The organism is Chryseobacterium sp. 22543 (assembly GCF_052044565.1).
Classification (GTDB): Bacteria; Bacteroidota; Bacteroidia; order Flavobacteriales; family Weeksellaceae; genus Chryseobacterium.
In genome coordinates this window covers 481680-594412 of the sequence record NZ_JBQENH010000004.1, presented here as the reverse complement: position 1 = coordinate 594412, position 112733 = coordinate 481680, and the positions used below count along the sequence as shown (strand labels likewise).

Annotated in this window: 121 protein-coding genes and 1 tRNA gene (2 of these 122 cut by a window edge); 55 read left to right on the top strand and 67 right to left on the bottom strand. The window is 36.0% G+C overall.

The genetic code is table 11. The features are described 5' to 3' along the window. From ACTJIP_RS17175 to rpiB, 5 genes are all read right to left on the bottom strand, one after another. Positions 1-262: the 5' portion of a YraN family protein gene (locus ACTJIP_RS17175; RefSeq protein ID WP_077413221.1), read on the bottom strand. The gene continues 110 nt to the left of window position 1, outside the view; 262 of the gene's 372 nt are visible here — the first part of the coding sequence; the start codon lies at positions 260-262; its stop codon lies beyond the left edge, outside the window. A gap of 40 nt (positions 263-302) precedes the next feature. Further along, positions 303-1232, bottom strand: a complete 930-nt coding sequence (locus ACTJIP_RS17170) for a S66 peptidase family protein (RefSeq protein ID WP_180564872.1) — start codon at positions 1230-1232, stop codon at positions 303-305. Then, positions 1229-1915, bottom strand: a complete 687-nt coding sequence (locus tag ACTJIP_RS17165) for a LysE family translocator (RefSeq protein WP_077413223.1) — start codon at positions 1913-1915, stop codon at positions 1229-1231. Before ACTJIP_RS17165 ends, ACTJIP_RS17170 begins: the two co-directional genes overlap by 4 nt. Positions 1916-2162: 247 nt before the next feature. After that, on the bottom strand, positions 2163-4316 hold the full coding sequence (rnr, locus tag ACTJIP_RS17160; protein ID WP_428168393.1) for a ribonuclease R: 2154 nt from the start codon (positions 4314-4316) through the stop codon (positions 2163-2165). A 335-nt stretch (positions 4317-4651) separates the two neighbouring features. Then, positions 4652-5086: a ribose 5-phosphate isomerase B gene (gene rpiB / locus ACTJIP_RS17155; RefSeq protein WP_027372149.1), complete on the bottom strand. Its 435-nt coding sequence runs from the start codon at positions 5084-5086 to the stop codon at positions 4652-4654. 643 nt (positions 5087-5729) lie between these two features. Here rpiB and ACTJIP_RS17150 point away from each other — a divergent pair. Next, positions 5730-6920 (top strand): phosphoglycerate kinase, encoded by a 1191-nt coding sequence (locus tag ACTJIP_RS17150; RefSeq protein ID WP_180564873.1) that lies wholly within the window; start codon positions 5730-5732, stop codon positions 6918-6920. Positions 6921-8569: 1649 nt separating this feature from the next. Here the strand turns inward: ACTJIP_RS17150 and ACTJIP_RS17145 are convergent. The 6 genes from ACTJIP_RS17145 to ACTJIP_RS17120 all read right to left on the bottom strand — a co-directional run bounded on the left by ACTJIP_RS17145 (position 8570) and on the right by ACTJIP_RS17120 (position 17307). Next, entirely contained in the window at positions 8570-9391 is an 822-nt protein-coding gene (locus tag ACTJIP_RS17145) for a class I SAM-dependent methyltransferase (protein WP_440704870.1), read from the bottom strand. A 119-nt stretch (positions 9392-9510) separates the two neighbouring features. Continuing rightward, a complete protein-coding gene (gene mnmG, locus ACTJIP_RS17140; protein ID WP_440704869.1) occupies positions 9511-11373 on the bottom strand; it encodes a tRNA uridine-5-carboxymethylaminomethyl(34) synthesis enzyme MnmG in 1863 nt (620 codons plus the stop codon). A 147-nt stretch (positions 11374-11520) separates the two neighbouring features. After that, positions 11521-11940 carry an rRNA maturation RNase YbeY gene (gene ybeY, locus ACTJIP_RS17135; protein ID WP_077413227.1) on the bottom strand — a complete coding sequence of 140 codons (420 nt, stop codon included), beginning with the start codon at positions 11938-11940 and terminating at the stop codon, positions 11521-11523. A gap of 4 nt (positions 11941-11944) precedes the next feature. Beyond that, complete coding sequence (locus ACTJIP_RS17130) at positions 11945-14104, bottom strand: patatin-like phospholipase family protein (RefSeq protein WP_077413228.1); 2160 nt, start codon at positions 14102-14104, stop codon at positions 11945-11947. A gap of 2 nt (positions 14105-14106) precedes the next feature. Next, complete coding sequence (locus ACTJIP_RS17125; RefSeq protein ID WP_440704868.1) at positions 14107-16554, bottom strand: bifunctional UDP-N-acetylmuramoyl-tripeptide:D-alanyl-D-alanine ligase/alanine racemase; 2448 nt, start codon at positions 16552-16554, stop codon at positions 14107-14109. Positions 16555-16719: 165 nt separating this feature from the next. After that, entirely contained in the window at positions 16720-17307 is a 588-nt protein-coding gene (locus tag ACTJIP_RS17120) for a thymidine kinase (RefSeq protein WP_077413230.1), read from the bottom strand. Positions 17308-17368: 61 nt separating this feature from the next. On the opposite strand from ACTJIP_RS17120, the gene ACTJIP_RS17115 reads away from it, so the two are divergent. The 5 genes from ACTJIP_RS17115 to ACTJIP_RS17095 all read left to right on the top strand — a co-directional run bounded on the left by ACTJIP_RS17115 (position 17369) and on the right by ACTJIP_RS17095 (position 23289). Next, entirely contained in the window at positions 17369-18856 is a 1488-nt protein-coding gene (locus ACTJIP_RS17115) for a hypothetical protein (RefSeq protein ID WP_077413231.1), read from the top strand. 2 nt (positions 18857-18858) lie between these two features. Further along, entirely contained in the window at positions 18859-19533 is a 675-nt protein-coding gene (gene rsmI / locus ACTJIP_RS17110; RefSeq protein WP_047377914.1) for a 16S rRNA (cytidine(1402)-2'-O)-methyltransferase, read from the top strand. 6 nt (positions 19534-19539) lie between these two features. Beyond that, positions 19540-21051, top strand: coding sequence for a WG repeat-containing protein (locus ACTJIP_RS17105; RefSeq protein WP_139348442.1), 1512 nt, complete (start codon positions 19540-19542; stop codon positions 21049-21051). Between the two features lie 171 nt (positions 21052-21222). Next, entirely contained in the window at positions 21223-21966 is a 744-nt protein-coding gene (fabG, locus tag ACTJIP_RS17100) for a 3-oxoacyl-[acyl-carrier-protein] reductase (RefSeq protein ID WP_047377912.1), read from the top strand. Between the two features lie 3 nt (positions 21967-21969). After that, a complete protein-coding gene (locus ACTJIP_RS17095; RefSeq protein WP_219071992.1) occupies positions 21970-23289 on the top strand; it encodes a DUF6056 family protein in 1320 nt (439 codons plus the stop codon). A 49-nt stretch (positions 23290-23338) separates the two neighbouring features. Here ACTJIP_RS17095 and ACTJIP_RS17090 read toward each other — a convergent pair whose 3' ends face one another. Next, the gene (locus tag ACTJIP_RS17090; RefSeq protein ID WP_077413234.1) at positions 23339-24379 is read right to left on the bottom strand and encodes a GMP reductase; all 1041 of its coding nucleotides are present in this window, start codon (positions 24377-24379) and stop codon (positions 23339-23341) included. A 61-nt stretch (positions 24380-24440) separates the two neighbouring features. On the opposite strand from ACTJIP_RS17090, the gene ACTJIP_RS17085 reads away from it, so the two are divergent. Genes ACTJIP_RS17085 through ACTJIP_RS17075 form a run of 3 tightly spaced genes read left to right on the top strand, consistent with a single transcriptional unit; the run spans position 24441 to position 26840 of the window. Continuing rightward, positions 24441-25196, top strand: coding sequence for a prolipoprotein diacylglyceryl transferase (locus tag ACTJIP_RS17085; protein WP_440704867.1), 756 nt, complete (start codon positions 24441-24443; stop codon positions 25194-25196). After that, positions 25193-25426 carry a hypothetical protein gene (locus tag ACTJIP_RS17080; protein ID WP_180564879.1) on the top strand — a complete coding sequence of 78 codons (234 nt, stop codon included), beginning with the start codon at positions 25193-25195 and terminating at the stop codon, positions 25424-25426. The genes ACTJIP_RS17085 and ACTJIP_RS17080 overlap by 4 nt, the downstream gene beginning before the upstream one ends. 10 nt (positions 25427-25436) lie before the next feature. Beyond that, positions 25437-26840, top strand: coding sequence for a radical SAM protein (locus ACTJIP_RS17075; protein ID WP_077413237.1), 1404 nt, complete (start codon positions 25437-25439; stop codon positions 26838-26840). A gap of 61 nt (positions 26841-26901) precedes the next feature. On the opposite strand, the gene surE is transcribed toward ACTJIP_RS17075, so the two are convergent. Beyond that, the gene (surE, locus tag ACTJIP_RS17070; protein WP_077413238.1) at positions 26902-27690 is read right to left on the bottom strand and encodes a 5'/3'-nucleotidase SurE; all 789 of its coding nucleotides are present in this window, start codon (positions 27688-27690) and stop codon (positions 26902-26904) included. 401 nt (positions 27691-28091) lie between these two features. After that, positions 28092-28262 carry a lmo0937 family membrane protein gene (locus tag ACTJIP_RS17065; protein ID WP_047380070.1) on the bottom strand — a complete coding sequence of 57 codons (171 nt, stop codon included), beginning with the start codon at positions 28260-28262 and terminating at the stop codon, positions 28092-28094. A 344-nt stretch (positions 28263-28606) separates the two neighbouring features. On the opposite strand from ACTJIP_RS17065, the gene ACTJIP_RS17060 reads away from it, so the two are divergent. Further along, the gene (locus tag ACTJIP_RS17060; RefSeq protein WP_077413240.1) at positions 28607-30736 is read left to right on the top strand and encodes a carboxy terminal-processing peptidase; all 2130 of its coding nucleotides are present in this window, start codon (positions 28607-28609) and stop codon (positions 30734-30736) included. A gap of 54 nt (positions 30737-30790) precedes the next feature. Here ACTJIP_RS17060 and ACTJIP_RS17055 read toward each other — a convergent pair whose 3' ends face one another. Continuing rightward, positions 30791-31294, bottom strand: coding sequence for a superoxide dismutase family protein (locus ACTJIP_RS17055; protein ID WP_440704866.1), 504 nt, complete (start codon positions 31292-31294; stop codon positions 30791-30793). A 242-nt stretch (positions 31295-31536) separates the two neighbouring features. Here ACTJIP_RS17055 and ACTJIP_RS17050 point away from each other — a divergent pair, with 242 nt between their 5' ends. From ACTJIP_RS17050 to ACTJIP_RS17005, 10 genes are all read left to right on the top strand, one after another. Further along, the gene (locus ACTJIP_RS17050) at positions 31537-32184 is read left to right on the top strand and encodes a 4'-phosphopantetheinyl transferase family protein (protein WP_180564880.1); all 648 of its coding nucleotides are present in this window, start codon (positions 31537-31539) and stop codon (positions 32182-32184) included. Positions 32185-32273: 89 nt separating this feature from the next. Further along, entirely contained in the window at positions 32274-33176 is a 903-nt protein-coding gene (locus ACTJIP_RS17045; RefSeq protein WP_440704865.1) for an AraC family transcriptional regulator, read from the top strand. Positions 33177-33269: 93 nt separating this feature from the next. Beyond that, positions 33270-35516 (top strand): TonB-dependent receptor, encoded by a 2247-nt coding sequence (locus tag ACTJIP_RS17040; protein ID WP_077413244.1) that lies wholly within the window; start codon positions 33270-33272, stop codon positions 35514-35516. A 50-nt stretch (positions 35517-35566) separates the two neighbouring features. Continuing rightward, the gene (locus ACTJIP_RS17035) at positions 35567-36226 is read left to right on the top strand and encodes a hypothetical protein (protein WP_077413245.1); all 660 of its coding nucleotides are present in this window, start codon (positions 35567-35569) and stop codon (positions 36224-36226) included. 141 nt (positions 36227-36367) lie between these two features. After that, complete coding sequence (locus ACTJIP_RS17030) at positions 36368-37681, top strand: 2TM domain-containing protein (protein WP_077413246.1); 1314 nt, start codon at positions 36368-36370, stop codon at positions 37679-37681. A gap of 4 nt (positions 37682-37685) precedes the next feature. Beyond that, positions 37686-37991 (top strand): 2TM domain-containing protein, encoded by a 306-nt coding sequence (locus ACTJIP_RS17025; protein ID WP_077413247.1) that lies wholly within the window; start codon positions 37686-37688, stop codon positions 37989-37991. 51 nt (positions 37992-38042) lie between these two features. Next, complete coding sequence (locus ACTJIP_RS17020; protein WP_440704864.1) at positions 38043-38612, top strand: methyltransferase family protein; 570 nt, start codon at positions 38043-38045, stop codon at positions 38610-38612. Positions 38613-38737: 125 nt separating this feature from the next. Then, a complete protein-coding gene (locus tag ACTJIP_RS17015; RefSeq protein ID WP_047380084.1) occupies positions 38738-39034 on the top strand; it encodes a 2TM domain-containing protein in 297 nt (98 codons plus the stop codon). A gap of 30 nt (positions 39035-39064) precedes the next feature. Next, entirely contained in the window at positions 39065-39340 is a 276-nt protein-coding gene (locus ACTJIP_RS17010; RefSeq protein WP_077413249.1) for a 2TM domain-containing protein, read from the top strand. A 60-nt stretch (positions 39341-39400) separates the two neighbouring features. Beyond that, positions 39401-40144 (top strand): LytR/AlgR family response regulator transcription factor, encoded by a 744-nt coding sequence (locus tag ACTJIP_RS17005; RefSeq protein ID WP_077413250.1) that lies wholly within the window; start codon positions 39401-39403, stop codon positions 40142-40144. Between the two features lie 108 nt (positions 40145-40252). On the opposite strand, the gene ACTJIP_RS17000 is transcribed toward ACTJIP_RS17005, so the two are convergent. The 3 genes from ACTJIP_RS17000 to ACTJIP_RS16990 all read right to left on the bottom strand — a co-directional run bounded on the left by ACTJIP_RS17000 (position 40253) and on the right by ACTJIP_RS16990 (position 42829). Next, positions 40253-41479, bottom strand: a complete 1227-nt coding sequence (locus ACTJIP_RS17000) for a DUF6051 family protein (protein ID WP_180564883.1) — start codon at positions 41477-41479, stop codon at positions 40253-40255. Positions 41480-41643: 164 nt separating this feature from the next. Beyond that, positions 41644-41841: a hypothetical protein gene (locus tag ACTJIP_RS16995; protein WP_077413252.1), complete on the bottom strand. Its 198-nt coding sequence runs from the start codon at positions 41839-41841 to the stop codon at positions 41644-41646. A 91-nt stretch (positions 41842-41932) separates the two neighbouring features. Then, positions 41933-42829 carry a hypothetical protein gene (locus ACTJIP_RS16990; RefSeq protein ID WP_077413253.1) on the bottom strand — a complete coding sequence of 299 codons (897 nt, stop codon included), beginning with the start codon at positions 42827-42829 and terminating at the stop codon, positions 41933-41935. A 138-nt stretch (positions 42830-42967) separates the two neighbouring features. On the opposite strand from ACTJIP_RS16990, the gene ACTJIP_RS16985 reads away from it, so the two are divergent. Next, a complete protein-coding gene (locus tag ACTJIP_RS16985; protein WP_440704863.1) occupies positions 42968-43705 on the top strand; it encodes a glycine-rich domain-containing protein in 738 nt (245 codons plus the stop codon). A gap of 12 nt (positions 43706-43717) precedes the next feature. Next, positions 43718-44068: a hypothetical protein gene (locus ACTJIP_RS16980; protein ID WP_440704862.1), complete on the top strand. Its 351-nt coding sequence runs from the start codon at positions 43718-43720 to the stop codon at positions 44066-44068. A 70-nt stretch (positions 44069-44138) separates the two neighbouring features. Here the strand turns inward: ACTJIP_RS16980 and ACTJIP_RS16975 are convergent, their stop codons facing one another. Both ACTJIP_RS16975 and mnmA read right to left on the bottom strand, forming a co-directional pair. Then, positions 44139-44339, bottom strand: coding sequence for a hypothetical protein (locus ACTJIP_RS16975; RefSeq protein WP_077413256.1), 201 nt, complete (start codon positions 44337-44339; stop codon positions 44139-44141). A 122-nt stretch (positions 44340-44461) separates the two neighbouring features. After that, positions 44462-45649 (bottom strand): tRNA 2-thiouridine(34) synthase MnmA, encoded by a 1188-nt coding sequence (mnmA, locus tag ACTJIP_RS16970; RefSeq protein WP_077413257.1) that lies wholly within the window; start codon positions 45647-45649, stop codon positions 44462-44464. A gap of 191 nt (positions 45650-45840) precedes the next feature. Here mnmA and ACTJIP_RS16965 point away from each other — a divergent pair, with 191 nt between their 5' ends. Next, positions 45841-46368, top strand: coding sequence for a hypothetical protein (locus ACTJIP_RS16965; protein ID WP_440704861.1), 528 nt, complete (start codon positions 45841-45843; stop codon positions 46366-46368). A 213-nt stretch (positions 46369-46581) separates the two neighbouring features. Here ACTJIP_RS16965 and ACTJIP_RS16960 read toward each other — a convergent pair whose 3' ends face one another. Continuing rightward, positions 46582-49119 carry an ATP-dependent Clp protease ATP-binding subunit gene (locus tag ACTJIP_RS16960; RefSeq protein WP_077413662.1) on the bottom strand — a complete coding sequence of 846 codons (2538 nt, stop codon included), beginning with the start codon at positions 49117-49119 and terminating at the stop codon, positions 46582-46584. 151 nt (positions 49120-49270) lie between these two features. Between ACTJIP_RS16960 and ACTJIP_RS16955 the strand changes: the two genes are divergently transcribed. From ACTJIP_RS16955 to ACTJIP_RS16940, 4 genes are read left to right on the top strand one after another with little or no spacing between them, the layout of a single operon-like run. Beyond that, positions 49271-49495, top strand: a complete 225-nt coding sequence (locus tag ACTJIP_RS16955) for a uroporphyrinogen decarboxylase (protein ID WP_077413259.1) — start codon at positions 49271-49273, stop codon at positions 49493-49495. Next, complete coding sequence (locus ACTJIP_RS16950) at positions 49495-50589, top strand: glycosyltransferase (protein WP_077413260.1); 1095 nt, start codon at positions 49495-49497, stop codon at positions 50587-50589. Before ACTJIP_RS16955 ends, ACTJIP_RS16950 begins: the two co-directional genes overlap by 1 nt. Positions 50590-50636: 47 nt before the next feature. Further along, a complete protein-coding gene (locus tag ACTJIP_RS16945) occupies positions 50637-51056 on the top strand; it encodes a SufE family protein (protein ID WP_047375924.1) in 420 nt (139 codons plus the stop codon). Between the two features lie 50 nt (positions 51057-51106). After that, on the top strand, positions 51107-52030 hold the full coding sequence (locus ACTJIP_RS16940) for a glycosyltransferase family 9 protein (protein ID WP_428168403.1): 924 nt from the start codon (positions 51107-51109) through the stop codon (positions 52028-52030). Here ACTJIP_RS16940 and ACTJIP_RS16935 read toward each other — a convergent pair. The 3 genes from ACTJIP_RS16935 to ACTJIP_RS16925 all read right to left on the bottom strand — a co-directional run bounded on the left by ACTJIP_RS16935 (position 52020) and on the right by ACTJIP_RS16925 (position 54620). Beyond that, a complete protein-coding gene (locus tag ACTJIP_RS16935; RefSeq protein WP_180564889.1) occupies positions 52020-53141 on the bottom strand; it encodes a glycosyltransferase in 1122 nt (373 codons plus the stop codon). The two genes, ACTJIP_RS16940 and ACTJIP_RS16935, sit on opposite strands and share 11 nt — an antisense overlap. Positions 53142-53258: 117 nt before the next feature. Then, positions 53259-53333, bottom strand: a tRNA-Val gene (locus ACTJIP_RS16930). Positions 53334-53375: 42 nt separating this feature from the next. Beyond that, complete coding sequence (locus tag ACTJIP_RS16925; RefSeq protein WP_440704860.1) at positions 53376-54620, bottom strand: bifunctional folylpolyglutamate synthase/dihydrofolate synthase; 1245 nt, start codon at positions 54618-54620, stop codon at positions 53376-53378. Between the two features lie 178 nt (positions 54621-54798). On the opposite strand from ACTJIP_RS16925, the gene ACTJIP_RS16920 reads away from it, so the two are divergent. Genes ACTJIP_RS16920 through ACTJIP_RS16900 form a run of 5 tightly spaced genes read left to right on the top strand, consistent with a single transcriptional unit; the run spans position 54799 to position 58998 of the window. Further along, positions 54799-56121 (top strand): TolC family protein, encoded by a 1323-nt coding sequence (locus tag ACTJIP_RS16920; protein ID WP_219071999.1) that lies wholly within the window; start codon positions 54799-54801, stop codon positions 56119-56121. 1 nt (position 56122) lies between these two features. Next, positions 56123-56716 (top strand): SprT-like domain-containing protein, encoded by a 594-nt coding sequence (locus ACTJIP_RS16915; protein ID WP_219072000.1) that lies wholly within the window; start codon positions 56123-56125, stop codon positions 56714-56716. Positions 56717-56718: 2 nt separating this feature from the next. Further along, on the top strand, positions 56719-57801 hold the full coding sequence (locus ACTJIP_RS16910) for a mannose-1-phosphate guanylyltransferase (protein ID WP_228408576.1): 1083 nt from the start codon (positions 56719-56721) through the stop codon (positions 57799-57801). A gap of 32 nt (positions 57802-57833) precedes the next feature. Then, a complete protein-coding gene (locus ACTJIP_RS16905) occupies positions 57834-58496 on the top strand; it encodes a hypothetical protein (RefSeq protein ID WP_077413265.1) in 663 nt (220 codons plus the stop codon). After that, the gene (locus ACTJIP_RS16900) at positions 58465-58998 is read left to right on the top strand and encodes a GNAT family N-acetyltransferase (protein WP_077413266.1); all 534 of its coding nucleotides are present in this window, start codon (positions 58465-58467) and stop codon (positions 58996-58998) included. The genes ACTJIP_RS16905 and ACTJIP_RS16900 overlap by 32 nt, the downstream gene beginning before the upstream one ends. A gap of 93 nt (positions 58999-59091) precedes the next feature. Here ACTJIP_RS16900 and bcp read toward each other — a convergent pair whose 3' ends face one another. Next, positions 59092-59541 (bottom strand): thioredoxin-dependent thiol peroxidase, encoded by a 450-nt coding sequence (gene bcp, locus ACTJIP_RS16895; protein ID WP_077413267.1) that lies wholly within the window; start codon positions 59539-59541, stop codon positions 59092-59094. 33 nt (positions 59542-59574) lie between these two features. Here bcp and ACTJIP_RS16890 point away from each other — a divergent pair, with 33 nt between their 5' ends. From ACTJIP_RS16890 to ACTJIP_RS16865, 6 genes are all read left to right on the top strand, one after another. Next, on the top strand, positions 59575-60195 hold the full coding sequence (locus ACTJIP_RS16890) for an endonuclease III domain-containing protein (protein ID WP_077413268.1): 621 nt from the start codon (positions 59575-59577) through the stop codon (positions 60193-60195). A gap of 305 nt (positions 60196-60500) precedes the next feature. Then, positions 60501-61280, top strand: coding sequence for a GLPGLI family protein (locus ACTJIP_RS16885; RefSeq protein WP_175627167.1), 780 nt, complete (start codon positions 60501-60503; stop codon positions 61278-61280). 22 nt (positions 61281-61302) lie between these two features. After that, entirely contained in the window at positions 61303-62919 is a 1617-nt protein-coding gene (locus tag ACTJIP_RS16880) for a vitamin K epoxide reductase family protein (protein WP_440704859.1), read from the top strand. 75 nt (positions 62920-62994) lie between these two features. Continuing rightward, positions 62995-63177, top strand: a complete 183-nt coding sequence (locus ACTJIP_RS16875) for a TIGR04149 family rSAM-modified RiPP (protein ID WP_077413271.1) — start codon at positions 62995-62997, stop codon at positions 63175-63177. Between the two features lie 64 nt (positions 63178-63241). Continuing rightward, positions 63242-64072 carry a DUF6625 family protein gene (locus ACTJIP_RS16870; protein ID WP_077413272.1) on the top strand — a complete coding sequence of 277 codons (831 nt, stop codon included), beginning with the start codon at positions 63242-63244 and terminating at the stop codon, positions 64070-64072. 28 nt (positions 64073-64100) lie between these two features. Then, complete coding sequence (locus ACTJIP_RS16865; protein WP_175627168.1) at positions 64101-64277, top strand: hypothetical protein; 177 nt, start codon at positions 64101-64103, stop codon at positions 64275-64277. A 33-nt stretch (positions 64278-64310) separates the two neighbouring features. Here ACTJIP_RS16865 and ACTJIP_RS16860 read toward each other — a convergent pair whose 3' ends face one another. The 4 genes from ACTJIP_RS16860 to ACTJIP_RS16845 all read right to left on the bottom strand — a co-directional run bounded on the left by ACTJIP_RS16860 (position 64311) and on the right by ACTJIP_RS16845 (position 67958). Further along, positions 64311-64997, bottom strand: a complete 687-nt coding sequence (locus ACTJIP_RS16860; RefSeq protein ID WP_077413273.1) for a glycosyl transferase — start codon at positions 64995-64997, stop codon at positions 64311-64313. Further along, the gene (locus ACTJIP_RS16855; RefSeq protein ID WP_077413274.1) at positions 64987-65589 is read right to left on the bottom strand and encodes a hypothetical protein; all 603 of its coding nucleotides are present in this window, start codon (positions 65587-65589) and stop codon (positions 64987-64989) included. The genes ACTJIP_RS16860 and ACTJIP_RS16855 overlap by 11 nt, the downstream gene beginning before the upstream one ends. Positions 65590-65637: 48 nt before the next feature. Then, a complete protein-coding gene (locus tag ACTJIP_RS16850; RefSeq protein WP_077413275.1) occupies positions 65638-66084 on the bottom strand; it encodes a DinB family protein in 447 nt (148 codons plus the stop codon). A 77-nt stretch (positions 66085-66161) separates the two neighbouring features. Then, on the bottom strand, positions 66162-67958 hold the full coding sequence (locus tag ACTJIP_RS16845) for a DUF885 domain-containing protein (RefSeq protein ID WP_077413276.1): 1797 nt from the start codon (positions 67956-67958) through the stop codon (positions 66162-66164). Between the two features lie 169 nt (positions 67959-68127). Here ACTJIP_RS16845 and ACTJIP_RS16840 point away from each other — a divergent pair, with 169 nt between their 5' ends. The 4 genes from ACTJIP_RS16840 (at position 68128) to ACTJIP_RS16825 (ending at position 70795) form a co-directional block, all read left to right on the top strand. Then, positions 68128-68589: a hypothetical protein gene (locus ACTJIP_RS16840; protein WP_077413277.1), complete on the top strand. Its 462-nt coding sequence runs from the start codon at positions 68128-68130 to the stop codon at positions 68587-68589. Positions 68590-68762: 173 nt separating this feature from the next. Continuing rightward, positions 68763-69467, top strand: coding sequence for a MotA/TolQ/ExbB proton channel family protein (locus tag ACTJIP_RS16835; protein WP_077413278.1), 705 nt, complete (start codon positions 68763-68765; stop codon positions 69465-69467). A 12-nt stretch (positions 69468-69479) separates the two neighbouring features. Further along, complete coding sequence (locus tag ACTJIP_RS16830) at positions 69480-69878, top strand: ExbD/TolR family protein (RefSeq protein ID WP_077413279.1); 399 nt, start codon at positions 69480-69482, stop codon at positions 69876-69878. A gap of 32 nt (positions 69879-69910) precedes the next feature. Next, positions 69911-70795, top strand: coding sequence for a ferric siderophore ABC transporter substrate-binding protein (locus tag ACTJIP_RS16825; protein WP_180564892.1), 885 nt, complete (start codon positions 69911-69913; stop codon positions 70793-70795). Positions 70796-70810: 15 nt separating this feature from the next. Here ACTJIP_RS16825 and ACTJIP_RS16820 read toward each other — a convergent pair whose 3' ends face one another. The 9 genes from ACTJIP_RS16820 to ACTJIP_RS16780 form a co-directional block, all read right to left on the bottom strand. Then, complete coding sequence (locus tag ACTJIP_RS16820; RefSeq protein WP_047375971.1) at positions 70811-71203, bottom strand: hypothetical protein; 393 nt, start codon at positions 71201-71203, stop codon at positions 70811-70813. A 49-nt stretch (positions 71204-71252) separates the two neighbouring features. Then, positions 71253-72656 (bottom strand): nucleoside recognition domain-containing protein, encoded by a 1404-nt coding sequence (locus ACTJIP_RS16815; RefSeq protein ID WP_440704858.1) that lies wholly within the window; start codon positions 72654-72656, stop codon positions 71253-71255. 297 nt (positions 72657-72953) lie between these two features. Further along, positions 72954-73463 carry a DUF6973 domain-containing protein gene (locus ACTJIP_RS16810; RefSeq protein ID WP_077413281.1) on the bottom strand — a complete coding sequence of 170 codons (510 nt, stop codon included), beginning with the start codon at positions 73461-73463 and terminating at the stop codon, positions 72954-72956. 54 nt (positions 73464-73517) lie between these two features. Next, the gene (accD, locus tag ACTJIP_RS16805; RefSeq protein ID WP_047380112.1) at positions 73518-74372 is read right to left on the bottom strand and encodes an acetyl-CoA carboxylase, carboxyltransferase subunit beta; all 855 of its coding nucleotides are present in this window, start codon (positions 74370-74372) and stop codon (positions 73518-73520) included. A gap of 90 nt (positions 74373-74462) precedes the next feature. Then, a complete protein-coding gene (fbaA, locus tag ACTJIP_RS16800; protein WP_077413282.1) occupies positions 74463-75533 on the bottom strand; it encodes a class II fructose-bisphosphate aldolase in 1071 nt (356 codons plus the stop codon). A gap of 70 nt (positions 75534-75603) precedes the next feature. After that, positions 75604-76470 (bottom strand): NAD kinase, encoded by an 867-nt coding sequence (locus ACTJIP_RS16795; protein ID WP_077413283.1) that lies wholly within the window; start codon positions 76468-76470, stop codon positions 75604-75606. A 1-nt stretch (position 76471) separates the two neighbouring features. After that, the gene (locus ACTJIP_RS16790; RefSeq protein WP_077413284.1) at positions 76472-77125 is read right to left on the bottom strand and encodes a CBS domain-containing protein; all 654 of its coding nucleotides are present in this window, start codon (positions 77123-77125) and stop codon (positions 76472-76474) included. 188 nt (positions 77126-77313) lie between these two features. Next, on the bottom strand, positions 77314-77844 hold the full coding sequence (locus ACTJIP_RS16785) for an RNA methyltransferase (RefSeq protein WP_077413285.1): 531 nt from the start codon (positions 77842-77844) through the stop codon (positions 77314-77316). 5 nt (positions 77845-77849) lie between these two features. After that, positions 77850-78470, bottom strand: coding sequence for a toxin-antitoxin system YwqK family antitoxin (locus ACTJIP_RS16780; protein ID WP_440704857.1), 621 nt, complete (start codon positions 78468-78470; stop codon positions 77850-77852). A gap of 55 nt (positions 78471-78525) precedes the next feature. Here ACTJIP_RS16780 and ACTJIP_RS16775 point away from each other — a divergent pair, with 55 nt between their 5' ends. Further along, complete coding sequence (locus ACTJIP_RS16775) at positions 78526-79125, top strand: hypothetical protein (protein ID WP_228408580.1); 600 nt, start codon at positions 78526-78528, stop codon at positions 79123-79125. Between the two features lie 12 nt (positions 79126-79137). On the opposite strand, the gene ACTJIP_RS16770 is transcribed toward ACTJIP_RS16775, so the two are convergent. Beyond that, positions 79138-80016: a bestrophin family protein gene (locus tag ACTJIP_RS16770; RefSeq protein WP_077413287.1), complete on the bottom strand. Its 879-nt coding sequence runs from the start codon at positions 80014-80016 to the stop codon at positions 79138-79140. 262 nt (positions 80017-80278) lie between these two features. On the opposite strand from ACTJIP_RS16770, the gene ACTJIP_RS16765 reads away from it, so the two are divergent. Continuing rightward, positions 80279-81157, top strand: a complete 879-nt coding sequence (locus tag ACTJIP_RS16765) for a cupin-like domain-containing protein (RefSeq protein WP_077413288.1) — start codon at positions 80279-80281, stop codon at positions 81155-81157. Between the two features lie 182 nt (positions 81158-81339). On the opposite strand, the gene ACTJIP_RS16760 is transcribed toward ACTJIP_RS16765, so the two are convergent. Continuing rightward, the gene (locus ACTJIP_RS16760; protein WP_077413289.1) at positions 81340-81870 is read right to left on the bottom strand and encodes a GNAT family N-acetyltransferase; all 531 of its coding nucleotides are present in this window, start codon (positions 81868-81870) and stop codon (positions 81340-81342) included. 124 nt (positions 81871-81994) lie between these two features. On the opposite strand from ACTJIP_RS16760, the gene mutS reads away from it, so the two are divergent. Then, entirely contained in the window at positions 81995-84589 is a 2595-nt protein-coding gene (gene mutS, locus ACTJIP_RS16755; protein ID WP_077413290.1) for a DNA mismatch repair protein MutS, read from the top strand. A 40-nt stretch (positions 84590-84629) separates the two neighbouring features. Here mutS and ACTJIP_RS16750 read toward each other — a convergent pair whose 3' ends face one another. From ACTJIP_RS16750 to ACTJIP_RS16730, 5 genes are all read right to left on the bottom strand, one after another. Beyond that, positions 84630-84785, bottom strand: a complete 156-nt coding sequence (locus ACTJIP_RS16750; RefSeq protein WP_175627169.1) for a hypothetical protein — start codon at positions 84783-84785, stop codon at positions 84630-84632. Between the two features lie 30 nt (positions 84786-84815). Beyond that, positions 84816-84983: a bacteriocin gene (locus ACTJIP_RS16745; protein WP_139348444.1), complete on the bottom strand. Its 168-nt coding sequence runs from the start codon at positions 84981-84983 to the stop codon at positions 84816-84818. A 154-nt stretch (positions 84984-85137) separates the two neighbouring features. Next, positions 85138-85293 carry a bacteriocin gene (locus ACTJIP_RS16740; RefSeq protein ID WP_139348445.1) on the bottom strand — a complete coding sequence of 52 codons (156 nt, stop codon included), beginning with the start codon at positions 85291-85293 and terminating at the stop codon, positions 85138-85140. Positions 85294-85334: 41 nt separating this feature from the next. Then, the gene (locus ACTJIP_RS16735) at positions 85335-85496 is read right to left on the bottom strand and encodes a hypothetical protein (RefSeq protein WP_172625708.1); all 162 of its coding nucleotides are present in this window, start codon (positions 85494-85496) and stop codon (positions 85335-85337) included. 122 nt (positions 85497-85618) lie between these two features. Next, positions 85619-86449, bottom strand: a complete 831-nt coding sequence (locus ACTJIP_RS16730) for a hypothetical protein (RefSeq protein WP_077413292.1) — start codon at positions 86447-86449, stop codon at positions 85619-85621. Positions 86450-86588: 139 nt separating this feature from the next. Here ACTJIP_RS16730 and ACTJIP_RS16725 point away from each other — a divergent pair, with 139 nt between their 5' ends. The 3 genes from ACTJIP_RS16725 to ACTJIP_RS16715 all read left to right on the top strand — a co-directional run bounded on the left by ACTJIP_RS16725 (position 86589) and on the right by ACTJIP_RS16715 (position 88208). Continuing rightward, positions 86589-87071, top strand: a complete 483-nt coding sequence (locus tag ACTJIP_RS16725; RefSeq protein WP_077413666.1) for a TlpA family protein disulfide reductase — start codon at positions 86589-86591, stop codon at positions 87069-87071. 10 nt (positions 87072-87081) lie between these two features. After that, positions 87082-87735 carry a thioredoxin family protein gene (locus ACTJIP_RS16720; RefSeq protein ID WP_077413293.1) on the top strand — a complete coding sequence of 218 codons (654 nt, stop codon included), beginning with the start codon at positions 87082-87084 and terminating at the stop codon, positions 87733-87735. Positions 87736-87806: 71 nt separating this feature from the next. Continuing rightward, positions 87807-88208: a DUF2809 domain-containing protein gene (locus tag ACTJIP_RS16715; RefSeq protein WP_180564895.1), complete on the top strand. Its 402-nt coding sequence runs from the start codon at positions 87807-87809 to the stop codon at positions 88206-88208. Positions 88209-88232: 24 nt separating this feature from the next. On the opposite strand, the gene ACTJIP_RS16710 is transcribed toward ACTJIP_RS16715, so the two are convergent. The 6 genes from ACTJIP_RS16710 to ACTJIP_RS16685 are packed head-to-tail and all read right to left on the bottom strand — an operon-like array spanning position 88233 to position 93223. Next, entirely contained in the window at positions 88233-89153 is a 921-nt protein-coding gene (locus ACTJIP_RS16710; protein ID WP_180564896.1) for a YARHG domain-containing protein, read from the bottom strand. Beyond that, positions 89150-89788, bottom strand: coding sequence for a DUF2306 domain-containing protein (locus ACTJIP_RS16705; RefSeq protein WP_180564897.1), 639 nt, complete (start codon positions 89786-89788; stop codon positions 89150-89152). Before ACTJIP_RS16705 ends, ACTJIP_RS16710 begins: the two co-directional genes overlap by 4 nt. 5 nt (positions 89789-89793) lie before the next feature. Continuing rightward, positions 89794-90207, bottom strand: a complete 414-nt coding sequence (locus ACTJIP_RS16700) for a hypothetical protein (protein ID WP_440704856.1) — start codon at positions 90205-90207, stop codon at positions 89794-89796. A 33-nt stretch (positions 90208-90240) separates the two neighbouring features. Beyond that, positions 90241-90669, bottom strand: a complete 429-nt coding sequence (locus ACTJIP_RS16695) for an energy transducer TonB (protein ID WP_077413298.1) — start codon at positions 90667-90669, stop codon at positions 90241-90243. 19 nt (positions 90670-90688) lie between these two features. Further along, positions 90689-91990, bottom strand: a complete 1302-nt coding sequence (locus tag ACTJIP_RS16690; protein ID WP_440704855.1) for an alpha/beta fold hydrolase — start codon at positions 91988-91990, stop codon at positions 90689-90691. A 30-nt stretch (positions 91991-92020) separates the two neighbouring features. Next, complete coding sequence (locus ACTJIP_RS16685) at positions 92021-93223, bottom strand: NAD(P)/FAD-dependent oxidoreductase (protein WP_440704854.1); 1203 nt, start codon at positions 93221-93223, stop codon at positions 92021-92023. A 103-nt stretch (positions 93224-93326) separates the two neighbouring features. Here ACTJIP_RS16685 and ACTJIP_RS16680 point away from each other — a divergent pair, with 103 nt between their 5' ends. The 5 genes from ACTJIP_RS16680 to ACTJIP_RS16660 all read left to right on the top strand — a co-directional run bounded on the left by ACTJIP_RS16680 (position 93327) and on the right by ACTJIP_RS16660 (position 98487). Further along, positions 93327-93821, top strand: coding sequence for an acyl-CoA thioesterase (locus ACTJIP_RS16680; RefSeq protein ID WP_047380131.1), 495 nt, complete (start codon positions 93327-93329; stop codon positions 93819-93821). A gap of 94 nt (positions 93822-93915) precedes the next feature. Further along, entirely contained in the window at positions 93916-94968 is a 1053-nt protein-coding gene (gene thiL / locus ACTJIP_RS16675) for a thiamine-phosphate kinase (protein ID WP_440704853.1), read from the top strand. A 302-nt stretch (positions 94969-95270) separates the two neighbouring features. Further along, on the top strand, positions 95271-96092 hold the full coding sequence (locus ACTJIP_RS16670) for a helix-turn-helix domain-containing protein (protein WP_077413301.1): 822 nt from the start codon (positions 95271-95273) through the stop codon (positions 96090-96092). A 165-nt stretch (positions 96093-96257) separates the two neighbouring features. Further along, the gene (locus ACTJIP_RS16665; protein ID WP_440704852.1) at positions 96258-97493 is read left to right on the top strand and encodes a multidrug effflux MFS transporter; all 1236 of its coding nucleotides are present in this window, start codon (positions 96258-96260) and stop codon (positions 97491-97493) included. Between the two features lie 85 nt (positions 97494-97578). Continuing rightward, positions 97579-98487 (top strand): DUF6268 family outer membrane beta-barrel protein, encoded by a 909-nt coding sequence (locus ACTJIP_RS16660; RefSeq protein WP_077413303.1) that lies wholly within the window; start codon positions 97579-97581, stop codon positions 98485-98487. A gap of 55 nt (positions 98488-98542) precedes the next feature. Here the strand turns inward: ACTJIP_RS16660 and ACTJIP_RS16655 are convergent, their stop codons facing one another. From ACTJIP_RS16655 to pepT, 7 genes are all read right to left on the bottom strand, one after another. Beyond that, positions 98543-99277 (bottom strand): LytR/AlgR family response regulator transcription factor, encoded by a 735-nt coding sequence (locus ACTJIP_RS16655; RefSeq protein ID WP_077413304.1) that lies wholly within the window; start codon positions 99275-99277, stop codon positions 98543-98545. Beyond that, complete coding sequence (locus ACTJIP_RS16650; protein WP_077413305.1) at positions 99267-100328, bottom strand: sensor histidine kinase; 1062 nt, start codon at positions 100326-100328, stop codon at positions 99267-99269. The genes ACTJIP_RS16655 and ACTJIP_RS16650 overlap by 11 nt, the downstream gene beginning before the upstream one ends. Before the next feature lie 76 nt (positions 100329-100404). After that, positions 100405-101001: a porin family protein gene (locus tag ACTJIP_RS16645; protein WP_077413306.1), complete on the bottom strand. Its 597-nt coding sequence runs from the start codon at positions 100999-101001 to the stop codon at positions 100405-100407. A gap of 151 nt (positions 101002-101152) precedes the next feature. Then, on the bottom strand, positions 101153-101386 hold the full coding sequence (locus ACTJIP_RS16640; protein WP_139348448.1) for a hypothetical protein: 234 nt from the start codon (positions 101384-101386) through the stop codon (positions 101153-101155). Between the two features lie 166 nt (positions 101387-101552). Further along, entirely contained in the window at positions 101553-102860 is a 1308-nt protein-coding gene (locus ACTJIP_RS16635) for a hypothetical protein (RefSeq protein WP_440704851.1), read from the bottom strand. A gap of 178 nt (positions 102861-103038) precedes the next feature. After that, positions 103039-103605, bottom strand: coding sequence for a hypothetical protein (locus tag ACTJIP_RS16630; protein ID WP_180564900.1), 567 nt, complete (start codon positions 103603-103605; stop codon positions 103039-103041). A gap of 6 nt (positions 103606-103611) precedes the next feature. Then, positions 103612-104859, bottom strand: a complete 1248-nt coding sequence (gene pepT / locus ACTJIP_RS16625; protein ID WP_440704850.1) for a peptidase T — start codon at positions 104857-104859, stop codon at positions 103612-103614. 187 nt (positions 104860-105046) lie between these two features. Here pepT and ACTJIP_RS16620 point away from each other — a divergent pair, with 187 nt between their 5' ends. After that, complete coding sequence (locus ACTJIP_RS16620) at positions 105047-105895, top strand: hydroxymethylglutaryl-CoA lyase (protein ID WP_077413311.1); 849 nt, start codon at positions 105047-105049, stop codon at positions 105893-105895. Between the two features lie 228 nt (positions 105896-106123). Further along, a complete protein-coding gene (locus tag ACTJIP_RS16615) occupies positions 106124-106960 on the top strand; it encodes a sulfurtransferase (protein WP_440704849.1) in 837 nt (278 codons plus the stop codon). A gap of 74 nt (positions 106961-107034) precedes the next feature. Here ACTJIP_RS16615 and ACTJIP_RS16610 read toward each other — a convergent pair whose 3' ends face one another. The 9 genes from ACTJIP_RS16610 to ACTJIP_RS16570 form a co-directional block, all read right to left on the bottom strand. Next, complete coding sequence (locus ACTJIP_RS16610; protein ID WP_175627170.1) at positions 107035-107178, bottom strand: hypothetical protein; 144 nt, start codon at positions 107176-107178, stop codon at positions 107035-107037. A gap of 16 nt (positions 107179-107194) precedes the next feature. Further along, a complete protein-coding gene (locus ACTJIP_RS16605; protein WP_034691980.1) occupies positions 107195-107521 on the bottom strand; it encodes an SUF system Fe-S cluster assembly protein in 327 nt (108 codons plus the stop codon). A 3-nt stretch (positions 107522-107524) separates the two neighbouring features. Then, positions 107525-108226: a 3'-5' exonuclease gene (locus tag ACTJIP_RS16600; RefSeq protein WP_077413313.1), complete on the bottom strand. Its 702-nt coding sequence runs from the start codon at positions 108224-108226 to the stop codon at positions 107525-107527. A 17-nt stretch (positions 108227-108243) separates the two neighbouring features. Then, a complete protein-coding gene (locus ACTJIP_RS16595) occupies positions 108244-108591 on the bottom strand; it encodes a tRNA-binding protein (RefSeq protein WP_077413314.1) in 348 nt (115 codons plus the stop codon). Then, positions 108588-109097, bottom strand: a complete 510-nt coding sequence (locus ACTJIP_RS16590; RefSeq protein WP_077413315.1) for a hypothetical protein — start codon at positions 109095-109097, stop codon at positions 108588-108590. The genes ACTJIP_RS16595 and ACTJIP_RS16590 overlap by 4 nt, the downstream gene beginning before the upstream one ends. Positions 109098-109242: 145 nt before the next feature. After that, positions 109243-110253, bottom strand: a complete 1011-nt coding sequence (locus ACTJIP_RS16585; RefSeq protein WP_077413316.1) for a trypsin-like serine peptidase — start codon at positions 110251-110253, stop codon at positions 109243-109245. A gap of 73 nt (positions 110254-110326) precedes the next feature. Beyond that, positions 110327-111172, bottom strand: coding sequence for a caspase family protein (locus ACTJIP_RS16580; RefSeq protein WP_175627171.1), 846 nt, complete (start codon positions 111170-111172; stop codon positions 110327-110329). 269 nt (positions 111173-111441) lie between these two features. Next, a complete protein-coding gene (locus ACTJIP_RS16575) occupies positions 111442-112086 on the bottom strand; it encodes a response regulator transcription factor (RefSeq protein ID WP_077413318.1) in 645 nt (214 codons plus the stop codon). After that, positions 112083-112733, bottom strand: partial view of a sensor histidine kinase gene (locus ACTJIP_RS16570; protein WP_077413319.1) — the 3' portion only. It continues 120 nt past the right edge of the window; the window shows 651 of its 771 coding nt (coding positions 121-771); the start codon falls outside the window, past its right edge — the gene reads right to left on this strand; the stop codon is at positions 112083-112085. Before ACTJIP_RS16570 ends, ACTJIP_RS16575 begins: the two co-directional genes overlap by 4 nt.

The following is a 112733-nucleotide window of genomic DNA, read 5'->3' as shown; positions in this document are numbered from 1 at the left end:
TAAATTCTTCGAGATAATGATTGGCTGCAGAAACAATTGATTTTATTTTTGCTTTGGTTACAGCTTCCTGAGGGAGCATAAATGCATCAGTAGATCTTGCTTTCACTTCCACTATGATAATCAGATTATCTTTTTCAGCAATAATATCAATCTCCGCTTTTTGAAAACGGTAATTTCTCACAAGGATTTTGCAGCCTTTTTTCTGAAGATAACCGGCGGCCATATCTTCTGCTATTTTTCCAAAATCGTTGTGATCAGCCATATTTTGTATTTAAGAGTTTGAAGATAGGAGAGTCGTCTTTTTAAAATTCGAGCTTTACTTTAGTTCCAACTTTCATTTTAAGATTACCACCAATTAAAAGTGGCCGGTTATCTTTAATGTGTCCATTCGGGAAAGCAAATACTACAGGGAATTTATATTTTGAAATTCTCTCCGAGATCAGTTTATAGGCAAATTCATCAAAGCTTTCTTCATAGCTTTTATTTTCCTTTTCGTCTCCCATATTAGTCATCCCGCCAACGATAAGTCCTTTGATCTTACTGAAGACTCCTGCCAGCTCCAGACTCATAATCATGCGATCCAGGGCATAGAAATTTTCTCCGATATCTTCAATAAACAAGATTTTATCTTTAAAGTCAAAAGAATATTTTGTTCCTAAAAGGGCATAGATAAGGGCTAAATTTCCTCCAACCAATTCTCCTTCAATATTCCCTTCTTTATTGAATTGATTTGATTCAAGGGTGTATTTTGGAGTTTTTCCTTTGAGGATATCAAAGATCAGATCATAGCTTTCATCAGTAACGCCGAAACTTGATGTTTTAATGGTCTGCCCATGAATGGATGCAAAGCCTTTCTTTAACAGATAGCTTTGTATAACCGTATTATCAGAATAGCCGATATACCATTTTGGATTTTCTGTAAAACCCTTCATTTTTAGGTGCTGAATCAGGTGCTGACAGCCATAGCCTCCTCTGGAAGCCCATACCGCTCTGATTTCTGTATCATTTAAAGCCCAGTTGATATCTTTTATTCTTTCCTGTTCTGTTCCGGCATAATTATATCCGTTTGAAAATCTGGTGTAAAGATGTTCCCCGAGAACGGGGTCAAAACCTCTACTTTTAATCATTTCTATTCCCTTTTCCATTTGAGAGGCATCTACCGCTCCTGCAGGGGAAATAACAGCTATTTTGTCACCTTTTTTAAGGGACTTTGGAAAGATCATTTTTTTCATTCTGTTTTTTGATATTTTACTTCTTTCTTTTCTGCTTCCTCCAGTTGTCTTTCAAACTGATTGAACTTTTTGAAACTCTGCAGGAAGATAAAGAAACTGAAGATAATAAGAATACAGCCGACAACTCTTCTGATTTGGTTCGCCAGCTTTTGTGTTAATTTATCGTGAAATTGCTTGGCAAGAAATATTTTAGCAAGATCTATTGAAAGGTAAGTGGCCAGTACGATCCCTATGTATAAAATAAAACTGCTGGTGTCCGGATATTGATTCCTCACAGAAATTACCGTTACCAGCCAGAAAAGGATGACTCCTACATTCAAAAGATTAAAGAAAAAACCATTGAAAAATGTTTTAATATAATTTTGGCCAATAATCTTCTCTTCACCAGGCATATGCATCTTGGTTTTGGTAACCAACATCACAATCCCATAAATAAAAATAAGAATGGAAGTGATCCTGTAGAAGCCAGGATGTTTATCAATTAAAGCTACAATATCTGTACTGGCATAATACGCCGCTACAATACATAATAAATCTGCAGTGATAACTCCAAGATCCAATGATAAGGCATGTTTTGGGCCTCTGGAAAAGCTGGTTTCTATTAACAGGAAAAATATAGGTCCTATAAAAACCAAGCTCAGCATGAATCCTAATATGACAGCCGATAGTACAAGTTCTAGCATTTAATGTGTTTTAAAATGAAAAAAATTCATTTCGTTTTATACAAAGTTATACTTTATGATTTAATTATTCAATAAAGTTGTGATATATCAAGTGGATTTTAAGGAGAGTTTAATGTAAATTTTTTAAGAAAATAGGAGAGGAGGGTATATTCAAAAGTTTTTTGCTTCAAAAAATAAAAGGCTGAATGTTCATGAACATTCAGCCTCTTTATAATTTTATCTGGAGTCTTATTTTAAGACCTATTTCTTACTTCACAATCTGGAAGTCAAGCTGCTTCTGGATCAGATTAGCTTTTACCACTTTGATCTGAACTTCATCTCCCAACTGATACTTGTTTCCGTGTCTTATTCCGTATACCGCATGGGATTTTGCATCATACATATATGAGTCGTCTACAAGGTCTCTAAGTTTGATCAGTCCCTCCGCTCCGTTTTCAGGAATTTCAACCCAGAAACCGAATTCTGCCACTCCGGAAATAACCCCTCTGAAAGTTTCTCCCAGGTGTTTTTCCATGAATTTCACCTGCATAAACTTGATAGAGTCTCTTTCCGCATCTGCAGCCAGTCTTTCCATGGCACTGCAGTGTTTTGCTTTATCTTCAAGTTCCCCTCTGTTTGGAGATTTTCCTCCGTCCAGATAATGCTGAAGAAGACGGTGTGCAAGCAAATCCGGATAACGACGGATAGGAGAGGTAAAGTGACTGTAATACTCAAAACCTAAGCCATAGTGGCCAATAGGTTCAGTAGAATACACCGCTTTGCTCATACTTCTCATTGCAAGTGTTTCAATCATGTTTTCTTCTCCTTTTCCTTTCACATCATGAAGAAGTTTATTTAAAGATGCGGCAACCTTTTTGGTATTGGCCAGATCCATTTTGTATCCGAAAGTAGCAACGAAGTCTCTTAACGATTCTAATTTTGCAGGATCCGGATCATCATGAACCCTGTAAATAAATGTATTGTTGGTGATTTCACCTTTTCTGCTCAGAGAAACATATTCAGATACTTTTTTATTGGCTAAAAGCATGAATTCTTCAATCAGGTGATTCGAGTCTTTGCTTATTTTAAAGTAAACTCCAATCGGTTCATTATTTTCATCAAGATTGAATCTTACTTCACTTCTGTCAAAAGTAATAGCACCTCTTCTTATACGTTCATTACGCATAATCTTTGCCAGCTTATCAAGAGTATTGATCTCTTCTGCCAGGTCTCCCTGCCCGCTTTCGATACGTTCCTGAGCTTCTTCATAAGTAAATCTTCTGTCTGAATGGATTACCGTTCTTCCAAACCACTGTTTCTGAATTTCAGCCTCGTCATTCAGTTCAAAAACTGCTGAAAAAGTATATTTATCTTCGTTAGGACGAAGGGAACAAACATCATTACTCAAAACTTCCGGCAGCATCGGAACAACTCTGTCAACAAGATATACTGAAGTAGCTCTATTATATGCTTCATCATCAAGAATAGTTCCCGGAACTACATAATGAGATACATCAGCAATATGAACACCAATTTCCCAGTTGCCATTTTCCAGTTTTCTTATGGATAAGGCATCATCAAAATCTTTCGCATCCTTAGGGTCAATCGTAAATGTACAGATGTTACGCATATCCCAACGCTTTGCAGCTTCTTCATCAGTAATACTTCTGTCTATTTTATCGGCATCGGCCTCAACTTCCTGTGGAAATTCGTAAGGCAGGCCATATTCTGCAAGAATAGAGTGGATCTCTGTTTCGTGTTCTCCCGGAGCACCCAGCACCTTGATAATTTCTCCTTCAGGGTTTTTATCTCCAGGTCTCCATTCAGTCATTTTTACGATGACCTTATCTCCATCTTCAGCATTGTTGAACTTCGCTTTTGAAATAAAGATGTCTGTATTGATTGATTTTTTATCGCAAACAACGAAGCCGAAATCTTTATGAGCCACCTTCTGAAATGTTCCTACAAATTCAGTTCTGGTACGTTCCAAAACCTCCAGAACGGAACCTTCCAATTTCTTTCCTTTATAATGATAAGTTATAATAAGAACCTTATCTCCCTGCAGAGCATCCTTCACATTTTTGGCGTGAATGAAGACATCATCTTCCAATCCTTCCACATTTACGTAAGCATTTCCACTTTGGTTGAAGTCAATAATTCCAGTAAGCGTTCCTGCAATTTTCAGGTTCACTATATATTTTCCTTTTTCTACTTCTTTGATCTTTTCAGATCCCTGAAGTTTGTGCAGTGCCTGGATGACAAGTTCTCTTTGTCTTGGATTTTTATAATCTATTCCATCAGCGATCTGCTTATAATTATAAATTTTTGATGAATTCGCATTCATAAAACGGAGGATCAATCTTCCGATCTCCATCATTTTTAAATCATTTTTATGACTTATATATTTTCTTTTTTTTGGCATTTTTAATTTTCTTTTAATTATTTTGGTCTTACTTAAAATAAAACCTTTCTATAAATCTTCCCCGTTCATTCCTTATAAAGGTTATTCAATTTCATCATTAGATTCTTTCCGTACATCATCAGAAATTATCTTTCAGTTTACTTAGAACGGGAGCTTTAGTTTTGTATAAATTTAATACAATTCTTGAGAAGAAAAGAGAAAAACCTTCTATTAAATATGTTTCAAATATAAGAAAGGCTTTAGAGAATAATAGAATGTAATTTCTATTGGACACTGCAAATATACGAATAAAAAATAAATAAGGCTTGTAATGTAATTTACAAGCCTTAGTATATTTAGCAAACTGCAATTTTATCAACTCTGTTCTGGTGTCTTCCACCTTCGAAATCTGTTGAAAGAAATTTATCTACAATCTCAATCGCCAGTTCCTTTGATATAAATCTCGCAGGCATTGAAATCATATTGGCATCATTATGCTGTCTTGCCAGCGTTGCAATCTCCGGCATCCAGCAAAGAGCGCATCTTATTTTCTGGTGTTTGTTTGCAGTGATCTGAACCCCGTTTCCGCTTCCACAGATAAGAATTCCAAGCTCATTTTCTCCGTTTTCCACAGAGGTTGCAGCAGGGTGTACAAAGTCCGGATAATCCACACTGTTTGTGGAAAACGTTCCAAAATCCTGAACTTCAAATCGTTCTGAAAGATAGTTCTTAACAATCTCCTTATATTCATAGCCTGCATGGTCCGCTGCAATAGCAATTTTTCTTTTCATAATACTCTTATTAAGCTTTATTAGATTTTATTTCCTTACAAAGGTAAGAATAATAACAATTCGTGTTAGTAAACCCTGAGTTAATTGTTAAGAGGTATGTTAATAACTGTGGAAAACTTTTCTCAACTTTCTATTTTTAAAGATCAATTTATTTCGTAATAGAAATTCTTTCCGCAAATTTTTACCACAACTTTCCAGATGTTTTCTTCAGCTATCCCCAGATTTTTCCATAATAAAATAACTAATAATGGCTTGATTTCAAAGTTACCAACATTTGTTAATAAGTATGTGAAATAGCGGGTTTACAAGGATTTATATTGTGAGTTAAATATGAATTGAATAAAAGTTGAATGTTATCAATTTTTAGCCTAAAACTTATCCCCGAAACTAACAACACTCAACAACAACTACATTATTCTTTTTTTATAAAGAGAAAAAATTGTTGATTAATGGGTGATTGGGTTCGGGGAAAGTTTTTGAAAACTTTTATTTTAATCAATCTGTTGAAAAAGTTTAAAACCTTACATTTGTGAAACGAAAATTCAATGAGTTTCATGAATTTGTCTCCGCTGGATTTGCGGAAATGCAAACCGGGATCTGGCCAGCGAGACTTCATAGAACTTTGACAAAAATAAATCTGCTTATGAAAACAATCAATGATTTCAATTTTAAAGATAAGAAAGCTCTGGTAAGAGTGGACTTTAATGTTCCTCAGGACGATCAGCTGAAGGTGACAGACAATACAAGAATTGTTGCTGTAAAACCAACAGTGGAAAAGATCCTTAATGATGGTGGTTCTGTCATCTTAATCACACACCTTGGAAGACCAAAGGGAGAAGTGAAAGATGAATTTTCTCTTAAACATATTCTTGGCGAAGTTTCTGCTGTTCTTGGACAGGAGGTAAAGTTTGTTGATGAATGTATCGGAGAAAAAGCGGAACAGGCTGCTGCAGATCTGAAACCAGGGGAGATCTTATTATTGGAAAATGTACGTTTTCATAATGAAGAAGAAAAAGGAGATGCAGGTTTTGCTGAGAAACTTTCTAAACTAGGAGATGCTTATGTAAATGATGCATTCGGGACTGCACATAGAGCTCATGCTTCTACAGCAGTAATCGCTCAATATTTTCCTTCAACTAAGTATTTCGGTTTATTAATGGCTAATGAACTTAAAGCTATTGATAAAGTATTAAAGAGTGGTGAGAGACCTGTTACAGCTATCCTTGGTGGTTCTAAAGTTTCAACTAAAATCACCATTATAGAAAATATCCTTCCTGCTGTTGACAATCTGATCATCGGTGGAGGGATGGCATTTACCTTTATTAAGGCTCTTGGAGGAAAAATTGGTAATTCTTTAGTAGAAGAAGATAAACTTCCTTTAGCTCTTGAGATTTTAGGCAAAGCAAAAGAACATAAAGTAAAAGTATATCTTCCTTCTGATGCTATTATCGCTGAAAGTTTTAGTAATGATGTGGAAAGAAAAGAAGCTGATATCTATGCAATCCCTGAAGGATGGATGGGCCTTGATGCAGGCCATAAATCAAGAGATCAGTTTAATGATGTATTGTTAAATTCAAGAACTATTCTTTGGAATGGGCCAATCGGAGTTTTTGAAATGTCAAATTTTGCTGGCGGAACTGTTGCATTAGGTGAGAGTATTGCAGAGGCTACCAGATTAGGAGCTTTCTCTTTAGTTGGAGGAGGAGACAGTGTTGCTTTTGTTAAGCAATTCGGATATGCGGATCAGGTAAGTTATGTTTCTACCGGTGGTGGTGCCATGCTTGAAAGTCTTGAAGGACTTGAGTTACCAGGTGTAGCTGCAATCAACAATTAAATAAAAATTAAAGATATTTTATAGCCTGCTAATTATATTAGCAGGTTTTTTTGTTTTTGAATTTATAAAAAATTCCTTTATTGATCGGATTTTTCATAGTATCTTAGATATAACCTGTAGTTATATTGGTTTGACTTGAATTCGTTTTCAGTCACTTAGGTATTTAATAAATTGTGTGCTTAGTTTTTCTTTTTAAAATTTGGGATTAGAAAGAATGTGTTCTTGTTTTCATAACCAGATTTTTGTGATAGATTAGCTATGATTTTTGATATGAATTTGTACTTTTTTGAGATATCATGATATCTTTTTTTTATTAATTATCATGTTGTATTTTACAAACATTAGATTGATAAAATGACGTGATGTGACATAAAATTTCTGAAAGCTAAGAGTATTTTCTGATAACAATTTTTTGCCGAAGAATCTGTGATTGCTTAAATTGGATCTTGGAGTTTCATTGAACCTTTAAACTCTATAATAATTTAGGTAATTATATACAACTTTGCATTAATCCTGCTATATTACTATTGTGACGCTGTCATTTTGAATGTAACGTAGTGAAATGAGGAATCTAAGCTTTACATGAGATTTTTCCTTCGTCAGAAATCGATGATTCGTCCATAGTCAATGACAATGGTGTAAAATTCAATTGTCACCATAATTTACATATGTATGTGACTTGTTAGTATTTTTTTTAATTTAAAGAGCAAGTTTTATATGTTTAAGCTTTATTTTTATCTGAATTTTATATTTTTTTATTTCACATATTAATGATAGTGTTGTAATGTATTGTATATCAGTTTTTAAACTATTTTTTATTGTTAAATTATATGCTGTTTTTACTTTAAAGGGTAGTTAAAAATTAGAAATTATTTATTGAATACTATAAAATGAAGGATGAACTCAGTTTTCAAGAAAAATAATTTCAAGAATTTTTTTGAAATATATTTGCTTTACTCTTTTCTGCAACCAGTAATTTTTTTCGGTACTTTTTATTCTATCAGAATTTTCAACTTCATTATTTTTTTGAACTTTAAATTAACCTAAAGAAATTTCTTTGAAAATTTTTTATGTGAAAGATAGAATAGAGTAGGGGAGTTTTATATTCCGGATTTTAAATTTCCTTTTCTGGTTGAACATAAAATTTTTTGACTAAACAGATTTTAGATTTTGGATTTGATCAAAAAGAAATTTACTAAGGCTCTTAATTTTTTATTTTTTCCAATGAAGTCCCCAAAAATCGACCTTTATAATCACCTTTAAAATCTAAAAACTAAATTTTCCCGAGTATTTACATCTTGAGTAATTTTGAATCAAGATTTGCACCTTTTTTGTCAGGATTTAATTTCTAATATCTGTTTTTGTGTTTTTTGGATCAATTTTGTTCAGAAACTGGAAAGTAGATAAATGATTAAAGCAATACTTTAACTGAATCAAGAATAAGAGTTCTTGATTTTTCTTTTTTAATTGAAATGGAGTAGGGGAGTATTTATTATAAAAATTATAAGGATCTTAAATTTTTAAGTTTCCTTTTTCTAAATGATTTTAGTTGAAAAATAGAAAACTCAGGAGAAAAATCCTGAGTTTTTATTTTTTAAGCCTTGAAATGCTAAAATCCGACCTTCATAAATGGGTCAAAAATCCACTTTCTATCTTTTTTCGATAATGTATATCAAACTTGAAAATTCGTTGGAAAATAATGCTTTTACGTTTGAAATTGTTCCGTAGACTACTGCTTTTACCCAAAAAAGGGGTGATTTTTTGTATTTTTCGCTCAACATTGAGATGTAATAGGAGTCTAGCACTAAAGGTTTTATTTTTCTCATTTTCCAGTTTGGTTTTTTTGAAATCAGATTTTCCATTCCAACTTTTGAAAAATGATAAATGTGTCTGGGTACATCATAGGCGGCCCAATATTCTTTATAATGTTTTGCATCATATGAAGTAGGGTTGGGAACAGCAATAATAAGAATTCCTTTTTCTTTTAATTTCCCGTGAAATGCACTAAGCATTTCATCCTGGTTCTCGATATGTTCAAACACATGCCATAGGGTAATAGCATCTAAGCTGTTTTCTTCAATTGCATTGATATTATCTAATATAGAAGCTTTCGTTATTTTTCCTTGTGCTGCTTTTCTTGCATCTGCATCTGGTTCAAAACCGAAAGTTTCAAAATCATTTTCTATAAATTTAACAAATTCTCCGGCACCGCATCCATAATCAAGAACTTTTGATCCTTTTTTTATTCTGTCTACCAATACATTTTTCTTGTATTGAAGATTAAAAGACTGAAGGAATTTATAAAGCTTTTCTTTCAGACTTCCGGAATCCTGATGATGAGAAATGTAATCTTCACTTTCATAATATCTGGAAATATCGGATGGAATAGGAGTGGTCTTGAAGACTCCTTTTGTTTCTGTCTCTTTAATTTCAAAAATTTCCTGTGAAAAAAAATGATCTTTTATTTTCATTGAAATCGTTATCTTTTATATTGTAAAAAAAATTAAGATATCCAGAGCTTGATGTATGCTCACAAATACCTTAATTTTTGCTTTATTATTTTTTATGTTTCACGTGAAACATATCTTTTTTAACGTCCTAAATAGACTAGTAAAACGTTGATATCGGCTGGAGAAACTCCACTTATTCTTCCTGCCTGGGCAATAGTCTTTGGACGTACGTTAGACATCTTCTGTTTTGCTTCTGCAGAAAGACTTGAAAGCTTTGTGTAATCAAAATCCTCAGGAATTTTAATATTTTCCAGACGGTTTAGTTTGGCTACATTTTCTTTTTCTTTCTCAATATATCCTTTATATTTAATATTGATCTCAGCCTGTTCTCTTACTTCATTGTTGTATTGGCTTGAAACTTCTTTAATGAAATCAATTTCATCCAGTTTTCCTAATGTCATATGAGGTCTGGTAAGAATTTGTGCTGCTCTATATGCCTGATCTACCGGATTGCTTTCTATAGATTCAAGAACAGGGTTGATGATACCTGGTTTTAAAGAAGTTTCGCGAAGGAATTCTTCAAGTGCTTGACTTTCAGATACTTTAGTTTCCATCCTTCTTAATCTGTCTTCTTTTGCCAATCCTAAGTGGTAAGCTTTTTCAGTTAATCTGATATCTGCATTATCTTGTCTCAAAAGAAGCCTGTATTCGGCACGTGAAGTGAACATTCTGTAAGGCTCTTCAGTTCCTTTTGTGATAAGATCATCTATTAAGACTCCGATATAAGCTTCATCTCTGTTTAGAATGAAATCGCCTTTTTCATGAACTTTATTGTGAGCATTGATGCCGGCGATTAATCCTTGGCCTGCTGCTTCTTCATATCCTGTTGTTCCGTTGATCTGTCCTGCGAAATATAAATTATCAATTAATTTTGTTTCCAGGGTATGTTTTAATTGGGTAGGAGGGAAGTAGTCGTATTCAATTGCATAACCTGGGCGGAACACTTTTACGTTTTCAAATCCAGGAATATGTTTCATTGCTTTGATCTGTACATCCTCAGGGAGAGAAGAACTGAATCCGTTTACGTAGATCTCTACAGTTTTCCATCCTTCCGGTTCTACGAATAGCTGGTGTCTGTTTCTTTCTGCAAAACGGTTGATCTTATCTTCAATACTTGGGCAGTATCTTGGACCTAAACTTTGAATTGTACCATTGAACATTGGGCTTCTGTCAAAACCTTCTCTCAAAATATCGTGTACTGTTTCGTTCGTATATACGATATGGCAGCTTAATTGTTTTGTCAATTTTGGGGTGTCAAGATAGCTGAACTTTTGAGGATTTTCATCTCCTTTTTGTTCTTCCATTTTTGAGTAATCCAAACTTCTTCCATCTACTCTTGGTGGAGTACCGGTTTTCATTCTTCCTGCTTCAAATCCTAAAGTGACCAATTGTTCTGTAATTCCAAATGCTCTTGGTTCACCCATTCTTCCTCCGCCTAATTGTTTATCTCCAACGTGAATTAAACCATTAAGAAAAGTTCCGTTAGTAAGAACTACCGATTTTGCTTTAATCTCAATTCCTAAAGAAGTAACTACTCCGGTTACTTTGTTATTTTCAACAATCAGTTGTTTCACCATATCCTGAAAGAAATCAAGATTGGGTGTATTCTCTAATGCTAATCGCCATTCTTCGGCAAAAAGCATTCTGTCATTTTGGGTTCTCGGAGACCACATCGCAGGACCTTTTGAAAGATTCAGCATTTTGAATTGTATAGCAGATTTGTCTGCTACAATTCCGGAATATCCTCCCATTGCATCAATCTCTCTTACGATCTGTCCTTTTGCGATTCCGCCCATTGCCGGGTTGCAACTCATCTGTCCGATGGTCTGCATATTCATTGTAACGAGTAGTGTTTTTGAACCTAGGTTGGCAGCGGCTGCTGCTGCTTCACAACCTGCATGTCCGGCACCTACTACTATTACATCATATATTTCTGAAATCATTTTTATCTCGCTTGTTTTAAGCTTTAAACCTTATCTTTATAACCAATGTTTCACGTGAAACATTTTTGAAGAATGCACTCTAGGTAAAGTTATATTATTACTAGAATTGAGTACTTTAGGTATGGGACTTTAAGTGATTGTTCAATTTTAAAACTTTAAATCCACGTATTTGGCCAAGTACAAATCTTCCATTCTCCGCATCTCTTTTTCTTCCTCTTCCGTCTTGTCTTTATAGCCTATAAGGTGTAAAATACCATGGGCTAAAACTCTTCTTAATTCTTCTTCATAATCTCGGGATAGGGTAGAGGCATTATCAGAAATGCGCTGCAAAGATACGAAAATCTCAGCGCTTATTGTCTTGCCTTTTACATAATCAAAAGTGATGATATCTGTATAATAATCATGCTGCAAATAATCCTGATTAATCTTAAGAAGATATTCGTCATCACAGAAAATGTAATTGATTTCTCCTGGCTTTTTTCCTTCTGAAAGAATAAGATCTTCCAGCCATTTTTTGTAATCTGTACTTACCGACTCTGGTAAGCTTTCGTAAAAGAACTGTATCATTTTTTTAAAACCAGTGTCCTAGAATAACACTGAATATACCTTTTTGGTTGTTTTTAAGTGAGTGGCTGAAGTTAACTTTTATCTGCCCGAAAGGAGATTTGTAACCTGCCGTAATTCCCAGGGAACTATAATTTACTTTAACTGCGTCTTCAAACTTGATATCATTTGATAAGTTAGCAAAGCTGAAGTTTCCACTGATGAAATAGTTTTTGTTAAATTTAAACTGAACATCGTTTGAAGCTAATATCACATTATTAGTATAAAGCTGGGCAAAATAAAATCCTCCAAAACTTTTAAAATTCATTAGATTCTGCTCAAAAATTCCACCCAATCTGTATTGGTAGTAAGCAGGAAGATTTTCACCAATAGTAACCCCTCCAAACACGTTCAGACGGTAAGTGAATTGTTTACCCAGAGGAATATTGATTTTAAGATCTGCTTTGATCTGAATTATTCTTTTATCAACTTCAGATTTTAAAAGATCCACTACCTTTCCTTCTGCAGCAAAATAAATTCCTTTGGTAGGAAACTCTTTATCATCCTGCGTATCGGTTTTTATGAAGATGTAAGGGTTCAGAAAACGGCTGTAACGCCTGTTGTCTCCATTGCTGTTTTCCGCTTTGAAATAATCATGGCTGATACCACCTCCGATGGCGAATTTATCCTTCCATATAGACTGTATATAGGCTTCATTTCTTAACCATTCCCATCGGTCTACAACATAATTATCAACATTTTTTATATCGAAACTCATTCCTGATGAATAAAGACCAAATCCAGGAATGTATCCGTTATCTATAAAATAGTTCATATAATATCTCACGCGGTCTCCCACAACAACATCCAGGGAAAGATTTGAATTTTTAAATAAAAGCCTCTTTGCTGAATAATTTAAAAGAAGCCCAGTTTTGAAAACTTCATCATAATGCAGCCCGAATTTTATAAAATGGCGGGTGTCATCTTCAGTGACATAAAGCTTTAAGTAGTTGGCATCATTTTCCTGAACGATATCATAATTGATAAAACGATAATTATTTGTCGCCACCAATTTATCCACCATTTTATTGATGCTTCCATAAGTCTGTAAAGAGGGTAGACGAAGTCCCATTTTCCCCAGGGTGTAGTTTTTACCATATATTTTACTTCCTTCAATAGAAATGCTATCTATCTTGTATACGTTGGAATATATAGGGTTTATGCGTTGTCTGAGGCGGTCAAAAGGGCGCTTTGGCAATTGATCCAGTACTTGTGAATATTTGAGCCCTTCTACATATCCGCTGTCCAGAATTTTCTTCTTATCGTCATAGCTTGTTGCAGACATGCCCTTCAGGTTGGGTTTGATATTGATGTCTGTATATTTATACTGTTTTCTTGTATCTTTCTTAATTCCGAAATCGATTACCTGATTCAGTATGGATATAATATTGTTTAAATCCTCTCTTTTTGAAAGATCCTGATTAAGATCCACTCCAATCACAATATCGATTCCTTTATCCTTTAAAGGCTTTGAAGGATAGTTTACAGTCATGGCCCCGTCAATATAAATGCTGTCGCCAATTTTAACAGGATCCATTAAAGAAGGAAAAGCAGAACTCGCCATAATAGATTGTACGAGATCTCCTTTTTCAAAGATCTGCATATTGCCGCTTTCCAGATTGGTTGCAACACACATGAATGGAATGGGCATTTTGGAAAAGTCCTCAATATTGGAAACATTTTTAAAAAGTTCTTTCAGAAGATAAACATTTCTTTGGCCAGTACTGATAGAAGAGGGAAGTGTGATTTTTCCGTTTTTGAGCGGAATGGATAAAAGATATTTGTCTACAGATTTGTTAAAAAAGCTGGTTTCCTGCCTGGATTTTGGATCCATAATTAAAGAATAGAAATCCGTATCCATGACAATTTTTTCTATTTCTTTTCCGGAGTAACCTGCGGCATACAAACCCCCTACAATGGCACCCATACTTGTTCCGGAAACATAGTCCACCTTCACTCCCAATGAATCTAATACTTTAAGAACTCCTACATGTGAAAACCCCTTGGCTCCGCCACCGGCCAGCGACAGTCCTATCCTTGGATTTTTAGGAATCACCAAATCTTTTTTTACCTGAGAATGGATCAATAACAGTTGGAATATGGAAAGCAGAATCAGGAGTTTTCTCATAGTTAATCTTTTATATAAATCCGTTTCACCCGAGGTGAAATGGAGGTTAATACTTCATAAGTTATCGTTTTGCAGTAGCCTGCGAATTCTTTTAAACTTGGTTTGGCATTGAAAACAGTTACAGTATCGCCTTCTTTTACATTTGGAATATTATCTACATTAATCATCATCATATCCATACAGAGGTTTCCAACAATTGGTGCCAGGACTTTGTTGATACCTACATTTCCTACCTGATTTCCTATCAATCTCGGAATACCATCTGCATATCCAACAGGTATAGTAGCAATTCTGGTAAGATGATCAGCTTTATACTTCCTGCTGTAGCCTACAGATTCTCCGTTTTCAACCATTGATATCTGTGAAATTACGGTTTTAAAACTTACAACAGACTGCAGTTGCTTTTGAATTTCATTATCCGGTGACTCTCCAAGCATTCCAATACCGATTCTTACCATATCAAACTGATAATTGGTATAGCTTGTTATTCCGGATGAATTCAGAATATGACGAAGCGGAGCGTATTCTAATTTTTCTATCAGGTAACTGGAATTCTTTTCAAAAACTTCCAGCTGCTTCAAAGTAAATTCTTTTTCTTCAGGCATATCAGAAGATGATAAATGGCTGAACATGCTCTGAACTTTCAGATTTTTTTGGCTTAAGGTTTCGCTTAACTGATCCAGTTCAAAATCTTTAAAACCAAGACGGTGCATTCCAGTTTCCAGTTTAATATGGATAGGATATTTTTTATCATAACCTGATTTCTGAACGGCTTCATAGAATAATTCCAACACTCTGAAGCTGTAAATTTCAGGTTCCAGATTATATTCTATGATCGTCTGATAGCTGTGCTGCTCAGGATTCATAACAATGATAGGAGTTGTGATTCCTTTTTTACGAAGTTCAACTCCCTCATCCACATAGGCTACCCCCAGATAATCTATGTGATGATGCTGAAGAAATTCTGATACTTCATAACTTCCCAGACCATAAGCATTGGCTTTTACCATTGCCATCATTTTAGTTCCCGGTTTCAGCAATGATTTATGATAGTTGATATTGTGAAGAATAGCATTAAGATTTACTTCCAGTACCGTATCATGTTTTCTAAGCTCAAGAATATCTTTAAGCTTTTCAATCTCAAATTTTCTGGCTCCTTTTAGCAAGATAATCTGATTTTCTATTTCAGTAAGATGCTTACTTTCAATTAGCTCCTTAGTGTCAATAAATGTATATGTTTTAGCTTTAAATAATTCACTGAAGTTTGATATTTCATCACCGATTAAGAAAACAGAATCAAAATTCTGTTCATTCACCAGCTCAGAAACTTCCTCATATAATTCTTTTACGTTGGTACTCACCCCTACGATGTCAGTTAAGACCAGGGATTTTTTAGACTTATTATATTCATTCAAAAATTGCAGGGCAGTCTTCAATGAATCAAGATCAAGATTAAAAGAATCATTGATGACAATATTGCCTTTAATTCCTTCGATCGCTTCAAGCCTCATTTCAACGGCTTTTAAAAGGTTGATTTTTTCAACGATCTTTTTATTTTCGATATTCAGTTCCTTGAGAACTGTGATAAGCGCCATAGCGTTGGTTAATGTAGCTTCGTCTCTCTGATGAGCAGGAAAACTGATTTCTTCGCCAAAATAATCAACAATAATGTTGTCATCCTTGGAAATATTGCTTTTGATGAAAACCTGGTTCTCTTTTTTAAAACCGTAAGAAATTAATTTTTTATCAGAATAGAAGTTTTTAATTTTTTGTTCAACCAAAGTATTGTCACCATTATAAATGATTACTTCAGAATTTTTAAAAAGACTGATCTTTTCATCAATGAGTTGCTCTTCAGAAGAAAAATTGGCAGCATGAGCTGTCCCGATGTGGGTGAGCAGCCCGATTTGAGGATGGAACATATTTTCAAGTTTATCCATCTCATGTGGTTTTGAAATTCCAACTTCAAAAATTCCCAGCTTATACGAACTGTTGATCTGAAGAAGAGACAGCGGAAGACCAATCTGAGAATTAAAACTTTTAGGACTTTTTACAGTAGGAAATTCATTCCAGAGGCATTGATATAACCACTCTTTTAAAATAGTCTTACCATTACTTCCCGTGATTCCGATAGATTGTAAATGAGAATTTTCGAAATGATATTTTGCTAATTTTTGAAGAAACTCCACGGAATTTTCAACAATAAGCCAGGTTATATTTTCAAACTCCGGATAATGATGTTCAGAAATAATGACATTGATTCCCCTGCCTACTGCAGAATCTATAAATTTTTCGCCGGAATTTTTATGGGTATTGATCGCAATAAAAGCTGTATTTTTAGTAGAATAAATAATCCTGCTGTCATACGCTATATTTTTGATCATTAAATTACTGTCTCCAATGATCTGTGCATTGGTGATTTCTGCAATGTGTTGTACTGTATAGTTCATTGGTGCCCTTTCTGCTTTATTTTTTGAACGAAACAGCAGAAGTAAAACTTCAAGAAAGTAAGAAAATTATAATTTATACTGATTCTTTTTTCCAGATTTTACTCTATTGCTTTCCCGTTTTTATTTTTTATTGAGTGAATATTTTTTATGGGTGTATTCAATCCCTTATTTTCTTTTTAAAAGTACTTCGTCAATAAATACACGGCGGCTTACTGCTTCATAGCTTTCAGTTTCTCCCAATTCTACCAGATTATCTCCCTGGGAAGTTCTCATAGAATAGTTGGCGAGATTACCTGTTCTCTTACAAATAGCATGCACCTTTGTGACATACTCGGCAGTAGCCATCAAATTGGGCATTGGCCCGAACGGACGGCCCAAAAAGTCCATATCCAATCCTGCAATGACCACTCTGATCCCGCTATTGGCAAGCTGGTTGGCAACATCAACAATACTTTCATCAAAAAACTGAGCTTCATCAATGGCTACTACATCACAATTGGAAGCCAACAGAAGAATTTCATTAGGATTTTCTACTGATGTACTGCGGATTTTATTCTGATTATGAGATACTACATCCTCTTCAGAATATCGTATATCCATTTTTGGTTTAAAAATTTCCACATTCTGTCCTGCCATTTCCGCTCTTCGCAATCTGCGGATCAGTTCCTCGGTTTTACCCGAAAACATAGAGCCACAAATCACTTCCATCCAACCACTTTGTTTGGAATGATTAATTGTATTTTCTAAAAACATTTGTTAAATTAGCCGTATATTTTTAACATCAAAAGTAAGCAATTTTAATAAGAATCTTATTATGCAGAATATCCAAGATTTAAAGGAAAAGATTTTTTTTGAGTCCATGAATATCATTGATAATCTGGACAAAATAAGCAACGTAGACGAATTACTTTCCAAGCAAGATCTTGTAGATGAGCTTGCTAACAGGATTTCTTTTTTGAAACTGCTGGAAAAGAATATTGAATATTTTGTTACAGATCATCCGGAGCAGTCTCTGAACAATGAGTACATCTCTTTTGCATCCGGAGAAACGGAACATTATGATAAAGGAAATGAAGTAACAGAAGAGGAAGCTATTTTCAATAATGAGCTGAACGAAATTGATGAGAATGAAATTTTCTCAACCGGGTCTGAAGAAGAGGAAGCTGCTTTCAATAATCAGCTGAATGAAATTGTTGAAAATGAATTCCATGAAAATATTGTGAGCTTTGTGGAAGAAGGTTACGAAGAAAAAACACTGGAAAACACTCAGGAACAGGCTTCTGGTCATGAAACTTTAGAAGAGGAAGCCGTTTTCAATAATCAGTTGAACGAAATTGATGAAAATGAAATTTCAGAAGAGCAGAGAGCTGTTCTGAGCTTTGTAGATGAAGAAAAAATTCTTGCTGATTCTACACCAGATTCTGATGAAGATCTCAATGAAGACCTGTTTCATGATGAAGTGACTGAGGAAGAAGCCATTTTCAACAACCAGCTGAATGAAATGGATGAGCAGGAAGAGGAAAACATTGAGCAAGAATCAAAAAAAGAAACTGATTTTGCCGGGGTAAACGATGCTAAAGTTCCTGTGACGGAGATTATTCCAAGTATTTTTGATACAGAAACTCTGGAAGATGAAATACTGATTGAAGAAAACGAAGAGCAGTTTGTTGCTTCAAATGTTTCTATTGAACAGGGTGAATTGGCCACAGAAACTTCGAATGTGGAAAATATACTGAGTGAGATAAAAAATGATCATTCAGTAGAAGAGACAAAAGAGGAAAGCATCCTTGCTGAAGTCTATGACAGAAGAAAAATCGTTGAGATCGATAAACCTTCTGCCGAAGAAACAGAAAAACATCCTTCTGATGAAAGCTTTGAAAATTTAGAAGCGTATCACCAGGAGAAAAAAATAAAATTAGCCAATATCAAAGGAATGAAGGCTGTTCAGTCACTTTTTGATGACGATCCTTTGGAAAGAGAATTTCCTAACGAAAAAGAACATGTGGCAGAGAAAGAAGATAGCGGAAGTATTTTGAAGTCTAATATTCCTACCAACTTTATGGAAGCAGACAAACAGAAACCGGAATTTAAACTGGATCTGAATGACAGAATTGCTTTTTCAAAAATGCTCTTTGAAGGAAGTCAGACAGATCTGAATGATACGGTATTTCAGCTGAACCAGTTCAAAACACTGGAAGAAGCCAAAGAATATCTTAGTGATCTGTATTACGAAAGAAAATGGAATAAAGTGGATGAATATGCTCAGAGACTTTGGATATTGGTGGAAAATAAATTCTTATAATTTTGAGCGGAATCTTATATTTTGTTCCCACACCTGTTGGGAATCTGGAAGATATGACTTTCAGGGCGGTAAATGTCCTTAAAGAAGTTGATTATATTTTATGTGAAGACACCAGAACTTCCGGAATACTTTTAAAACATTTTGAAATCTCAAAGCCTTTAAAATCTTATCATTTACATAATGAACACCAGGCAACGGAGAAAGTAATTACAGACCTTAAAAACGGTCAGAATATCGCTATTATTACCGATGCGGGAACTCCCGGTATTTCGGATCCGGGATATTTGCTGGCAAAAGCAGGAGCAGACAATAATATTGATATGATCTGCCTTCCCGGAGCAACAGCTCTCATTCCTGCACTTGTAGTTTCAGGACTTCCCAATAATGAATTTTTATTTGCGGGTTTTTTACCACAGAAAAAAGGCAGACAGACAAAGCTTAAGCAGCTTGCTGAAGAAAAAAAGACCATCGTTCTTTACGAAAGTCCCCATAAAATCAATACAACGCTGGAGCAGATAAAAGAATTCTTCGGAGAGGAAACTAAAGTAAGCTTAAGTCGTGAGATCTCTAAAAAATTTGAGGAAACCAAACGGGGAACAATCAATGAATTAATTGAATTTTCCAAGAGTAAAACATTAAAAGGAGAGATCGTTCTTATTGTCAACAATTCTATTTAATTTTTCTTGAAAAAATTAGTCTTTGTATTATGTTCTGTAGTCTGTACAGCACAGACCAACCAATATATGAAAGTGATCCTGTCAAAAAAGACAGGGAAGGAGGTGACTTCCTATTCAGACGGATATGGAACGGTTTACGATTCGGATTCTAAAAAGCAGGGAATCATAGACTCTTTAGGAACCATTACCTTTGAATCTCCTTACAGAGGAGGAATTTTACATATTTTTAAAAACAGATTTATTCTTTATTCTGAAGATGGCAATAATAGAAAATCAGCCATTATTAACGAAAAAGGGAAGGAATTCATTGCTTTGGATGATCAGGAATTCAATACACCCTGGTGGAGCAAAGACCGTATTATTTCTTCGAAACAGGATAAAGAAGCCGTCTATGATTATAATGGGAAAGAAATTATTCCTTATGCTGAAAAAATCCGTTTTTCGGGAAAGAACAGATTCTTTGTTTTAAAAGATAAAAAATGGTTTCTGTATGACCTTGACGGAAAACAGCTTAGCAGCCGCGAATTTAAAGAAGATTACAGCTTTGAAGATGGCAAAGCACTGATCATTAATGAAGAAAATGAGAGTGAAATCATAGGAAATAACGGTCAGACCCTGCATAAATTTTCAAAACAGGTGGTAGATATCAATGCATATCCTTATCTGATTACTAAAAATAAAAGTACAGGAAAATATGGTTTGATAGATGCAGAAGAAAATACAATTGCAGAGGAAATCTTTAATGATATCACACCGGAATACTTTGGCAGAAAAGAATATATCTACCTTATAAAAAATGGAAAAACAACGGTATTCAATAAAAAAGATAAGAAGCTGTATTCCCAGACTTTTAAATATGTAAATCCTTTATTGAGTAATTTCTTCAGTGTTTATAACGATAAAGTAAAAAAATCCGGAATTGTTGATCTGGAAGGGAATATTATTTTTCCTCTGGAATACGATTTTATTAAGGCTTTTAGCATTTCCGGAAAAGATTTTATCTATCTTAAAAAAGGAACTGAAGAACAATTCCTGGATAAGGATCTTAAAAATATTGTTGGAGAAGGAGTACAGATTTTAGGCTTTTATCCGGACAATCTTATTATTGGAAAACAGGATCGTTACTATAGGTTTTCTGTGAAGGATGGCTCAACGGCAGAGCTGAAGAATATCAGTGAAATCAGAAATGAAGACGTTGAATATTTTAATCCGCTTAATCAGTATTCAAAACCATTGGTATGTAAAAATACAAACAATTTATATGGTATTCTGGATGGGAAAGGAACGGAAATTGTTCCCTTTATTTACGAAGATATCATTACATTCGGGAATGCTGAGAACGAAATTGTGGTAAAGAAAGAAGGAAAATTCGGAGTTTCAAACTTTCAGAATGAGCCTTTGAAGGAGATTATTTATGATAAATATTTCTGGCAGAAAGAAGTACTGAAGCTGGATAGAAGCAAAAAAACAGACTTTATTTATTTCACGAGATTTAAAAATAATCCTGTTCAGCTTTGATAAAAATCTAAATAATTATCAAAATAATCCAGTATTTTAACAATTTAAATGGGTTGAATAACAATTTATAATATCTTTGCAAACCGTTTAATTCCGGATAGGAATTGTAAAAATTATAAGTGTCAGCTGTCACAAGCTGAATGAGTTAAAAGAAAATAATTATCAATAGATATGAAAATATTAGAAGGAAAAGTAGCACTAATTACCGGAGCTACAAGAGGAATCGGTAAAGGTATCGCTGAAATGTTTGCTCAGCAAGGGGCAAAAGTAGCATTTACCTACGCTGGCTCTGTAGACAAAGCAAAAGAATTAGAAGCAGCTTTAAGTTCTGTAACCCAAATTAAGGGATATCAGTCTGACGCATCAGATTATGATGCTGCCCAGAAATTGGTGGAAGATGTGATGGCAGAGTTCGGGCAGATTGATATTTTAATAAACAATGCAGGGATTACAAAAGATAACCTGTTATTGAGAATGTCCAAAGAAGATTGGGATAAAGTAATCAAAGTAAATTTAGATTCAGTTTTTAATCTTACCAAAGCGGTAATCAAACCGATGATGAAGGCCAGATCTGGATCTATAATCAATATGACTTCTGTAGTAGGAGTGAAAGGAAATGCCGGACAAGCCAACTATGCAGCTTCTAAAGCAGGTGTAATAGGATTTACAAAATCTGTGGCACTGGAATTAGGATCAAGAAATATCAGATGTAATGCTATTGCTCCAGGATTTATTGAAACTGAAATGACAGCCGTTCTGGATGAAAAAACGGTTCAGGGATGGAGAGAGGAAATTCCAATGAAAAGAGGAGGGCAACCTGCAGATATCGCAAATGCATGTGTATTCTTGGGCAGCGAAATGTCAGCTTACATTACCGGACAAACGTTAAATGTTGACGGTGGAATGTTAACTTAGAAAATGAAAAAAGTACAGAATATAGTATTATTCTTGTCGATTTTAATAGGCGTCGGTCTGGCATACATTAGTTTTTTTAATGTATATCAGACCGATGATTATTTCTGGTCCTATACAACCAGAAAAGCAGGATTGCTGCAAAGTTTTATAGATACCTATACAACATGGGGCGGAAGGTATTTCGGGTATTCAATTAATATGTTTAATCCAGTCTTTTACGACAGCAATACGATTCTCCCGAAAATATATCCTGTTTTCTTACTACTTTCCTTTATTGGAATTTCAGCATTAAATTTTAAAGAATATTTCAACTATTCTCTGAAAGAATCCCTCAAAAAAGGATTTCTTCTGTTTTTCTTTTATACAGTGCTTCTTGTAAGCTTACCAGAACATTACTTCTGGATCACAGGTTCCAATGTCTATTTCGTGCCTGTTATTTTATCCGGGATCTTACTTTATTTTTTCAAAAAATATCAGGATACAAAACAGAAAATATGGTTTTACCTTTCAGTTTTGTTTATCATCATTCTGATGGGTTCTAATGAAATTCTGGCATTGATTCTTGAAGGCGTCCTGTTAGTATCTTATTATCAGAAACGGAATAAAGAAAGCCTGTTTCTGGTACTGTTAGGAACCGTTTTTTTGCTAGCATGTTTTCTTGCACCAGGAAATTTCAACAGAATGGGAGAGGTAGAAAGAGGAATTGTAAAATGGCTGAAAAGAATTGCTCTTTTTGGTGCTGATACATTCTATGTAGGATTAAAAGTTATTGCAGTACTTCCATTATTTATTAAAGTTTTTGAAGAAGAACTCAAAAAGATCACTGCCCAAATTACATTGAAAAAAGCAGTTCTATTTTGGTCTGTTTCATTGATTCCCTTGTTATTTACGAGCTATATTCTCACCTCTATTGCAAGACAGTTTGAAAGTATACTCTTTTATTTTTTGCTTACTTTTTCTCTGTTAGTATATTTTAAATTTGAAAAAATTAAAAAATTCTGGTGGATTTCTCTGTTCATTATTTTTCTTCCTGAACTTAAAATTTTCCCGGAAAAATATGATTATTTTAATATTGATTTTAATGGTGAAAATATTGTGATGGAACTTGTGACTACAGATTTGAAAGAATATGAGAGAGAAATGAACGAAAGAGTAGATATTATCAAAAACTCTCCTCAAGACTCTGTTGTAGTAGATAAAATAAAAGAGATTCCGAGAATTTTATATTTCGATGAAATGGCTTCAGAAAAAGAACAGGAAACCTATGTAAATGATCAGCTCCAAAAATACTTTAACAAAAAATATATCAGAACAAAAGAATAAAATAAAGGCTTTAGATAATAATTCTAAAGCCTTTATTATGTTTTTATTTTTAGTCTTTAAAAACCTGATTTTCCTGTTCCTGAACACGGATAAAAGTGGTTCTCTTGGAAAGCTCTTTAAGTTTTGAAGCGCCTACATAAGTACAGGTAGACCGTACACCTCCCAAAATATCTTTTACGGTGTCTGCTACAGGACCTTTATACGCGGCTTTCACAGTTTTGCCTTCAGAGGAACGGTATTCTGCTACACCTCCGGAATGCTTATCCATTGCAGTTTTGGAACTCATCCCATAGAAAAGACGGTATTTTTTCCCATTTTCTTCAATCATTTCTCCACCGCTTTCATCATGACCGGCAAACATTCCACCCAGCATTACGAAATCTGCGCCGCCTCCAAAAGCTTTTGCAACATCGCCGGGAACTTTACATCCGCCATCAGCGATGATATGTCCGCCTAAACCATGGGCAGCATCAGCACATTCAATAATAGCAGAAAGCTGAGGATATCCTACTCCTGTTTTTACTCTGGTAGTACAAACTGATCCAGGGCCAATTCCTACCTTTATGATATCGGCACCTACAAGAAGCAGCTCTTCTACCATTTCTCCGGTAACGACATTTCCAGCGATAATGATTTTATCCGGAAAATTAGCTCTTGCCTTCTTCACAAATCCAACGAAATGCTCAGAATAACCATTGGCTACATCAATGCAGAGAAATTCAATTTTTGGATGCTTTTCAAGGATTAGTCTTATTTTTTCTTCATCGGCTTTTCCTGTTCCTGTGCTTAAGGCAATATATTGATAAATACTTTCAGGCTGGCTCTGTAGAAACTGATCCCATTGCTCGGGGGTGTAATGTTTGTGAACAGCTGTGATAATTTTTTCTTTTGCCAGCTCTACAGCCATTTCAAAAGTTCCTACGGTATCCATATTGGCGGCAATTACCGGAACACCTGTCCATTTTTTCTTAGTATGTTTAAAGGTAAACTCTCTTTGTAAATCAACTTCTGACCTGGATTTTAAAGTAGAACGCTTAGGGCGGAACATTACATCCTTGAACCCCAGTTTTATGTCATATTCTATACGCATTTTGTAATTATTTGTCAGAATAAAGGTAGTGAATAATCTGAAATAGTGTATTTTTGAAATAATGGATTTTCCTGTAACATTTCATATTTTCGGCAAAACAATTCTTGCACATCCACTTTTTGAGGCTGGAGGTATGTTTTTGGGTATGAGATATTATTTTTATTTGAAACGTAAGTCCAAAGAAAAACTTTCTTTCAACACCTCGGCTGCAGTTTTAATAGGGGCTACTGCTGGTGCTCTGATAGGTTCCAAGCTGATTGGTAATCTTGAAAACCCTTATACCTTATTTGAGAATTTTACGATCAAAAAGTTCTGGTCAAACAATACCATTGTCGGAGGCCTGGCCTTTGGATTATTGGGAGTAGAGCTGGCAAAGAAGATAGTGCATCATAAAGAAAGCACAGGAGATCTTATTGTTTTTCCTCTGATATTTGCTATTATTATAGGTAGAATAGGGTGTTTTCTCACTGGTATTTATGAAGAAACATATGGCATCCCTACTGATTCTGTTTTTGGAATGCATTTAGGAGACCAATACCTCAGGCATCCAGTTGCTTTGTATGAAATAGCTTTTTTAATTCTTCTGTGGGTGGGGTTAAAATATATTCAAAATCATAAGAAATACCCTTCCGGTTTTATTTTTCAGCTGTTTATGGTCAGCTATTTTACGTTTAGATTCTTTTTAGATTTTATAAAACCAAGGCCAGAGATCATGGGAAATATGGGTACAATTCAAATGGTCTGTATTTGCGTAATTATTTACTACATTTATAAAATCAAAAATACCAAGCCTTTATATTTAAAATATTCAAGATGAAAACTTTAACTATTTTAGAAGTCGGCAATCTGGCAGGTTTAGTCGTAATTATCGTTGGTGCAATTATTTTGGTTGCACTGGTTATTTCCCTTATTATCACTGTTATAACAAAACTTATTTACGAAAGAAAGGGAGACCGGAAATTTACCAAGAAACAATTTATTCAGACAATGCTTATATCCCTTCTGATCTGTGGATTGATCAGTGGTTATATTTGCGGAGGACTTTAAAAATTTTGCTATGCCAGTAAGAAATTATACCTATTACGATTATACAATCAGTCTTTGCCCGGAATGTCTTAAAAGGGTGGGCGCCAAGATCATTATTGAGGATGAAACTGTTTTTATGACCAAAAGATGCCCTGATCATGGTTTTTTTAAAACAAAAATAGCTTCAGATGTGCATTATTATAAAAACATCAGAAACTATAATAAAGCTTCTGAAATACCTTTACATTTCGGAACCGATGTAGAATATGGCTGCCCTTATGATTGTGGACTATGCGTAGATCATGAACAGCATAGCTGTCTTTCTATTGTAGAAGTTACAGATCGTTGTAATCTGACTTGTCCCACATGTTATGCGATGTCCTCTCCACATTATGGAAGTCATAGGAGTCTGGAGGAAATAGAGGCTATGTTTGATGTTATTGTAAAAAATGAAGGTGAACCGGATGTAGTGCAAATCAGTGGAGGAGAACCTACAATTCATCCGGAGTTTTTCAAAATCATGGATATTGCCAAGTCAAAACCAATCAAACATCTGATGCTGAATACCAACGGAATCAGAATTGCTAATGATCCGGGATTTGCTGAAAGATTGGCAACTTATGCCCCGGAGTTTGAAATATATCTTCAGTTTGATTCATTTAAACCTGAAGTACTGCAAGATTTCAGAGGAAAGGATCTTACTGCAGTCAGAATGAAAGCACTGGAAAAACTTAATGAGCTTAATCTTTCTACTACATTGGTTATTGTCCTTCAAAAAGACAAAAATATTGATGAAATAGGAAAAATTATAGAATTTGCCTTGAAGCAGAAATGTGTTAGAGGAATTACCTTCCAACCCGTTGAAATTGCTGGAAGAAACAGGGAAGATTCTGCCCATGAAAAGATTACTCTAACTGAGGTAAGACAGGAAATAATCAATCAGTTTCCGCTATTAAATTCTGATGATATTATTCCGGTACCATGTAATCCGGATGCTCTGGCTATGGGTTATATATTAAAACTTCAGGACGAAACGATTCCTTTAACCAGATATATCAATCCTGCAGATCTTCTGAATAATGAATCAAGAAATACTATTGTTTACGAACAGGATAAGGGATTACATATGCAACTGCTGGATATATTCAGTACGGGGATTTCTGTAGATAAAGTTCAGCCCAAGGTAAATCAGTTACTATGTTGTCTACCCGAAGTTTGTGCGCCGGATCTTGATTATGATAACCTGTTTAGAATAATCATTATGAATTTTATGGATGCACATGATTTTGATGTAAGAGCAGTGAAAAAATCATGCGTACACATTGTCAATAAAGACCTGAAGTTAATACCCTTTGAAACAATGAATCTTTTCTATAGAGATGAAAAAAAGGCTTATCTTGAAGAACTCAGAAAAGAAGATAAAGTATTATTTTGAACAGTATAAAAAATAAAGCGTGAAATTAATTTCACGCTTTTATTATCTTTAATTTCCGGGTTTATTTTACTTCTTTAACGCTTTCAAAAGTCATCACTTCTTCCAGTGTTTTCATGTATTCGTATGCCGTAAGGTCAAACTTTACCGGAACAATGGAAATATATCCGTTAGCCAAAGCTGTCTCATCAGCATCTTCGGAATCATCCATATTGTTGAAATAACCGGTCAGCCAGTAATATTTTTTACCGTGCGGGTTTATTCTTTCATCAAAGCTTTCTTCCCATTTTGCATGAGCCTGTTTACACACTTTTACACCTTTTATTTCTTCAGCCGGAAGTTTAGGAATATTCACATTCAGTACAATACCTTTTGGCATTGGGTTTTCCAGGGTTCTTCTTACGATATTCTGGATAAATTCTTTAGCCTGGGTAAAATCAGCTTCCCAGCTGAAATCCAGTAATGAGAATCCTATCGCAGGAATTCCTTCTACACCTGCTTCTACAGCAGCGGACATTGTTCCCGAATAGATCACATTAATAGAAGAATTTGCTCCGTGATTGATTCCTGAAACTACAATATCAGGTCTTCTTTTCAGAATTTTATCAAGAGCCATTTTTACACAGTCTACAGGAGTTCCGCTGCAAGAAAAATCAGTCTGCGGACCATCCAGAGTAACTTCTTCGTAGCTTAGCGTAGAATTAATGGTAATAGCGTGGCCTTTTCCACTTTGAGGAGAGTTGGGGGCTACAACAACTACTTCTCCGATTTCATTCATAAAACTGATAAGATTTCTGATACCAGGAGCTGTAATTCCATCATCATTAGTAACCAGAATAAGTGGTCTTTCCATAAATTATCTTTAATATTTTTTATTCAAATAGAGTGAGTTTGTTCATTTAAGAATTGAACAAATAGATTTTCAACACATCAAATGTAGGTAAAAATAAGACGTGATAAAACAGCTGTTTTATTATTAATTGTTGTGAATTCAGAATAGAGATTGCCCTATTTTAATTAAAAAATGAGGCTGTGAGCAGGAAAAAAGAAAAGTTTAAAGTTTAGAAAATAAATTAAGAATGAAGGAAAATTAATACATTGATTTGATCTCACATTCTCAAATATTAATTCCTGTTTCATTAATGGCCTCAGTACTTTACAGGTGCTTTTCAGATGAAGTATAAAATTCTTTCTGGAAAAGCACCTGCTAAGCCTGATGGTTGTTCAATTTAAGTGGTTGTACAAAATAATAAACTAATCAAGAGGTTTTCTGCCTGTAATGATGTTATAAAGAATAACAATAATGGCAATGACCAGCAGAATGTGAATCAAATAACCCGTGCTGATGCCTGGGACTATTCCTAACATTCCTAAAAGCCAAACAACGATGCAGATGACTGCAATTAACCATAATAAACTTCTCATGACTTTACATTTTAAAGTTATTTGGTTAAATATCAGCATATTTTATGCCTTTATGGATGAAAATTGATTTTTGTGGTATCTGTTTTTAATTTCCAATGAGAAATACATGTTGCGGCCATTCCCTGAAAATGGAATGATAATTATTTCATTTTGGAGCTAAACTGCCTGATAATAGGAAATGGCTAACACTGTTATTATTATTTGCAGATCTATTTAATAAAAATGTTCAAAACTATCTGATAATTGCAAATAAGGTATTAAATTTGATCATTTGTAACAGTACCAAACTTACTGCTACTAATTATTATACTTATTTTAAAAAAATTAATAAATAAAGACAGTTTATGTGGAAAAATTTCAAACTGAATAAATTTTTACTTCTTATTCCATTAACCAGTCTAATGTTTTGTTTCAACTCGCCAAAGAATGACGATGAAAAGATGCAGACGATTATGGTGAGCGTAAAAAACACACTTTCTTATCTGCATTATAGCCCCAAGTCTATCAATGATGCCTATTCGAAGGACGTTTATAAGCATTATTTCGAATTGGTAGATCCTGCGAAAAGATATTTCCTGCAATCTGACATGGATGAATTCAACAAGCATGAGACAAAGCTTGACGATTATATCAGCCAGGGTGACCTTACATTCTACAAGCTTACGATTGACAGGCTATACCAGAGAGTGGATGAGATCGATAAAATAACACAGGATATTTTCAATAAGCCAATCAATCTTCAGGAAGATGAAACGCTTACTCTTGAGCCGAAACTCAAAAAGGTACCTTCCAACAAGCAGGAACAGTATAATGAGTGGAAAAAATTCATCAAGTACAATATCCTTCAGGAAGTAGAGTCGATGAACAGCAAAGAAGAAGCTCAGAAAGAAAAGAAAGACTCTGTTCAGAAATACAAGCTGAAAGATACGATCAAGTTTAAGCCTCTTACTCAGGATGAAAAGATCAAAAAAGCAACTGATGAAGTAAAAGATCTTGTAAAAGATACCTTTACCCGATTTAAAAAGAGAAAGAAAATGGATTGGTTTACCGTGTATATGAATGCCTATACAGAAGTATTTGATCCACATACCAACTATTATTCTCCAAAAGATAAAGAAGATTTTGATACTCAGTTTACCGGAAAAGTAATCGGTATAGGAGCATTGATTCAGGAGAAAAAAGGAAATCTTTACTTAGGAGCTCTTACCATTGGTGCACCGGCATGGAAGTCTAAGCAGCTTTCTGAGGGTGATAAAATTCTGAAAGTAAGGTCTAAACCGAAAGACGATGCTGTAAACGTAGTAGGAATGCTTTCTGATGAAGCTGTAAGACTGATCAGAGGAGAGAAAGGAACTCCGGTAACACTAACGGTTCAGAAAAAAGACGGTACCATCAAAGACGTAACAATGATTCGTGAAGAAGTAGCTATTGAAGACACTTTTGCAAGAAGTATCGTAGTGAACACTCCAAACGGAAAGAAATATGGTTTCATCAACCTTCCAAGTTTTAATGCTGATTTTGAAAATGCTAAAGGAAGAAATGCTTCTGATGATATTAAAAATGAGATCATTAAACTGAAAGAACAGAATATCCAGGGAATTATTCTTGACCTTAGAAATAATGGAGGAGGTTCTTTAACTGAAGTAGGGGATATTATGGGTCTTTTCATGGAAGCTGGACCTTATGTTCAGGTGAAAGACGGAAACGGGAAAATACAGACTCTTAAGAATAAAAATGAAACTCCTATCTGGACAGGTCCATTGGTGATTATGCAAAACGAGCTTTCTGCTTCGGCTTCAGAAATCCTTGCAGGAGTAATGCAGGATTATGGAAGAGCAATGATTATCGGATCTCCGCAGTCTTTCGGGAAAGGAACCGTTCAGACTTTTGTTGATCTGAACAGATTCCTGAATACAGAAGATGATTTCGGATCTTTAAAACTGACTATCCAGAAGTTCTACAGAATTACCGGAGAATCTACACAGAGAAAAGGTATCGTTTCTGATATCCAGATGAAAGACTTCTTTACCTATGCTGAAGTAGGAGAGCGATATGATGATTATGCATTGGCATGGGATAAAATTCCGCCTACGAAATTCCAGAAGCTTAACTATTTCAACATTCAGGCGCTGGAAAAAGCAAGTGCAGACAGAATGGCTAAAAACAGCAATTATCAGTTGTTATTAGAGTCTGCCCAGTGGAGAGAACAATTGGACAAAGAAGAAAATATCACTTTGAATATCACTAAGTTCAATGAACTAATGAAGAACAGAAAATCTCAGATTGAAAAGTTCAAAGCTTTAACTAAATTTGAGAACGGACTTCAATTCATGATGTATCCAAGTGAAGTTGAAAGAGAGAAAAAAGACGAAGCTTTCAAAAAGAAATCTGAAATGTGGATCAAAAATCTGAAAAAAGATCTTTATCTGCAGGAAGCAATGAATATTGTATCAGATATGGGAGCGAAATCCTAAACATAAAAAACCCGCTAATGAAAATTAGCGGGTTTTTTTATTGAGTAAAAAGGCTTACTTAATTTCTACACATCCCACTCTTCCTCCTGCATTTCCAGTAGGCTGAGTATGGAAATCATCTGCAGCAGCATGTACAATAAGACCTTTGCCGATGATGTTTTTAGACTCATCAGTACAGCCCAGACACCATTTGTCTGTCTTGAAAGTCAGTGTTGCCGTTCCGCTCTCATCAGCAACCAGATTTCCTATATCTCCCATATGGAAATGTTCAGCACCCCATTTACCGTGATCATTTTTGGAAGGATTCCAGTGACCACCAGTAGAGGTTCCGTCTGCAGCAGAACAATCTCCTTTTTCATGAATGTGTACTGCATGGATTCCGGGAGTAAGGTTTGTTACATTCAGTTTCATGATCACGTCATTTCCCTGCTGGGTAAACTTTGCCGTTCCTCCTGTTTGTGTTCCGCTTTTGGCATTTACAGAATACATTTTTGTTGTTCCGCATGAAGCTGCTAAAAATGCAAATCCTGCCAATAATGCTAATGTTTGTGCTTTCATTTTTTAAATGATTTAAAGTGATTTTATCCCTAAAATTATAAAAGATTTTCCAAAGCGCTTTATGATTCCAGTCTTTTTTTCAAAAGATACGGCGCAGTACAGCCGAAATCCAATAGGTTTTGGCCTCAGATTCTGCAGCTTTGTCAAGAATATTGCTTGCTTTAAAAAGAGATGAAAAAAGCTTATTTTTAACGGAGAAAGTAATTAATCTCTAACATCAAAAGAAGGAAGAAATAGAAAAAATGATTATTCTATATACATTTATCAGCGAAGAAAAACACCAGTCTCTTCTTGACCGGTATCTGCCTGTTTTTTCTGATGATATGAAAAGAGATATTCTGAGATACAGAAGATGGCAGGATGCACAGCTTTCTTTGCTGGGGAAGTTACTTTTACGGCATGGATTAAGAACTTTTTATAATATTCCGGAGGTGGAAATAGGTATTCTTCCCAACAAAAAGCCTTATTTGAAAGGACATAACCTTCATTTTAATATATCGCATTCCAAGGACCTTGTTGCCTGTGTCATTGCAGAATATCCTTTGGGAATAGATGTAGAATACAATGATCCGAAGGTCAGTTACCGGGATTTTATATTTCAGATGACTCCTAATGAGATGCAGGAAATTCAGGATGGCATGGATAAAATGAAAGGATTCTTCACCTATTGGACGAGAAAAGAAGCTGCTATAAAAGCACATGGAGGTGGGATGATACTTCCCTTAGATTCTTTTGAAGTAACTAATGGGGAGTGTGTTATTGAAGATGAGAAGTTCTTTATAAAAGAGATTTTTATTCACAAAGACTATCATAGCTATATGGCTTCTTCAGATCCAAAAATTAAAAATGTAGTCCCTCTTTTCAAACATTTTGAAGGAGATATCCTATAGTAAAAGCGGGTTCTTTATCTTTATTATAGCAATAAAAGACAACAGAATTCTGCCCCGGAAAAATATCTTTGTAAACTAACAACTTTGAATTGGAAGAATATAAAAAACGAATTGTAAAAACAATTCAATACATTGATAATCATATTGATTCGGATTTGTCTCTGGAGAAAGTTTCAGAGATAAGCGCTTATTCGCCTTTTCATTTCCACAGAATATTTAAGCTTGTCACCGGAGAGACTCTTCAGAGCTATATTATCAGGAAGAAAATAGAAAAAAGCGCCCTTCATCTGGCAATGCATAAAAATATGGAGATCAAAGAGATCTACTGGAATCTTGGATTTTCAAACCACTCAGCTTTCTGCAAAACATTCAAAAAATATTATGGTGTGCCCCCTACAGAATTCCGCAGGTCGGCTCCTGAAAAATTTCACAAGATTTTACAAACACATAGCAAGAACGGACAAATTGATACGGTTTTCAGCCAATACATTTGCAATATTGAAAACCTGTTAAATTGGACCAACATGAATTTAAAAATCGAAGTAAAAGAAATGCCGGAAATGAATCTGGCGTCTGTAATGAGCCTTGGAATTGCAAATGTGGAATCTTCTTTCAACGTATTAATAGATTGGGCGATAAAGAAGAATCTTTTTCCGCGGGAAAATGTGAAAATGATCGCTGTATATCATGACAGCTGTAAGATTACCCCTCTTGACAAAGTAAGAATTCATGCCTGCATGCTCCTGGATGAAAAACTGAGGCAGCAGGAGGGCGAAGTATTTGCCGAAACTTTAGATGCGGGCAAATACATTGTAGGAAGTGGCGAAGTTACTTTGGATGACTTCGAGCAATGCTGGGTTTCTTTGTTTTTATGGATGAATGAAAACAAGTATACCACCAGAAAAACCTTTCCTTACGAAATCTATCACTCCAACTTTAAAGAACATCCAGAAGGAAAAATGATCGTTGATTTTTGTATTCCGATTCATTAATTTCCCATTCGGTAACAAAAGAATGCCTTTCGGTAACAATTTTTTTACGGGAAGGCATTTCTCATCCTATTTTTGACCCAGAAAACAATAAAAATGAAAACGCAAGGACAAAACATACTGCTTCTTATTTTCCTGATCGCTTCCATAATGGGATATTCGCAGGTGAAGATCTCAGGAAAAGTTTCCTTTAAAAACAAAGGGGTAAGTGAAGTAAACGTCACTCTGAAAGATACCTATGACGGGACAACCACAGATGCCCAAGGTAATTTTTCTTTTGAAACTTCAGAAAAAGGAGAGCATAAAATAACATTCACCCATCCGAAATATGAGAATATAGAAAGAACAGTTTCTATTGAAAATCAGGAAATTTCTTTGATTGTTGACCTTAAAGAACAGATCAGTGAGATTGATGCAGTAGTAGTTTCTGCGGGATCCATTGAAGCAAGTGATAAGAAAAGAGCAACAGCACTGCTTTCTCCAATAGATATTTACACCACAGCAGGAGCTGACGGGCAGATTTCTTCAGCTTTAACCTACCTTCCGGGAGTGCAGAAAGTAGGTGGAACAGAAGGTCTTTTTATCAGAGGTGGTACAGGAACGGAATCTAAAATTTTTATGGATGGAAGTCTTATCAATAATTATTTTTCAAATTCTGTTCCGGGAATTGCAGGAAGAGATCAGTTCAATACCTCACTTTTCAAAGGGAATATATTTTCAAGCGGCGGATATTCTGCATTATACGGACAGGCTCTTTCAGGAGCTTTGATGCTGGAAAGTGTTGATCTTCCGGATGAAAGTTCTTACAGCTTAGGTGTTTCACCTATTTTCCTGAGTGCCGGATTTCAGAAGCTTGGAGACAATAAAAACTATTCCTACGGCGCTACAGCAGGATATTCTATTTTAAGTCTGATGCAGAAAGTCTTTAATTTTAATACAGATTTTGTTGAAGCACCACAGGGTCTTAACGGAGATCTGAATTTCAGATTTAAAACAAAATCAGGGGGCTTTTTCAAATATTATGGGATGTTTAATTCCAATAAAATGGGAGTGAGATCGGAAAGCCTTGAACCCGGATATGATTTCAGTCTGGTAAAGCTTAACGGTAAAAATACATTTCATAATCTTTCCTTTAAACAGAAATTTGGAAAATACCTTCTGAATGTAGGAGGTTCTTACTCTTACAACAGATCTGATCTTCATTTTTCTACAGAAACCAATGATATTGAATCCAACAGAAGCCAGCTTCTTACAGACGGAAATTATTTTAACTTCAAAGCAGTTATTGAAAGAAAGATCAACAAAATCAGCGCTCTGAGAGGAGGATTTGAGTTGAATAATACGGATGAAAACCTGAACTTTGAAGCGGTGCAGAAATATTATAAGGATTTGATATCTTCTGCTTTTCTTGAAACAGATCTGGGATTCAGTAATGCATTGTCAGCGAAAATAGGAGTAAGAGCAGAGCACTCTTCTTTTTTAGGGAAGAATAATATTGCCCCTCGTTTTGCCATTGCTTACCGTCTGGCAAAAGACTGGACCACTTCCTTAGCGTATGGTCTCTTTTATCAGAATCCGGAAAGTAAATATATCAATGGTCCTGCAAATCTTGGTTTCCAGAAGTCTCAGCATTATATTTTTCAGGTTCAGAGAGCTTCGGAAGGAAGAACATTACGTTTTGAAGCGTTTTATAAAAAATATGACCAATTGATTAAAACATTTAATGTTAATCAGGATAAAGAACAGAATCAGCAGACTCAATCCGCATTAAACAACAGTGGATACGGATATGCAAAAGGAGTAGAATTTTTCTGGAGAGACAATAAAAAAACATTTGAGAATATTGATTATTGGATCAGCTACTCATACCTGAATTCTAAAAGAGATTTTCTTAATTATCCGGTTAGCCTGCAGCCAAGTTTTGCCGCGGAACACACCCTTTCTGCAGTGGCAAAAAGATTTATTCCGGAATGGAAGCTTGGAGTAAACTTATCGTATACCTATGCTAAAGGACGTCCTTATTATGATATTGCCTCTACGTTTGAGAACGGGAAAGCAATTAATTATACCAGAAATGAAGGGAGATTAAAAGATTATAATGCTTTGAATTTCAGTATTAATTATCTACCCAATATCGGTAAAAAAGATGCGAAAGCTTTTCCGGTGTTCGTATTGAGTGTCAGCAATATTTTAGGATCAAAGAATGTATATGGCTATAATTTCTCTGCAGACGGATCCAGAAGTTCTGCAATCGTTCCGCCAGTCAATACTTTTGTGTTCATTGGAGCATTTATAAGTTTCGGAGTAGATAAAACGGATGATGCCATCAATAATAATTTATAAAAAACATACCTTAGGGCAAACAAATAGACTAACTTTTAAAATTTGATATCATGAAAAAATACCTTTTAAGCTTTGCTTTAGCTTTTGTGAGCTTAACAGCTTTTGCACAGGCAGATTACGACAAAATAATGACTGAAAAAATCGGAAGAATTGAAGTCTGTAAAACATCGGAAGATTTCCAGACTCTGGCCAATGATTTCCAGAGGATAGGAAGTAAAGAAAGCACAAAATGGCTTCCGGCGTACTATTCGGCATTTTCTTATATCCAGAAAGGAAGAACCTTGATGAGAGACGGAAAAATGCAGGAACTGGATGCTATTGCAGATCAGGCCGAGAAACAACTGTCAATGGCACAGAATCTTGCCGGAGCAGATAATGCAGAAATTCACTTGCTGAGAAAAATGTCCTACTCACTGAGAATGATGGTAAATCCGGCACAGCGTTATATGACAGACGGAGCCAGAGCTGCTGAAGAACTTAATATTGCAGAAAAATTAGAGCCTGCAAATCCAAGAATTGCTCTTATCAAAGCAGAAGACGTTTATTTTACTCCTGAGCAGTACGGAGGAAGCAAAACCAAAGGACTGGAAATGTTCAAAGATGCACAGGCAAAATTTAAGACCTACAAACCTAAAACGGCATTAGATCCTAACTGGGGAAGAGGTGAAGCTGATTATTTTCTAAGCCTTCCGGCAGAAAAAGCGAAATAATACATTCTTTGCTTTACTTATAAATTAACCTTCATTCGTGAAGGTTTTTTTATACCGTTCAGGGAAGAAAATCAGCCCTTCGGTAAGAATTAATTTTTGATACCTTTAATAAAAACTAATTTTGAGTCAAGAAAACAGATCATGAAACGGAAATACTTTACCATATTACTTTGGACGTCATTAGGAACCACATTATTTTTCTTTTTGTTTTTTAATGATGAAAAGACTTTGAATTCTTTTCTGATCACGCTGCTTCTTTCAACCATGTATTCCTTTGTACTGGGGTTTGGAAACGGATTTATCAATGAATTTCTCAACAGAAAATTCCCATGGTCGGAAGCTACCCGAACGAGAGCGGTTTTAAGTATTGTTTCCATTATCATCGGGAACTTTATTCTGGTCTATTTCTGTAATTATATGAACTATGTGGTGATTCAGAAAACGGCTACCATACAAGAGTTTTTTTCTTCAAAGTATGGGGTAACGAATTGGTTTATGATCAATATTGCTCTTTTGATCTCTGCCTTTCTTCATGCTAAAAGCTTTATGGAAGAGCTGAAAAAGACTTCCAGAAAAGAAGTAGTAGAGCAGAAGCTAATCGCGAAATCAGCAAACGCTCAGTTTGAAAGTTTAAAAAATCAGCTGGATCCTCATTTCCTTTTCAATTCTCTGAATGTTTTAAGCTCACTGATTGATGAGAATCCGCGCCAAGCTCAGAAGTTTACCGCTTCAATGTCAAAGATTTACCGTTATGTACTTGAACAGAAAGATAAAGAGCTTGTAACGGTGGAAGATGAAATAGAATTTGCCAGAACATATTGTGACCTTTTGAAAACAAGATTTGAAGACAGTGTAGATTTTACTTTTGAAGTTGCCCGGGAAGATTACCAGAAATATGTTGTTCCGCTGTCTTTACAGCTGCTGCTGGAAAACTGTATCAAACATAATTTCGCTACGTCATCAAAACCTTTGATGATAAGAATTTTTTCAGCGGGAAATATACTTTGTATTGAAAATAACTTACAGGTAAGAGAGCAGATCAAAGAAAGTTCGGGAATTGGTCTTGCCAATATTGTACAGCGTTATTCTCTGCTTACCGATCGAAATGTATTCATAGAAAAGTCAGAGGATCATTTTAAAGTAAAACTTCCGATGCTTTTGAATAAACCGCAAGTTTCCAGTGCAAAACCTGAAGATGATTCTGCTGCGTACAAGCGTGCACAGAAGAGAGTAAAAGAAATGAAAAGCTTTTATATGAATCTTATTTCTTACTGCACTGTATGTTCCTTTTTAATCTTTATCAATCTTTACACCAGCAGCAGAAATCAGTGGTTTTGGTTTCCGGTACTGGGGTGGGGAATTGGGGTTGCTTCCCATGCCTTTCAGGTGTTTGGAGTAGGAGAATCATGGCAGGAAAAGAAGATTCGTGAAATTATGAACAAACAAAAAAAATAAAACGATGGAAAGATTTGACGAAAATGATATTGAATACCAACGTGCCAGAAGAGAGGTAGAACGGTTACGTGGATTTTACGGACATTTATTCGCTTATATCGCAGTGAATGCTATGATCGTTGTATACAACTGTATGAACCTGAAACCCGGTGAAAGTTATTTTCAGTTTAAAAACTTTTTTACAGCCACTTTCTGGGGAATAGGAGTTGCAGCACACGCTGTTACGGTTTTTTTACCCCGTATTAATTTTATCAGGAAATGGGAAGACCATAAGATTAAAGAACTGATGGATAAGCAGAAAAATCATTAAAGGAATTTCCTTTTTTACTCAAACACTTTTAATTTTAAAAACGCATTAAAGATGAACACTTTGTCAACGCTATTCTACATTTCAATGGCCACCTGGTTTCTTACAGAATTTCTTTACAAAAACATGTTGAAATCCGGTAAAGAAGATCAAAAGAACAAAGATAAATCAACATTGAATATTCTATGGCTTGCCATTCCTTTTTCTATAATGAGTTCGATATTCATATCTTATAACACTCATTTTACGATTGCTGCAGGAATTTGGATTCTTTATCTGGGAGAACTCCTCATTCTTACCGGAATTATTTTCAGATATATGATCATCAGATCCTTGGGAAAATATTTTACCGTAGATGTTACCATCAGACAGGATCATAAAATCAAAAAAGAAGGGTTTTATAAATATCTGAGACATCCTTCTTATGCCTTTTCCCTGCTAACCTCTCTTGGTCTTGGTTTGTATTTGAATAACTGGCTGTCTTTAGTCTTTGCTTTTGTACCTCCGTTTTTAGCCTTCGCCTACAGGATTAAGATCGAAGAACAGGCTTTGGTAGAGCAGTTCGGTGATGAATATATTGAATACAGAAAAAGTACAAAGAAGCTGATCCCGTTTATCTATTAATTACCCGTTTTTACGATTCGGATAGCATAATCTACCATTCGGTAATATAAAATTGATTTGACCCCTTTTCCTGAACTACCTTTGATTCAAGAAAAAAACAAATTAACCTTTTAAAACAAAACATTATGGAAATTTTACCAAATAAAGAGACCATTGCTTACAGAAAAGCATCCAGAAGAGTGAAAGAATTAAAAGAATTTTATGGAAATCTTACTTCTTATTGTATTGTTATTCCATTTCTGGCAATACTGAATCTTATGACCGCTCCCGGATACCTGTGGTTTTTATGGCCGGCGCTGGGCTGGGGAATAGGAATTGCGTTTCATGCAATAAATGTATTCGGAATTGGAAAAAGCTGGGAAGAAAGAAAGATAAAAGAACTGATGGAGAAAGAGGAAAAAGGAAAAATAAAAACATTCTAACAATAATCATAACTAAAAACTTACACGATCATGAATTACGAAACTGCAAGCACAAGAACGAACAACATCAGAAAATTCTATAAAAGCATTTTTATATTTGCAATCTTTGCTGCTCTTATCATTCCGGATGATATTTTTGGCGAAAAGATTATTAATTTTCGATTGTTTGACCGATATACTATCCTTGGGATCTGGGGATTTATTATTCTCATTAAAGCCGTAAAACTGTTTCTTTTTGATTCTGAATGGGAAAGAAATATGATTGAAAAAGAGCTTGAGAAGGAGAAAAAGCCAATAAAATATTAAAATATGCCCGCTTTTATCTAACTTTATTTCCTAAAATCTAAAAACTAAAATTAAAGCTCAATGATCAAAACTGTCATTATAGAAGATGAAAAACCTGCTTCAAGGAAATTAGAACGTATGCTGAGTAATTTTCCTGAAATAGAGATCGTTGCGAAAATAGAATCAGTAGAAGAAGGAGTTGTCTGGTTTTCTGAAAACGAACATCCGCAGCTGATCTTTTCTGATATTGTTTTAGGTGACGGACTGTCCTTTGATATCTTTGAAAAAATTCCAACGAAAGGATTCATCATCTATACCACGGCTTTTGATCAGTATACACTGAAAGCTTTTAAGCTGAACAGTATTGATTATCTTTTAAAACCTATTCTTGATGAAGATCTGGAAGGCGCAGTAGAGAAGTTTAAATCCTTTATTCCTGCCAATGACACGAATGGTTCTCAGGATATCAAACAGCTGATTAGAAAAGAGAAATCTACACTGTCCAGAGTTCTGGTAAAAATCGGGTATAACCTTAAAATCATCCAGACTCAGGAAATAAGCTGTTTTTTTAGTGAGAATAAAATCGTTTATCTTCAGACAGAAGACCGTATCTATCCATCAGATTTTACACTTGATGAGCTGGAAGATGTTCTGGATGAGAAAAAATTTTTCAGAGTAAACAGACAGTTTATTGTAAGCTCAGATTATATTAAAAATATCCATACATCACCTTACTATAAAGTGGATATGGAGTTTCAGCCTGAAGAAGAAATTACAGTAAGCAGAGACCGCGTCAAAGACTTCAAAGATTGGCTGGTCAGTTGATAAAAAAGGAAGAAATTTCCTCATCATACAAAAACAAACACCATGGATCTTATATTATTGATTTTTAAACTGTTCCTTTCCCTCTTTTATGCCTGAAAACAGGAATTGTCAGGAGTTATAAAAGTTACTGGCAGATTGTACAAACTGGTGAAAGGCTTCCGTGACTTCTTTCTTATGCTTATGAGCAAGAGGAAACGGAACCATATGGGAATACTCATACGGGAAATCTTTGATTTCTACTTCTACATTGATGTTCCTGTAGCCTCCACGTAAAGTATTCAACGCTTCTATTGGAGGGGCAACACTATCTTTTTCCAGGACATACGCTTTTATCTGGGACTGAATTTCATGAATTCTTTCTTCTCTTTCCCTTTGAAAATAATTGTAGCGAAGCATTTTTTTGAACCAGCTTTCCTGCGGATGAAGTTCTTCATTCTGATAATGTTTCAAACGGGTATCTGATTTAAAATCAGAACTCAGCAGCTCTGTGAAGACAGACTGCATTTTAATAGTAGCCTGAGTATCCATGATGTATTTGGATATCGGAAACATCCTGTCAATAGTCATTCCTCCACAAAAACAGAAAACTTTAGACCGGGTAAAGTAATGGTTCGGATCTGCCATTTTAATGATCATTGAAAGAAAAGATCCAATAGAATATCCAAATAAATCCAGATCTGCTTCTGGGGAAATCCCTTTTATTTTATTGTTTTTAATCTCTTTTACTACTTCAGTAATATCAGAATAAGTCTGCAGGCCGGACCAGAATATTCTTTGAGGATGTGCTTCCAGCCTTGAGCTTATCGCAGCATTCACATAGGAGAAATTCATATTTTCCGGATATTTTTTCCTCCTGAAACGAACCACTTCCATCATGTGATGACGGTCACTCCAGATAGGTTCTGCACGATCCATATGAAAAGCAATAGGAAACAGAATAACGGCTTTCTGTGTTCTCTGGGCCAGTTCATATGCCCATGGCAGATATTTGTCCCATTTCTTTTCATTCAGGCCATGGAAGAAAAAAATACACCCTTTGACGGTTTCTATATCCGCTCTCTTCAGTATATAATATGTAAACCTTTTATTGCATTCAATATCGAAATCCTTGATGTCCACTGCAGGCTGACCATAAAAAAGATACCCTTTTTCACTGATTTCCAGTAATTGCTGGTGGGTGATGCAATGTTGATGTTCCGAACCATAAAGCAGATCAGAAACCTTCGATTCAAAAGGAACAGCCTCAATAGTTACATTTAATTCCTTTATTTCAACCCTGTCTTTTCCGGAATCAAAATGACTTTTCAAAACTTCATACAATTCATAATATTCCATAGTACGACAATTGAAGGGATTCATATTTAGAACTATCAATTTAGAGAATTATTGCTATAATATGTTGATTTTTAAGAGTTAAATGTATTCTAGGCATAGGAGAAAAAATAAACCCCGGAACAGTCTTATTCCGGGGCAGTAGATATATAAATTGATAAGGATGTTTACTCTTTTGCTTCCGCTTTTTTTCCGTTTTCCTGGATGGTAGCAGCTGTAAAGATGATCATGACAATGCACAAGATAAGATCTGCTTTTTCAGGGTGAAAGATTTCCTGGTAGATATTGTAGCCTACAAGTATTGAGACAAAAAAGATAAGAGCATTGTTAGCGGATGCATATTGGTTTTTAATTGTTGTTTTCATAATGATGTTTTTTATTGTTATTTATCCAGTAAGTATGACAATTCAAAATACGTTACAACAATTTTCAAAATAATAATCAATAATTACATAACTATCTGTAATCAATCCTGTTAGATTCAGTGTCTTCAAGCTGTTTAAGGATGGATTCCGGAATTTCATCGCTGTCAATGGGAAAGCTGATAGAGTCGGAAATAAAGTTTTTTCTGTCTGCTTTTCTGAAGATTTCAAACAAGGCTATCGGCTCCTGATTGAAACTGATACAGGTACTTATAAAGTGGATTTCGTGGAGTTTATAGTCAGGATTCTTAAGTTTTTCTTTAATATCTTTAATTCTTGAAATAAAATGCCGCTGGCGGATAAAAGTGTTGCTGTTCATAATGATAAAAACATAGTCGGAATAAGCTGTTACCTTACCAAAATACTTATGCTGGTCACCACCGCTTCTTTCAATAAAATATTCTCCGGTTGTCTCCGATTTATAAATTTCCATCGCAGAGCGCCATATACGGTCTTCTTTTGCCATTAAAGGATTGTCAGGAAGATTTCTGTTATAAGAGTACCAGCAGCCTACCAGGCGGTCCAGAAGAGCGGTATTCAGATTTACATTATTCATCTCAATCCTGAGATCATTAAAGTTGAAAGACTCTGTAGTGGAATTGATGAAGTCTATATAATTGGAGTAACCCAGAACTTTGACAATTAGACTCAGTTTTGCAAGGTTCGGTCTGCTCAGAACAGCATTTTCATTTTGCCTGAATTTTTTCAGTTTATTGATAATCAGGTGTTCATACAGGTAATTAGTCCCCAGAAGATCTGGTTCTTTTTTAATTTCTTTCTCTGAATGATCATTGATAATGAGCTCATTCAGTTCTGCGCTGATGTAGGACCATTCGGTTTTGGTAACGTCTTCCCAATGGTTTTTCTTTAAAAAATGGCGGCTTAAGAAATTCATCAGTTTTTCAAGATGCAGTATATCTTCCTTTTTCATCTGTTTATTTTTTATGGTCAGATTCGTTTTAGTTTTATAAGACTAATTTAAGATTTTTATCAAGCCAAAAAAGACTTTTGAGAGATTTTTATATTTTAAAATCCATTGATATTTGAATAGAAAACAAAATTTAAAACAATGGAAACAAGAATGTTATTAAAAGATGAATCTCTCTGGAACCGGATACAGGGATTTTCGCTGGATGCTCCCGGCGTTGCTTTCCCTTTTTCAAAAAAACTGGCAAAAGAAGAAAGCTGGAGCCTTGATTTTGCAAAAAAAGCGATAGAAGAATATAAAAAGTTTGTCTATCTCTGCTGTATTCTTCCCAACGGGGCCTCTCCCAGCGAAATAGTGGATAAAGTATGGCATATGCATCTGATCTACACCCAGAATTATTGGGAAGAATTCTGTCCGAATATTTTAAAAAGACCGCTTCACCATCATCCTTCTAAAGGAGGAAACACAGAAAGAATGAAACATGAGAATTGGTTTGAAGATACGATGTCCGGCTACAGGAACATATTTCAGCAGGAAGCACCCGAAGAAATATGGAAAGGGAAAAAGAAAGAATCTAAAGTAAGACGCTGGATGAAAAAGATGGCCTTTTTTTCTCCAATTTTTATTTTATTGCTGCTGTTTTCCTGTACAGAAGGAGGAGGCTTCACCGGATTGTTGGTCACGGCAGTGATTTTTGCCATTATTTTTATTTTGGGAACAATAACCTCAATCATAGGAGATGGTGAAATTCCCGATCCTAATAGAAAGGATAAGCAAAGCAATGATGGAGGAGGAGGTGGAAGCTGCGGAGGATCGAGCTGCAGCGGAGGAGGTGGTTGTGGCGGAGGCTGTGGTGGTTGTGGGGGATGTGGAGGATAAAAAATAATCAATATGAAAAAACTAACCATTCACTCAGTTTCTGTTGGAGTAAGCTTTATGTGGCTTATGACAGCATGTCAGACATTGAATCCCATTATTCTTAAAGGGCCGGATTTTCTGAAGTTTTATCTCATTCTGGTTCTCGGATTCTATGCTTCAGTTTTTATTTTAAACTCCTTGAGAGAAACCATTTCGGAGACTACATTTTATTTTACAGGCTTCATTTTTTTACTGGGAATTATAAAACTGGTAAGAGGAATCATGCTGGGAAAACCCGTTGGATTTCTCGTTATGATTTTAATCCTGGAATGTATTGTGGCAGTGTTTCTTATCATGAGCCACGTCAACAAGAAAACAAAGTAATTGTTTCATAAAAACAAACCCGAAACAGAACTGTTCCGGGCTTTATAATAAGGTATAGAGATCAAATCTCTTACTTTTTTTCTTTTATGGGCTGGTAGCCATATTTTCTAACCATAATGGAAGTGATCACCACTAAAATAAGGCTGATTCCGATATTTGAATTCTCAGGATGTACAATTGCCTGATAAAGATTGTAACCGAAAACCGCAGATACAACTGAGATCAGGATATTGTTTACATAAGCATACTGGTTTTTTGTAGTTGTTTTCATAGTAATTTTTTTATTGTTATTTACTCAGTAAGTAAGACAACTTAAAAAACGTTACAGAAAACTTTAAAATTATTTCTTCAAAAAACAAACTTATATATTCTCAACCCTGAACTCATCATCCTTTACGCAATCACACCGCTTCCGATAAGTTCATCATCAATATACCATGCAGCAAACTGTCCTTCCGCAATGGCAGACTGAAGTTCATCAAACTCAATATATAATGCATTTTCAAACTGATACAGAGTTGCTTTCTGCAAAGCCTGTCTGTATCGGAATCTGGCCATTACTTCCATAGATTCTCCACTCTGAAGTTTCATATCCTCACGTACCCAGTGCAGTTCAGAATTATCTATTTTCAATGCTTTTTTGTGAAGACCAGGGAAATGGCTTCCTTCTCCCACGAAAATGATATTGTTTTCCATCTCTCTGGAGATAATAAAACAGCTTTCCTTGTGCCCGCCTATTCCAAGGCCCCGGCTTTGTCCGATGGTGAAAAACTGGGCTCCCTGATGTTTCCCGATTACTTTTCCGTCAGACTTTTTATAGTTGATTTTTCTGGATAAAAACTCAAGTTCTTCTTCTTTAGAAGCGAATTCTGGTTTTTCTTCCGAAAATAAAGGTGAATCTTTGAAAATTTCTACAATTTCCCCTTCATTGGGCTTCAATTGCTGCTGTAAAAACTGTGGAAGGCTCACCTTCCCGATAAAACATAATCCCTGGGAATCCTTTTTATCTGCTGTTACCAACCCGATCTCCTTTGCGATTTCTCTTACCTGAGGTTTTGTAAGTTCTCCGATAGGGAACAACGCTTTTGAAAGTTGATCCTGGCTTAGCTGGCAAAGGAAATAAGACTGATCTTTATTGTTGTCTTTTCCGGCAAGAAGGTGGAAAATTTCTTTTCCGTTTTCGTCAAAAGTAGAGTTTACTCTTGCATAATGTCCGGTTGCCACCTTATCTGCCCCCAATGACATTGCGGTCTTCATGAAAACATCGAATTTTACTTCTCTGTTACATAATACATCCGGGTTGGGAGTTCTTCCTTTTTCATATTCTGCAAACATATAGTCAACGATACGTTCCTTGTAAAGTTCACTCATGTCTATCACCTGGAAAGGAATTCCAAGCTTTTGTGCCACCATAAGGGCATCATTACTGTCCTCAATCCAGGGACATTCATCTTCCAGAGTTACGGAAGCATCGTTCCAGTTTCTCATAAACAAAGCCACCACTTCATGGCCTTGCTGTTGCAGCAAATACGCTGTAACACTAGAATCTACACCTCCGGAGAGGCCTACTACTATTTTCATTATATTTCAATTTTACGAAACTCTTAACGGGAGTTCTTAGTTTGATGCGGCAAAAATACAACTAAATAAATTCGTAAAAAAACCATAATTTTAAACATTGATAAAAACGATATTAATCGTATTTGCCATTATACCGTACTATAACAAGTGATGGGAGTATACAATATCATCAAAACAAAATATATCTACATATGAAAAAAATTATTATTTCAATGATGCTGATCATCTCGGGGTCAGTGTTTTCCCAGGTTTCAGTAGGAACTCCGGTGCAGGAAAACAGCAAATGGACTTTTGGAGGGGGAATCGGATTAGGATTCGGGAGTAATAGTGCTTTTAATCTGTCTGCTTCACCAAGAGTAGGTTACAGGCTTACGGATGATCTTGAGGCAGGTGTTGTGGGAAGTGTATCCTGGCAGACTTCCAATTCTTATAAATCTACCATGTTTGGGGTAGGGCCATTTGTCAATTACTATTTTGCCAGATCATTTTATGTGGGAGCAAACTATCAGCATTATTTTGTTGACTATAAAGATAAATACTATGATTATAAATACAATACAGAAGAAAATGCATTGTATCTTGGAGGAGGATATATGCAAAGAATCGGGAATAATTCTTTTATGCAGATTGGATTGATGTATAATGTACTCTGGAAGCAGAATTCCAGTGTGTTTTCAAGCGGTCTGATCCCGAATATCGGTTTTGTAGTAGGGCTTTAATGCCTGGTTTATCAATAGGAACGGGCTTTAGCCCGTTTAATCAAAGAACAAAATTCATTCGGCTTCAGCCAAACCTCATAATGTTAAGGCACAAAGATATTTGGAGTTCAATACAATACTCAATATAATTGGTTTTAACGTAAAACTTATAAAACGAAAAGCCCCGGAAAATTTCCCGGGGCTTTTCTATTTGAAATTAAATTATTTATTCAATTATGATTGAGAAGACTTCTCAGCAGCTGATTTTTTCGCTTTCTGCGTTTTTCCAATCAGTCCGTCTTTAGCATCATTAAGGTCAAGAACTACGGTTTCTCCTTCATTCAATTGCTTGTTTACCAACATTTCTGCCAATAAGTCTTCAATATATTTCTGGATTGCTCGTTTCAATGGTCTTGCACCGAAATCTTTATCCCATCCTTTTTCAGAAATGAAGTTTTTAGCATCTTCAGTTAAGTCAACTTTATATCCTAATTTTTCAAGTCTGCCATACAATTTGTTCAATTCAATATCAATAATCTTCTTGATATCATCCTGAACAAGAGAGTTGAAGATCACAATGTCATCAATTCTGTTTAAGAATTCAGGAGCAAATGCTTTCTTAAGAGCACTTTCAATGGTACTTCTCGCTCTTGTATCTGAGCTTGTCTTTTTAGCTGAAGTTCCGAATCCTACACCATCTCCAAAGTCTTTAAGATCTCTGGTTCCGATATTGGAAGTAAGAATGATAATCGTATTTCTGAAGTCGATTTTTCTCCCTAAGCTGTCTGTAACGTGACCTTCATCAAGGATCTGTAACAGAATATTGAATACATCCGGGTGAGCTTTTTCAATCTCATCCAAAAGAACCACAGCATAAGGTTTTCTTCTTACCGCTTCAGTCAGCTGACCACCTTCTTCATATCCTACGTATCCCGGAGGCGCACCCACCAATCTTGAAACTGCGAATTTCTCCATGTATTCACTCATGTCAATTCTGATCAAAGATTCGTCAGATTCAAACAGTTCTCTCGCCATTACTTTAGCCAGCTCGGTTTTACCAACCCCGGTTGTTCCAAGGAAAATAAATGTACCGATAGGACGGTTTGGATCTTTAAGACCAGCTCTGTTTCTTTGAATTGCTTTCACAACTTTTTTCACAGCATCTTCCTGACCGATTACTTTTCCGTTCAGTTTTTCATCCATCTGGGCAAGCTTATCAAGCTCGTTCTTGCCAACTTTCGTTACAGGAACTCCACTCATCATAGAAACCACTTCCGCTACACTTTCCTCACTCACGGTTTCTTTTTTCTCTTTTACATCTTTATCCCATTTTTCCTGAGCAGCATTCAGTTCCATCTGAAGTCTTTCCTCTTCATCTTTAAGCTTTCTTGCCTCAAGATAATCCTGAGCTTTTACAGCTTTCTGCTTCAGTTCTTTGATATCTTCAATTTTCTTTTCAAAATCAATGATCTCTGTAGGAACTTTCATGTTCTTGATGTAAACTCTTGACCCAGCTTCGTCCATTGCATCAATCGCTTTGTCCGGTAAGAAACGGTCTGTAATATATCTTGCTGTCAGATTGACACAGGCATTAATTGCTTCAGGCGTATAAATTACATTGTGGTGTTCTTCATACTTATCCTTAATCTGGTTCAGAATCTGAATGGTTTCATCAATAGAAGTAGGCTCCACCATTACTTTCTGGAATCTTCTTTCTAAAGCACCGTCTTTTTCAATATACTGACGATATTCATCCAGAGTCGTAGCCCCGATGCATTGAATTTCTCCTCTTGCCAAAGCCGGTTTGAACATATTGGAAGCATCTAAACTTCCTGTAGAACTTCCCGCTCCTACAATCGTATGAAGCTCATCAATAAATAAGATGACATCTCTGTTTTTTTCCAGTTCCGTCATGATGGCCTTCATTCTTTCTTCAAACTGACCACGGTATTTAGTTCCGGCAACTAAACTTGCCAGGTCTAAAGTGATCACACGTTTTCCGTAAAGAACTCTTGACACTTTTTTCTGTTGAATTCTTAATGCTAAACCTTCAGCAATAGCAGATTTACCAACTCCCGGCTCTCCAATAAGAAGAGGATTGTTTTTCTTTCTACGGGATAAGATCTGAGAAACTCTCTCAATTTCTTTTTCACGGCCGATTACCGGGTCTAGCTTTCCATCCCTGGCCAAAGAAGTAAGGTCTCTACCAAAGTTATCCAATGTAGGTGTTTTACTTTTTGCAGAACCTAGATTTCCTGTAGGCTTTCTCATTTGCTCAAATTCTTCTCTTTCATCATCGTCATCATAAGCACTCATCTGTGGAGACTGGCCTGAATTTTTAAGCATAGTCTGGTATTCTCTTGAAACTCCCTCATAGTCTATGTCATAAGCTCCCAGGATATTTGAAGTAGGATCCTCATATTTATAAAGAATACCTAAAAGCAGGTGAACGGTATTAATTTCATTGCTTTTATATTGACGGCATTCTAGCTCTGCACGTTTAATGGCATGGTCTGCCATCTTGGTGAAAGAAATATTGGTAACCTCTTCAGAAATAGGATTTAGACTTGCTGTATTTAAAGTTTCAATTTTTCTTCTGATTTGTGTTAAATCCGCATTAAGGTTTTGAAGGATTTCTTTTGCAGAGTTTTCCGTTTTTATAATACCTAAAAGTAGATGTTCTGTATTAAGAAATTCACTTTTCAGCCTTTTAGCTTCGCTTTTGCTTTGTTTGAACACCTGGCTCAAACCTTGTGAAAACTTATAATCCATAATATATCTCATTAGAACAAAGGCAACATTACCTTTTATTCATTATCTAAATTACAAATATTTTACCAAAAATCAATTAATGACTTTATGGCAGAAAAAATTTTATTATCTTATTGAAAATGATTAAGTTTGTTATCCTTAAATTTCCCCCATGAATACTGAAATTACCACCTACATCGGCTATTCTGCATCTCTTTTTATCGTATTGAGTTTCATACTGAAAGATGTAAGAAAAATTAGGGTAGTCAATATGATCGGCTGTATTTGTTTTGTCATTTATGGTATCTTCAATGGAATGCTTTGGCCGGTTATCATTCCAAACGGGCTCATTTGTTTCATTCAGATCTATTATTTAATATTAGACAAGAAAAAGTGATGAAGAAAAAAATACTAGTATCTGCCTTTAGCAGTTTGTATACCGATCAGCGAATAGAAAAGGTATGCAAAACCCTTTTTGACAACGGATATCCCATTGAATTGATCGGAAACGATTGGGAAGGAAATGAGACAATGGAACGTCCTTATCCTTTTTCAAGAATAGGACTGACGTCAAAAAGCCTAAAGACAGCTTATTTTGAGTTCAACTGGAAATTATACCATGAGCTTAAGAAAAAAGCAGACAAAGATACTATCCTTCATGCCAATGACATTGATGCGCTTCTGCCAAATTATCTCATTGCCAAAAAACTCAATATTCCATTGGTCTTTGACAGCCATGAAATTTTCACGGAAATGCCATCAGTACAAAACAGGTTTTCACAAAAATTCTGGAGAGTGCTGGAAAGAAAGCTGGTTCCTCATGTGAAATTTATGATGACAGAAAGTGAAAACTATGCTGAGTGGTTTCACGAAAAATATAAGGTAAACCCGGTAGTTGTCAGAAATATCCCGAGAAAAATTCTTTCTGCCCCTGAAATTCCTGAAAACCATCCTAAAATTATTCTGTATCAGGGAGCGATTAATCAATCCAGAGGAATTGAAAAAATGATTGCCGCCATGCATCATATTAAAGATGCTGTTCTGAAAATTGCTGGTGACGGACCGAAGAAAAAAGAATATGAAGAACTTGTCATTCAGGAAAAACTGCAGGACAAAATCTTTTTCCTGGGTAAACTGAAACCGGAAAATCTCAGAGAAATTACAAAAACAGCAGATGTAGGATTTAGTCTTGAAGAGAATAACGGAGTTAGTTATTATTACTCACTTCCCAATAAAGTTTGTGACTATATCCAGTCCAGAGTGCCGCTTGTTATGATTAATTTCCCGGAAATGCAGCGTATAAAAAATCAGTTTAATGTAGGAGAGATCATTACAGATCATCAGCCTGAAACGATTGAAAAAGCAATTAATCTGGTTCTTGAAAGAGGAAGACTGTACTATCAGGGCGAATTGAACAAAGCTGCAGATGTATTTTGCTGGGAGAACGAAGAAACAAAAATTCTTCAGCTTTTTGAAAAAGCATCCCGGTAATAAATTTTACAAAATTGGTTATCTTTGCAAAAGAAATTTGATTAAAAATGACCATTAAAGAAAAACAGCAGGAAATAATAGACGAATTCGCTTTTCTGGACGATTGGGAGCAAAAGTACGAGTACATCATTGATCTTGGAAAAGAACTGAAAGGCCTGCCGGAAGAAAGAAAGACAGAAGAAAATCTGATTAAAGGCTGCCAGAGTAAAGTTTGGATTGATGCCGAATTTAAAGATGGGAAACTTTTCTTTAATGCAGATTCTGACGGTATTTTACCCAAAGGAATCGTTTCTCTTTTAGTAAGTATTTATAGTGGGCATTCCACTCAGGAAATTCTGGATTCTGATTTTGATTTTATTGCAGAAATAGGGTTACAGGAATTTCTTTCGCCATCCAGAGCCAACGGATTGATGGCAATGACCAAACAGATCAAGTTTTATGCAGTTGCTTATCAACTGAAATCATAGCCGTGACAAAAATTTTAGCATATCGTTTTTCCGCATTCGGAGATGTTGCGATGACCGTACCTGTTTTCAGAGAATTTCTGGAGCAGAACCCCGGTGTGGAAATTATTATGGTGTCCAGGAAGAATTTCGAAGCGTTGTTTGCGGGAGTTCCCAATGTAACTTTTAAAGGAATTGATCTTGATGACTATAAAGGTCTCTTTGGATTGAGGAAACTGAGCAATGAACTGATCCGGGAGTTTAATCCTGACTGTATTGCCAATCTTCATGATGTAATCCGGACCAAGGTTTTAGACAGGATATATAGAAGAAAAGGACTTAAAGTTTTCAAAATAGATAAGGGTAAAGAGGAGAAAGAACACCTTACAGATGTCTGGAATCTTGAGAAAGTGCAGCTGAGGAAAACCGTGGAACGTTATGCTGATGTATTCCGTAAAATGGGATTCAAAGTTGAGCTTTCACATCAGCTCAGACCTACTTCGGAGCATCAATCAGGAATTGGTTTTGCCCCTTTTGCCCAACACAAAGGAAAGATGCTTCCTCTGGAAAAATCCTATGAACTGGTCAGAATTCTGGCTCAGAAACATACGGTGTATTTCTTTGGTGGAGGTAAAAAAGAAACCGAAACCCTTGACAGATGGGAAAGTGAGATTCCCAATACCAAAAATCTTTCCGGAAAATTAAATCTTACCGAAGAACTCAATCATATTGCCGGGCTGGAACTGATGATATCCATGGATTCTGCGAATATGCATCTTGCGAGTCTTGTAGGAACAAGATGTGTTTCTATTTGGGGTGCTACTCATCCCTATGCAGGATTTTTAGGATTCGGGCAGAGTGAAGAAGATGTTGTTCAGGTAAAAGATCTCACCTGCAGACCATGTTCTGTTTTTGGAGATAAAGAATGTTACAGAGGAGACTGGGCTTGTCTTGAGGAATTCAATATTCAGAAAGTGATAGATAGGGTTAATTTTTAAAAATAATCTTTACCATCTCTTCGGCTTTAGTATGGTCCGAATGTGTTTTTTCTAAGATTTGCTTTCTTTTTTCAGTATCATTATAATCTTTTTCGGCAGAGCTGATAATCTGTTGGCGAATTTCAGCCATATCAGCCCCATACAGGCATAAATCCTTCAAAGCAGGGTTATCTGTAATATTTCCATTAATAATCACAAAACGACTATTGTAAAGGGTGTTGAAAAGCTTCACCTTGGTTCCTGAATTCTGGTAAGAAATCAGAATGTTGGCATGGGCATTTTCCAGGAGATGGTGAAGGTTTTCTGTCGTCAGGATAGGAGTGAGGGTGATATTTTCAACCGCTGACATCCTTTTTTTAATATCTTCATTGGCACGATCGGAGGCAACAATCAGTTTATACTGTGGAAGAGTTTTGAATAAATCAATAGTCTCAATCAGTGCTTTTTTATTATCAGCAGTAGTGAGATCTCCATGGAAAAGAAAATAATTTCCTTTTTTATCCAGTTGCTTTACCGATTGATTGCCATGGAAAATATGGATCAATTGTGCATTTCCCGAATAAATATTCACTTCATTATATTCTTTTTCAGACAGGCAGAATACAGTTTCAAACTTCTTTAAAAGCTTTTCCTGGTATCCTTTATATTTTAAAGATTCAATGCTGTAAACAATCTTTTTGAGGATGTTTTTTTCTGATAATGAAAGTCCTTTATAATACGCTGTTTCGTTGTTGTGGTGGCGAAGATACAGTTTATGACGACTGTTTTTCAGAAACTTGATAATATGCGTTGTCTGCAGGCCTTCAAACAATATTGGAGCTTTGATCTTTTCCAGATTTTTAAGGAGAGCTTCAGAATCTCTTATTGCGGCCGCGAAAGGCGTTTTTGAGAAATAAAGAAGAAAATTCTTTTTCTTTTCATAAAAAAATACGCTTTCTGTGATTCCTCCTATTTCCGGATCAATCTTTACAGGAATTTTGTCTACAAAACAATGAAGGTGAATTTTTATCCCCAGATCAGATAAAGCCTTGATCTTGTAATACACATCAATGATGCCGCCATAAGAAGGAGGGTAGGGATAGTTGAATGATATGATATGGAGTTCCTTCACGTCAAGCAAATTCAAATGCAGGCAAAGGTAAATAAATATAAGGAAAAGTGGTGAGGAAACTCTAAAATAGCTTAGGTATAAAAATAAAAAATCTCCCAATTTCTTGAGAGATTTTTGTGGGCCCTGAGGGATTCGAACCCCCGACCCTCTGGGTGTAAACCAGATGCTCTGAACCAACTGAGCTAAGAGCCCCTATAACTTGTTTCCTCGTTTAGAGTGGTGCAAATATACGACTTATTCGGAAATCTCCAAATTTTTTTCTAAAAAATCTCCCACAACAAAGTTACTTCCCCCGATAAAAATCATTTCTTCATTTGTACATTGTTCTTTTGCAGCAAGATACGCTTCCTGTACAGAATCAAAAATTTTATAAAAAATTTTCGCCTCCTGAAGCAGATTTTCATAATCTTCTGGATGTCTTCCCCTGTTGACAGATGGTTTTGCAAAATAGAACTCAGAATTTCCAGGAAGTAATTTCATCACATCATCTATTTTTTTGTCATTCACAAACCCCAAAATAATATGCTTGTGACGGTCAATTGAATTTAATTGCGAAAAAACATATTCCAAACCTGCCTGGTTGTGTCCCGTATCACAAATTGTAAGCGGATTTTTTGAAAACTCAAACCAACGGCCAATGAATCCTGTGTTCTGATGAACATGGAGCAGTCCGTTTTCAAGATCTTTGTAGGAAATAGGAACCTCCAGTTTTCTTAATTCCTCTACCGCAGCCAATACAACTCTGATATTTTTCTTCTGATAATTTCCTTTCAAATCAGATTCAAGGTTTGTATTAATAAGAGTGGCGTCTATAAGGGGAGCATTTTCTTTAATCGCTTTTTCCTGGATGATATTTTTGACTGTTTCATTCTCATCACCTGAAATAATCGGGATATTACTTTTAATAATTCCCGCTTTCTCAGTGGCAATTTCTTCAATGGTATCTCCCAAAATATTCTGATGATCCAGCTGAACATTCGTAATTGCAGAGATCAGTGGTTTAATAATGTTTGTTGAATCCAGTCTTCCTCCCAATCCAACTTCAATAATGGCAAAATCTACCTGTTGCTGATAAAAATATTCAAAAGCCATGATAGTGGTAAATTCAAAGAAAGAAGGGCGGATATCTTCCGGAAGAGCCCTTAGCTTTTGAATAAACTCAAAGACAAATTTTTTATTACAGTTTTTTCCGTTAACCTTGATGCGTTCTGTAAAGTCTATCAGGTGAGGAGAATTGTATAACCCGGTTTTATAACCAGCTTCCTGAAGGACAGATGCCAGCATATTGCTTGAAGAACCTTTTCCATTGGTACCTCCAACGTGGATACATTTGATTTTATCTTGAGGATTTTCAAAGAAAGCACAAAGCTTTGTAATATTGTCAAGTCCGGGTTTATAAGCCTTCTGCCCATCTATCTGATAGTTGGGCATCTGCACGAAAAGCCAGTCAATAGCTTCCTGATATTGTTCATTTGTCATGGTGCAAAATTCCCAAAAGTTTTTTTAAAAAAAAATATAATTTTTCAATCTGTAACTTTTTTATATTTAATTCGTCTAATATTGAAAAATCTTAATATGAAATCGCTGTGATTTACAAATTACAATGCAGGTGACACGATTCCATATGCCATTAAAAACAAATAAACATCTACATAATATGAAAAAAGTTTGGATCATCGTTTTTGGATTAGGTTATCTGGGTTTAAGTGCTCAGAAGAAATGGTCCTTAAAAGAATGTGTAAGCTATGCAGTGGAGCATAATCTTCAGGTTATCCAAAATCAGTATAACAAACAAAACCAGGAATACAATCTTAAAGCAGCTCAAAAAGAATATTTGCCTTCGGTAACAGGGAGTATGACGACTGGGGTGAGTTTCGGACAAGGATCATTAGGAGCCGGAAGCTTTAGAAACGATAGATTCAATAACAGTGTTGGCCTGGGAGCCGATATCTTGGTTTATAATAATAGGAGATTAGAGAAGAATGTTCGAAAAGCTCAGTTTGATGTAGAAGCAAGCCAATATGACATTGAAACCATTAAAAATGATATTTCTCTTCAGATTGCTCAACAATATCTAACCACTTTGTTGAATAAAGAAATTGTTAAAATCTCTCAGAGTGCTGTGGGGAATGCTCAGAAGCAGTTTGACAGAGCTAAAATCACAACTCAGGTTGGAACAACTGCCCAGACGGTTCTGGCAGAGGCTGAAGCAGCACTGGCAAGAGAAAAACAAAACCTTAAAACAGCAGAAGTAAATGTTGGACGTGCTTTGTTTGCCATCGCTCAGCTTTTACAACTGTCAGATTATAAGGGTTTTGATGTGGAAGATGTGAATATTCCGGAAAAACTTGATTTACAACTTACTACCGCAGATGATGTGCTTGCAACTGCATATGAGATACAACCTCAGATAAAAGCAGCGGAAAGCCGTATAAGATCTGCCGAAGCACAAACTGAAGTAAGCAAAACAGCATTCTGGCCTACATTAACAGCAAGCGCTGGTCTTAACACTTTCTATAACAGGCAGTTTGATCCTATGCCAGGTACTGTGCAGGGGAATTTTTTTGAACAATATAAAGATCAGTTTGGACAAAATGTAGGGCTATCACTTAATATCCCTATTTTCAATAAAGGAAAAACAAAATTACAGGTAGAACAATCTAAGGTTAACGAAAGTCTTGCTAAAAATACACTTGAGCAGCAGAAACAGACCGTAAGACAGAATGTACAGAAAGCTCAGTTTGATGCAGACGCCAATTATGAAAATTACCTGGCAGCTGTGGAAGCCGAAAAAAGTTCCAAACTGGCTCTTGATTTTGCAGACAAAAGTTATGCTGCAGGAAGAACAACCATTTATGATGTCAATGTCGCAAGAAATAATTATGCAAATGCACAGGGATCAGTAGCACAGGCAAAATATAATTATCTTTTTAGTCTTAAACTATTGAACTTCTATGCAGGAATTCCATTAAGTTTGTAAAATGCCAATTCAATCATTAGAAAAATATTTACCTAAAAACAATACTCTTAAATATTTAAGGATCTGGTTTTCAGATCACTATATACACATAAAGGTTACTAGAAACAGAAATTCAAAGCTGGGAGATTACAGAAAGCTTCCGGACAATTCCCATGAAATAACGGTAAACTCTACGCTTACCCCGCAGCTTTTTTTCTTTGTATTGACCCATGAGCTCGCGCACCTGATTGCGTTTGAAAAATATGGAAGAAAAATCTCTCCTCACGGTAACGAATGGAAAGAAACTTTCAGAAATATGCTCCTCGAAAGCCTTGAAATTTATGATGAAGAACTAAAGCCTATCATTGTAAAATTTTCAAAATCCCCAAAGGCCAATTTCATGGCCAGCCCGGATCTGGTAAGATATTTTCATACTGAGAAACAAGATGATACTCTTCATTTTATTGAACAACTTCAGAAGGGTGAATTTTTTATATACCGCAACGAAAAGTATTTATTAGAAGGTCTAGTTAAAAAAAACTATCTTTGTAAGAACCTGGCTACTGGAAGGAAGTATTCTTTCAAGCCTTTAGCGAGGGTAGAAAAATGTAGCTAAGAATGTTAAAATCAGATAGATACTGCGTTATAATGGCGGGGGGAATCGGAAGCCGGTTCTGGCCCATGAGCACGCAGAAATTTCCAAAACAGTTTCAGGATATTTTAGGAACCGGACGCACTATGATTCAGCAGACCTATGACAGAATCAGCAAGGTAATTCCTAAAGAGCAAATATTCGTGATTACGAATAAAGAGTATGTGGCTCTTTCCCATCAGCAGCTTCCGGAGATTCCTGAAGAAAACATTGTGGGTGAACCGCTTATGAAAAATACAGCTGCATGTAACCTGTATATGGCCAACAAGATTGCTGAGATCAATCCGGATGCAACAATGATTGTGCTTCCGGCGGATCATCTGATCCTTAAAGAGGATGTATTTTTGGAAAAAGTGGAGCTGGCATTTGAGGTGGCTTCAAAACATGATTATCTGGTAACATTAGGGATTACTCCAACAAGGCCTGATACAGGCTACGGCTACATTCAATTTGTAGAAAAGAAGGGTTCTGATTATTTTAAAGTCAAAACATTCACAGAAAAACCGATCCTTGAAATTGCCCAAAGCTTCTTAGAGAGTGGTGATTTCCTTTGGAATGCAGGTATTTTTATATGGAACGTAAAAAGTATTCACCATGCTTTTGATCTTTATCTTCCTGAGATGATGCAGCATTTTATGGCTTGTGAATACAATTCAGAAAAGGAAAATAGCTGTATTGAAACCATTTATCCAAAAGTTCAGAAAATCTCAATTGATAACGGAATTTTAGAAAAAGCAAAAAATGTATATGTGATTCCATCGGATTTGGGATGGAGTGATCTGGGAACATGGACATCTGTTTACGAAAATACAGAAAAAGATAAAGACGGAAATGCTGTGAAATTAAAGCATTTACTTTCCTATAATTCAAAAGGAAACATTATCCGTCTGAGAAATAATAATAAGGCGGTAATCATTGACGGCCTTGAAAACTACATTGTTGTAGATACCGATAAAGCACTTCTTATCTGCCCGCGAGATAACGACCAGCTTATAAAGGATTATGTCCTTGACTTAAAAAACTTTAAGAAAGGAGATAAGTTTATGTAATATTTGGTATATTTTCTGCTGATTTTTAAATTATGAGTAAAGCCGCAACCCGAATTACAATTCTTACATTTTTACTTTTGGGAATCTTAGGATTTTCTCAGGAGAAGAAAAAATTTTCAAGCATCCCGAATATTTTACAGCAGATCAACCCAAGCAATAGGGTAGACTCATGGATTTTGGTATATAACAGCTATGGAAAAGGGGAGGAAATAAAGGTTTCGGGTAAACTGGATTATACCCCTCAGTTCTCCGGATTTAATCTCTTCCCTAGTGAAGACAGCTTTTATTATATTGCTTATTCAGAAGGCGGTAAAATCAATTATGTTGCCGATGTTGAGGGACTTAAGAAGTTTATAGACCGGATTGATAATGCTCAGGAAGCTGCTGTAATGCTGGCTGCCGAAGGATATATGGTGGATGAAGAATTCAAAGACCTTGCAGGTAATTATCATGAAGACAAATCAAACTATTATCTGGACCTTGGAAAACTGACCTCAAAGGAGTGTCCTTACCAAAAAACACATTATACAGTGACTGTAAATAAATCAACAGGCGCAGTAAGTAATGTGAAGGACAATGGAACCTATATTGAGCTTTACAATAAAAAATGTGCTAATAATCCGAGACTTTTAAAAATCGAAAAAAAAGAAGAACCAAAGAAAGATGAGCCTAAAAAAACACCCAAGCGCAGATAATACCTATGAAACGGAACGATTAATACTTCGCCCGATGTCCCGTGAAGACAGTGATTTTATCTTTGAGCTTTACAACAGACCCAAATTTATTCAACATATCGGCAACCGTAATGTCAATAGCATTGAAGATGCCGAAAATTATATACTGAACAGATTTGCTCCACAGATTGAAAGACTGGGATTTGGGAACTATCTTTTAGTAACTAAAGAAGGGAATGAAAAAGTAGGAGCAGTAGGAATCTTTGAAAGAGAAGGTCTGGATATTGTAGATATAGGATATTCTCTACTGGAAGAGTTTGAAGGCAAAGGATATGCTTTTGAAGCGGCTCAGAAGGTCAAATCCATTGGGATGGATGATTTTGGACTGTTAAAAATATCGGCTATCATTTCAAAAGATAACGTTTCTTCCCAAAAACTGATCGAAAAATTGGGACTAAGATTTAAAAATTTTGTAACTCTTCCCGGAGAAACAGAAGAATTAAACTATTACGAAACAGAATAATAAATACATAAAAATTTATTTTCACAAATAACACAGATACATAATTGTGTTATTTGTGAAAATAGTTGTGATATCTGTATTTCAAAAGAGAAATTATCCCTCCAGAATCTGCTCAGCAGCAGTCTTTGAAGTCACTTTTTCAATGACTCTTGTGCAGATACCATTTTCATCAAAAATAAAAGTGGTTCTTACAATTCCCATATAGGTTTTTCCAAATGTTTTTTTCTCCTGCCATACCCCGAATTTTTCAATGATATTACGGTTTTCATCCGCAATCAGATCATAAGGAAAGGCAAATTTGCTGTGAAAATTCTTTTGTTTTTTTACAGAATCACCGCTTATTCCCAATAATTGGAATCCCGCTTTTTTAAGCTTAGTATAGTTATCACTCAGGTTGCAGGCTTCCACCGTACAGGTTGGCGTATTCGCTTGTGGATAAAAGAAAACCACTAGTTTTTTTCCAATTAATTTTGATGAGGCTACTGTTTCTCCGTCTTGGTTGAGTTCTTCAAATTCAGGTAATTTATCTCCAACTTTCAGCATAATGATTTAATTTTGTTCAAATTTAAGGGTTACATGACAAAAAAACAAAGAGCTGAGCTCGTTCAGATAGAACTGGAGAAATTATATCCTACAACGCCTATCCCGTTAGATCACACTGATCCGTATACATTGATGGTTGCCGTAGCACTTTCTGCACAAACAACAGATAAAAAAGTAAACCAGGTTACCCCTGATCTTTTTGCAGTAGCAGGAACACCACAAAGAATGGCGAAGCTGGAAGAATTTGAAATCAAAGAATTAATCAAAGAAATAGGATTATCCAATACCAAAGCCAAAAACCTGAAAAAAATGGCTGAACTTCTATTGGAAAGGCACAACGGTATTGTTCCCCAGACTTATGAAGAACTGGAAGCACTTCCGGGAGTAGGACACAAAACGGCTTCAGTAGTAATGAGCCAGGGATTCGGATTTCCTGCTTTTCCTGTAGATACACATATTCACCGTCTGATGACACAATGGAAACTTACTTCAGGAAAAAATGTTGTGGAAACAGAGCGTGATGCCAAGAGTTTATTCCCTGAAGAGGTATGGAATAAACTTCATCTTCAGATCATTTTTTATGGAAGAGAATATTCTCCGGCAAGAGGAAAAGGAGAGAAGGATTTTATTACGAAAATGATGTTTGAAAAATAATTTTAACATTATTTAAGATTTTTACAACTGTTTTTAGTTGCGAATCGGGTCATATAAACACCATTTTGTGGTGTTTTTTTTTATTCCATAATGTTTTTTTTGCTTTTTTTTTTCACCAATAAAGGATATTTATAAATTTTATTAAAAAACTTTTTTTTCTCAGAAAAAGGAGTTATCTATTTGATTTATAATATCATTTAGAGACAATAGAATTATTTTCAAAATTTTCTTTGCTGTAAATAACTTCAGAAGTATTGTATTTCCACAAAAAGAGATATATTTGGCTCAGTACCATGAAGACCAAAATGAAAAAAGTTAATCTTTTCGTTTTTTTTGTAATTTTATTTTCCTGTGCCTGTACTGGGCAGGTTCATCGTTTTTACTATGAACTTACTTATAAACCTTCTACAAAAAATAAAGCTTTTAAGAAAGATATTTTCTACTTGGACAGCCTTGAAAAAGGGTCCGTCTTCATACGAAAAGAAAAATACGAGTCAGACTCTCTATTGGCCGCACAGGCTTATTTGCCCGTTTTATCATTGGAAACCATGAACTTTAAAGTGGTAAAAGACCTCGAAACTCCATTGGTTACTGTAAAAGATGATTTGTTCATAGGGACTATTTCTTATAAAGAGCCGGTTGACATTCAATGGAAACTTTCATCAGAGAACAGAATCATAGGAACACTGCAGGTACAAAAGGCAGAGACAGACTATGGAGGAAGACATTGGATAGCCTGGTTTACTCAGGAGATCCCTGTTTTTGATGGTCCCTATATTTTTATGGGGCTTCCGGGGCTGATCGTAGAACTAAGCGATACTGATAATGAATATCACTGGAAATTCATAGGAAGTAAAAAAAATGTACGATCCAAACTGTTCACCGAATCAATAATGGATGAGGCTGTGATGCCAAAAGAAGGCTACATTAAAAATAAAGCAAACTTTATCAAAGATCCGCTGCCTTTTCTGATGCAAAGCATGTCTGATATCTCTAAAAATGAAGAGGTTATGAGCAGGATGAATCATCAGGCTGAAGCAATAAAAAAATATTACAGGGATAATGATAATACTATAGAGAAATAGTATAAATAACTCAACTATAACCATGGAACTAAGAAAAGAAATTAATGCAGTTTTTTTATATCTGAAATCAATTGATATAAAGATTGATAAGAATGATTATATCTATCAGGTAGAATCTCATCCGGAAACACCGAGTCTATTGGCTTTCAGTGATGCTCTTGGCTTTTTTGGTATTCCCAATGGGGCTTTTACAATAGGTTTTGAAGATTTTGATCATTTACCAGATACTTTTCTTACCATATTAGATGTAGGAAACAGGCATTTGATTTTATCCTATATTGAAAAAAAGGGGCAAAGTATTTTATATACTGATCAGGAAGGAGTCCAAAAAAACATTCTCCTTTCTGAAATACAAAGTTTATGGACAGGAGCAGTCCTGGCCGCTGAAAACAATGGGGAGGTCGCAAAATCAGCCAATTCTTTTTATAACAAACTGCTACCAGCATTTATCTTTTCTGCGGTATTTGTGATGTTGTATTTTATCGGGGGATGGTTTTTAAGTGGTTTTGGAGCTATTACCATGCTGGGCTTACTCTTTTCCTTTGAAGCCATAAAAACAGAGTTAGGGCTGGAGTCAGGTTTTTCTGCACAGTTTTGTGATGGTAGTGAGAAATCAAGTTGCAGCCAGATCATTAATTCTGAAAAAGGGAAGATTGCGGGGTTCAAATTGAGCGATCTCAGTGTTTTTCTTTTTGGAACTCAACTTTTCTCATTGCTTGTTCTCAATCATGAGTTTATCAACAACTATTATTTTCTGATTGCTGTTTCTTTGCTGGCATGTATTCCGTTTACATTGTATTCTGTTTATTTTCAGATGAAAGTAGAGAAGAAGTGGTGTCCGATATGTTTAAGTATTATTGGGGTCATCTATACGCAGCTTATTTATCTAGCATTTAATACGACAGGAATTTTAAATAACATGCATCTTGATCTTTCAATAGTTTTGATCTTGGCTGCGGTAATAATTGCTTTTGCAGGAACGTACTTTTTAATTAAAAAAGCCTTAATAAACTATGGAAAATTAAAAAAAGACGCAGAGTTTGACTCAAGATACATAAGACATTATCCTTATTTCAAAAATATTCTGACAAGCACAGAACCTCTTATTTTAAAAGCTGAACCTATCTTACTGGGGAATCCAAATGCTCCTGTAACTATTACTTTTATTACAAGTCCTTTGTGTGGATACTGTAGAGAAGCGCATGATTTTTTGCAAAAAATTTACAATCAATATAAAGATAAGGTCAACATCAAAATCAGGTTTAATATGACAGGAGTTGTAACAGCAGAAGTAGAAGAAATGCTGATTCAATTACTGAATATATACCTAACAAAAGGCGAACAGAAATTTATTGAGGCACTTCATGATTGGTATAGCCACCGAGATGCAGGGAAATGGCTGAAAAAATATAGTGCTACTCTGGAAAACAGAACATTTTTATTGAATAAACTGGTTTCTGTCTCTTATGAGAATTTACAAAACAATCTGTTTTTTACGCCACATTACTTTATCAATGATTATGAGTATCCCGTAAGGCTGAATAAAAAATACATGGAAGTATTTATGCCGGATCTTATTGAAGATGAATGGAATGAGCAGTTTGATTCTGTGGAAGAAATGGAAATTCAATATAACTAAAAGAAATTATTATAATAATTATAAAAGAGGAAGCTGAAAATCTAAAGAGTAGGCAAACAATTAAAACAAATTTCTATGAAAAAATTACAAAAGTTGAGCTTAAATGCTATGAAAAACGAAATGAGCAGAAACGAAATGAGAGTAATCAAAGCTGGTTCAGGAGGTGAGCCAGGAACTTGTAACTGTAACTCACAGTACTGTTATATGAATAGTATGAGAGCTGTATGTGGTGGTGGATGGCCAGCAAAATGCTGCTAGTCAAACAAAATAACTTATATTTTTTCTGTAATTGCAATTCTGCAATTACAGAATTTTTTTACCTATGAAGACACCAAGTTTAGTTTTAATTACCTGTTGGTATGGCAAATACCCATGGTATATGCCCTATTATCTGCATTCTTGTGCTTTTAATCCAACTGTAGATTTTATCATTATTACGGATAATACCGAACCGGTAAAAAATGTTCCTGACAATGTTAAAATAATTCATAAAAGCCTGGATAATATCATTGATGAAACCTCAAATAAGCTCGGGTTTACCATTAATATTGATTATCCTTATAAATTGTGCGATTTTAAGCCGGCTTATGGCTTTATGTTCCCTGAATTGATAGAAGGATATGACTTCTGGGGACATTGCGATCTTGATCTTATTTATGGAGATATAAGAGCTTTTTTTTCCAATGAATTTCTCGATAGTTATGATTATATCAGTGTAAGAGATGATTATACTACCGGCTGTTTTGGGCTGTACAGAAATAACCAGCTATTAAATACATTTTTCAAAAGAAGTAAAGATTATAAAAAAGTGTTTTCTATGCCGGATCATTTCTGTTTTGATGAATGCAACTTTGTTTGGGATGATCTTGCAGAGGGTATTCCTATTTTTGAAATTGAAACTGAGATTGAAAGTTTTACCCATATCATGAAAAATGCTGAAAGAGATGGAATTCTCAGAACCCATTTTGATTTTATTCTGATGGAAGGCTACACTGGCAGAGTAAAATTTGATAACGGAAAAATTATTTATAAAAATAAATATGAAGCCATTATGTTTCACATGTTCTGGCTTAAAAAAGTGTACAATCCCGAAAAAGTACCTTCAAAAATCCCTAATAGTTACAATGTAAGCCCAACCAGAATATACTGGTAATTAAATAATATTAATAAAAAATAATACCATGAAAAAATTACAAAAAATGAGCATGAATGTTATAAAAAAAAACATGAGCAGAAACGAAATGAGAGTTATTAAGGCTGGTTCAGGCCCAACATCATGTAACTGCAATGCAGTGATGTGTCTAAACAACGGAAGTATGACAGCTTATTGCGGACCTTCAGGAGTAATCTGTTGCTAAACATTTTATGCAAGGTTATAAAAAAGAGAGAATCTATATTGTTCTCTCTTTTTTATTAACTAAAACCAATTGTTTGTATTTTTTCTGATAGAGCTGAAGGGTAATATCTGCCGTTTTAAAATAATGTTCAATATTTCCACTGATATTATTTTCTTCTGTGATGTCAGAATATCCAAAATCTTTCTGAACAGAAACAAAAGGATATAAAACCATTTTATGAGCTGTCAGTTGTGATAAAAAGTTATCCGCAGTATCTTCCGGGCCAAAATCAGCATTGAGAATCTGATCAAAAAAACGGCTGTATATCACCATGAACTGGGTACACCAGAAATGATTGATCCAAAATCTGTTTTCCGTAATAGGGACAACAAATCTAAAGCCTCCTCCAATACCTCCGGATAAGATATCGGCTCCCTGTTCATTAGATTCTATGACGTTTTCTATAAATGAATCCCTGTTGTAATGGTCTGTAAAGACATGATCATCTTCTACAATGATAATGACATCATCTTCATTTTGAATAGCAATTTTTACAGTCTTTTTAATGCTTTCCCACAGTCCTATATTTCCTTTCTCATGTACACAGGCTTCTACAATATGGCAATCAAATTCAGGTTTTCCATCAAATTCTTTTACAATACTTTCCCTTCGGTCTTCCCTGTGTTTCAGGTTAATAATATAAGTGGGAATCATTATATCTGAAAAATGATTAAGGCTCATAACTGTAGTATTTTTTTATTTGAGAAAGTTCCTCCAGAAGAGCTTCTGGATCTTCGTTAAGGTTTTGAAAATCAATAGTGTTTTCGAAGGATTGGGTGTCTCCATCATTTTTATACAGAGAAATAAATGGGTGTGTTAGGAAAACATCCTCCAGGTTTGATGACAAAAATACATCGAGAGGAATTTGATCATTCCCATCATTCTGTAAGAAAAGAGGAAATGTTCTATTGAAAATAATAAAGAATTGTGCTCCTTTAAAACCATCAATCCAAAAAATGTGATCAGTAACCTCAATAACTTTTTCAAAGCCTAAAACACCTCCAAGCAATACATTTCCATCGAGTTTTTTTACTTTATTAATGCAGCTCTGAATATACTCATCAGTGTAATAAGGGCTGAAACGGTGCTGAGAAGTAGAAATGATAACAAAGTCTTCTTCATGATTTTTTTTAATTACATTTTGTAATGCACTTGAGAAGCTTTGTTGTTTATCAAGGAAAATAAATTCAGTTTCAAAATGTCTTTCCTCATATTGTTTAAAATCATTGCATGACTTTTCAGGATGAGAAGCGAAAACAAAAATTTTCTTCATAACATGATTGGTTTCGGTAGTTAGTTTTTGTAAAAATAATGAATGACATTAAATATCCAATAATCTTCTGTGGTAATTGATCTGTCCCAAATGATAATCCAGATGAGCAATCAGATGAATCAGAAAGTAATCTGTTGTCATAGCGCTTTCAAAAACAACCAGTGGATATTCTTTTTTCAGATCATCATCTGATAATTGTGGAAGCACGGAATCTATCATGGCTGCTGTAGCTTCAATTTTTTCAATAAGTTCAGCTTTTGAAATATCTTTTAATGAAAATTCCAGCTCACGGTGTCTTATATATCCTGTATTTCCTAGCTGTGCACCTATAAAATGATTGATATTTCCAACCAAATGAAGACAAAGGTTACCAGCAGAATTGGCAATACTTTTATCAATTTTCCAGAGATTTTCTTCATTTTGATAGGCTTCTATCTCTGATTTTAGTTTGTTTAAATCTCTGTTGTAAAGAGATCTAAGGCTTTCTGTGATCATATCAATTTTTGTTTATTTAGAAGGGTAAATAAAAAAGGGTACTTTTTTCAATCGTACCCCTTTTTATTAGTATAAGTTTATTTCTGTTTTTGGGCCCAAAGCTCCATTTTTCTGTTCAGAACATCTAAAGGAAGACATCCCTGGCTTAATATTTCATCATGGAAGCTCGCCAGATTGAATTTGTTTCCAAGTTCTTTCTGATACTTTTCTCTCAGCTCACGAATTCTTAAAGAACCTATTTTATAGCCTAAAGCCTGTCCCGGCATAGCCATATATCTTTCCACTTCTGCTACAGCGGCTCCTTCATCATAAGAAATATTGCTTAAGAAATATTTAATAGCCTCTTCTCTTGACATTTTTCCCGTATGAAGCTCTGTATCTACCACAAGTCGTACAGCTCTCAGCATCTGATCGCTCAAGTATCCCATTTTCTGGTAAGGATCTGTATATAAACCGAACTCAGGACCTAGTGTTTCACAATAATGTGCCCATCCTTCACCATACGCTCCAAACCATCCGAATCTCATGAATTTTGGAAGCTTTGTGTTTTCCTGTTGAAGAGAAACCTGGTAATGATGTCCTGGAATTGCTTCATGAAGGAAAAGAGACTCCATTCCTGAAGTAACATTGAATTTCGTAGGATCTGGAAGCGGAACATAAAATATACCCGCTCTCTTCCCGTCAGGAGTTCCCGGAATGTATTCTGCACTGGCACTGGCCTCTCTGAATTTTTCCGTCTGTCTGATTTCAAACTTTGTTTTTGGAGTTACATTGAACATCGTTTTCAGTTTCGGAGTAATCTTTGTCAGAATACCGTTGAAGGCATTTAAAACTTCTTTAGACGTTTTATAAGGCATTGCCTTTGGATCTGTTTTCACAAAAGTAATAAACTCTTCCAGGCTTCCGGTAAAACCTACCTGCTGCTTTACTTTTTCCATTTCTGCACGAAGCATAGCTACCTGCTGCAGACCAATTTTATTGATCTCATCAGGAGATTTCTTCGTAGTTGTCCAGCTTTTTACGTAATAGCTGTAAATTTCATTGCCATTGGGAAGACTGTTGTATCCGTCTGTATTTCTAGCTTTGGGAAGATAATCCTTTTCTAAAAATACTCCCATTTTAGTATAAGCCGGAATAATTTTTTTCGTGATTGCCTCTTTAAAAAGTGCTGAAAATTTATCTTTCTGATCCTGCGTGAAGTTTTTCGGGAAATTTTTAACCGGTCCGTAGAAAATATTTTTTTCCATATCAGACGTTGTGATTTCCTCGGCTTTCATCTGAGGAATCATTTTGGCAACCAGTTTTTTAGGAAGTACCACCTTATTGTTGATTCCCTCACGGAAGTTGTCTGCTGCGGCATCCATCCATTCCGGGAATTTTTCCATTCTTTTCAGCCAGTCGCTGTAATCCTTTTCAGTTTTGAAAGGCTGACTGCCCTGTCCGCTCCCATACAACGGAAAAGTAAGCGGTAGACCTCCGAATTGGGTAAAAGGAATATATTCCGGATGATAGGCATAGGCCTCAATTTTATCTTTTAAAGTATAATCCAGTACATCATACACCACTTTATCTTCATCAGACAAGGATTTGTAATCTACATGCTCCAGTTGTTTCTGTACAGAATTGTAGAAAGCGATTTCTCCTGAGATAAAATCTTTATCAATATTAATAGGAAGCTGGTCGTTGTATCTTGTATCTCCTTGAGATGTAGCATCTAAAGGGTATAGCTTAAGATATTGCTCATAATAGTTGGAAGCAATAGAATCCAGGTTGCTGGGGGTTACTTTGGTAAGAGGAGAGTCCGTTTTTTTGCATGAAGCAAGCCCGATTATCAATCCTAATCCAAGAATACCTTTTGATAAAATGTTTTTCATTTTCAGAATCTTTATGAAAACAAAAGTAAGTATTATTGGGATATTCAGACTTATGGTATGAGTTGATTTTAAAAAATTATTTTCAAAATCCTTTCAACTTTGAATCAATTTTTTATCTTTGTCTAAAACGTTTAACAATCATATTATTACAGTTCTTTTTTAAGAAAAAATGAAAGGGATTTTAAAAATTTACCATCCGGAGGAGACGCTAAAATACAATATCAGAAATACTTATTGTAAGGCAGTTTACAGCAACCAACAACATTTTTTAGAGGTTGAAGTTATTACGGATGACAGTTTGGATCACGTAGACGATGATTCACTACAGTACAACTTTCCGCAGCTTTCACTTGAAGTTTTTGATTTTCCTATCGAATCAGCGGAAATAGAAGGAAAAACTATCACAATCAATGACTCTGATGAAGAAACCTACACAGAAGTAGACCTTTTCGATGACGAAGATGCCTATATCTATGACAATGAGCTTCTCTTCGAAAGGAATGAAGAAGGAGAGCTTCAGGTCATCTGGAAGGGTACGATTGATGATTTCTACACCGGATCAGATACACCTATTCCTTTTAGATTAAAATGCGAATTCAAGCAGGATGATATTGAGGTAGACGAGGATTAACGATCGTCTTCATCCTTTTTTAATACCGGATTTCTTTTCAAATTTATTTTTGGAAAGAAATTTGCTATTGGTAAATCATAACAAATTTTAAGTTGTTTTTAAGCAATTTTTAAGAGTTCAATTCATAATATTCTACTACATTTGTCGTTGAAATTTAATAAAATTTACATTTAATGCTGTTAACGGAACTTTCTCAGATTTTATTTGCACAAATCGCCACCCCTGCAGTTGCTGCAGACAACTTAGAGTTCTCATTCTGGAAAATTATGTTCCACGGAGGAGCGTTCGCTAAAATAGTGATGGTCACGGTATTGCTGTTGGGAATATTTTCTCTGTATCTGTTTTTTGAAAGATTTTTCTTTATCAAAAGACTGACTTCAAAAACGGATTCCAACTTCATGAATAATATTGAAGACTTTATTAAAGCTGGAAAAATAGAGGCTGCGGCAGATTACTGTAAAACACAAAACTCTCCGGAAGGAAGAATTTTAGAAAAAGGAATTTCAAGATTGGGACGTCCTGTTTCTGATATCGTGAGTGCTATGGAGGCGCAGGCCCAGGTAGAGGTTGCTAATATGGAGAAAAATCTGAATCTTTTGGCTGTAGTACCAAGTATTGCACCAATGTTAGGTCTTTTGGGTACCGTAATCGGGATGATTATCGCTTTCTTTAATTTATCCCATGCCACAGGATCTTTCTCTCCGAAAACACTTTCAGAAGGTATTTATACCGCTTTGGGACAGACCGCGGTAGGTTTGGCAGTGGCAATTCCTGCAAACTTCTGCTATAACATTCTTTTGACAAGGATTGATAAATTTGTACTAAAGGCTCAGAATATGTCAGGAGAATTTTTAGACCTTATCAATAAACCTTTATAAATCTTTCTTACGATGAAAATTCAGAGAAGAAATAAAGCAAATCCGGAATTCAGTTTAGCAGCGATGACAGACGTTATCCTGTTGATGCTGATTTTCTTTATGATCACATCTTCTGCCGCCAATCAAAGTGCCATTGATGTGAATCTGCCGAAAGCCGGAGCTGTTGACGATAATATACCCAATCCTGTGACAGTAAGCATTAAGCCGGATGGCTCATTCTTTGTAGATGACAATCCTGCCAATAAAGGAGAACTGGAGAAGATTATTGTAGATAAATTGACTGGTCAGACCAATCAATCGTTCACAATCAGAGCTGACGAAAACACGTTGCATAAAGATGTTGTTTTTGTGATGGAAATTGCTGAAAAACATAAGTTTAATATTGCGATTGCAACAGTTAAAGATAAATAATAAATCCGGATCTCCGGAAATTACCTGCTAAGATGAGAAGCTATACAGCAAATAGAAACGAAGAAAACAAAGATAGGATAAAGAGCGCTTTGCTTTCTGTTCTTATCTGGGCTGCTATTTTGCTTTTTGTTTTTTTATATAAATTGAAACCTGAACTGGACAAAGATCCTGAAGTGATTACTACTATGCTGGTCAACTTTGGGGACAACAGAAATGGGAAAGGAATTGAAGAACCTGCTGAACAGCCGGGAAGTCTTGCTGCAGCAACAGAAGAAGTAACACCTGAACCCGCAGAAACACCTGTCCCGGAAACAAAAACTGTTGTAAAGCCGGAACCAACTCCTGAGCCAAAGAAAGCAGACGTTAAGGAGAAAGTTATCACAGGAAACAATTCAAAAGCAACAGTTCCTAAAAAAGAGGAATCAAAAAAAGCGGTAAAAAAGGAAGCAACAAGTACCAGCGCGTCTAAAAATACTAAGAAATCCGGGGCTGCAACAGCCAATTCAAAGACCGGAAATGGAGATGGAAAAGGAAATGCCGCTATTGGAAACCTGATTAAAGGAAGAGGAACAAAAGCCGGAAGCCAGGGAACGGGCGAGGGTATAGGAAACGCAGGAGATCCTTTAGGTGGTGACGGAAATGGAGACAGTAAAGTAGGAATCGACAGAAAGCTGGTTGGATATATTCCCGGGACAATGGGCAGAGGAGGAGCACAACCCTCTCACAGCTGTACAGCAAGTGGATCAATTACCGTTGCCTACACCGTAGATAAAGCAGGAAATGTGGTGTCTGCAAGAAGATTAGGAGGTGTTTCAGATCCTTGTGTATCATCTACATCAGTAGCCTGGGTAAAGAAATATGTAAAAGCAGAGAAAGCCAGTACTTCTTCCACCGGAACTTATAAAATTACATTCTAAAAATACAAAAGCACTTTATTCAAGTGCTTTTTTTAATTCGTTGATTCTGTTAATTATCGGAAGTGCAAAAATACCACTGGTCTGAAGATACAGCTCGTAGAATGTTTTTGCCTTATCCTGAAAATCTTTGTTATGATCATGTCTGCTGTTAAAGTAGAAAAGATTTCCCAGCATCTCATAATAATCTTTGTGATCTCTTTCCTGTCTTTCATTGACAATGGCAATCATTTCTTCCTTCGTTTTAGAAGAAATTTCTGTGAAGCTCATCTTGAAAATGTCTCTCATCAAAGTATCAAAATCCAGTTCTTTCTGCATTAAACTTTCTTCAGGTTTATCGAGAATAAGTTTTTCCAGTGCCTGGGTTAACTGGCGGATGAGTCTTAAGGTAAATTCTTTATCGGTAATCATATGATAGTTTAAAGTTTAGAGTTTAATGTTTTTAAAGGAGCGGGGTAGGTTAAGCAAAGAACAGATAAGCCAATGCAATTGCAGTGATAACACCCACCAAATCGGCCAGAAGCATAGCAATTACCGTATATCTTGTATTCTTAACAGCTACAGCGCCAAAATAGACTGCGATCACGTAAAAAGTAGTATCTGAGCTTCCCTGAAGTACCGCGGCTAATTTCCCCTGGAAGCTGTCAGCTCCGAACGTTGCCATTGTATCTACCATCATTCCTCTGGCTCCTGAACCTGATAAAGGCTTAATTAACGCTGTCGGAAGCCCGTCCACAAATCTCGGATCCATATTGGCTATATTGGCAACCCATTTCATTCCGTCAATGATAACATCAAAAACACCGGAAGTTCGTAACAATGAAATAGCAATCAGCATCCCAACCAGATAAGGAATAATCTTAACGCAGGTAGTAAACCCTTCTTTCGCTCCTTCAATAAAGGCATCAAAAACATTTATTTTCTTGTAAACGGCTCCAAGCACAATAGCAAGGAATATGAACAGGATTAAACCATTGCTTAAGACTTTACTGAAGTCATCCAATTGATCTTTACTCAGCTGTACAAGGTATACGACCAATAAAGCGATAACTGCCGAAATTCCTCCTACATAAGCTATAACTACAGGGCGAAGCAGATTGATCTTCTGATAGAGAGAAACAATAATCATTGCAGCCAAAGTAGCCGCAAAAGTAGCAATCATACATGGAAGAAAGATATCAGTAGGTGTCTTTGAGCCCATAGATGCTCTGATAGCAATAATGGATACGGGAATCAAAGTCATACCTCCGGCATGGAGACACAGAAACATAATCTGTGAATTACTGGCTGTATCTTTATTTGGATTTAAAGACTGGAGGCTTTCCATGGCTTTTAGTCCAAAAGGAGTCGCCGCATTATCCAATCCCAGAAGATTGGCGCTGAAATTCATCAGCATATGTCCGAATGCGGGATGATTTTTAGGGATATCAGGAAACAGCTTTGAGAAAAATGGTTGAATCAGACGGCTTAGAAGGTTGATTCCTCCTGCTTTTTCAGCAATACTCATGAATCCCATGAATAAGGTCATGATCCCGATAAGGCCAAGGCAGATCTTCACCGCTGTTTCAGATGTTCCGATGACTCCATCAGCTTCCTGAACACGATAAACATTTACATTTTGTTTTAAAGAATCTGTTTTATAGTGAATTCTGCTGTCTGCAAAATCATTTTTTTTCATCAGGCTGTTCCTTACAACAGGGGAGAGGCTGTTCATCGGTTGTGATGCAATCTTCACTGTATCACCTCCTTTTCCTACCACCATATCATTGAAAATGGTTTTGTAGTGACCTGACGAAACGTATTTTATACTGGCAATGGCAATGGCAATGATAATAAAAGCCGACCAAATTCTGCTGAGAACCATTTGATTGATTTAATTGTTTAAACTTATCAAAAATACTTTAAACCACAAAAAGAACTAAAGTCTTTTGTTATTCTGGAGTGAGAGAACTAATGATGGTTTACTGATTTCAAATTATTTTGAAGCAATGTTCGCAAGTTTCTAATGAAGATAAATATGATTTTTTGTTCGCAAAGACTTTAACACTAAGCAAATAACCACAATCAGGAAATATTGCTGAATGAAATACCCTTGCGGACAAAAAATATACGTTAAGTTTTTAGATTTCCCTTGCGATCCTTAGCGTTTAAAATGAATTATTTACTCTTCCAAATAGACAAGGTGCCCTTCAAAATCATCATCCAGATTTTTCAGAACTTTGGCATCATCCATTTTTTTGACTAATGCATCCACAAAAAAACTTTTTTCAAAAAACTGGCGGTGAATACCCGGCAGAAGTTCCATAAAATAATCCATTCCGATTTTGTTATTGTGGAGATCCATTTTTGTTTCCAAAGGTTCATTCGGGAATAGCTCTTCATGCATGTCTGTTATTCTTTTGCAGAAATCAAGCGCTTTCTCAGGGGAAGAAATTTTACAGCAGTACATCATAATGAAGCTGCACCAAAGAGCATGTCTGAAAGCATTTCCAATTCCATTATTGGAAGCCGTATCAGGGAATCTTTTCTGAGCGATGGTAAATGCCTTTACAGTGGCATGAAAGCTCAACAGGGCAAAAAGAGGATGGGGAAGGATAAGTGATAAAAGACGGATAATCTTTTTAAAACTCATGCTTCTGATGGTATTGAAAAATATCTTAAAAGTCCTCATAAATAAAAATCTCTCCCTAATTAGAGAGAGATTGTATTGTTTTTGTTACAGATACTATGCTTTTACAGCTAATAAATTAACTGTTTTTGCAACAGTATCCTGAATTTCAGTTCTTTTTACAATGAAATCTACAAATCCTTTTTCTTGTAAGAATTCTGATGTCTGGAATCCTTCCGGTAAGTCTCTACCAATTGTTTCACGGATTACTCTTGGTCCTGCGAAACCGATCAGTGCTCCCGGCTCTGCCATAATGATATCAGCGGTCATTGCGAAAGAAGCTGTAATTCCTCCGAATGTAGGGTCACAAAGATAAGCGATGTATAAAAGCCCTGCTTCAGAAAGCTGAGCCAACTTAGCCTGAACTTTTGCCAGCTGCATCAAAGAGTAAGTGGCTTCCTGCATTCTTGCTCCTCCGGACTGACAGATAATCATATACGGAAGTTTGTGCTTGATACAGTAATCTATTGCTCTTCTGATCTTTTCTCCCATTACAGAACCCAAAGATCCACCGATGAAAGCAAAATCCATACAAGAAACTACCATTTCAGTTCCTTTTACGGTTCCTACAGCATTTCTGATAGAATCAGTAAGCTTGGTCTTTGCTTTTACTTCTTTCAAACGGTCTTTGTAAGGCTTTGTATCTTTGAAGTTTAAGATATCAATACTTTCAACATTGGCATCCAGTTCGGTAAATTTACCACCGTCAAAAAGGATGTCAAAAAATTCCGCACTTCCTATTCTTACATGAAATCCGTCTTCAGGAGAAACATAGTTATTTCTCTTTAGTTCATCATGTTCCACAACTTTTCCGGATGGAGTCTGATGCCAAAGGCCTTTGGGAACGTCCTTTTTTTCATCAGTAGAAGTGGTAATGTTTTTTGCTTTTCTTTTAAACCAGTCGAATGCCATTTTTGCTTGTATTAATGTATAAATGTAAAATGTACCAATGTAAATGTATTTCTTATGAATACTTTTTACATCGGTACAAATGTACAGTTCTTATTTTAAAGTATTTACGTTATTTAAATCTTCAAATGCTTTCACCAATCTTGTAGAGAATGTATCCTCACCTTTTCTTACCCAAACTCTTGGATCATAGAATTTCTTGTTAGGTTTTTCTTCTCCTTCAGGGTTTCCGATTTGAGTTCTTAAATAATCAATATTGTTTACCATATAATCTCTAACGCCTTCTGTATATGCAAACTGAAGGTCAGTATCGATATTCATTTTGATTACTCCGTAGTCGATAGCTTCTCTGATTTCCTCTAAAGTAGATCCTGAACCTCCGTGGAATACAAAGTTTACAGGTTTAGCAGCCGTTCCGAATTTCTCCTGAACATATTTCTGAGAATTGTCAAGGATTTTCGGTGTAAGAACTACATTTCCTGGCTTGTAAACTCCGTGTACGTTACCGAAAGCAGCAGCAATGGTAAAGTTGTCAGAAATAGCTTTTAGTTTTTCATAAGTGTAAGCTATATCTTCAGGCTGAGTATATAATTTAGAGTTATCAACGTCTGAGTTGTCAACACCATCTTCTTCACCTCCTGTAACCCCGATTTCTACTTCAAGAGTCATCTGAAGCTTAGCCATTCTTTCGAAATACTGAGCTGAAATCTCAAGGTTTTCTTCTAAAGATTCTTCAGAAAGGTCTAACATGTGAGAAGAGTAAAGAGATTTTCCTGTCTGCTTGAAGAATTCTTCGTTAGCATCCATCAACCCATCGATCCAAGGAAGTAATTTCTTTGCACAGTGGTCTGTGTGTAGAATTACTGTTGCTCCGTAAGCTTCTGCAAGAGTGTGAATATGTTTTGCTCCAGCGATTGCTCCTAAGATTGCAGACTTTTGTCCGTCATTGCTTAATCCTTTCCCTGCGTTGAATGCAGCTCCACCATTTGAAAACTGAATAATTACAGGAGAGTTCAATTTCGCTGCAGTTTCCATCACAGCATTAATGTTGCTTGATCCAATTACGTTTACTGCAGGCAATGCAAATTTGTTTTCTTTAGCATACTGAAAGATATCAGTAACTAACTGACCTGTGGCAACTCCTGCCGGAAAAATTCTGCTCATGTTTTACTTTTTATTATAAATTTATTAGGTGTTTTAATTTCGTGTAAAGGTAATCATTTTTAAGAAATTACTAATTTCTTTTATCTCTTCCCCAAAGTAACTTCTGACGGATCGTTTCATAGAAACTTAAACCGTTGGGCTGTACCAGAAGAAGCTGGAATGCGGCCTTTTTGATGATAATTTCCTTATCGGTTTCTATATGGATCAGTCGGGAGTCCAGAGAAAGGGAATACTGAGGTACACGGCTTTCCACCCTGAATTTTATTTCTACTTTGTCATTTACCACTAAAGGTCTCACATTCAGATTGTGAGGCGCGATTGGAGTAATGACGAAATTTTCGTTGTTTGGAGAAATGATAGGCCCGCCACAGCTCAAAGAGTAAGCGGTAGAACCCGTAGGAGTAGAGATGATAACACCATCACCCCAGAAGACATTCAAAAATTCATCATTGATGTAAGAATCTACGGTAATCATTGATGTGGTTTCTTTTCTTGAAACAGTAACGTCGTTCAAAGCATAAGGGAAAGATCCCTCAAGTTTTGGAGAAACAACTTCAATTACGGAACGGCGACTTGTTTTTACATCTCCTTTTAATATGGAATCAAGCTCTTTAAAAGCTTCTTCCTTAGTGAAAAAGGCTAAAAATCCAAGTCTTCCGGTATTAACTCCTACAACAGGAATTTCAAGATCTTCAATGAAGGTTAAAGAATTTACAATCGTTCCGTCTCCACCAAAAGTGAAAAACAGATCAACTTCCTTATCCAGAAGATCCTGCTTACAGTTGAAGGTTTCGAAAATTTTTGAGAACTGAAGTGCTTCAGCCATTTCATCATACAGAACAGATTTTACATCTCTGGCTTCAAGTTCAGAGATAAACTTGCTTAAATATAAAAAAGTATCAAGATCTTTTTTCTGAGAATATATGGCTGCCTTCATGTTATATTTCTATGAATTTTTGTAAAAAACCAAATCGGTCTTTAAACAGATCGGATTTCTCATCAGAATAGTATTTTTCAACAATTCTGTAGTCGTACCGGTCAAAAGTTGAGTCTATCGAGGCTAGGTTTTCATTGCTGATCTTTATTGTGATTTGGACCACTTCTTCAGACATAAAGCTTATAAACCCTCCATAAAACTTCGAGTTGTTGCTTTCTACGATATTGGTAATTTCCGTCATAGAATATTTTCTGGCAGGAGTTTCTACCGTAAGAATAGCACCTGTTTCTGAAAATAAAGGATAACGGGAAAGGTCTTGAAAAACATCTTCACAGGTAATATACCCCAGATACTTTTCATTTTTATTAATCACCGGGATCACATTGCTGGTGAAGGTGTAAAACAGACGGATACTGTCCATAATATTGCTGTCCTCCAGGATAGCGAACCGTTCAATCTGATGTTCAAGATCCTTCAGAGTCCCGCCATCTTCTTCATACAGAAAGTCCATTGCAAGAGCTCCGTAGAAATGGTGGGATTTTTTGATGAAAATATGGGAATATCCAAAATCCTCCAACATATTTCTGGCTGACTCTATGGAGTCAGACAGGCTAAAACATGGAAAGTCTTTTGAGATATAGTCCTTGATAAACATTGTGCTAATTTATAAAAAATTAAATGAAACTTTTTCTGAAAACCCGACTTTTTTTAAGCTGAAACAAAAAAAATGCCATCAAAATTTGTTTGTAAGGAAAAAAAAAGTACCTTTGTCGCCTTTCATTTTTACTTTTTATTAGATTTATTTCAAACTGCACTGTCTACTAAGGACATATGCAGTTTTTTTTATTTTAACGCTTTTGCAAATTCCCACATTACAATTCCGGCACATACACTTACATTCAGAGAATGCTTTGTTCCAAGCTGTGGAATTTCTAAAAATACATCAACATTTGGAAGTACTTCATCACTGATTCCTTCTACCTCGTTTCCTAAAATCAATGCATATTTTTTCGAGTTGTCAATCGTAAAATCAGTAATCAGCTGGCTGCCGGTAGTCTGCTCAATTCCGATGATTTCGTACCCTTTGCTTTTTAGATCAGAAATCGCCGTATTGGTTTCTGCCTTATGAGACCAGTCTACACTTTCTGTTGCTCCCAATGCCGCTTTATGGATCTCACGGTGGGGTGGTTGTGGTGTAATTCCACAAAGGATTATTTTTTCAATTAAAAAGGCATCTGCCGTTCTGAAAGCAGCACCTACATTGTGCATACTTCTGATATTATCTAAAATGATGACCAACGGAATTTTTTCAACCTTCTTAAATGTTTCTACATCTATTCTGTTAAGTTCTTCCAGTTTTAGTTTCTGTACCAATTGTATTATTTTGTTGAGATTAATTTTCCGTCTTTATAGACCTCTGTTTTTTCTATGCTTCCGTCTTCACGGTAATGAACCCTGTTGCCATTTCTCTTGTCGTTGGCAAGTTCAGTTTCACGCTGTAATTTTCCTGATGGATAAAATACTTTCCATTTTCCGGTTGCAAGGCCGTTGTCATACTGGCCAATGTCTTTCACTGATTTTCCGTCTTCATGGAAGGTTTTGCTTTCACCCTGTAATTTATTGAATTTATAATTTGAAATTTCAGTTATTTTGCCGGCTGGAGAATAAAAAGTAGCCGTAAGACTGTTATCATAAATATTCTTTTCTCCGTTTCTGAAAGCCTCTTTGGAAGTAAGTACTCCGTTCTTATCAAAATAGGACCATTCTTTTACTTTAAATCCTTTTTTATACTCTCCTTTAGACTGCATTTTTCCGTTGTCATAATAAAAAATAGCCTCTCCGTCCAGCTTTCCTTTTTCCCATTCTACTGTATTTTTTACCTGCCCGTTGTCATAAAATTCTTTACAGGATCCTTCCTGTAACCCGTTTTTATATCCACATGGTTTCTGTGCCATAATCATGGCAGACGTGGAAAAAAACAATAGAAACATGTACTTCATAGCTATTTTTATTTCAAAAATAGTAAAATACTTATATTTGACTCAAAAATATACTATGAAAAAATTATTCACATTATTCATATTGATGTGGGGATTTATGTATCTGGGAGCACAAAATACATATTATCCTCAAGCTTTTTTTGATAAAAAACTAGCCAGAGACATGCTGGGATTCGGGAATTCTACGATTGAAGGCGTTGCTTCCACAAAACAAAAAAACAATTGGGGCATCAAACCATTGCTTGGAGAAAAACATTATGCACCCAAAGGAACAGTTATCATGCTTTTTCCTGTCACTCCTTATTTTGAGGAATTTTATGACATGAGAAGGAAGTATGAAAACAAAAAAACAACGGTGTACATGTCTGAAGAAGCTTTTAAATACAGAGTGGAAGCTTTAACGGATGATCACGGCAGGTTTAAATTCGAAAAACTGAAACCTGGTAAATATTATCTTGAAACGATCGTAAATTTTACAGCGACGGCAAGCTATCAGCAGCAGACAGGAACTTCAAATGCTTATAACGGGTATGGAGCTTATCTGTATTCAACCCCCATATACAGTACGTTTTTCTATGGATACTCGGCTGCCAACAGGGAAAGCAAGTTTGTAGAAATAAAACAGGACGGCGAACTCAAAGAAATCAAGCTTTAAAAGCTTGATTTTTTATTTTCTGTTCATAATCTGATGTACATTCTTCTCAATATTCTGGGCTAAGGTCTCCATTGGAATATCATTTTCATCATTATTGAAAGGATCTTCAATTTCTTCTGCAATAAGCTCAAGACTCATTAAAACATAATATACAAAAACAGTAAGAGGAATCATGAAAAGACCAATAGTGATCACATAAGCAATAGGCAGAGCGAAAACGTACAGAATAATAAATTTCTTGATAAAAGAAGAATATGAATAAGGGATCGGAGTGTTTTTGATTCTCTCACAGCCTCCGCATACATCAAGAAATCCTGAAAGCTGAGTGTCTAAATACAGCATTTCAATTTCTGAAATTTTACCTTCTTTTTTTAATAAGTTCAATTTATGGGTGAGCAGGATGACAATTTCACTTGGGCCATGGTTTTTTAATGAACTTTCTATTTCAGAATAATCTTCATCCAAAGCCAGCCTTGTAGATTCTTTAGAAAGATGTTTGGCTAAAAAGTGAGGGAAATATTTTAAATATCTTGCAATCTGTTCAGCATCCTGACGGTTGTCACCAAGAATAGTATTGATTTTTATAGCGAAATTTCTGGTATCATTGACCAGTTTCCCCCAAAGCTTCCGGCCCTCCCACCATCTGTCATAAGCCGTATTGGTCCTGAAAACCAATAAAAGCGAGAGTACGAAACCTAACAGCGAGTGAATCATCCCCACATTACTGATTCCTGATTTTGAGGTAAGGTGCAGATATTCCACTTCCAGATACTGAATTCCCCAGGAATACAACCCTATAAGAACCATACTTGGAAAAAGAATCTTCAGTGTATCACTTTTGTGTAAACTGAAAAGGATTTTAAGGAAATGTTTGGTATTGTAGACTCTCATAAATTCACTTGTTACCACAAATATAAATTTTTCATCTGAGCTCTGCTAATAAAGTAAAGAAGCCTGAAGCTGGAAGAGGGAAGTTATTGAAGCCGAAGAAGAGGTCTAAGTTTCCATAAAAAGATTTTATGGAATGAGGTATATATGTTTGTAGACAAATCTTAACTTCCAGCATCTCTCTTCCAGCTTCCTGCTCTTTTAATCTTAATTTTCTCAGGTTTCAAAAAAACACTATTTTTATTTCGCATTAAATACAAAATACATGATCCTCGAAAACGTAGATATTGTAAATAATATCAGTAAAGAAGATTTTCAGAAGAATTATTTTAAAAAGCAGAAACCTCTTTTAATTAAGAATTTTGCCAGTCGATGGGATGCTTTTGACAAATGGAATCTGGCTTACATCCGTGAAAAAGCGGGAGATCAGGAAGTGCCGCTGTATGACAATAAACCTGCGGATGCTGCGAAAAGCTCTGATGCTCCGGTAGCCCGGATGAAAATGAAAGAATATATTGATACTATAAAAAGTAAACCTTCAGATCTGCGTATCTTTTTCTATATCATTACAGACAGACTTCCTGAGCTGCTGAAAAACTTTACGTATCCGGATTTGGGGATGAAGTTTTTTAAAAGACTTCCAACGTTATTCTTCGGGGGAAGTGATGCTCATGTTTTAATGCATTATGATGTGGATTTGGGTGATTTTATGCATATCCATTTTGAAGGAAAGAAAAGAATTCTTTTGTTTGATCAGAAGCAGTCACCATTTTTATATAAAGTTCCTTTATCTGTTCATACCGTTTATGAGCTGGATTATGAAAACCCTGATTATGAAAAGTTTCCGGCTTTACAATATGCCAAAGGGTACGAAATTTTTATGGAGCATGGTGATGCACTCTTTATTCCGGGAGCTTTCTGGCACTTCAACAGATATCTGGAGCCTGGTTTTTCACTTTCTTTGAGAGCGCTTCCCAATAAACCGAATGTCTTTGCCAATATGCTGTATCATGTTTTCATTATGAGATATACGGATAAACTCATGAGAAAACTTTTCAAAGCCAAATGGGTGAGCTATAAACAAAAATGGGCTTACAGAAAGAGTTCGGAAGCCCTGGAAAAACATCTAAAGTCGGGAAAATAGACAGTATACCTTAGATTATTTTAACGCAGGGAACGCAAACTTTTATTTGCTGATAAGGGTTCGCAAAGGCGTTTCACTCAGCGAAGAAAGCTTTCGGTTGCTAAATGAAATGCCTTCGAACGAAAATAAAAGGAGTCAATATCAATTTTCTTTGCCTCTTAGCGTTAAATTTTGGATTAATTTTATTTATTGATAAGACCGAAGATTGTTGCATCTACGAATTTTCCTTTTTCAAAAAAATAATCTTTCAAGGTTCCTTCTTTACTGAAATTTAATGAAGACAGTAGCTTTTCAGAAGAAATATTGGAGGGATCAATGAAAGCATCCACCCGGTGAAGTCTCATAGATTCAAATCCGTAAGTCAGAATAGGGAGAATAGCCTCTTTCATATAAGATTGCTGCCAGAATTTAGGATTGAGCTCATAACCAATTTCAGCTCTAAAGTGTTCCCTGTACCAATTATGATAGCCGCAGGTGCCAATGACTTTTCCATTGGATTTCAGCTCCAAAGCCCATCTGAAACCTTTCCCATTTTCGAATTCATTGTTAAAATGCTGAATAATGCGTCGGGAGTCTTCTTCTGTTTTGAAGGTATCCAGATCATAATATTCCATAACTTCATCCAGAGAAAAATACTCGAACAGGTCTTGGATATCATCGAAAGTAAGCTGACGTAAAATAAGCCTTTCAGTCTCTAAAACAGGAAATTCCATGAATGATGTGATTTGATGGTGAAAATACAATTAATTACTGATAAAGAAAAGTGGGGAAGATTAACCTCTAAACAATTCTCTTACCCTGAATTTATTTTTCTAAATTTGGGGCTCATTTTTTACTATGGCAAAAGCAGCGAAGAAAGAAACTCCGTTAATGACGCAGTACAATACCATCAAGGGTAAATATCCTGATGCGCTATTATTATTCAGGGTTGGGGATTTTTATGAAACTTTTGGGCAGGATGCTGTCAGAACTTCTCAGATTCTGGGAATTGTCCTTACCAAAAGAGCCAATGGCGATGGGCATATAGAGCTGGCCGGATTTCCGCATCACTCTGTAGATTCTTATCTTCCAAAATTGGTAAGAGCAGGGATGAGGGTGGCGATCTGCGATCAGCTGGAAGATCCTAAAATGGTGAAAGGGATTGTAAAAAGAGGGGTAACTGAATTGGTTACACCTGGTGTTACCTTCAATGATCAGGTTTTAAATTCAAAAAAGAATAATTTCCTGCTTTCTCTACACAAAGAAAAAGAGAAATATGGAATTGCTTTAGTGGATATTTCTACAGGAGAATTTCTGGTAAGTGAAGGAAACCTGGAAAAGCTGCTTCATATTGTCAATACTTTTGACCCAAGTGAGATTATTTACCAGAGAAGTGTACAGATTCCGGAGCAGATTAAGAATAAAAGTGCCTTTAAACTGGAAGACTGGGCGTTCCAATATAATTTTGCCTACGAGAAATTAACGAATCATTTTAAAACCAATTCTTTAAAAGGGTTTGGAGTAGAAAACCTTCCACTGGCTATTACTGCAGCAGGAGCTATTTTTGCCTATCTGGTAGAAGATACCCACCACAATCTGCTGGCCCATATTACAAAACTTCAGATCATTCCACAGGAAGATTATCTGATGATGGATAATTTTACCCTGAGAAACCTTGAAATTGTTTATCCCAGTAATCCACAGGGAAAATCGCTGCTGGATATCATTGATAAAACCTCTACTCCGATGGGAGGAAGGCTTTTGAGAAGAAGAATCATTCTTCCTTTAAAATCAGTGGATGAGATTATGAGAAGGCTTTCTCTGATTGATTTCTTAAACGAAAATGATCATCTGAAATATGAAATCTGCCAGCTTCTGAGATCGATTTCTGACTTAGACCGATTGATGGGAAAACTGGCTGCAGAGAAAATTTCACCTAAAGAATTGGGATATCTTCGCCAAAGTTTAATTAATATCCATAAAATCAAAGCATTACTGCATCCTCATGCGGATGTGCTGGCGTGGCTGGAACCTTTGTTTGATCTTGAAGAATTGATTAAGTTCCTGCAGAATCATCTTAATGAAGAACTTCCGGTAAGTATTGCCAAAGGAAATATCATTAAAGAAGGGGTTTCTGAAGAGCTTGACAGATTGAGAAATCTACAGAATAAAGGACGCGGATTCCTGGACGAAATGTGCCAGAGAGAAATTGAGAGAACAGGTATCACAAGCCTTAAAATTGATTTTAATAATGTTTTCGGATACTATATTGAAGTTCGAAATACTCATAAAGATAAAGTTCCGGATGATTGGGTAAGAAAGCAGACCCTGGTGAATGCTGAAAGATACATTACCGAAGAATTAAAGGAATACGAAAGCCAGATCCTGGGTGCCGAAGAAAAAATAGGGGTTCTGGAAACTTCACTGTACAGAAATTTATGTGCAGAAACAATGGTTTATATTGATCAGATCCAGGGGAACTCCAATATTATTGCACAGCTTGATGTGGCTGCCGGACTATCTGAACTGGCTGTTTCTGAGAGCTATACTAAGCCTGTTTTAAATGATGGCTATGCTATCGATTTAAAAGAAGCCAGACACCCGATCATTGAGAATGCACTTCCTCTGGGTGAAAAGTATATTCCGAATGATATCTTTCTGGATAAAGATTCCCAGCAGATTATCATGGTGACAGGACCGAACATGGCCGGTAAATCTGCAATTCTGCGCCAGACGGCAATTGTTTGTCTTTTGGCTCAGATTGGAAGTTTTGTGCCTGCAAAACATGCTGAAATAGGAATGCTGGATAAGATTTTCACAAGGGTAGGAGCTACAGACAATATCTCTGCAGGTGAATCAACTTTCATGGTAGAAATGAATGAAGCCGCCAATATTCTGAACAATATTTCAGAGCGAAGCCTGATTTTGCTTGATGAAATCGGTCGTGGAACTTCCACTTATGACGGGGTTTCTATTGCATGGGCGATTGCTGAATACCTTCATCAGCATCCAACGCAATCCAAGACTTTATTTGCCACGCACTATCATGAGCTGAATGAAATGACAGTCAATTTCGAAAGAGTGAAAAACTTTCACGTTTCTATTCAGGAAAATAAAGGAAACATCATTTTCCTGAGAAAACTGATTCCTGGTGGAAGCGAACACAGTTTCGGTATCCATGTGGCAAAACTGGCCGGAATGCCCGCCAAAGTGGTCAACAGAGCCAATGAAATTCTTAAAACACTTGAGGCGAGCAGAACTCAGGGAGGAGGAGGTACTTCTGAAAGTATCAAAAGAGTGACTGAGGAAAATATGCAGCTTTCCTTCTTCCAGCTGGATGATCCTGTTCTGGAAAATATCCGTGAGGAACTTACAAAAATAGATATCAATACATTGACACCTATTGAAGCTTTAATGAAGCTGAATGCGATAAAAAAAATGATTGGAGGTTAATCCAATCATTTTTTTTAATGATGTTAAAGTTTAGTTTTAATTAGCAGCAATAGCCGTCTTTACCCCTCGGTCCGATAATAAGGAAATGGCTTACTCCTCTTAGTTTACATAGACCTTCTGCACATGCAGCTGCACCTCCGTTGATTTCTTTGAGCTCAGCTTTGGTGAGCCTTCTTTTAAGGTTTGAATTTTTCATATCCGCCTTGTTTAAATATTATCAACCTGGTTAACAGCAAAATCCATCCTGCATGCCAGGCACTCCTGAGCGTTCTTCTCCGGTGTGAGGATCTGTGCAACTTATTACTCTTGGGCAGATGGGTCTGTTGGCTCCGCCACTGATTTCTTTAAGCTCATTTTTACTAAGCTTTCTTTTTTGATTTTTTGAATTTTTCATAATAATTTGAATTTGGTGAAAGCTAATTTACAAGTTATTTTATTATGTTCAAAATATTGTAAGTCAAATTGTTAACTTTTTTTTGACGCAAATATCATTTCATAAAAAAGATTGAGGAAACCCCTCAATCTTTTTTATGAAATGATATTTGCTATTAACAGCATCTTCCTTTGGTGTCACATGAGCCTATAGTCATTTCACCGTCAATATTGCAGAAACAAGTTCCCGGGCAAAGGGGGCCGCTACCTCCATTGATTTGTTTCAATTCACTTTTTGTCAATTTTCTTTTTTGAATGTTTGATTTTTTCATGATAATTTTAGTTTTGATTTGATTTCTTGAAATTTTTTTGATTAGCAACAGAATCCGTCTTTTCCTACAAGACCCGGAACCATTTCTCCCGAATCAGGATGTGTACAGAACCCTCGAAGGCATCTTGGAGGAAGTGCTCCACCATTAATTTCTTTTAGTTCGCTTTTGGAAAGCTTTCTCTTTTGAGTTTTTGATTTTTTCATGGTAATTTAGTTTTTGATTCTACTCAAATATACAAAATCATCTGTATAATTCTATAGCTTGTGAAAAAAATTAACACCTCTGTGTCTAAAAATAAAAAAGAGCGCCTTAAGCGCTCTGTGTTTTATAAATGATTGTATTCGTAAGTATTAACATCCGTGGAACCTGAAGGTGTATTCCCTGTTTTCTCGTAATAGCTTCGAATTTCTTTTGTAGGGTAACCACTGGCATTGTATTCAAAATTGGATTTGAAGATTGTCCATTCAGTTCCGGTTCCATTATTGTAACTGACGATGTGATTGTAGCTTAATGTATTGTGAGCAGATCCGCTTTCATCTTCATTATCAATGATTTTTAGGTATCCGGTAATATTTTTTAAAGGAGCATTTTTGGTATCATATACCACTGTTTTTAAGGTAGAAGTTGCTGTTTCAGTAGTGTTATTTTGAGTTCTTGAAAGAGTACCAGTCCAGCTACTCATCGATCCATCAGCATTCAGTACAGCATTTCTTGTTTCAGATCTTGTTGATCCTGAAGTAGACGCAGTGTATACTATTTTCACATTGTTATTCGCTTGATAAGTATAGTTGGATTCTGAGTTCCATGATCCACCGAAATCAATCCCGTTAATTGTTTTTTTTGATAATCTGCCATTTCCGTCGTAGGTAAATTTCGTAGTAAGAGAGGTATTTGAACCATTGACTACAGACTGGGAAATAAGATCACCTGCATAGATAAATGTAGTTACACTTCCTTCAGTAAGATTTTTGATCTGAGAAATTTTTGAACCGTTATACGTAAACGTTAAAACATCTCCGTCCATCGTCATTTTTGTTACCAAAACCGGACTGTTATCATTGTTATTTCCGTTGTTGTTAGGTGAATCATTATCGTCGTTGCTGCTAGAGCATGATGCCAACAAGAAAATTGGCAGAAGCAAATAAGTTTTTTTCATGGTTTTAAGTTTAAGGCTGTAAAAGTATTAAAAAAATGTATCCATGATAAAAATAAATTGTTCATTTGTAAATAATTTATGAAATAGGTGAATTTTATTTTTATATATCGTTGAATTTTAGTATTTTATGGTTTTTAATATGAAGAATTTAATAAAGATATTAGCTATATTTATATTTTGTACGGTTTTTAAAGCCCAGCAGACTGAAGTTTCTGTGATAAAATATGAAGATCTGGAAAAGCGGATTCAGCAGGAAAAAAACAAATTATTGGTTGTCAATTTCTGGTCAACAACCTGTGGGCCATGCGTAAAAGAGCTTCCTCACTTTATGGAAGTGAATGCTGAGTTTGCTGATAATCAGAAAATGATTTTGGTTTCACTGGACAGGCTGGCAGATAAAGAAAGAGTATTGAAATTTATTAAAAATAAAAACCTTACTGCTGAGGTTCTCTTACTGGATGATATCAAAAGAATGAATACCTGGATCCCCAAGTTTGAAAAAGACTGGGATGGGAATATTCCTGTAACGCTGTTCTATAAAAATGGAGTGAAAGTTCATTTCAATGACGGTGAAATGAGCAAAGAAGACCTTGAAAAAACAATTAAAGAAAATCTACAATAAATAATCAATTATGAAAAACCTGAAAATTTTAATGACCGCATTCATCGTTGGGCTTGGATTACTGAGCTTTACAACGACAGATCATGATAAAAACAAAATTCAGAAAGAGAATATTTCTTCAAAAGGCTATGAAGTAGGAGATGAAGCTGCTGATTTTAAGCTTAAAAATATTGATGGCAAAATGGTTTCTTTAAGCGATTTTAAGAGTGCAAAAGGATTCATTGTTGTATTTACATGCAATCACTGCCCATACGCCAAGAAATATGAAGACAGAATTATTGAGCTGGATAAAAAATATAAAGCTCAGGGTTACCCGGTAATCGCGATTAATCCTAACGATCCTAATGTACAGCCTGAAGACGGCTTCCAGCAGATGATTGAAAGAGCAAAGCAAAAAAGTTTTACTTTCCCATACCTGGTAGATGAAGGGCAGAAAATTTATCCACAGTACGGAGCGACAAAGACTCCTCATGTTTTTGTACTGAAGAAAGAAAACGGAAAGAATATTGTGAAATATATTGGTGCTATCGACAATAATTATGATAACCCGAATGATGTATCCGAATATTATGCTCAGGATGCCGTAAATGCTCTGATAAAAGGAGAGCCGGTAAAAATGACTAAAACGGTAGCTATCGGATGTACAATTAAAATAAAGAAATAATATATTTGCTCACATAAAAATAAAATCGGTGTTCCTTGAATACCGATTTTTTATGCCTAATCCCTTTTGAAATGAAATTACAATTCAGCCTTAAATATCTCCTTCTGACCCTATTTATTTTTCTTGTAGAAGTATTGATTGCCACTAAACTGAGCGGTATTTTCTTCGTAAGAGCTTATCTCGGGGATGTTATTGTGGTGATGCTTCTTTATACTTTCGTAAAGAGTTTTGTAAAAGTAAATGATGAGAAACTGATTCTGAGGATCCTTATTTTTTCATTTTTGATAGAATTTGCACAGTATTTCCATATTGCAGAAAAATTAGGCTTCCGTTCTGGAAGCCTGATGTATATTGTTATTGGAAATTCTTTTTCATGGATTGATAACCTTTGCTATGCCATAGGCTGTCTACTGCTCTATATTTTCGTAAGAATAACAAAAAGTGAAGGCGTAACCTCAACCTCTAATTCCTAATCCCTGCAACCTAACCCCTATTACCTACCTCCCAAAACTGTCATATTTATCCTCTGCATATTTGGTAAAACGGTTCAATAAAGCCACATTTTCCTTTTCCATTGGAGAAAGATCATTGTCTACATTGCTGGAAACCGGGATGTACCAGTCTGTTTGTTCGAAGAAATTTCTGTAGGTTTCTTTTTTGAAAGAGTAACCATGTCTTGCAAATACGGAATTTTTGATGATCTCAAGATCAAGTTTTCTTAAGTTTTTAAGATCTTTTTCTGTCAGTTTCTGCTTGGAGGCATTTAGTTTGAATATTGCTTCTGAAGCGATACGGTTCTTAGACGTTTTATAGCTTTCTGTCTTTCCGGTTTCTTCATCTTTGTACTTTTCTGTAAATTCTTTGGGATTGGACCAGTCTACCAGATCAGAATCCTTATCAAGCATAAAGTTGGGATTATAAACAAACTCTTTTTTAGTGAGCTTAAGTGTTTTTGAAGGCGCTTTAACTGTTGTTTTATCGAAGGCATTCCATTTTCCGGTTAAGCTGTCACCTTTTAGTTTTACTTCAAACCTTCCGTCTGTTTTGTCATTTCCCGGTTCATCCAGGACAAAAGAGGTAGATGTTTCATTGAAAACACCTCTGAACGGGCGTTGGTTGCCATTTACAATACTTTGTCCGTAAACGCTGTCCTTTGTAATTCTGTTGATCTTTAAAGAAATTCTTTTATAATTGTTGACATCATATTCCGAACCATCTGTCTCGTCAACTACCTTTTCCATTCCGGCAAATTCACCTGTGTAAATTCCGTAATATTCTTGATGAACTTCAGGTACTACGACAGAGTCCTTTTTGGCGGTCAGAGAATCTTTCCCCGATTCATTGGTATTTCCCTCTTTTTTACAGCTTGCCAAAGAAACTGCCAGTAAAGAAATAAGAGTGTAATTTACAATTTTCATATATGTTTTTTTGTGATTAAATATTCAATAATAAGGATATTGGGAATCCAGCCCAACCAGGCAATGATCTGATAGACATCCATTGGATTGGGATGAAATAAATATACAATAATTACTTTCCACATTCTCAGAGTAATGGCAGATAATGTAAAAGCAAAACTCCGCCACATCCATTGCTTGTGCTCTTTGAACCTTTTCTGTCTTGCCAGTTGATATGCTTTATATGTTGAAAACCACCATGAAAAGCCCAAAATAACAAAAGAAACCTTTGATAAAAGCCCTCCGTTTGCAAAGAGTCCCATATAGATTCCAGAAGGGGCAGCGAAAATCAGAATGAGAAAAATATACATTTTTCCCATATTCCGATGAAAGTTTTTTAATCCAAAATTCAGTCTGAGAATAGCCAGAAATCCTGAAAGAAGGACAAAAATGCTTGTATAAACGTGAGTATAAAAAAATGTAAGATATTCAGGTCTGTCTATAACTTCCGTCTGTTTGATCATCAGAAAACTGACTTCAGGATTAAAAGGAATGTATTCTAAGGTGATCTTCAGCATCAGCCAAAAGAAATACCCGAATCCTATGATGAGAAGGATTTTAAAGAAGGAATTACTATTTCTTTTAGCAGAGAGCATTTTAATTATTCAAAATTGATAGTGAAAGGGACGGTAAACCAAATCAACGCAGGATGCCCTTTGTATTCTCCGGGAGTCCACTTGGTTTTCATAGATTTCATAGCTCTTTCCACTTCATGATTAAGAGATTCATTTTCTCCTGTTACGATAATAGTTTCTATCTCACCTTTAGCATTGACTGAGAATTTTGCATTGGAGCAGGCTTTACCTTTTGGCCCTTTTATTCGATTAGAATTAATTTTTTGAGTTACATCCCGCATGAATGCAGAAATTCCACCAGGATATTCTGATGGCTTACTTTGCTCAGGTATATTCTCATTTCTGGAATGATCTTCTGTGGGCTGCGTTTTAGTTTCCTGTGTCTGAGCAAAAGCCAGCCCAAATCCAAGGCATAAAATGAATGTTGATATTTTTTTCATCATATTAGTTTATAGTCTGTTTGGATTAGTTTTTTAAATACTTAGGCCCATCGGCATGGTAAATTTGGTTTTAACCGGTTGTCCGTTTATAGTACCGGGCTTCCATTTTTTCTTTAATTTCTTCATAATACGATCCATTTCTTTATTCAGAATAGGACTATTGCCAGTTGTAGAAATTGAGCTAATACTTCCATCAGGATTAACATCAAAAGTCGTTACAGATTTAAATGTTCCAGGAGAGTTCGAAAATTTAGAAATATCCATTTCACTGCTTATATACTTTCTTATGGCTACCATTCCACCTGGAAATTCCGGAGCAATAGATATAGTATCATCTACCTTATGCTCATCTTTATTTATCTCTGACGAAGGAGATGGTGATTGCTGCTCTTCTTTTTGTGTTGTTTGGGAAAAGGCAAACTGAGCTCCTAACAGTAAAATCAGTATTGATATTTTTTTCATGGTTTATGGGGAATTCAGATTATTTATTTTCAAAAAAATCGATAACGAGTTCATTGAACAATTCTGGTTTTTCTTCAGGAACATAATGGCTTGTATTCGGAATAATAGCCAGTTGCCCTTGTGGAATAGATTCCGCTATTTTTACCGTATGTTCTGTTTTTATAAGATCTTTATCGCCAGCAATAATCAATGACGGACACTGAATTTTTTTCAGATCTTCATATTGCCAGTTTGGATATTTAAGGTCAAGATTCAAAAGGTCTATGAAAACATCATTTTTATGGTCTTTATTCTCTTTAGTAAGGCTGGCGAGCATTTCTTTCATAGATTTAAACTCATCATCTTTGACTCCTTCAGGGAAAATATTGGCTCCGGAACAGGCAATTTTATCTACTAGCTGAGGGTATTTCATAGCCATGGATAAAGCAAGAATTCCGCCGTCACTCCAGCCCAGAATCTTTGTTTTTTTGATGTTCAGTTTCTCTAAAAACTGCTTAAGGTCCTCTGTCTGAATATCAAAGGTAAGTTCTTTCGTTTTGTCATAAGTAGATTTTCCACGCTCACGGCAATCTACAATGATAACTTTGTACTTTTTAGCAAAAGTATCCTTTTGGTTCATAAAAGCACTGATGGATTGTCCATTCCCATGAAGCATAAGCAATGGTTCTCCTTCTCCATAGATCTCGTAATATAATTTAATACCATTGACCTCCATAAATTTTCCATCCGGCATGGAACCTATAATGCCCTGACCCTTTATCAGCAATGATTTATGGCCACTGAATGGCTTGTAATCTGAAGATCCAACCGTAAAATGTTTTACATGGGTTATTTTCTGAGAATGGATTCCTTCAAACCAGGCATTTGATGCAGTAATATCGTTCTCAAAACCTGAATTTTCTAAAGGAATTTCAAGCCATTTTTTTGACTTTCCATCATTGACTTCCAACTTGAAATCGTCAAAATAAAAATCTCCATTGTCTTGTGCAAAAGCTCCGATATTGATTGTTTTCGCATTGGTATTGATGATTCCTTTTATTTCATATGTTTTCCATTCATTAGTGACTTTGATTCCATAATATTGATTCTCAAAAAAACCGGTAGAACGGTCTTTATTGTCTATTCTGCACCATAGACCGCAGTTGGAATTATTATCTTTATTGTCTTTTCGGATTTTTGCCGTTACCCGGAAATTCCAGTTTTGTTTATTCTCTATATTTAGGGCTTGTGTAAATGCGGTCCAGCTAGAAACAATAGATCTTTCCTGGCTATATCCTAAGAACAGCCAGAACAGAAGAAGGAATACGAAATTTTTTTTCATGTATTTAGTTTTTAGTAAAAATAGTGTTTTTTACAAATTATTGAGATCCTGTGCAATAAGCCATCCTTCACTCCAGCATGCCTGGAAATTGAAACCGCCAGTCACTGCATCTACATTCAAAACTTCTCCGGCAATATAGAAATTAGGAAGTAATTTTGAAGACATGTTTTTAAAGTTAATTTCCTTTAAATCAACACCTCCAGCCGTCACAAACTCATCTTTAAAAGTAGATTTTCCGGTTACCTGAAACTTCTTTTGACAAAGATTTTCTAGGATCTTCTGCATTTCCTTTCCGGAAATATTAGCAACCTGTTTGTTCAGGTTAACCTTTGAAATGTCTAAAATCTTCTGCCAGAATCGGTTGGTAATATCAAAAATCTTCGATTGTCCGATGGTCTTTTTAGGATTGCTTTGTTTAAAACTATGGAAGATTTCTTCAGCCTCATCCATTTCTATGGAAATAAAATTAACTTCAATTTCAAAGTTATATTTAAGTTTTGCCAGACTTATAGCTTCCCATGCGGAGATTTTCAGAACAGCAGGTCCGGAAAGTCCCCAGTGGGTAATAAGCAGCGGCCCGCTCTCGTCAGTTTTCAGCTTTGGAATGGAGATTCCTGCATTTTCAAAGCTTGTTCCCGGAAGATCTTTAAGCAATTCATCTTTAATATTAAATGTAAAAAGGGAAGGGACGAGGTCTACAATTTTATGACCCAGATTTTCAACCATTTTTAGAGATTTTGGTGAGCTTCCGGTAGTATATACGATATAATCGGCTTCAAAATCCCCCGAATTGGTCTTTACGATATATTTTTCATCCTGCTTTTCAATCTCTTTTACCGTACATTTTGTTTTTACAGAGACATTTTTCTTTTGGGTTTCGTTCAGAAAAGTATTGATGATCGTCTGAGAAGAATTACTTTCAGGGAAAGTTCTGTTGTCATTTTCAATTTTCAACGGAACATTACGCTGGTCAAACCATTCCATCGTGTCTCCAGGCTGAAATTTGCTGAAAACACTTAATAGTTCCTTATTTCCACGAGGATAAAACTGAACAAGTTCTCTTGGATCAAAGCATGCGTGAGTCACATTGCAACGCCCACCTCCGGAAATTTTAACCTTCTGAAGAACATCCGAGTTCTGTTCTAAAATCGTAATTGTATATTTCTTTTCGTCAAGATTGGATGCGCAGAAAAAGCCTGCAGCACCGCCTCCGATAATAATGATCTGTTTCATGTATATGTAATCCTATGCGGAAGATTATTTTTTCAAAAGTACAATTTTTATAAACCATCTTATTTGAGTATTTTTGAAGATTATAATTTTAACGAGACCAAAAATGATTTTCTACCATAAATTTGAAGTGCGATGGAGCGATCTTGATGCCAATAAGCACTTAGCCAATTCATCATATGTACAGTATTGTGCGCAAGCCAGAATGGCTTTTATGACTAAAGAGAAAATGGGAGTTACCCAGCTAAGCAGATGGGGAATTGGTCCTGTTATCCTGCACGAAAGATATTCTTTCTTCAAAGAAATATATGCAGATCAAATTGTCATTGTAAGTGTGGAAATAGATGGTTGTGCAGAAGATTCTTCCATTTATCGTTTCGTACACAAATTCTATACACCAGATGGAATGCACTGCGCCACTGCAGAAGCTACAGGAGTATGGATTGATATGATGCTTAGAAAAATGACCACTCCGCCGGATGATGTAGTGGAAGCAATGAATAAATATAAAAGCCCGGAAACGGTTGTATTATCGAAAGAAGATTTCAAAAAATTTCCTTTCCATCCACACAATATCGACCCGGCAGAATTGATTAAATAATTCAAAGTTTAAAATTCAAGGTTCAATGTTTAGAGTTTGAGAAGCAATTTTAAATCATTCATACTTTTTACATTGGACATTAATAAAAAAAATCATGTTTGAAGATAAATCACAGGAGCTGACGCCCATTTCAAAATTAGGAGAATTCGGTCTTATTAAGCATTTGACAGAGCATTTTCCGCTATCCAATGAATCTTCGGAGCTTGGAGTAGGAGATGATGCAGCGGTTATCAATCCTGATAACAAAAAAATAGTTCTTACCACAGATGTGCTGGCGGAAGGAGTACACTTCAATCTTGGGTATGTACCATTGAAGCATTTAGGTTATAAAGCGGTGGTAGTAAACCTTAGCGATATTGCAGCAATGAATGCAACTCCTACACAGATATTGGTTTCTCTTGCGGTTTCCAACCGTTTTCCGGTGGAAGCTTTAGAAGAAATCTATTCCGGAATTCAGGCTGCTTGCGGAAGATACAAGGTTGATCTGATTGGAGGAGATACTACAAGTTCCAATTCGGGGCTGGTGATGAGTATTACCGCTGTAGGAATTGAAAATGAGGAAAATATCGTAAAAAGAAGCGGAGCAAAACCTAATGATCTTCTTGTGGTAACCGGAGATTTAGGGGGTGCCTACATGGGATTACAGATTCTGGAAAGAGAACATGCTGTGTATCTTGCAGATCCGAACATGCAGCCGGAAATGGAAGGCTACGACTATATACTGGAAAGACAGCTGAAACCTGAAGCAAGAACAGACGTTAAAACGATTTTGGAAGAACTGGATATAAAGCCAACTTCTATGATTGATATTTCAGACGGCCTGGCTTCCGAAATCCTTCACCTTTCAGATCAGTCAAAAGTAGGATTCAGATTGTATGAAGAAAAAGTACCACTGGACAACCTTACGATCTCTACCGCGGATGAAATGAATTTGAATCCGGTAATGACTGCTTTAAGCGGTGGTGAAGATTATGAACTTTTATTTACGATTTCGCCAGATGATTTTGATAAAATTAAAAATCACCCGGATTTTACCATTATAGGTCATGCCGTAGAAAAAGAAGAAGGAAACTTTATGGTGGCGAGAGGATCTAACCAGTTGGTAGCACTTACTGCTCAGGGTTGGGATGCTTTTTTAAACCAATAAAATGTATACGTTTACCGTACTACCGGTTTTAGTTATTATTGCATTCATAATAGTGACTCTTTATAAGCATTACATTAAAAAACAGGATCAGAATCTGAAAGAATCGCTCTTTTTTGTTTTTTTCTTCGTAACAGTCTGGAGTTTGATTTATTATTTTGTTTTTAGCTAAAAATAGACTGATGATTATAAATATCAGTCTGATAAAATTGAAAAATTATATTTAATTTTAAATATTGTAAGAGAACCGCAGCACTTTTTTTGCTGTGGTTTTTGTTTATAGTTAATTACTTTACAATATAGTGATGATTACACCCGAAAAAGAAATCCCGGTTCACCATCTGACTTCCGAAGAATTTCAGATGAGTACTCTGAGTGCAGCAGGCCCGGAGAATTTTCATGATGTTCACCGGCATAATTTTTTTGAAATTATCTGGTTCAGGGAAGTGTATGAAAATAGCCGTTTGGAACTGGATTTTGAAAGCTATAAACTTGAAAACAATCAGATCTGTATCATTGCACCAGGACAGGCATTCAACATGAAGCTGGAAGGAGAGGAGGGATACGCAATGGCGATAAGCAGGGAGATTTTCAACGAAGCCTGTGATATAGAATCGGTACTTACAGGAGGAGAGCTTCCCTTTTTTTTAAATCCGGAAAATGAAAAAACCTGCAGTACAATTATATCATTGATTGAGCAGGAATATAAAGCTACATCAAGAACAGAACTCTTAAAGGCATATCTGAAAGCATTTTGTATCATTATTGGAGAACAAATTCATACTCAGGAACCTTTATTGAATGACCGTCAACGGATTCAGGAACTGGTGGGGCTTATTGAGAAGCATTATATAGTGCATAAAGAAACAAGTTTCTATGCAGCTCAATTAAAGATAAGTACACATCATCTTAATGATATTGTGCGCCTTTTGAGAGGAACGACAGTCAAAAAAATGATTTCCCAGCGTCTTATCCTGGAAGCCAAAAGAGAACTTAGCTTTGGAGCGCTCACAGTAAAGGAAATTGCTTTTAAACTCGGTTTTAACGATGCTTCATATTTTTCAAGGTTTTTTAAGAAACATACTAGCCAAAATCCTGACAGTTTTAAGAATAATGAAAAAATATAATCCTCAATATTTACTGTAATGATGGGCTTAAAATAATATTTTTCATTTATTGTTGTATTTAAATCTTCAGTTTGTCCTATACTTCCTTCAGTTCTTTTATTGAAATGTGGTGCTTTTTACAGCAACTTTGCAGCTGAAAAACCGCCTGTGAAGGCTTATGTATTTATGAAGAAGAATTTGAATATTGTAGTGTTTATTTTGGCACTGCTCAACACACTGGAGTCGCTAAGTATAGATCTTTATCTTCCCGCTTTCCCAAGTATGGCTAAAATCTTTAATACCGATATCGGACATATCCAGATATCCATTTCGGTGTTCTTTGCCGGGTTTGCTTTTGGACAACTGTTATGGGGGCCTTTATCTGACAAAAAAGGGAGAAAACCCATGCTGTATTGCGGGCTTTTACTTTTTATTATAGGAGCTACGGCCATCTATTTTACCTCAGATATTTATGTTTTATGGGCAATGCGTTTTCTGCAGGCGTTCGGAGGAAGTGCCGGAATTGTTATTGGTAGAGCGATCATTATTGATCTTTATGATAAACAAAAATCGGTAACAATCTTTTCCCAGCAGTCTCAGATCAGTGGTATCGCTCCTATTGTGGCTCCGCTATTGGGAAGTGTTTTCCTTAAATTCTGGGGCTGGAACAGCTCTTTTGCCTTTTTATGCATCATGGGACTGATCACATTTTTCATGGTATACAAATATGTACCGGAAACCAACAGCAGAATCAATCTTCCTGATGAGGAGCTGGTGAATGAAAAAGGATTAAAAGACCAGCTGAAAATGATCATTTCCAACAAAGATTTTATCAACAGTACAATGGTGGGAAGTATTGCTTTTGCATCCCTTATTATTTACATTTCAAATGCGCCTTTTCTATTCATGGAGATCCATGGGTTTTCGAGCAGTACATTTAGTTTTATATTTGCTTTTAATTCCCTGGCATTGATCACTGCGGCCTATATTACTCCAAAGCTGATCAAGAGAATAAGCAACTCAGCACTGTTATTTATAGCTACCATTGTATTACTGGTGGTATGTTCCCTTCATATTCTGATTGCCGCTGAAAACGTTTCTGTAGCCCTGGAAATTGCAATGCTTTATCTGTCATTATTGGCTATCGGTATCTTATTTCCTATTACATCCGCCCATGCGCTGTCTCCATTTAAAGAAGGAAGAGGAACAGCGGCGGCTTTACTTGGATTCATGCAGCTGATGGTTACATTCTTAATCTCAGCATTACTGGGTTTTTTAGAAGCAGATTCTATCATTCCAATGGTGGTAACACGCTCTGCAATGGCATTGATTGCAGTATGGTTCGGGTATTGTATTTTTAAAAATCAAAAAAGAGAAAGCTTACTTGCCAGTTCTAGTCCGGAAACTCATCCTCTTATTTGATCCTGTTGTCATACTATCCGGACACTTAATCAAGTAATTTTTGTGAAAAATAACCAAAGGGTTCTCTTTGCATAAAATTTAAAATATGAAAAGAACCCTTTCGACAGTTTTATGCTGTTTATTGCCATTAGGATATTGGGTAAATGCACAATCCGGGCTCTCTGCGGAGCTAAAAACAGAATATATTCCGGGCTCAAACTATATCCGCCCTGAAGACAGTACAAAGACAAATTCTAAAAGTGATTTTAAAAGAATAGATCTTAACCTGAGTATTCCTTTATCTGTAAAAAAAGATACCGACGGAAAAGTAAGATCATGGTCGATGTTATTGAGTGGATCTTATGCGAAGATGACGCATAAAAATTATGAAACTCAATTATTTCCGGATGAGATGCTGAATGCACAGGTCGGAATACAGCATATGAGACCTTTAGGCAAAAAGTGGAGTATGATGATGACGGCATCCGTGGGAGTGTATACAGACCTTGAAAGAGTCAGTTTTGATGATGTACTGGGACAGGGAGGAATTTTGTTTATCAGACATTTTAATCCAAATCTTTCGTTGGGTGGAGGGCCGGTGCTCACCACAGCTTTTGGAGTTCCTATGATTTTACCATGGATCTATTTTGACTGGAAGACCAACGGGAAAATTAAATTCAACATCAATTTCCCACAAGGGATGGAAGCCGGTTATCTGTTTTCAGATAAATTTGCTTTAAAAGCTGTTGTAGATCTTAACGGGATGACGGCAGAGAGAAATGTAGGCGGAAAATCTATACTTTTGGGTTATCAGCAAATCACTGCAGGACTCAGACCGGAATTAAAAATCAATGACAATCTTACATTGCGTCTCACGGGTGGAACAGCAATACTGAGAAGTTTCAACGAAAATGACCGAAAGATCAAAAGTATTTTCAGAGACAAAAAAGTAGCAGATCCAAGGTTTGCAAGTACATTCTACGCTGCCGTATCACTGCGCTGGAATCTGCCATAAAAAATGCCGGAGGCGGGGAATTTGATAACTCCCAGCTTCCAGCTTCTCTCTTCCACTACTTACTTATTAATTTCTTATACACCACCTGATTAAGCAACTCTTCTTTACGGGTACGGGAAATAGGAAGCTCAATTTTATTAATGAAAAGACGTCCTCCCGAGATCATATCAATATGGGTAATATTGATGAGGTAAGATTTATGAATCCTGAAAAAATGATCTGAAGGAAGAGATTCCTCAATCGCCTTCATCGTCTGGTGAATAGTCAGTGATTTGTCTTTAAAATGAAGTCTGGTATAATTCTGCATACTTTCAATATATAAAATATCTACCCAGGAAACCTTAATAAAGGAGTCGGACTGTCTCACATACAGAAAAGGATCATCCAGAGGTGTATTTTTTTTCAATTTTTCACTGATGATAAACTGCTGCTGGGCCTTATTTACAGCCTGATAAAAACGGTTAAAGGCAATGGGTTTTAAAAGATAATCCACTACCTGTAAACGGAATCCCTCCAAAGCATATTCAGAATAGGCTGTGGTAAGAATACACAAAGGCGGATTTTCCAGCTGTTCCAGAAATTCAAGACCAGTAAGATAGGGCATGTTGATATCCAAAAAAAGAAGATCTATTTGGTTTTCCTTTACTTTGGTGTCTGCTTCCAGTGCTGTAGCGCACGTATCTTCAACGGATAAAAAATCAATTTGACCAGCCAGTTCTTTAAGATGGAATCTTGCAAGAGGTTCATCATCTATAATCAGGCATTTCATTTTAGGAATATTACAGCTCATGATGATCAGATAAAGTAAGAATTAAAGTTATTTTGAAGATATGATGATCTGATTCAATTTTTAAATCATGAGAATCAGGGTATTGCAGCTTTAAACGTTTTTTTACATTTTGAAGACCAATTCCGCCCGCTCCGTCTTTCTTTTTATGGGTTGCCATATCGGAATAGGGATTTTCAACATAGAAATAGAGGTTATTGTCTTTTTCTTTACAGGAGATTTTCACATACCCTTTATGCCCGGGAAGTCTGCAGACATATTTAAAGGCATTTTCAATAAAAGGAACCAGCAGTAAAGGAGCAATAAATGTTTTCCTGTTATCAATTTCCCAGGAAGCCTTTACCCCAAGCTCATTTCCCCATCTTAATTTTTCTACCTCCACAAGATTCTGAAGGTATTCTATCTCTTTATACAAAGGAACCAAAGGCTGGTTACAATGATACAGCTGATACCGTAGAATATCTGAAAATTTCATCAGTAAAAAATCTGCAAGCTGCGTGTCCGTTTTCATCAGAATATGAATGTGGTTCAGAATATTGAATACCACATGCGGATTGATCTGATCCTGTAGAAGTTTGAGCTGGTTTTCAAGATGAGCCTGCTGAAGGAGAATATGGTCACGTTCTATTCTTCCGTGTTCTTTATAAAATTTTATGCCACATGCCACTCCGGTAATAAGAAAGGAGGCTGGTAAAGACATATAAAAGCCCTGCCATACAATAGGCAGCTGATCTGAAAAACTCTGTGGAAGAGGGTTTTTTGGAGTGACTTCAAGATAAGTAAAAATAACAGCGAAGATCAGGCTCAATATGAAAATAACAATGACTGCCTGTATCAGAAACTGGTTCATCTTTTTTTCCCGTAAGGCTTTTGATAGAAGCTTATTGGTTAAAAAATGGGTGAATGTAAAAGAAGAAGCTGTAATGATAATAGCCTGAATAACAGCAAGATATTTTTCTGTAGAAATCTGAATATTACACCACAATACAATAGCAAGAGTAAGCCAGAATATAAAAGTAAATACGTATTCTTTGAAAACAAAAGATTTTGTCATAGAACTGGAAATAGGTTGATAAAAAAATAGAAACTGCAGGGAAACAGTTTCTAATGGTAAAGATAATTTAAGTTTTTTAGAACAGGAAATAACCTATTCCAAGGGAAAAACTATGGGGTTTGGACTTAAACTCTTTACTGATGCTTGAAAGACCTGTTTCATACCTGAGATCTACCGTGAAGTTTTTATAATCTACCCCGATACCTCCCGTAATTCCAATATTGGATTTGTCGAATTTTTTAAAACCTTCCTGCAAAGCCTCAGAAGAAGATAAATTATTATTAAAGGCATAGCTGTAAACACCTCCGGCAAATGCTCTTACATTAAAATCATTGGTTTTGATGAATTTATACCCTACCACTACAGGAATATCAATAGCGTTCCATGAAAGTTTGGAAGAGCTTCCGTCTTGGGATTGGTATGATGTTTTTCTTTTGTTGAACAGAGCCTCTCCCTGCACATATAGTCTTCCGATATCCATTCTTGTCATTACTCCTGCCTGATAACCGAATCCGTATTTCCCTTCTAAGGAAGAAGATTCCGTTGAGGTTTTTGTAAAATTTGCTCCTCCCTTTACTCCGATGTGAAAAGCCGGGGTCTGCTGTGCTTTCGTTTCTATGGTGCAGGAAATGCACAATAATAGTGAGCTCAGCGCTAAAAATTGCTGCTTCATAAATTAAGTGTTGTTAAAAATCTGTTGCAAAACAACAATTATGAAGTATGGGATGAAATTTTATTTGATGAACGGTAAAGATACTTTGACAAGAATCTGTTTTAGGGTGAAAAATAAAACCGAAAGTATCTCTACTTCCGGTTTGCTATTACTAATACGGTTGTTCTTCACAGATCGAAGGTGGATTACATCCGCCGCCGCCAGGATTTCCGCCGCCTCCTACAAAGATGCATTGTCCCGGATTTCCGTCTTCATACATTTCACATGCATACCCCCAGGCACATTGGCAGTCGTCCTGACAATTATAAGAATTACCTCCCATATGGCAGCCATCTATTCCGCTGCCCAGAATTGTAGTTAAGTCCTTTCTCAAAAGTTTTTTCATTGTTTTCATGATTAATTTGGTATTAAATGTTATTGTTTAAAATTGTACATCCTTGTAAATATAATAAAATTGTCTTAATGAATTGTAAATGAATTGCATGCAGATGCATTATGAGAATAAAGCCACTACAGGAGCGGCTTTATTATGATAGATAGAAAGTTTTGTCTTAGAAACTGAAATCCTTTTGATACAGCATATATTCTTTTTTGAAAAGAGGAATCGTTCCTTCATATCTGAGAGGAGCTATTCCAAAACCATAAAACATATCAGCCTGAATTTTGCCTTTTACGGAGATCACGCCTTTTCTTTCAGGAATGAATGTGAGCCCTAAGGATGAAAGGGCAGAAGCTCTTCCTCTCAATCCTGAATTAGCAATTGGAATAGAAATAAACATCAGTCCTACTGCTCCTTTAGCCTCTACGCCTGCTTCAGCAGACAGGTTTCCTTCAGCACCGGTGATAACGGGATCTGACTTCTTTTTCAGATTGATATTGAGTGCCGGGGTTTTGCTTACCAGAAAGTTGGCATTTCCTTCAAGATCCAAAAGCTGTCCCTGTACTTTTCCTGCCGCTTCTACACCCAGAAAAGGTCCGGCAGAAAGGGTAGGACTTAAAATAAGTCCGGTAGGTCCCAACACAATAGGAACAATAGGAATATTCAGGTAATCTGTAGTACTTGCTGTATACCCTAAGCTTCCTACAATACTCGCAGAACTTTTAAGCTGGATGTCATCCATGATAAGATTGACATAAAAATCAGCTAAATGTCCCCATGAGAATGTGATATTATAATCAATTTTTGGAGTAAATCCACCTTTTACGTTCACGCTGGATGTTCCTGCTGAAGATAAAGGAAAAGAAAAAGTTTTATCAAAATTAAAACGGTTGAAGGCAACTATCTTTTGATTTTGGAGATTCTTTGCTTCAATAGAAAGTATTTTACGATTAATTTCCTGGGAAACCAAGCCTTCTACGGGAACATAATTCACCATTTTCCCATTGATGCTTACAGGTGCTTTATCTGAAGGATCATACACTCCGCTTAACGTTCCGCTATAGATAAATTCTTCAAGCTTCGCGCTGGAGGCTTGTACAGTAAACTGATTATTGGCCTTAGAAACAGAGCTTACTTTTGAAAGGATTGTGCTCACCTGGTCACCTTCTACTTTTGTACCAACAATAACGGTTCCTGCCGAAATACTATCCGTTTGCGGAGTTGTACGGCTAAATGTAATTTCCCTGTCATTGTGAATGGAAATCGCATTGACAGATTCATCATTCAGAATGATAACATTTCTCTGTAAAGTAAGATTTCCTAATGTTTTCATAGGAAATGACTCTGCAGGATTTTCAACAGGAGCTTCCACCGGATCTTCCTGAGAACAAGACGTTAAAAGAAACAAACAGAAAATAGAAAAAATAAGAGAAAAATAAAATTTTCTGTTGATTTTGAAGAAATTAGATTTCCTTTTCATAAGCAGTGATTTTAAGTTTTCTCTAATTTAAGTGAATTATTTAAAGATTACAAAAGAATCATATTAAATTACTGTCAATAACATAATGGTTTTCAATGGAATTTATATTTTAATTCCTCATAATATATTCCTAAAAAGGCAAAGAAAAACCCGCTCTTATGGGAGCGGGTTACTTATATTATTTTTTAAAAGTCAACGCCAAAGGAATAGAAACATTTGATGACACTGGTTTTCCTTTGTCTTCTGCCGGTTTCCACTTGCCTTTATCTTTCATCCGGTAAAAAGCGGCTTCAATAAATGCATTTACATCTTCATTATTTCCTTTTACATTAGGATTCAGAGCATTTCCTTTAGAATCAACAACAAAAGTTATTGTTGATTTGTATGTTTCTGAAGAAAAGTTTAAAAAATCAAGATCCACAGCTTCATATAATAATTTTTGAAAGGCTGCTTTGCCTTTATCATATTCAGCTTCTTTAGTGACTTTTGCTTTTGTCGGAGGATCTGCAGCAATCATTTTCTGATCTTCAAGAGAGGCTTTATCTAAAGCATCCTGGTAAGCCGCTATTTTATCTTCCGTCAAAAGCCATTCTTTTTTCGTTCTTAAATCATTAGGCTTAGGATATTTGTTATACAGAGCCGTTTTCTTTCTTTCATAGCGTGAATCTGCCCTTTGAAATTCAGAAATCTGGGCACTGCCGAAAATAAAAGTGAAAATGAATGCTGATGCTAAGACCTTTTTCATGATTTATTAAGCTTTTACAATATTTATAATTACTTCAGTCGCTTTTTCCATACTTTCCAGAGCTACATACTCATAGGGTCCGTGGAAGTTGATTCCTCCTGCGAAAATATTCGGACATGGAAGTCCCATATAAGAAAGCTGAGCACCGTCTGTTCCTCCTCTGATTGCCTTGATCTTAGGTTCAATACCAGCTTCAGTCATTGCTTTTGCAGCAAGATCTACAATGTGCATTTTACCTTCAAACTGCTGCTTCATGTTTCTGTATTGCTCCTTGATCTCCACTTCAGCAGTTCCTTCACCATGCTTTTGATTGAATTCCGCGATTTTTCCTTCCATGAATTTCTTTCTGGCTTCAAATTTATCTGCATCATGATCACGGATAATGTACTGAAGTTTAGCTTCAGAGATATCAGCGGTAATATCCATTAAATGATAGAATCCCTCAAAACCTTTTGTTGTTGAAGGTGTTTCATTAGCCGGAAGTGTCTGAGCAAATTCAGCCGCTAAAAGAGCTGCATTGATCATTTTTCCGTAAGCATAACCCGGGTGAACGCTCAATCCATGAATTTTTACCACAGCTCCGGCAGCGTTAAAGTTCTCATATTCAAGTTCTCCAACTTCTCCACCGTCCATTGTATACGCCCATTCAGCACCGAATTTAGCGACATCAAATTTATGTGCTCCTCTTCCGATTTCTTCATCAGGAGTAAATCCTATAGCAATTCTTCCGTGTTTGATTTCCGGATGAGCAATAAGATATTCTGCAGCCGTTACAATCTCTGCACAACCCGCTTTATCATCAGCACCGAGAAGAGTAGTTCCGTCAGTAGTAATTAACGTCTGGCCGATATATTTTTTTAAACTTTCAAATCTTGCAGGAGATAATGTGAATCCTGTCGTCTGGTTCAAAAGAAGATCATTTCCATCATAATTTTCCCAAACCTGAGGTTTTACATTTTCTCCACTGAAGTCCGGTGAAGTATCATAGTGTGAAATAAATCCGATCGTAGGTCTGTCATCATTTTCAAGGTTAGAAGGAACATATCCCATAATATATCCATGCTCATCAATTGAAACATTTTCCAGGCCGATAGTTTTCAGCTCTTCAGTAATGTAATTGGCAATATCCCACTGGCGGGGAGTAGAAGGTGTAGTTTCACTTTCTGCATCGCTGGTTGAATATATTTTTACATAGCTAAGAAAACGGTTCAGTAATTTCTCTTTCCACAATGGGTTGAATTCTATTGTACTCATCAGATATCATAAATTTTAACAAAGTTAGCAAATTTGATGCTGAGAATACGTTATTTGCGATTTAATATCAGTTATCGAAATTATAAATCAGATATAAAACTTTGAAAATCAAAATAGTGTTAGCTTTGTATGTACAGTATACTAAGTAGTTTAGTTTTATTATATTTGAGAAAATCAAAAAGTAACAATGTTTCTTACCGAATGTCCTAGAGATGCCATGCAGGGATGGGGAGAATTTATCCCTACCGATAAAAAAATAGATTATATCAACTCCTTGATGGATGTTGGCTTTGATGTATTGGATTGTCTGAGTTTTGTTTCTCCGAAAGCAATTCCGCAGATGGCTGATTCTGATGAGGTGGCCGAAAATATTGACAAATCACGTTCCAAAACGAAGGTTTCAGCAATTATCGGTAATTATAGAGGTGCTGAAAAAGCATTGAAACACCAATCTGTTGATATTCTTGGTTTTCCGTTTTCTATTTCCGAAACTTTTCAGCACAGAAATACCAATAAAAGTCAGGAAGAAGCTTTTGATGAAATCATTAAAATGCTTGATCTGGTAAAAAGTGAAGGCAAGCAGCTTAACATCTATTTCTCCATGGCTTTTGGAAATCCATACGGAGAAATGTGGAAATGGGAAGATGTTGATCATTGGGCACAAAGATTCTCAGATATCGGAGTGAAAGATATTTTATTATCGGATACAACAGGAGTGGCAACACCGGAAACTATTGCCCTTTTGTTTGAAAAAATACCTTCAAAATATCCTGAAATCAACTTCGGAGGACATTTTCATAACCGTTATGAAGATTCTTATTCAAAATTAAAAGCGGCTTATGATAAAGGCTGCAGAAGATTTGACAGTGCCATCAAGGGAATCGGAGGATGTCCTATGGCTAAAGATGATCTTGTTGGGAATATGCCTACTGAGCAGGTGATTAACTTTATGAGCGTTGAAAAAGTAGAACATAAACTGAATCTTCTGAATTTTGAAAGTTCTTATAATAAAGCGAAGGATATTTTTCATTTTTAAGAAGAATAAATCATAAATTTCACAGATCTAACAATTTAAATAGATCTTAGGATGGTTAAGAGTTAAATTTGTCATTCCGTTAGGAATCCAGATTGTTTTTTCAATAACGGAATTAAGATTCCTAACGGAATGACAAAAATACGGCTGAACTATCTGTCTTCTTAATGTGTTCAAATATAATGGATTGTGTCCATGATCATATTTAGTATTAATTCCAAAATCGACAAAATGACTCCAATAATCTCCCCATCCGATTTGAAAAACCTTCCAACAGAAAATCTTATCATTCTTGATGCAAGAACCGGAAAAGACATAAAGCAGAATTACCTTGAAAGACACATAAAAGGAGCTCGATTCATAGATCTGGATAAAGATCTGGCTGAGATAGGGGAAGGTGCTGCTTTTGGCGGGAGACATCCGCTTCCTTCCGTAGAAAAATTTGCGGAAACACTTTCAAACCTTGGAATTGCAGAAAATTCTCATATCATTGTGTATGATGATAAAAATGCCTCAAATGCTGCTGCAAGAGCCTGGTGGATGTTAAGATCTTTCGGTTTTGAAAAAGTTCAGGTTCTTGATGGCGGAATGCAGGCCGCTGAAAAAAACGGACTTGAATTTTCTTCTGGAGAGGAAACATTTGAGAAAGCTTCTCTAATCAAAAAAGAACATTGGTTTCTTCCTGTTTCGAGTTTGGAAGTTGTTGAAAATGAGTTGAAAAACAATTCTTCTACGGTTATTGATGTAAGAGATGCCTATCGTTATAAAGGGGAATCTGAACCCATTGACCTGGTTGCGGGGCATATTCCCGGAGCGATCAATATTCCTTTTTCTGAAAACCTTGATGAAAACGGAAACTTTCTGAACCCGGAAGTGTTAAAAGAAAAATATAAGCAGTTATTAGAGAATAAACCTGAGCATCTGATCATTCATTGTGGCTCAGGAGTTACCGCCTGTCATACTATTTTGGCGCTGGACTATGTAGGCTTCCCAATGCCGGATCTGTATGTAGGTTCATGGAGTGAGTGGAGCAGAAGAGATGGAAAGGAAATAGCAAAAGAAATGTAAGCAATATGAATACAGAAAAAAGGATGTCTAATCAGACATCCTTTTCTTTTATGGTACAATATTTTCAGCTGTACTTATTTTTTAGTTAAGTGAAACAGAGAAATAATGATGAAGCCTACTCCAGTAATAAAAGGAGGTTGTGCCTGCATCCGGGCTCCTAAATAAAGCATATATATTCCAAGAAAGGCAAGGACTACTGCTCCGATTTTTTTTGCCATTATTTTCTGAATGATTTTATAGCATTCCTAATTCAAACTTCGCTTCCTCGCTCATCATATCCTTATTCCAGCTTGGTTCGAAAGTCAACTCTAAATCTACACTTTTTACGTTCTCTACTTCAGCCACTTTATCTTTTACCTCCTGAGGAAGTGTTTCTGCAACAGGGCAGTTGGGAGTAGTAAGGGTCATTATAATTTTTACGTCAGCATCATCGGAGATCTGAACATCGTAAATCAGTCCTAATTCGTAAATATCTACCGGAATTTCGGGGTCATATACGGTTTTCAGTACACCAATGATTTCCTCACCAATGTCAGCAATTTGATCGTCTGTAAATTTCATTTTTTAATCTAGATTGATATTCCTTTTCAACAAATCTTCCTGACGCATGCGCCGGAAAATATTCGCCAAAGTTAAGACATCTTTTTCACAATAGTCTACAATTCTCTGCAAGTCTTTTTCTATGTAGTAAATTGATGAAACCATTGAGCCGTCAATATCATCTTTTGGAGTAGGAATTCCAAAGACATGCGCCAGTAATTCAAGGGATACAAAACTTTTATAATCTCCAAACTTCCATAGTTCCATCGTATCGATGTGAGGAACCTCCCAGGGTTTCTTTCCAAACATCTGAAACGGAGCAGGAGGCAGTATCCCGTTGATAAGATATCGTCTGGCAATCCATGGGAAATCAAATTCTTTTCCATTATGAGCACAGAGAATCACGTTGTAAAGTCTTGGGCTGTTGAAGATTTCGCCAAATTCCTGAAGCATTTTCTTTTCATCGTGTCCGGAAAAACTTTTTATTTTTAGAGTTTCATTCTTTTCAAGCATTCCGATGGAGATACAGATGATTTTTCCAAATTCGGCCATAATACCGGCTCTGTCATAAAACTCTTCTGCAGAGATTTCTTCTTTTCTCTGAAACCGGGTTTTCTTGTCCCATAGATATTGCTCAGTTTCGGATAAGTCGTCCCAGGACCCCGCCTGTGGAACGGTCTCAATATCAAGGAATAAAACTCTTTCTAAAGGTATACTCTGTATCATATGTGTTGTGTTTTTTATTATCCTACCTGCATCCCATTTTTTGTAGGTAATGAAGGGGTTACAAGAGTGACATCACTTTTGTCTTCACCATATAATCCCAACACAAGACATTCACTGAAGAAATTGGCAATCTGTTTTTTAGGGAAATTAACTACCGCTAAGATCTGCTTTCCAACAAGTTCCTCTTTTTTGTAAAGAGAGGTAATTTGTGCAGATGATTTTCTGATTCCTAAGTCTCCAAAGTCTATTTCCAGCTGGTAAGACGGGTTTCTTGCCTTTTCAAAATCATTCACAGAGATTATCGTTCCACATCTGATGTCTATTTTTTCAAAATCTGCCCAGGTGATATCTGGTTTTACTGTCATGGTAATTCGTTGATTAAATGTTCTACTTCTGTTTTCTGTTCTGCATATTTTTGCTGTAAGACTGATCCTTCACCCATTCTTTTGTAATACTCCAGAGCTTTTCCCCCGAAGAATTTTTTATGAAAATCTGAAACTTCAGGAATTTGTGGAAAAACTTTGTGAAAAAGCATTTCATAATAGGCCTGAAATTCTCTCTCATTTTTGTCTTCAATTACCTGCCCGGGAGCTTTCTGCCTTACATGGAGCATTTCGTGCGCCACCATATTAAGGACAAGGTTCAGGTCAAAATCAAATAAATTTCTTGGGATCATTACGGTTTGCGGCCCACCCAGACCTCCTTCTGCTGTAAGAAGCATTGAAGTGGGAGAAAGTTCTTCCCTGAATCCAAATCCTGCAAAGTTCTCATGTTCAAGATCAAAGGAATGGATCAGATATTTTGCTGCATCCAGAATCTGATCATGTTCTTTATAAGCCTCAAGGTGTAAGTTGATCTGCTCGAAATTCATCTGAGATATGTTTTGTAACAAATGTATTAAAATATTGAGAATACTCCGAAGAATTACTTGAAAATGCTTTAAAAAAGGAATTGTTAAATAATAAAATAAAACCAGCCCGTCTTCAAAGGCGGGCTGGTTATTGAAACTAAAAAAATTAAGGATGTTCATTTCTTGCTCTGATGACCAGATTTACTAAATCTGAGCCGCCACTTGCAAAATTATCGCTTGGGTTGTGGGCACTTTGAGTAGCCACAGCATACGGAGAGCCATCCCAATATCCCCAGAAAGGGCCTCCGCTTTGTCCAGGCCATATATCTGCTTTATGGCTCATGCTTTCGTTGTCATCAGCACTCCAGAAATCTCCATCCAGTGCGATACCTGTTTGGTATGTTGGTCTTTGAGTTCCTGTAAGGTCTCCCGGATATCCAGCGTGAGTCCAGTAAGCGCCTCCATCCCATGAGTCAGAGTAGGATTTTGAACCTAGCCATCCTGTGCTGTTTCCGATAGGTCTGTCTAATACAATGACAACATAATCGTATTGTATTTCTGTTGAATCAATAGATGGACCTGCTACTTTATACTTGTAATATGTTAATGTACCCCAGGCTGTTCCGTAAGGAGCACTGCCGTTATAATACATTGGAGTGAACTTCAGCCATCCCGTTGTGTTATTAGGCTGCCAGTCAACAATATGAGAACAGGTAAGAAGGTGTCTTGGTCCTATCATTACACCACTTCCTGATCCTAAAGAACTTTCTACCCTGCCGACACATCTCCATGGATAGGCTGTAGAATTATATACTTTTCTTTGATCTGCTCCGAAAATTGTTCTTGCATTTTCCGGAGTCAGGAAAGAATCTCTGTCAATGAATTTTGGTTTACGGTCTCTTTTCGGTTCAAGCTTTGGATTGTATTCAAAATCAGCATGGGTAGGGTAGAAATGATCAGTTTCCAGAGATCGGATCTCAGCTGTTTTTTCATCCATAGGCATTCCTATTGTTTTCATTCCTTTCGGAAAAGTTCTTCCGTTAAGGGTTTCCATAGCTGGAAGCTGGCTGGATAATTTTTCAATTGCTGACGGTTTTTCAGTTGATTTTGCTTTAACAGTTCTAAGTCTTAAAACTTCTTCTGCTGTCATTGGGTTGTTGTTTTCAATTTTAGACATGATTATTATTTTTAATCTAGTGTATTCCTACTCTTTTAATGGCTTTTCGGATTCCGCCGGTAAAGGTTATTGGTTAAGTAAATATTTTTTGTGAAAATTCTGCAGTGATGCTTTCTGTTTGGTTGATCTGGGCTGCTCCCATAGCCGCCAATGCAATAGCAACCTGCTTATCAAGCGTTTTTCTGACAATACTCCCATTGGTAGCGCGCAAAATTTTGCAGAAATGATAGGTGAAATATCCTCGTATCTGTCCGCTGATACTGCCTTCCATAGATACCTGATTGTCTTTTGCAGCTGCCCATAACGTATGATTCATTCCGGCAACAGGGATAAGTGCTTTAGTAAGAACAGTTGATTTTTTTGAATTCTTAGACGATTCCATTTCACTGGCATAGGTCAGATAAAATTCATCTTCAAGCATGGGCGGAATATAGCGGGCGGTTTCGTTGAGAAAATCCGCTTCCAGTCCCAGATCCATTTTTCGGGTTCCTGTTCCGGAATAGCAGCAGTCGAAAATGACTTCCATATTGACTCCGGCTTTCAGCTTACTGAGAACTGTTTTAAAATCATCATCACGAATGACTCCGTTATTGGCATAATCGTGCGGGCAAATGGCTTCATCCAAACCGTCCAGTTCCAGATCTGATCCTATATTAGCCACTCTGGTCCCGTGTCCCGAATAATAAAAAACAAGAGAATCTCCTTTTACACTTGTGCTGATCATGGATTTCAGATAGTTTAATATATTCGCTCGTGTTGCATTTTGATTGGTCAGAATTTTAATCTTTGCCGGACTAAAACCACAGATCACCAATGTATTTGCCATATCTCTTGCGTCATTTACACAACCATTAAGATCCGGTCCTCCGTAACCGATAGGTGCATAATCATTAATACCTACGATAAGTGCTTTTTTCATTGTATTAGTTTTAAAAATATTCCCTACTCTGTTTCGGCTTTTCAGGTTCTGCCTTTCTGTGTTTTTTCTATGACAAAATTCCATTATTCTGAAGGACAAAAACAGAGGAGAAAACCGTATTTTGAAAAAGGAAAAACACCTTTTTAATTGTATATGAGTATGTTATGAATTAAAAATCCGGCAGCTTGAAAAGCTGCCGGATACGTAAAAAGAATGTAAAGATGTTTATTATATTGGGTAAGAAATAAGTTTAAAATGAGACTATTCAATCAACATAGATCATGTTTCAAGGCAAAAAGGACTAGGCCTGCTCTGTTTTTGATATCCAGTTTTACAAAAACGGAATCTCTGTAACCATCTATTGTTTTCGGACTCAGGCACATCTTGTCAGCAATTTCTTTGTAGGTAAGCTCACTGCACGCCCATTTTATAAATTCTCTCTCTCTGTCTTTAAGCTCGGAAAGCAGGGATGCATTTTTCATTTCCTCTGTTTTTACTTTCAATAATTTCTGAGCTACAAAATCAGTATAAAAACTACCTTTCTCGAATACAGTGTCTATGGCCTGAAAGAGAATAGCAGGCTGCATGTCTTTCAGTAAATATCCTTTAGCACCTGCCTTCAGCATTCTGATAAGAACTTTTTCATCATCATCCATGGTCAGGGCAATGACTTTGATGTCAGGATAATGCTCCGTAAGCCATTCTGTAGTTTCTATACCGTTTTTATAAGGCATATTAACATCCATCAGTACTACGGCGGGTAATTCAGAAGCTTTTTCCACATCTGCAATAAATTCTTCTCCGTTGGGATGATTCATAATTACCCGATATTGAGTGTTTTCTGTGATCATATTTTCCAAAGCTTTGGAAATTAAGGTATGATCATCAACGATCGCTATGGGGATAGTTTTCATAATAAATTTTTGTGATAGGTTATCAAAGTTTGTGTTCCTTTATTCAATTCTGAGTGTATAGACAGTTCGGCATGAATCAGTTTTGCTCTCAGTTCCATGTTTTTTAATCCTGAGCCATCCTGAATAATGTTTGTATCAAAGCCTCTTCCGTTGTCGGAGATACTGATGTGTAATTTTTCACAGTCATCTTCTATCTGTACGGAAACATTTTTGGCCTTGGAATGTTTTAGAATATTGTTAATACTTTCCTGGACAATCCTGAAAAGGATCAGACCATGTTTAGGGGAAATATCAATATCCTGCTTTTGAGTGATAAATTCTATTTTTAATAATTTCAATTTTTTGATCCGCTGAACTTCTCTTTCAATGGATTCTGCCAGTCCGAAATGAATGATCTGTTCGGTAATTAATGTTTTAGACAGGTTTCTTATATCCTGTATACATTCGCCCAATAGTTCATTGAGCTCAATCAGATCTTCTTTTTCGTTGTTTTTTAATTTGGTAATCAGTTGGTTTTGCCGCAGCCGGACCACAGAAAGTTTTTGTCCCAGATCATCGTGTAATTCCTGTCCGATATAATTCAAGGTCTGTTCCTTCATTTCTACCTGTGAAGTGGCCAGCTCTTTTTCAAACCGCAAATCTTTTTC

What these genes read in the sequence shown, in the direction of transcription:
- ACTJIP_RS17020 (WP_440704864.1), top strand. Translation starts at nt 38,043, where the DNA reads ATGAACACTTTGTCAACGCTATTCTACATTTCAATGGCCACCTGGTTT.
- ACTJIP_RS16810 (WP_077413281.1), bottom strand. Translation starts at nt 73,463, where the DNA reads ATGAGGACTTTTAAGATATTTTTCAATACCATCAGAAGCATGAGTTTT.
- ACTJIP_RS17060 (WP_077413240.1), top strand. Translation starts at nt 28,607, where the DNA reads ATGTGGAAAAATTTCAAACTGAATAAATTTTTACTTCTTATTCCATTA.
- ACTJIP_RS17000 (WP_180564883.1), bottom strand. Translation starts at nt 41,479, where the DNA reads ATGGAATATTATGAATTGTATGAAGTTTTGAAAAGTCATTTTGATTCC.
- ACTJIP_RS16925 (WP_440704860.1), bottom strand. Translation starts at nt 54,620, where the DNA reads ATGACAAATGAACAATATCAGGAAGCTATTGACTGGCTTTTCGTGCAG.
- ACTJIP_RS16740 (WP_139348445.1), bottom strand. Translation starts at nt 85,293, where the DNA reads ATGAAAAAATCAAACATTCAAAAAAGAAAATTGACAAAAAGTGAATTG.
- ACTJIP_RS17050 (WP_180564880.1), top strand. Translation starts at nt 31,537, where the DNA reads ATGATTATTCTATATACATTTATCAGCGAAGAAAAACACCAGTCTCTT.
- ACTJIP_RS17170 (WP_180564872.1), bottom strand. Translation starts at nt 1,232, where the DNA reads ATGAAAAAAATGATCTTTCCAAAGTCCCTTAAAAAAGGTGACAAAATA.
- ACTJIP_RS16685 (WP_440704854.1), bottom strand. Translation starts at nt 93,223, where the DNA reads ATGAAACAGATCATTATTATCGGAGGCGGTGCTGCAGGCTTTTTCTGC.
- ACTJIP_RS16865 (WP_175627168.1), top strand. Translation starts at nt 64,101, where the DNA reads ATGAAAAAATTACAAAAAATGAGCATGAATGTTATAAAAAAAAACATG.
- mnmG (WP_440704869.1), bottom strand. Translation starts at nt 11,373, where the DNA reads ATGATTTCAGAAATATATGATGTAATAGTAGTAGGTGCCGGACATGCA.
- ACTJIP_RS16585 (WP_077413316.1), bottom strand. Translation starts at nt 110,253, where the DNA reads ATGTCTAAAATTGAAAACAACAACCCAATGACAGCAGAAGAAGTTTTA.
- ACTJIP_RS16715 (WP_180564895.1), top strand. Translation starts at nt 87,807, where the DNA reads ATGAAATTACAATTCAGCCTTAAATATCTCCTTCTGACCCTATTTATT.
- ACTJIP_RS17040 (WP_077413244.1), top strand. Translation starts at nt 33,270, where the DNA reads ATGAAAACGCAAGGACAAAACATACTGCTTCTTATTTTCCTGATCGCT.
- ACTJIP_RS16965 (WP_440704861.1), top strand. Translation starts at nt 45,841, where the DNA reads ATGAAAAAAATTATTATTTCAATGATGCTGATCATCTCGGGGTCAGTG.
- ACTJIP_RS16745 (WP_139348444.1), bottom strand. Translation starts at nt 84,983, where the DNA reads ATGAAAAATTCAAAAAATCAAAAAAGAAAGCTTAGTAAAAATGAGCTT.
- pepT (WP_440704850.1), bottom strand. Translation starts at nt 104,859, where the DNA reads ATGAGTACAATAGAATTCAACCCATTGTGGAAAGAGAAATTACTGAAC.
- ACTJIP_RS16910 (WP_228408576.1), top strand. Translation starts at nt 56,719, where the DNA reads ATGTTAAAATCAGATAGATACTGCGTTATAATGGCGGGGGGAATCGGA.
- ACTJIP_RS17025 (WP_077413247.1), top strand. Translation starts at nt 37,686, where the DNA reads ATGGAAAGATTTGACGAAAATGATATTGAATACCAACGTGCCAGAAGA.
- ACTJIP_RS16730 (WP_077413292.1), bottom strand. Translation starts at nt 86,449, where the DNA reads ATGAAAAAAACTTATTTGCTTCTGCCAATTTTCTTGTTGGCATCATGC.
- ACTJIP_RS16770 (WP_077413287.1), bottom strand. Translation starts at nt 80,016, where the DNA reads ATGAGAGTCTACAATACCAAACATTTCCTTAAAATCCTTTTCAGTTTA.
- ACTJIP_RS16725 (WP_077413666.1), top strand. Translation starts at nt 86,589, where the DNA reads ATGAAGAATTTAATAAAGATATTAGCTATATTTATATTTTGTACGGTT.
- ACTJIP_RS16635 (WP_440704851.1), bottom strand. Translation starts at nt 102,860, where the DNA reads ATGAAAAGGAAATCTAATTTCTTCAAAATCAACAGAAAATTTTATTTT.
- ACTJIP_RS16665 (WP_440704852.1), top strand. Translation starts at nt 96,258, where the DNA reads ATGAAGAAGAATTTGAATATTGTAGTGTTTATTTTGGCACTGCTCAAC.
- ACTJIP_RS16795 (WP_077413283.1), bottom strand. Translation starts at nt 76,470, where the DNA reads ATGAAGGCAGCCATATATTCTCAGAAAAAAGATCTTGATACTTTTTTA.
- ACTJIP_RS16855 (WP_077413274.1), bottom strand. Translation starts at nt 65,589, where the DNA reads ATGAAGAAAATTTTTGTTTTCGCTTCTCATCCTGAAAAGTCATGCAAT.
- ACTJIP_RS17035 (WP_077413245.1), top strand. Translation starts at nt 35,567, where the DNA reads ATGAAAAAATACCTTTTAAGCTTTGCTTTAGCTTTTGTGAGCTTAACA.
- ACTJIP_RS16880 (WP_440704859.1), top strand. Translation starts at nt 61,303, where the DNA reads ATGGAACTAAGAAAAGAAATTAATGCAGTTTTTTTATATCTGAAATCA.
- ACTJIP_RS16575 (WP_077413318.1), bottom strand. Translation starts at nt 112,086, where the DNA reads ATGAAAACTATCCCCATAGCGATCGTTGATGATCATACCTTAATTTCC.
- ACTJIP_RS17010 (WP_077413249.1), top strand. Translation starts at nt 39,065, where the DNA reads ATGAATTACGAAACTGCAAGCACAAGAACGAACAACATCAGAAAATTC.
- ACTJIP_RS16960 (WP_077413662.1), bottom strand. Translation starts at nt 49,119, where the DNA reads ATGGATTATAAGTTTTCACAAGGTTTGAGCCAGGTGTTCAAACAAAGC.
- ACTJIP_RS16845 (WP_077413276.1), bottom strand. Translation starts at nt 67,958, where the DNA reads ATGAAAAACATTTTATCAAAAGGTATTCTTGGATTAGGATTGATAATC.
- fbaA (WP_077413282.1), bottom strand. Translation starts at nt 75,533, where the DNA reads ATGAGCAGAATTTTTCCGGCAGGAGTTGCCACAGGTCAGTTAGTTACT.
- ACTJIP_RS16590 (WP_077413315.1), bottom strand. Translation starts at nt 109,097, where the DNA reads ATGAATTTCGAGCAGATCAACTTACACCTTGAGGCTTATAAAGAACAT.
- ACTJIP_RS16825 (WP_180564892.1), top strand. Translation starts at nt 69,911, where the DNA reads ATGAGAAGCTATACAGCAAATAGAAACGAAGAAAACAAAGATAGGATA.
- ACTJIP_RS16885 (WP_175627167.1), top strand. Translation starts at nt 60,501, where the DNA reads ATGAAAAAAGTTAATCTTTTCGTTTTTTTTGTAATTTTATTTTCCTGT.
- rpiB (WP_027372149.1), bottom strand. Translation starts at nt 5,086, where the DNA reads ATGAAAAGAAAAATTGCTATTGCAGCGGACCATGCAGGCTATGAATAT.
- ACTJIP_RS16650 (WP_077413305.1), bottom strand. Translation starts at nt 100,328, where the DNA reads ATGACAAAATCTTTTGTTTTCAAAGAATACGTATTTACTTTTATATTC.
- ACTJIP_RS17115 (WP_077413231.1), top strand. Translation starts at nt 17,369, where the DNA reads ATGCAGAATATCCAAGATTTAAAGGAAAAGATTTTTTTTGAGTCCATG.
- ACTJIP_RS16640 (WP_139348448.1), bottom strand. Translation starts at nt 101,386, where the DNA reads ATGAAAAAACTTTTGAGAAAGGACTTAACTACAATTCTGGGCAGCGGA.
- ACTJIP_RS17080 (WP_180564879.1), top strand. Translation starts at nt 25,193, where the DNA reads ATGAAAACTTTAACTATTTTAGAAGTCGGCAATCTGGCAGGTTTAGTC.
- ACTJIP_RS16605 (WP_034691980.1), bottom strand. Translation starts at nt 107,521, where the DNA reads ATGAAATTTACAGACGATCAAATTGCTGACATTGGTGAGGAAATCATT.
- ACTJIP_RS16680 (WP_047380131.1), top strand. Translation starts at nt 93,327, where the DNA reads ATGATTTTCTACCATAAATTTGAAGTGCGATGGAGCGATCTTGATGCC.
- ACTJIP_RS16670 (WP_077413301.1), top strand. Translation starts at nt 95,271, where the DNA reads ATGATTACACCCGAAAAAGAAATCCCGGTTCACCATCTGACTTCCGAA.
- ACTJIP_RS16920 (WP_219071999.1), top strand. Translation starts at nt 54,799, where the DNA reads ATGAAAAAAGTTTGGATCATCGTTTTTGGATTAGGTTATCTGGGTTTA.
- ACTJIP_RS17145 (WP_440704870.1), bottom strand. Translation starts at nt 9,391, where the DNA reads ATGAAAATAAAAGATCATTTTTTTTCACAGGAAATTTTTGAAATTAAA.
- ACTJIP_RS17030 (WP_077413246.1), top strand. Translation starts at nt 36,368, where the DNA reads ATGAAACGGAAATACTTTACCATATTACTTTGGACGTCATTAGGAACC.
- ACTJIP_RS17150 (WP_180564873.1), top strand. Translation starts at nt 5,730, where the DNA reads ATGAAAACAATCAATGATTTCAATTTTAAAGATAAGAAAGCTCTGGTA.
- ACTJIP_RS16830 (WP_077413279.1), top strand. Translation starts at nt 69,480, where the DNA reads ATGAAAATTCAGAGAAGAAATAAAGCAAATCCGGAATTCAGTTTAGCA.
- ACTJIP_RS16990 (WP_077413253.1), bottom strand. Translation starts at nt 42,829, where the DNA reads ATGAAAAAGGAAGATATACTGCATCTTGAAAAACTGATGAATTTCTTA.
- ACTJIP_RS16630 (WP_180564900.1), bottom strand. Translation starts at nt 103,605, where the DNA reads ATGAAAAAGGTCTTAGCATCAGCATTCATTTTCACTTTTATTTTCGGC.
- ybeY (WP_077413227.1), bottom strand. Translation starts at nt 11,940, where the DNA reads ATGATACAGTTCTTTTACGAAAGCTTACCAGAGTCGGTAAGTACAGAT.
- ACTJIP_RS16870 (WP_077413272.1), top strand. Translation starts at nt 63,242, where the DNA reads ATGAAGACACCAAGTTTAGTTTTAATTACCTGTTGGTATGGCAAATAC.
- ACTJIP_RS17055 (WP_440704866.1), bottom strand. Translation starts at nt 31,294, where the DNA reads ATGAAAGCACAAACATTAGCATTATTGGCAGGATTTGCATTTTTAGCA.
- ACTJIP_RS16815 (WP_440704858.1), bottom strand. Translation starts at nt 72,656, where the DNA reads ATGGTTCTCAGCAGAATTTGGTCGGCTTTTATTATCATTGCCATTGCC.
- ACTJIP_RS16940 (WP_428168403.1), top strand. Translation starts at nt 51,107, where the DNA reads ATGACCGTACCTGTTTTCAGAGAATTTCTGGAGCAGAACCCCGGTGTG.
- surE (WP_077413238.1), bottom strand. Translation starts at nt 27,690, where the DNA reads ATGGAAAGACCACTTATTCTGGTTACTAATGATGATGGAATTACAGCT.
- ACTJIP_RS16690 (WP_440704855.1), bottom strand. Translation starts at nt 91,990, where the DNA reads ATGAAAAAAAATTTCGTATTCCTTCTTCTGTTCTGGCTGTTCTTAGGA.
- ACTJIP_RS16835 (WP_077413278.1), top strand. Translation starts at nt 68,763, where the DNA reads ATGCTGTTAACGGAACTTTCTCAGATTTTATTTGCACAAATCGCCACC.
- ACTJIP_RS17095 (WP_219071992.1), top strand. Translation starts at nt 21,970, where the DNA reads ATGAAAAAAGTACAGAATATAGTATTATTCTTGTCGATTTTAATAGGC.
- ACTJIP_RS16700 (WP_440704856.1), bottom strand. Translation starts at nt 90,207, where the DNA reads ATGAAAAAAATATCAACATTCATTTTATGCCTTGGATTTGGGCTGGCT.
- ACTJIP_RS16645 (WP_077413306.1), bottom strand. Translation starts at nt 101,001, where the DNA reads ATGAAGCAGCAATTTTTAGCGCTGAGCTCACTATTATTGTGCATTTCC.
- accD (WP_047380112.1), bottom strand. Translation starts at nt 74,372, where the DNA reads ATGGCATTCGACTGGTTTAAAAGAAAAGCAAAAAACATTACCACTTCT.
- ACTJIP_RS17120 (WP_077413230.1), bottom strand. Translation starts at nt 17,307, where the DNA reads ATGTTTTTAGAAAATACAATTAATCATTCCAAACAAAGTGGTTGGATG.
- ACTJIP_RS17130 (WP_077413228.1), bottom strand. Translation starts at nt 14,104, where the DNA reads ATGAGAAAACTCCTGATTCTGCTTTCCATATTCCAACTGTTATTGATC.
- ACTJIP_RS16750 (WP_175627169.1), bottom strand. Translation starts at nt 84,785, where the DNA reads ATGAAAAATTCAAACCTTAAAAGAAGGCTCACCAAAGCTGAGCTCAAA.
- ACTJIP_RS16915 (WP_219072000.1), top strand. Translation starts at nt 56,123, where the DNA reads ATGCCAATTCAATCATTAGAAAAATATTTACCTAAAAACAATACTCTT.
- ACTJIP_RS16720 (WP_077413293.1), top strand. Translation starts at nt 87,082, where the DNA reads ATGAAAAACCTGAAAATTTTAATGACCGCATTCATCGTTGGGCTTGGA.
- ACTJIP_RS16660 (WP_077413303.1), top strand. Translation starts at nt 97,579, where the DNA reads ATGAAAAGAACCCTTTCGACAGTTTTATGCTGTTTATTGCCATTAGGA.
- ACTJIP_RS16975 (WP_077413256.1), bottom strand. Translation starts at nt 44,339, where the DNA reads ATGAAAACAACTACAAAAAACCAGTATGCTTATGTAAACAATATCCTG.
- rnr (WP_428168393.1), bottom strand. Translation starts at nt 4,316, where the DNA reads ATGCCAAAAAAAAGAAAATATATAAGTCATAAAAATGATTTAAAAATG.
- ACTJIP_RS16760 (WP_077413289.1), bottom strand. Translation starts at nt 81,870, where the DNA reads ATGGAATTTCCTGTTTTAGAGACTGAAAGGCTTATTTTACGTCAGCTT.
- ACTJIP_RS16820 (WP_047375971.1), bottom strand. Translation starts at nt 71,203, where the DNA reads ATGATTACCGATAAAGAATTTACCTTAAGACTCATCCGCCAGTTAACC.
- ACTJIP_RS16695 (WP_077413298.1), bottom strand. Translation starts at nt 90,669, where the DNA reads ATGAAAAAAATATCAATACTGATTTTACTGTTAGGAGCTCAGTTTGCC.
- ACTJIP_RS16610 (WP_175627170.1), bottom strand. Translation starts at nt 107,178, where the DNA reads ATGGCAAAAAAAATCGGAGCAGTAGTCCTTGCCTTTCTTGGAATATAT.
- ACTJIP_RS17065 (WP_047380070.1), bottom strand. Translation starts at nt 28,262, where the DNA reads ATGAGAAGTTTATTATGGTTAATTGCAGTCATCTGCATCGTTGTTTGG.
- ACTJIP_RS16765 (WP_077413288.1), top strand. Translation starts at nt 80,279, where the DNA reads ATGATCCTCGAAAACGTAGATATTGTAAATAATATCAGTAAAGAAGAT.
- ACTJIP_RS17075 (WP_077413237.1), top strand. Translation starts at nt 25,437, where the DNA reads ATGCCAGTAAGAAATTATACCTATTACGATTATACAATCAGTCTTTGC.
- ACTJIP_RS17085 (WP_440704867.1), top strand. Translation starts at nt 24,441, where the DNA reads ATGGATTTTCCTGTAACATTTCATATTTTCGGCAAAACAATTCTTGCA.
- ACTJIP_RS16860 (WP_077413273.1), bottom strand. Translation starts at nt 64,997, where the DNA reads ATGAGCCTTAATCATTTTTCAGATATAATGATTCCCACTTATATTATT.
- mnmA (WP_077413257.1), bottom strand. Translation starts at nt 45,649, where the DNA reads ATGAAAATAGTAGTAGGCCTCTCCGGAGGTGTAGATTCTAGTGTTACA.
- ACTJIP_RS16850 (WP_077413275.1), bottom strand. Translation starts at nt 66,084, where the DNA reads ATGATCACAGAAAGCCTTAGATCTCTTTACAACAGAGATTTAAACAAA.
- ACTJIP_RS17015 (WP_047380084.1), top strand. Translation starts at nt 38,738, where the DNA reads ATGGAAATTTTACCAAATAAAGAGACCATTGCTTACAGAAAAGCATCC.
- ACTJIP_RS16655 (WP_077413304.1), bottom strand. Translation starts at nt 99,277, where the DNA reads ATGAGCTGTAATATTCCTAAAATGAAATGCCTGATTATAGATGATGAA.
- ACTJIP_RS17005 (WP_077413250.1), top strand. Translation starts at nt 39,401, where the DNA reads ATGATCAAAACTGTCATTATAGAAGATGAAAAACCTGCTTCAAGGAAA.
- ACTJIP_RS16790 (WP_077413284.1), bottom strand. Translation starts at nt 77,125, where the DNA reads ATGTTTATCAAGGACTATATCTCAAAAGACTTTCCATGTTTTAGCCTG.
- ACTJIP_RS16900 (WP_077413266.1), top strand. Translation starts at nt 58,465, where the DNA reads ATGAGCCTAAAAAAACACCCAAGCGCAGATAATACCTATGAAACGGAA.
- ACTJIP_RS16875 (WP_077413271.1), top strand. Translation starts at nt 62,995, where the DNA reads ATGAAAAAATTACAAAAGTTGAGCTTAAATGCTATGAAAAACGAAATG.
- ACTJIP_RS16580 (WP_175627171.1), bottom strand. Translation starts at nt 111,172, where the DNA reads ATGAAAAAAGCACTTATCGTAGGTATTAATGATTATGCACCTATCGGT.
- ACTJIP_RS16950 (WP_077413260.1), top strand. Translation starts at nt 49,495, where the DNA reads ATGAAGAAAAAAATACTAGTATCTGCCTTTAGCAGTTTGTATACCGAT.
- ACTJIP_RS16840 (WP_077413277.1), top strand. Translation starts at nt 68,128, where the DNA reads ATGAAAGGGATTTTAAAAATTTACCATCCGGAGGAGACGCTAAAATAC.
- ACTJIP_RS16955 (WP_077413259.1), top strand. Translation starts at nt 49,271, where the DNA reads ATGAATACTGAAATTACCACCTACATCGGCTATTCTGCATCTCTTTTT.
- ACTJIP_RS17165 (WP_077413223.1), bottom strand. Translation starts at nt 1,915, where the DNA reads ATGCTAGAACTTGTACTATCGGCTGTCATATTAGGATTCATGCTGAGC.
- ACTJIP_RS16705 (WP_180564897.1), bottom strand. Translation starts at nt 89,788, where the DNA reads ATGCTCTCTGCTAAAAGAAATAGTAATTCCTTCTTTAAAATCCTTCTC.
- ACTJIP_RS16735 (WP_172625708.1), bottom strand. Translation starts at nt 85,496, where the DNA reads ATGAAAAAATCAAAAACTCAAAAGAGAAAGCTTTCCAAAAGCGAACTA.
- ACTJIP_RS16985 (WP_440704863.1), top strand. Translation starts at nt 42,968, where the DNA reads ATGGAAACAAGAATGTTATTAAAAGATGAATCTCTCTGGAACCGGATA.
- thiL (WP_440704853.1), top strand. Translation starts at nt 93,916, where the DNA reads ATGTTTGAAGATAAATCACAGGAGCTGACGCCCATTTCAAAATTAGGA.
- mutS (WP_077413290.1), top strand. Translation starts at nt 81,995, where the DNA reads ATGGCAAAAGCAGCGAAGAAAGAAACTCCGTTAATGACGCAGTACAAT.
- ACTJIP_RS17090 (WP_077413234.1), bottom strand. Translation starts at nt 24,379, where the DNA reads ATGCGTATAGAATATGACATAAAACTGGGGTTCAAGGATGTAATGTTC.
- bcp (WP_077413267.1), bottom strand. Translation starts at nt 59,541, where the DNA reads ATGCTGAAAGTTGGAGATAAATTACCTGAATTTGAAGAACTCAACCAA.
- ACTJIP_RS16995 (WP_077413252.1), bottom strand. Translation starts at nt 41,841, where the DNA reads ATGAAAACAACAATTAAAAACCAATATGCATCCGCTAACAATGCTCTT.
- ACTJIP_RS16620 (WP_077413311.1), top strand. Translation starts at nt 105,047, where the DNA reads ATGTTTCTTACCGAATGTCCTAGAGATGCCATGCAGGGATGGGGAGAA.
- ACTJIP_RS16780 (WP_440704857.1), bottom strand. Translation starts at nt 78,470, where the DNA reads ATGAAGTACATGTTTCTATTGTTTTTTTCCACGTCTGCCATGATTATG.
- ACTJIP_RS16775 (WP_228408580.1), top strand. Translation starts at nt 78,526, where the DNA reads ATGAAAAAATTATTCACATTATTCATATTGATGTGGGGATTTATGTAT.
- ACTJIP_RS16615 (WP_440704849.1), top strand. Translation starts at nt 106,124, where the DNA reads ATGACTCCAATAATCTCCCCATCCGATTTGAAAAACCTTCCAACAGAA.
- ACTJIP_RS16905 (WP_077413265.1), top strand. Translation starts at nt 57,834, where the DNA reads ATGAGTAAAGCCGCAACCCGAATTACAATTCTTACATTTTTACTTTTG.
- ACTJIP_RS16595 (WP_077413314.1), bottom strand. Translation starts at nt 108,591, where the DNA reads ATGACAGTAAAACCAGATATCACCTGGGCAGATTTTGAAAAAATAGAC.
- ACTJIP_RS16945 (WP_047375924.1), top strand. Translation starts at nt 50,637, where the DNA reads ATGACCATTAAAGAAAAACAGCAGGAAATAATAGACGAATTCGCTTTT.
- ACTJIP_RS17125 (WP_440704868.1), bottom strand. Translation starts at nt 16,554, where the DNA reads ATGAACTATACAGTACAACACATTGCAGAAATCACCAATGCACAGATC.
- fabG (WP_047377912.1), top strand. Translation starts at nt 21,223, where the DNA reads ATGAAAATATTAGAAGGAAAAGTAGCACTAATTACCGGAGCTACAAGA.
- ACTJIP_RS16600 (WP_077413313.1), bottom strand. Translation starts at nt 108,226, where the DNA reads ATGATACAGAGTATACCTTTAGAAAGAGTTTTATTCCTTGATATTGAG.
- ACTJIP_RS16890 (WP_077413268.1), top strand. Translation starts at nt 59,575, where the DNA reads ATGACAAAAAAACAAAGAGCTGAGCTCGTTCAGATAGAACTGGAGAAA.
- ACTJIP_RS16980 (WP_440704862.1), top strand. Translation starts at nt 43,718, where the DNA reads ATGAAAAAACTAACCATTCACTCAGTTTCTGTTGGAGTAAGCTTTATG.
- ACTJIP_RS16710 (WP_180564896.1), bottom strand. Translation starts at nt 89,153, where the DNA reads ATGAAAATTGTAAATTACACTCTTATTTCTTTACTGGCAGTTTCTTTG.